This window comes from Bradyrhizobium sp. RP6, assembly GCF_003837805.1.
In the GTDB taxonomy this organism is placed as follows: domain Bacteria; phylum Pseudomonadota; class Alphaproteobacteria; order Rhizobiales; family Xanthobacteraceae; genus Bradyrhizobium.
In genome coordinates, this window is record NZ_RQIT01000006.1 from 1 (window position 1) to 115343 (window position 115343).

100 protein-coding genes and 1 tRNA gene (1 of these 101 running past the window's edge) are annotated in these 115343 nt (G+C 60.5%); 41 read left to right on the plus strand and 60 right to left on the minus strand.

Features of this window, described 5'->3' with window-relative positions:
• The first annotated feature begins 1185 nt into the window (after window positions 1–1185).
• Window positions 1186–1542, plus strand: coding sequence for a hypothetical protein (locus tag EHH60_RS14275; RefSeq protein WP_124160103.1), 357 nt, complete (start codon window positions 1186–1188; stop codon window positions 1540–1542).
• Window positions 1533–4229, plus strand: coding sequence for a caspase family protein (locus EHH60_RS14280; protein ID WP_124160104.1), 2697 nt, complete (start codon window positions 1533–1535; stop codon window positions 4227–4229). Before EHH60_RS14275 ends, EHH60_RS14280 begins: the two co-directional genes overlap by 10 nt.
• Before the next feature lie 80 nt (window positions 4230–4309).
• On the opposite strand, the gene EHH60_RS14285 is transcribed toward EHH60_RS14280, so the two are convergent.
• The 3 genes from EHH60_RS14285 to EHH60_RS14295 all read right to left on the minus strand — a co-directional run bounded on the left by EHH60_RS14285 (window position 4310) and on the right by EHH60_RS14295 (window position 6649).
• Window positions 4310–5254 (minus strand): MvdC/MvdD family ATP grasp protein, encoded by a 945-nt coding sequence (locus EHH60_RS14285; protein ID WP_124160105.1) that lies wholly within the window; start codon window positions 5252–5254, stop codon window positions 4310–4312.
• A 5-nt stretch (window positions 5255–5259) separates the two neighbouring features.
• Window positions 5260–6354: an HEXXH motif-containing putative peptide modification protein gene (locus EHH60_RS14290; RefSeq protein WP_124160106.1), complete on the minus strand. Its 1095-nt coding sequence runs from the start codon at window positions 6352–6354 to the stop codon at window positions 5260–5262.
• A gap of 91 nt (window positions 6355–6445) precedes the next feature.
• On the minus strand, window positions 6446–6649 hold the full coding sequence (locus EHH60_RS14295) for a hypothetical protein (protein WP_124160107.1): 204 nt from the start codon (window positions 6647–6649) through the stop codon (window positions 6446–6448).
• Window positions 6650–6865: 216 nt separating this feature from the next.
• On the opposite strand from EHH60_RS14295, the gene EHH60_RS14300 reads away from it, so the two are divergent.
• Window positions 6866–7840, plus strand: a complete 975-nt coding sequence (locus EHH60_RS14300; RefSeq protein ID WP_124160108.1) for a GSCFA domain-containing protein — start codon at window positions 6866–6868, stop codon at window positions 7838–7840.
• Between the two features lie 527 nt (window positions 7841–8367).
• Here the strand turns inward: EHH60_RS14300 and EHH60_RS14305 are convergent.
• The 11 genes from EHH60_RS14305 to EHH60_RS14355 form a co-directional block, all read right to left on the minus strand.
• On the minus strand, window positions 8368–10173 hold the full coding sequence (locus tag EHH60_RS14305) for a S8 family peptidase (RefSeq protein WP_124160109.1): 1806 nt from the start codon (window positions 10171–10173) through the stop codon (window positions 8368–8370).
• A 65-nt stretch (window positions 10174–10238) separates the two neighbouring features.
• The gene (locus EHH60_RS14310; RefSeq protein ID WP_124160110.1) at window positions 10239–10565 is read right to left on the minus strand and encodes a hypothetical protein; all 327 of its coding nucleotides are present in this window, start codon (window positions 10563–10565) and stop codon (window positions 10239–10241) included.
• Window positions 10566–11060: 495 nt separating this feature from the next.
• Entirely contained in the window at window positions 11061–12053 is a 993-nt protein-coding gene (locus tag EHH60_RS14315) for a TniQ family protein (protein ID WP_124160111.1), read from the minus strand.
• Window positions 12054–12216: 163 nt separating this feature from the next.
• Complete coding sequence (locus EHH60_RS14320) at window positions 12217–14079, minus strand: TniQ family protein (RefSeq protein WP_124160112.1); 1863 nt, start codon at window positions 14077–14079, stop codon at window positions 12217–12219.
• Entirely contained in the window at window positions 14006–15112 is a 1107-nt protein-coding gene (locus EHH60_RS14325; RefSeq protein ID WP_124160113.1) for a TniB family NTP-binding protein, read from the minus strand. The genes EHH60_RS14320 and EHH60_RS14325 overlap by 74 nt, the downstream gene beginning before the upstream one ends.
• Before the next feature lie 10 nt (window positions 15113–15122).
• Entirely contained in the window at window positions 15123–17543 is a 2421-nt protein-coding gene (locus EHH60_RS14330; protein ID WP_124160114.1) for a TnsB C-terminal domain-containing protein, read from the minus strand.
• Window positions 17540–18235: a TnsA endonuclease N-terminal domain-containing protein gene (locus EHH60_RS14335; protein WP_124160115.1), complete on the minus strand. Its 696-nt coding sequence runs from the start codon at window positions 18233–18235 to the stop codon at window positions 17540–17542. The genes EHH60_RS14330 and EHH60_RS14335 overlap by 4 nt, the downstream gene beginning before the upstream one ends.
• Before the next feature lie 230 nt (window positions 18236–18465).
• Window positions 18466–20601, minus strand: coding sequence for an AAA family ATPase (locus EHH60_RS14340; RefSeq protein WP_124160116.1), 2136 nt, complete (start codon window positions 20599–20601; stop codon window positions 18466–18468).
• Window positions 20598–21128, minus strand: a complete 531-nt coding sequence (locus EHH60_RS14345; RefSeq protein WP_124160117.1) for a hypothetical protein — start codon at window positions 21126–21128, stop codon at window positions 20598–20600. The genes EHH60_RS14340 and EHH60_RS14345 overlap by 4 nt, the downstream gene beginning before the upstream one ends.
• 221 nt (window positions 21129–21349) lie before the next feature.
• Window positions 21350–21535: a hypothetical protein gene (locus tag EHH60_RS14350; protein ID WP_124160118.1), complete on the minus strand. Its 186-nt coding sequence runs from the start codon at window positions 21533–21535 to the stop codon at window positions 21350–21352.
• Window positions 21536–22157: 622 nt separating this feature from the next.
• A complete protein-coding gene (locus EHH60_RS14355) occupies window positions 22158–22481 on the minus strand; it encodes a helix-turn-helix domain-containing protein (RefSeq protein ID WP_124160119.1) in 324 nt (107 codons plus the stop codon).
• Between the two features lie 346 nt (window positions 22482–22827).
• Here EHH60_RS14355 and EHH60_RS14360 point away from each other — a divergent pair, with 346 nt between their 5' ends.
• Entirely contained in the window at window positions 22828–24297 is a 1470-nt protein-coding gene (locus tag EHH60_RS14360; RefSeq protein ID WP_158626734.1) for a TM0106 family RecB-like putative nuclease, read from the plus strand.
• 25 nt (window positions 24298–24322) lie between these two features.
• Here EHH60_RS14360 and EHH60_RS14365 read toward each other — a convergent pair whose 3' ends face one another.
• On the minus strand, window positions 24323–28015 hold the full coding sequence (locus EHH60_RS14365) for a DEAD/DEAH box helicase (protein ID WP_124160121.1): 3693 nt from the start codon (window positions 28013–28015) through the stop codon (window positions 24323–24325).
• Between the two features lie 375 nt (window positions 28016–28390).
• Here EHH60_RS14365 and EHH60_RS14370 point away from each other — a divergent pair, with 375 nt between their 5' ends.
• Window positions 28391–28738, plus strand: coding sequence for a hypothetical protein (locus EHH60_RS14370; protein WP_124160122.1), 348 nt, complete (start codon window positions 28391–28393; stop codon window positions 28736–28738).
• Between the two features lie 7 nt (window positions 28739–28745).
• Window positions 28746–29363, plus strand: coding sequence for a hypothetical protein (locus EHH60_RS14375; protein ID WP_124160123.1), 618 nt, complete (start codon window positions 28746–28748; stop codon window positions 29361–29363).
• Window positions 29364–29703: 340 nt separating this feature from the next.
• Here the strand turns inward: EHH60_RS14375 and EHH60_RS14380 are convergent, their stop codons facing one another.
• From EHH60_RS14380 to EHH60_RS14390, 3 genes are read right to left on the minus strand one after another with little or no spacing between them, the layout of a single operon-like run.
• Window positions 29704–30498 carry a hypothetical protein gene (locus EHH60_RS14380; protein ID WP_124160124.1) on the minus strand — a complete coding sequence of 265 codons (795 nt, stop codon included), beginning with the start codon at window positions 30496–30498 and terminating at the stop codon, window positions 29704–29706.
• A 35-nt stretch (window positions 30499–30533) separates the two neighbouring features.
• Complete coding sequence (locus EHH60_RS14385; RefSeq protein ID WP_245454494.1) at window positions 30534–30803, minus strand: hypothetical protein; 270 nt, start codon at window positions 30801–30803, stop codon at window positions 30534–30536.
• A gap of 25 nt (window positions 30804–30828) precedes the next feature.
• Entirely contained in the window at window positions 30829–31695 is an 867-nt protein-coding gene (locus EHH60_RS14390) for a hypothetical protein (protein ID WP_124160126.1), read from the minus strand.
• Between the two features lie 310 nt (window positions 31696–32005).
• On the opposite strand from EHH60_RS14390, the gene EHH60_RS14395 reads away from it, so the two are divergent.
• The gene (locus EHH60_RS14395; RefSeq protein ID WP_124160127.1) at window positions 32006–32512 is read left to right on the plus strand and encodes a hypothetical protein; all 507 of its coding nucleotides are present in this window, start codon (window positions 32006–32008) and stop codon (window positions 32510–32512) included.
• Window positions 32513–32523: 11 nt separating this feature from the next.
• Here EHH60_RS14395 and EHH60_RS14400 read toward each other — a convergent pair whose 3' ends face one another.
• Window positions 32524–33633, minus strand: a complete 1110-nt coding sequence (locus EHH60_RS14400; protein WP_124160128.1) for a hypothetical protein — start codon at window positions 33631–33633, stop codon at window positions 32524–32526.
• Between the two features lie 136 nt (window positions 33634–33769).
• A complete protein-coding gene (locus EHH60_RS14405; protein WP_124160129.1) occupies window positions 33770–34108 on the minus strand; it encodes a hypothetical protein in 339 nt (112 codons plus the stop codon).
• A gap of 536 nt (window positions 34109–34644) precedes the next feature.
• Between EHH60_RS14405 and EHH60_RS14410 the strand changes: the two genes are divergently transcribed.
• The 6 genes from EHH60_RS14410 to EHH60_RS14435 all read left to right on the plus strand — a co-directional run bounded on the left by EHH60_RS14410 (window position 34645) and on the right by EHH60_RS14435 (window position 45351).
• Window positions 34645–35370 carry a hypothetical protein gene (locus EHH60_RS14410; RefSeq protein ID WP_124160130.1) on the plus strand — a complete coding sequence of 242 codons (726 nt, stop codon included), beginning with the start codon at window positions 34645–34647 and terminating at the stop codon, window positions 35368–35370.
• Window positions 35371–35654: 284 nt separating this feature from the next.
• Complete coding sequence (locus tag EHH60_RS14415; RefSeq protein ID WP_124160131.1) at window positions 35655–35852, plus strand: hypothetical protein; 198 nt, start codon at window positions 35655–35657, stop codon at window positions 35850–35852.
• A gap of 29 nt (window positions 35853–35881) precedes the next feature.
• On the plus strand, window positions 35882–39013 hold the full coding sequence (locus EHH60_RS14420; protein ID WP_245454495.1) for an anti-phage-associated DUF499 domain-containing protein: 3132 nt from the start codon (window positions 35882–35884) through the stop codon (window positions 39011–39013).
• On the plus strand, window positions 39010–39591 hold the full coding sequence (locus EHH60_RS14425) for an anti-phage-associated DUF3780 domain-containing protein (protein ID WP_124160133.1): 582 nt from the start codon (window positions 39010–39012) through the stop codon (window positions 39589–39591). The genes EHH60_RS14420 and EHH60_RS14425 overlap by 4 nt, the downstream gene beginning before the upstream one ends.
• Window positions 39592–39602: 11 nt before the next feature.
• Window positions 39603–42563, plus strand: a complete 2961-nt coding sequence (locus EHH60_RS14430; RefSeq protein WP_124160134.1) for an anti-phage-associated DUF1156 domain-containing protein — start codon at window positions 39603–39605, stop codon at window positions 42561–42563.
• A 13-nt stretch (window positions 42564–42576) separates the two neighbouring features.
• Window positions 42577–45351 carry a phospholipase D-like domain-containing anti-phage protein gene (locus EHH60_RS14435; protein ID WP_245454496.1) on the plus strand — a complete coding sequence of 925 codons (2775 nt, stop codon included), beginning with the start codon at window positions 42577–42579 and terminating at the stop codon, window positions 45349–45351.
• Window positions 45352–45782: 431 nt separating this feature from the next.
• On the opposite strand, the gene EHH60_RS14440 is transcribed toward EHH60_RS14435, so the two are convergent.
• From EHH60_RS14440 to EHH60_RS14455, 4 genes are read right to left on the minus strand one after another with little or no spacing between them, the layout of a single operon-like run.
• Window positions 45783–46076 (minus strand): hypothetical protein, encoded by a 294-nt coding sequence (locus EHH60_RS14440; protein WP_124160136.1) that lies wholly within the window; start codon window positions 46074–46076, stop codon window positions 45783–45785.
• A gap of 22 nt (window positions 46077–46098) precedes the next feature.
• The gene (locus tag EHH60_RS14445; protein WP_124160137.1) at window positions 46099–46905 is read right to left on the minus strand and encodes an ImmA/IrrE family metallo-endopeptidase; all 807 of its coding nucleotides are present in this window, start codon (window positions 46903–46905) and stop codon (window positions 46099–46101) included.
• A complete protein-coding gene (locus EHH60_RS14450; protein ID WP_124160138.1) occupies window positions 46902–47339 on the minus strand; it encodes a hypothetical protein in 438 nt (145 codons plus the stop codon). Before EHH60_RS14450 ends, EHH60_RS14445 begins: the two co-directional genes overlap by 4 nt.
• Window positions 47329–47931, minus strand: a complete 603-nt coding sequence (locus tag EHH60_RS14455; protein ID WP_124160139.1) for a hypothetical protein — start codon at window positions 47929–47931, stop codon at window positions 47329–47331. Before EHH60_RS14455 ends, EHH60_RS14450 begins: the two co-directional genes overlap by 11 nt.
• A 167-nt stretch (window positions 47932–48098) precedes the next feature.
• On the opposite strand from EHH60_RS14455, the gene mblB reads away from it, so the two are divergent.
• Genes mblB through EHH60_RS14470 form a run of 3 tightly spaced genes read left to right on the plus strand, consistent with a single transcriptional unit; the run spans window position 48099 to window position 52762 of the window.
• Window positions 48099–49229: an anti-phage 6A-MBL system MBL-fold protein gene (gene mblB / locus EHH60_RS14460; RefSeq protein ID WP_124160140.1), complete on the plus strand. Its 1131-nt coding sequence runs from the start codon at window positions 48099–48101 to the stop codon at window positions 49227–49229.
• Window position 49230: 1 nt separating this feature from the next.
• Window positions 49231–51510 carry an anti-phage 6A-MBL system cap2_3 protein gene (cap2-3, locus tag EHH60_RS14465; RefSeq protein WP_124160141.1) on the plus strand — a complete coding sequence of 760 codons (2280 nt, stop codon included), beginning with the start codon at window positions 49231–49233 and terminating at the stop codon, window positions 51508–51510.
• Window positions 51503–52762, plus strand: coding sequence for a patatin-like phospholipase family protein (locus tag EHH60_RS14470; protein WP_124160142.1), 1260 nt, complete (start codon window positions 51503–51505; stop codon window positions 52760–52762). Before cap2-3 ends, EHH60_RS14470 begins: the two co-directional genes overlap by 8 nt.
• Before the next feature lies 1 nt (window position 52763).
• Here EHH60_RS14470 and EHH60_RS14475 read toward each other — a convergent pair whose 3' ends face one another.
• A complete protein-coding gene (locus EHH60_RS14475; RefSeq protein WP_124160143.1) occupies window positions 52764–53087 on the minus strand; it encodes a hypothetical protein in 324 nt (107 codons plus the stop codon).
• A gap of 368 nt (window positions 53088–53455) precedes the next feature.
• Between EHH60_RS14475 and EHH60_RS14480 the strand changes: the two genes are divergently transcribed.
• Window positions 53456–54073, plus strand: a complete 618-nt coding sequence (locus tag EHH60_RS14480; RefSeq protein WP_199751468.1) for a hypothetical protein — start codon at window positions 53456–53458, stop codon at window positions 54071–54073.
• Here the strand turns inward: EHH60_RS14480 and EHH60_RS38045 are convergent.
• The 3 genes from EHH60_RS38045 to EHH60_RS14500 form a co-directional block, all read right to left on the minus strand.
• Window positions 53980–54192, minus strand: coding sequence for a hypothetical protein (locus EHH60_RS38045; protein WP_124160332.1), 213 nt, complete (start codon window positions 54190–54192; stop codon window positions 53980–53982). The two genes, EHH60_RS14480 and EHH60_RS38045, sit on opposite strands and share 94 nt — an antisense overlap.
• 291 nt (window positions 54193–54483) lie before the next feature.
• Window positions 54484–54732, minus strand: a complete 249-nt coding sequence (locus tag EHH60_RS14495) for a hypothetical protein (RefSeq protein ID WP_124160144.1) — start codon at window positions 54730–54732, stop codon at window positions 54484–54486.
• Window positions 54725–54955, minus strand: coding sequence for a hypothetical protein (locus EHH60_RS14500; RefSeq protein WP_124160145.1), 231 nt, complete (start codon window positions 54953–54955; stop codon window positions 54725–54727). Before EHH60_RS14500 ends, EHH60_RS14495 begins: the two co-directional genes overlap by 8 nt.
• Window positions 54956–55123: 168 nt before the next feature.
• Between EHH60_RS14500 and ku the strand changes: the two genes are divergently transcribed.
• Window positions 55124–56053, plus strand: a complete 930-nt coding sequence (gene ku / locus EHH60_RS14505) for a non-homologous end joining protein Ku (protein WP_124160146.1) — start codon at window positions 55124–55126, stop codon at window positions 56051–56053.
• Between the two features lie 226 nt (window positions 56054–56279).
• Entirely contained in the window at window positions 56280–57119 is an 840-nt protein-coding gene (locus EHH60_RS14510) for an adenylate/guanylate cyclase domain-containing protein (protein ID WP_199751469.1), read from the plus strand.
• A gap of 71 nt (window positions 57120–57190) precedes the next feature.
• On the opposite strand, the gene EHH60_RS38050 is transcribed toward EHH60_RS14510, so the two are convergent.
• The 12 genes from EHH60_RS38050 to rpsT all read right to left on the minus strand — a co-directional run bounded on the left by EHH60_RS38050 (window position 57191) and on the right by rpsT (window position 72166).
• Entirely contained in the window at window positions 57191–57469 is a 279-nt protein-coding gene (locus EHH60_RS38050) for a hypothetical protein (protein ID WP_124160147.1), read from the minus strand.
• A gap of 127 nt (window positions 57470–57596) precedes the next feature.
• Entirely contained in the window at window positions 57597–58325 is a 729-nt protein-coding gene (locus EHH60_RS14520) for an SOS response-associated peptidase (protein ID WP_124160148.1), read from the minus strand.
• 55 nt (window positions 58326–58380) lie between these two features.
• Window positions 58381–59220: a YkgJ family cysteine cluster protein gene (locus tag EHH60_RS14525; protein WP_124160149.1), complete on the minus strand. Its 840-nt coding sequence runs from the start codon at window positions 59218–59220 to the stop codon at window positions 58381–58383.
• Window positions 59221–59310: 90 nt separating this feature from the next.
• Entirely contained in the window at window positions 59311–60228 is a 918-nt protein-coding gene (locus EHH60_RS14530) for a hypothetical protein (RefSeq protein ID WP_124160150.1), read from the minus strand.
• 221 nt (window positions 60229–60449) lie between these two features.
• Window positions 60450–62885, minus strand: a complete 2436-nt coding sequence (gyrB, locus tag EHH60_RS14535; RefSeq protein ID WP_124160151.1) for a DNA topoisomerase (ATP-hydrolyzing) subunit B — start codon at window positions 62883–62885, stop codon at window positions 60450–60452.
• A gap of 325 nt (window positions 62886–63210) precedes the next feature.
• Window positions 63211–65358, minus strand: a complete 2148-nt coding sequence (locus EHH60_RS14540; protein ID WP_124160152.1) for a hypothetical protein — start codon at window positions 65356–65358, stop codon at window positions 63211–63213.
• A 140-nt stretch (window positions 65359–65498) separates the two neighbouring features.
• Complete coding sequence (locus tag EHH60_RS14545) at window positions 65499–66242, minus strand: hypothetical protein (RefSeq protein ID WP_124160153.1); 744 nt, start codon at window positions 66240–66242, stop codon at window positions 65499–65501.
• Window positions 66243–66352: 110 nt separating this feature from the next.
• Window positions 66353–67489, minus strand: a complete 1137-nt coding sequence (gene recF, locus EHH60_RS14550; protein WP_124160154.1) for a DNA replication/repair protein RecF — start codon at window positions 67487–67489, stop codon at window positions 66353–66355.
• Window positions 67490–67536: 47 nt separating this feature from the next.
• Window positions 67537–67824: a GIY-YIG nuclease family protein gene (locus tag EHH60_RS14555; protein WP_124160155.1), complete on the minus strand. Its 288-nt coding sequence runs from the start codon at window positions 67822–67824 to the stop codon at window positions 67537–67539.
• 56 nt (window positions 67825–67880) lie between these two features.
• Complete coding sequence (gene dnaN / locus EHH60_RS14560) at window positions 67881–68999, minus strand: DNA polymerase III subunit beta (protein WP_124160156.1); 1119 nt, start codon at window positions 68997–68999, stop codon at window positions 67881–67883.
• Window positions 69000–69257: 258 nt separating this feature from the next.
• On the minus strand, window positions 69258–70667 hold the full coding sequence (gene dnaA, locus EHH60_RS14565) for a chromosomal replication initiator protein DnaA (protein ID WP_124160157.1): 1410 nt from the start codon (window positions 70665–70667) through the stop codon (window positions 69258–69260).
• Window positions 70668–71899: 1232 nt separating this feature from the next.
• Entirely contained in the window at window positions 71900–72166 is a 267-nt protein-coding gene (rpsT, locus tag EHH60_RS14575; protein WP_035704405.1) for a 30S ribosomal protein S20, read from the minus strand.
• A 424-nt stretch (window positions 72167–72590) separates the two neighbouring features.
• On the opposite strand from rpsT, the gene EHH60_RS14580 reads away from it, so the two are divergent.
• Together EHH60_RS14580 and EHH60_RS14590 are read left to right on the plus strand one after the other, a co-directional pair.
• Window positions 72591–72908 (plus strand): hypothetical protein, encoded by a 318-nt coding sequence (locus tag EHH60_RS14580; RefSeq protein ID WP_027563964.1) that lies wholly within the window; start codon window positions 72591–72593, stop codon window positions 72906–72908.
• A gap of 304 nt (window positions 72909–73212) precedes the next feature.
• On the plus strand, window positions 73213–73956 hold the full coding sequence (locus tag EHH60_RS14590) for a polysaccharide biosynthesis/export family protein (RefSeq protein WP_124160159.1): 744 nt from the start codon (window positions 73213–73215) through the stop codon (window positions 73954–73956).
• A gap of 74 nt (window positions 73957–74030) precedes the next feature.
• On the opposite strand, the gene EHH60_RS14595 is transcribed toward EHH60_RS14590, so the two are convergent.
• From EHH60_RS14595 to EHH60_RS14610, 4 genes are all read right to left on the minus strand, one after another.
• Window positions 74031–74513 carry a hypothetical protein gene (locus EHH60_RS14595; protein ID WP_124160160.1) on the minus strand — a complete coding sequence of 161 codons (483 nt, stop codon included), beginning with the start codon at window positions 74511–74513 and terminating at the stop codon, window positions 74031–74033.
• A gap of 229 nt (window positions 74514–74742) precedes the next feature.
• Window positions 74743–75414 carry a dienelactone hydrolase family protein gene (locus EHH60_RS14600; protein WP_124160161.1) on the minus strand — a complete coding sequence of 224 codons (672 nt, stop codon included), beginning with the start codon at window positions 75412–75414 and terminating at the stop codon, window positions 74743–74745.
• Between the two features lie 160 nt (window positions 75415–75574).
• Window positions 75575–75910: a hypothetical protein gene (locus EHH60_RS14605; RefSeq protein ID WP_124160162.1), complete on the minus strand. Its 336-nt coding sequence runs from the start codon at window positions 75908–75910 to the stop codon at window positions 75575–75577.
• Window positions 75911–75913: 3 nt separating this feature from the next.
• A complete protein-coding gene (locus tag EHH60_RS14610; RefSeq protein ID WP_124160163.1) occupies window positions 75914–76699 on the minus strand; it encodes an alpha/beta fold hydrolase in 786 nt (261 codons plus the stop codon).
• A 357-nt stretch (window positions 76700–77056) separates the two neighbouring features.
• Here EHH60_RS14610 and EHH60_RS14615 point away from each other — a divergent pair, with 357 nt between their 5' ends.
• From EHH60_RS14615 to EHH60_RS14625, 3 genes are all read left to right on the plus strand, one after another.
• Window positions 77057–77548 (plus strand): (2Fe-2S)-binding protein, encoded by a 492-nt coding sequence (locus EHH60_RS14615; protein ID WP_124160164.1) that lies wholly within the window; start codon window positions 77057–77059, stop codon window positions 77546–77548.
• Window positions 77545–79830 (plus strand): xanthine dehydrogenase family protein molybdopterin-binding subunit, encoded by a 2286-nt coding sequence (locus EHH60_RS14620; protein WP_124160165.1) that lies wholly within the window; start codon window positions 77545–77547, stop codon window positions 79828–79830. Before EHH60_RS14615 ends, EHH60_RS14620 begins: the two co-directional genes overlap by 4 nt.
• A gap of 358 nt (window positions 79831–80188) precedes the next feature.
• Window positions 80189–81283, plus strand: a complete 1095-nt coding sequence (locus EHH60_RS14625; protein WP_124160166.1) for an HD-GYP domain-containing protein — start codon at window positions 80189–80191, stop codon at window positions 81281–81283.
• A gap of 94 nt (window positions 81284–81377) precedes the next feature.
• Here EHH60_RS14625 and EHH60_RS14630 read toward each other — a convergent pair whose 3' ends face one another.
• Both EHH60_RS14630 and EHH60_RS14640 read right to left on the minus strand, forming a co-directional pair.
• Window positions 81378–82958, minus strand: a complete 1581-nt coding sequence (locus tag EHH60_RS14630) for an AMP-binding protein (protein ID WP_124160167.1) — start codon at window positions 82956–82958, stop codon at window positions 81378–81380.
• 226 nt (window positions 82959–83184) lie between these two features.
• Window positions 83185–83595 carry a VOC family protein gene (locus EHH60_RS14640; RefSeq protein ID WP_124160169.1) on the minus strand — a complete coding sequence of 137 codons (411 nt, stop codon included), beginning with the start codon at window positions 83593–83595 and terminating at the stop codon, window positions 83185–83187.
• Between the two features lie 119 nt (window positions 83596–83714).
• On the opposite strand from EHH60_RS14640, the gene EHH60_RS14645 reads away from it, so the two are divergent.
• The 4 genes from EHH60_RS14645 to EHH60_RS14660 all read left to right on the plus strand — a co-directional run bounded on the left by EHH60_RS14645 (window position 83715) and on the right by EHH60_RS14660 (window position 86003).
• Window positions 83715–84689 carry a Bug family tripartite tricarboxylate transporter substrate binding protein gene (locus tag EHH60_RS14645; RefSeq protein WP_124160170.1) on the plus strand — a complete coding sequence of 325 codons (975 nt, stop codon included), beginning with the start codon at window positions 83715–83717 and terminating at the stop codon, window positions 84687–84689.
• 149 nt (window positions 84690–84838) lie between these two features.
• Window positions 84839–85117: a DUF3551 domain-containing protein gene (locus EHH60_RS14650; RefSeq protein WP_124160171.1), complete on the plus strand. Its 279-nt coding sequence runs from the start codon at window positions 84839–84841 to the stop codon at window positions 85115–85117.
• Between the two features lie 92 nt (window positions 85118–85209).
• On the plus strand, window positions 85210–85659 hold the full coding sequence (locus tag EHH60_RS38055) for an ArsR/SmtB family transcription factor (RefSeq protein WP_245454497.1): 450 nt from the start codon (window positions 85210–85212) through the stop codon (window positions 85657–85659).
• The gene (locus EHH60_RS14660) at window positions 85626–86003 is read left to right on the plus strand and encodes an SRPBCC family protein (RefSeq protein ID WP_245454501.1); all 378 of its coding nucleotides are present in this window, start codon (window positions 85626–85628) and stop codon (window positions 86001–86003) included. Before EHH60_RS38055 ends, EHH60_RS14660 begins: the two co-directional genes overlap by 34 nt.
• A gap of 98 nt (window positions 86004–86101) precedes the next feature.
• Here EHH60_RS14660 and EHH60_RS14665 read toward each other — a convergent pair whose 3' ends face one another.
• On the minus strand, window positions 86102–87349 hold the full coding sequence (locus EHH60_RS14665) for a S1C family serine protease (protein WP_124160174.1): 1248 nt from the start codon (window positions 87347–87349) through the stop codon (window positions 86102–86104).
• 200 nt (window positions 87350–87549) lie between these two features.
• On the opposite strand from EHH60_RS14665, the gene EHH60_RS14670 reads away from it, so the two are divergent.
• From EHH60_RS14670 to EHH60_RS14685, 4 genes are all read left to right on the plus strand, one after another.
• Window positions 87550–88167, plus strand: coding sequence for a hypothetical protein (locus tag EHH60_RS14670; RefSeq protein ID WP_124160333.1), 618 nt, complete (start codon window positions 87550–87552; stop codon window positions 88165–88167).
• Window positions 88154–88528, plus strand: coding sequence for a transcriptional regulator (locus EHH60_RS14675; RefSeq protein WP_124160175.1), 375 nt, complete (start codon window positions 88154–88156; stop codon window positions 88526–88528). The genes EHH60_RS14670 and EHH60_RS14675 overlap by 14 nt, the downstream gene beginning before the upstream one ends.
• 30 nt (window positions 88529–88558) lie before the next feature.
• Window positions 88559–89299: a di-trans,poly-cis-decaprenylcistransferase gene (locus EHH60_RS14680; RefSeq protein WP_124160176.1), complete on the plus strand. Its 741-nt coding sequence runs from the start codon at window positions 88559–88561 to the stop codon at window positions 89297–89299.
• Window positions 89300–89552: 253 nt separating this feature from the next.
• On the plus strand, window positions 89553–90038 hold the full coding sequence (locus EHH60_RS14685; RefSeq protein WP_124160177.1) for a Crp/Fnr family transcriptional regulator: 486 nt from the start codon (window positions 89553–89555) through the stop codon (window positions 90036–90038).
• Here the strand turns inward: EHH60_RS14685 and EHH60_RS14690 are convergent.
• Complete coding sequence (locus EHH60_RS14690; RefSeq protein WP_124160178.1) at window positions 89977–90804, minus strand: metallophosphoesterase family protein; 828 nt, start codon at window positions 90802–90804, stop codon at window positions 89977–89979. The two genes, EHH60_RS14685 and EHH60_RS14690, sit on opposite strands and share 62 nt — an antisense overlap.
• 156 nt (window positions 90805–90960) lie before the next feature.
• Between EHH60_RS14690 and EHH60_RS14695 the strand changes: the two genes are divergently transcribed.
• From EHH60_RS14695 to EHH60_RS14705, 3 genes are all read left to right on the plus strand, one after another.
• Window positions 90961–91647, plus strand: coding sequence for a DNA-3-methyladenine glycosylase I (locus tag EHH60_RS14695; protein ID WP_124160179.1), 687 nt, complete (start codon window positions 90961–90963; stop codon window positions 91645–91647).
• Window positions 91648–91673: 26 nt separating this feature from the next.
• On the plus strand, window positions 91674–91967 hold the full coding sequence (locus EHH60_RS14700) for a DUF1330 domain-containing protein (RefSeq protein WP_124160180.1): 294 nt from the start codon (window positions 91674–91676) through the stop codon (window positions 91965–91967).
• 202 nt (window positions 91968–92169) lie between these two features.
• The gene (locus EHH60_RS14705; protein WP_124160181.1) at window positions 92170–92469 is read left to right on the plus strand and encodes a hypothetical protein; all 300 of its coding nucleotides are present in this window, start codon (window positions 92170–92172) and stop codon (window positions 92467–92469) included.
• Between the two features lie 117 nt (window positions 92470–92586).
• On the opposite strand, the gene EHH60_RS14710 is transcribed toward EHH60_RS14705, so the two are convergent.
• Both EHH60_RS14710 and dinB read right to left on the minus strand, forming a co-directional pair.
• Entirely contained in the window at window positions 92587–93999 is a 1413-nt protein-coding gene (locus EHH60_RS14710) for a sensor histidine kinase (RefSeq protein ID WP_124160182.1), read from the minus strand.
• 105 nt (window positions 94000–94104) lie between these two features.
• On the minus strand, window positions 94105–95205 hold the full coding sequence (dinB, locus tag EHH60_RS14715) for a DNA polymerase IV (protein WP_124160183.1): 1101 nt from the start codon (window positions 95203–95205) through the stop codon (window positions 94105–94107).
• Window positions 95206–95248: 43 nt separating this feature from the next.
• On the opposite strand from dinB, the gene EHH60_RS14720 reads away from it, so the two are divergent.
• The 3 genes from EHH60_RS14720 to EHH60_RS14735 all read left to right on the plus strand — a co-directional run bounded on the left by EHH60_RS14720 (window position 95249) and on the right by EHH60_RS14735 (window position 100979).
• Complete coding sequence (locus EHH60_RS14720) at window positions 95249–95692, plus strand: TspO/MBR family protein (RefSeq protein WP_124160184.1); 444 nt, start codon at window positions 95249–95251, stop codon at window positions 95690–95692.
• A gap of 95 nt (window positions 95693–95787) precedes the next feature.
• Entirely contained in the window at window positions 95788–95997 is a 210-nt protein-coding gene (locus tag EHH60_RS14725) for a hypothetical protein (RefSeq protein ID WP_124160185.1), read from the plus strand.
• Between the two features lie 1769 nt (window positions 95998–97766).
• Window positions 97767–100979, plus strand: a complete 3213-nt coding sequence (locus tag EHH60_RS14735; protein WP_124160186.1) for an adenylate/guanylate cyclase domain-containing protein — start codon at window positions 97767–97769, stop codon at window positions 100977–100979.
• Between the two features lie 73 nt (window positions 100980–101052).
• Here the strand turns inward: EHH60_RS14735 and EHH60_RS14740 are convergent, their stop codons facing one another.
• From EHH60_RS14740 to EHH60_RS14755, 4 genes are read right to left on the minus strand one after another with little or no spacing between them, the layout of a single operon-like run.
• On the minus strand, window positions 101053–102018 hold the full coding sequence (locus EHH60_RS14740; protein WP_124160187.1) for a hypothetical protein: 966 nt from the start codon (window positions 102016–102018) through the stop codon (window positions 101053–101055).
• Window positions 102015–104054, minus strand: a complete 2040-nt coding sequence (locus EHH60_RS14745) for an ORC-CDC6 family AAA ATPase (protein WP_124160188.1) — start codon at window positions 104052–104054, stop codon at window positions 102015–102017. The genes EHH60_RS14740 and EHH60_RS14745 overlap by 4 nt, the downstream gene beginning before the upstream one ends.
• Complete coding sequence (locus EHH60_RS14750; protein ID WP_124160189.1) at window positions 104051–105025, minus strand: phosphoribosyltransferase-like protein; 975 nt, start codon at window positions 105023–105025, stop codon at window positions 104051–104053. Before EHH60_RS14750 ends, EHH60_RS14745 begins: the two co-directional genes overlap by 4 nt.
• Window positions 105015–106289: a hypothetical protein gene (locus tag EHH60_RS14755; RefSeq protein ID WP_124160190.1), complete on the minus strand. Its 1275-nt coding sequence runs from the start codon at window positions 106287–106289 to the stop codon at window positions 105015–105017. Before EHH60_RS14755 ends, EHH60_RS14750 begins: the two co-directional genes overlap by 11 nt.
• Before the next feature lie 114 nt (window positions 106290–106403).
• On the opposite strand from EHH60_RS14755, the gene dut reads away from it, so the two are divergent.
• Complete coding sequence (gene dut, locus EHH60_RS14760) at window positions 106404–106904, plus strand: dUTP diphosphatase (protein ID WP_124160191.1); 501 nt, start codon at window positions 106404–106406, stop codon at window positions 106902–106904.
• Window positions 106905–106910: 6 nt separating this feature from the next.
• Window positions 106911–107825, plus strand: a complete 915-nt coding sequence (gene thyX, locus EHH60_RS14765) for an FAD-dependent thymidylate synthase (protein WP_124160192.1) — start codon at window positions 106911–106913, stop codon at window positions 107823–107825.
• A gap of 173 nt (window positions 107826–107998) precedes the next feature.
• On the opposite strand, the gene EHH60_RS14770 is transcribed toward thyX, so the two are convergent.
• On the minus strand, window positions 107999–108259 hold the full coding sequence (locus tag EHH60_RS14770) for a helix-turn-helix domain-containing protein (RefSeq protein ID WP_124160193.1): 261 nt from the start codon (window positions 108257–108259) through the stop codon (window positions 107999–108001).
• Window positions 108260–108342: 83 nt separating this feature from the next.
• Between EHH60_RS14770 and EHH60_RS14775 the strand changes: the two genes are divergently transcribed.
• Window positions 108343–108837: a hypothetical protein gene (locus EHH60_RS14775; RefSeq protein ID WP_124160194.1), complete on the plus strand. Its 495-nt coding sequence runs from the start codon at window positions 108343–108345 to the stop codon at window positions 108835–108837.
• A 272-nt stretch (window positions 108838–109109) separates the two neighbouring features.
• Here EHH60_RS14775 and EHH60_RS14780 read toward each other — a convergent pair whose 3' ends face one another.
• From EHH60_RS14780 to EHH60_RS14800, 5 genes are all read right to left on the minus strand, one after another.
• Window positions 109110–110318, minus strand: a complete 1209-nt coding sequence (locus EHH60_RS14780; protein ID WP_124160195.1) for a hypothetical protein — start codon at window positions 110316–110318, stop codon at window positions 109110–109112.
• Window positions 110319–110633: 315 nt separating this feature from the next.
• Entirely contained in the window at window positions 110634–111470 is an 837-nt protein-coding gene (locus EHH60_RS14785; protein ID WP_124160196.1) for a site-specific integrase, read from the minus strand.
• Window positions 111471–111852: 382 nt separating this feature from the next.
• Window positions 111853–111929: transfer RNA gene (locus tag EHH60_RS14790), tRNA-Arg, on the minus strand.
• A gap of 63 nt (window positions 111930–111992) precedes the next feature.
• Window positions 111993–113042 (minus strand): sensor domain-containing diguanylate cyclase, encoded by a 1050-nt coding sequence (locus EHH60_RS14795; RefSeq protein WP_124160197.1) that lies wholly within the window; start codon window positions 113040–113042, stop codon window positions 111993–111995.
• Window positions 113042–115343, minus strand: partial view of a bifunctional diguanylate cyclase/phosphodiesterase gene (locus tag EHH60_RS14800; RefSeq protein WP_124160198.1) — the 3' portion only. It continues 809 nt past the right edge of the window; the window shows 2302 of its 3111 coding nt (coding positions 810–3111); the start codon falls outside the window, past its right edge — the gene reads right to left on this strand; its stop codon occupies window positions 113042–113044. The genes EHH60_RS14795 and EHH60_RS14800 overlap by 1 nt, the downstream gene beginning before the upstream one ends.

The following is a 115343-nucleotide window of genomic DNA, read 5'->3' on the forward strand; positions in this document are numbered from 1 at the left end:
GCCGCAGCCCAACGCCCTCGATCGGCCGCGAAAACGCAATCGTTCGACGCCGCGCGCCGATCGACGCCTCGCAAAAAAGTCTCATATCGGGAACTGCTCCCGCACGCCCGATTAAGCAAAGCCCTCGCAAGCGGGAGAGGTGCAGCGAGTGCTTGGCTGAGAGATTAGGCTGGAAGCTGTCCTCTAACAGGAAACCTCGACTCAGGGCCCAAAAATTCCGCAGCAGAATCAATAGTCGATTTGCGCGGGGTAACTCAATTCCCTGACTCAAATAACGCAGTTGTCTGACTCTAAGAAATCGCTTTAACGCACAATCCTGACTCAAATGCCCTGACGCCACATTTCAGGTTGTATTGGCCCCAGCTCGGTCGGCGGCAACCGAGAACGATCGCGGCAGCAAACTCAGCAAAGGTTAGTTGTCGAGCGACAATATTCCCGTTAAGGAGTATGGTGGCCGGAGGTCAAAGCCACGTCCTAGCTAGGCCGGACACGTCATTAGCGCGCAGCCATCGCTTGATCGATGCAAGCTGGACACGTAGACCAGTTACTTGACGGCAAGTTTGTCTTGCGGTGCAGGCGGCGAAGTGCGCCGGCTTTGTGCAGTTACAGCGAGTACCGAGCGGCAGCCCGTGCTTGACGCGGGCGAATGTGGGACCAAGCACTAGGTTGCTTAGGACGTACCCCGGTGTCGAACTTGCGTTCGTTCGACATTATGAGTTCATATGGAATTACTTTTGGCCTTAGCCTCAGAACGCGCTCGAGGATCTTGTCAAACGGGCGATCGAGGAAACGCCTGGACCTTTAGGCGGTTCAACATCGCTTCGACGGCCGTTTTCGTGGCGCCGGACCGATGGTAGATTTGAGCGAGTTGCCGTTGGACGTCGTCCTCCGGAAGATGGATGGCGTCGCCACTCTGCATCACCTCGATACACCACATGAGCCATTCGACGAACGGGATTCCGTCGGTCGGATTCGCCAGGTTGGGACGGCTCGCAGCGGCGCTCCATAGCCTTCTCGACACCGGCGATAAGGTCGGGTTCCGTGTAGTGCGTCTCAAGCGCCTGCGAGCAAAAGATAAACACCGTGCGACGCCGAACGCGATCGGAAGGACGTGGGACCGGCTAATTGCCGATCCCGATGCTATACTATAAGTTGTCGCCAGAAACGGGCGCTTCGGGGGAATAGATGGCGCAAGAGTTATTCAATCTGGCTACACTGGGCACTTTCGCGGGAGCGACCGCCGCCACGGTTGTCGTCGGCAACACGCTTCAATCGGTATTCAATGTGAGCGCCAAGTGGCTGACGCTCGTCCTGGCGGAAGCGATCGTACTTCTCGTCGCCGTATTCACCCAAACCAGCGAGTTGAGCGGGTATTTTGTAGCCGTCCTGAATGGCTGTCTCGTCTATTCTTCGGCGGTGGGCCTCAACACGATGACCTCGAAAACGCCGCCTTCGGAACCACCAAGCGCACGGTCGGTGGACGAGGCAGGTTTGCCGCCACGTTCCGACGTTCGTAAAAGCTTCTTCAGTAGATGGTGGTAGTGACGCAACACCAGCAAGAGCAAGGGGCGCAAGGGGGACGAATTCTCGCTCTACTGATCGGCGTCTCCAGCAATCCGCACTATCGCCAACTCGGCGCGCCGGCCCGTGACGCTGCCGCCCTGCATCAAGCTTTGGTCGATCCGAAAGGATGTGGACTTCCGCCATCAGACGTGAAATTGCTCCGCGAAGCGGAGGCGACCAGCGCAACGATCTTGAAGGAGATCGCTGCTATCTCGTCGAAGGCTTCGGAAGCCGACCGCATCTTCATCTATTTCGCCGGCCACGGGCAACCGTTGCCGTCGGACTTCGCATTGATCACCTGGGACACCCGGCCCGGCGACCAGGCGCCCACTCCCGTTCGCGGCTCCGAGATAGGCAGCGCTCTATCGGGCACCCGGGCCTATGGCGTGCTCTTGGTCATCGATTGCTGCTACGGCGCCAATTTCGCGGATCACGTCCCGCAATTCTTCAGATCTCGGGGGCGCAGCGGCTATCGGGTCCTTCTCAGTTCGACGCGCGCAGAACAGCGCTCTTGGGAAGCCGCGGCCGGCGGAAGTACGTTCTTCTCGACCTACTTGAGGAGATGCATCGACGGCTCTGATCCGGTCGGTCTCATCCCCGGCGCGATTTTCCTATCTGACCTTACCCGCTACATAGCGGACAATGTCGACCGCCAAGTCAGGCAACTCGACGAGACCTATCGACAGGAGCAGACGTTCTACGGCGTCTACGGGAAAGACCCGCTCCTCTTCAGGCAGGCCCGGCTCACCGAAAGCCGGATCTTGCAATTACTTGCGCGCTATTCACGACGTGATCTCGCGCGCTTCGCGGCGATCGGAACCCTTGCGCTACTGGTCATCGTATCGGTCGTGATGATGACGCACTATTCGATCCTAGAGAGATCGCTTTACGCGACGACGACGAGTGGTTGGATCGACGTCAACGTCGGTAGATGGGGGAGCCATGCCTATGGCTTCCCAAAACCCTTCTGGCAAAGCGGTTTGACCAATGACGATGTGATTGTGACGTCGCCGTTGCACAGCGAAGGGGGGATCGTGAATGCCCCTGTCGAGGAACCTATCCTTCCCACGCTTCACGAACATCTGACCCCCGGCGCGAAGGCCCGGGTCGAGTACTGGCAAGGGGAAGACGACAAAGCCCGTGAGAAACTCCTGGACCTTTGGAAGGTCGATCAGTCCCTGACGGGGGCCGCGCATCTGCTTCCGCGACTTGCGCGTCGAGAAGACCTGCAGTGGCTTGCCGAGATCGAGAACAAAGCTCCGAGTGAAATTGTGCGCGCCTTTGCCTTCGTCGCCGCCGCCGCGATCGCGCCGGAAGATGCGGCGTCCGGTTTCCGCACGAACAAGAGAGAACCCTACACGCTGCCCATGGAGGTGCTCACCGCGGCGCGTCCTCCATGCGTTAGGGTGGTGCGCGACTACATCGTCAGTCTACTCGGCAAAGTGCCCTCCGAGGACTATCGTTCCGCCGCTTTGAATGCGGCGTTGCGTCTCGGGTGCGATATACCGCTCGACGCGTTACCGATGATGCTGATCTACAGCTTCGGTTTGTTCGGGGTGGAGGACGTGGCCGGCTACATCGACTCGCGACAGTCCTCGAGCGACGCGCTGTTGGCCATGTTGCCCGCATTCGCCACAGCGGATCCGGAAAAGTCCGATCTGCCGAAGAAGACGATGGCAGTCATTGCACTATCCACTCGGGCCAATTGCGTTCCGGGCCTGAAACAGCAATTTGCCGCGGCCGATCCCGACGTTCGAGCCATGGCCGTGGCGGCGTTGCTTGCGCATTGCGACGAAAACGTCGTTCGCGGGATCGAGGACGCCACACCGGTGACGCCGGAGATCGCATCGATTCTTGCCGTGCATGGTCGAGTATCGGCCGAGGCCATACGGGCACGACTGAACGCGGACGACCTCGACGTTTACGACGCGGCTTTCTTGCTTGTTGCTCTTGGTGCGGTCGGCTCGGCGAACGACATCGAGCTCATCCAAAACTTCCTGGCGCGCCGCGCGGATGCGGAAGAGGGTGTACGCATCGGCGCCGTCCTCGCCTTGCATCAGCTACGTGCACCGGCCTCGATCGCCAAGCCATTTTTGAGCGGTATCTTCGAATCGGCCAAGTTGGCTTTGGAATGGGTTGTAGATGTCGATCCGGCGGAAGCGGTCCGCCTGATGCGCGCGGCCGTGGAGCGCCACGAAGGAGAAGCCTACGTCAAATTCGCCAGGCGCCTTCCCCTCCTGGCCGACGATGTCTCGCTGCTAGAACGGGCGTCGAAGGCCGGAGATGCATCAGCGGCCGGCATCCTGGCCCAGACGCAGCCGACTGCAAAAGTTCTCGACTTAATTTTGAGCCCTAATCGACGGGTCAGGTCTGCAGCTACGACGTGGGCGCCCGCGAATCCGGCGATATCCGAGGAGGCGCTCGAGCGACGGGCGACGCCATTCCCGAGCGGTGAAATCCGGCAACTCCGGAGCGATCTCGGCAAGAGAAGGATGATGCTTGCTCTATTGGACGCCGCGCCCCCGGAGACCCGCGCGTGGCGAGCAAAGCTTTTGGCCTCAACCTGGCGGCCGCAGCTTACCAGCGGGCTTCTTCAGTTGCTGGAGGACAATCGTCCGAAGTCGGCCATGAAGAATTTCTGGGCCGTCCGCGGCAGTTCGCCATGACGCACCGACGCAGTCTAGACCGACCGTCGGTACACACGGCCGGTACACATAGCTTTGAATCCCTATGACGGCTTTGAATCCTACTCTCGCTTAGCTAACAAGCATGCCAAACGATAACTAACGGGGAGCTTGAGCCGTTCCTCAAGCCAAAGCCATTGACCTGACGGGTTTAATTCAAGGAATGTAATCTCACCGTTTCTCCCCTGTATCAAGTCGTACGCTGCAAAACACAAACCCAGGCGTCGATTCATCCTTAGGATTTTGTCCTTCACGTCGGGATCAATGGTCCCCAGGGTGTACATGTCCGAGAACACGTCCCGACGCCAATCAACCATCGCCTCGGCAGAGGTGTTCGCCAGTATTTTTACAACAAAACATTCTTCACCTACCACCGTGACACGATACTCACAGTCCTTTGGAATATACGCTTGATAGATACCCGGCGCACTTCCAACAAGTTCACGAAACTTGTTCAGAGATTTTCTTTCGATGACAGTTGTGTAGGTCATTAAGCCGTTTGGTGGCATATACGGAGTAAACGATTTATATACGGACCTACTGCCTTTATTGTTGTCGATGAATTCGCAGATTTCTTCGTAATTATTTGAGATTAACGTCGGTGGGATCTTGAATCCGATCTCGTCCGCAATTTTTAATTGCGTTATTTTGTTGTCTGCATAATTTGCCCTATCGCGATCATTTACGGAAAACATTTGAGTTGTTTCTGCACTTAAGAAGTTTGCGAAGTAATTCCACTCTTTGTTGATAAAGTTATCGTCATACAGGTCAACGGCTGTGCGTGCAGAAACTGACCGTGGTTTCTGCCTCCACCATACAGAGCGAAAGTCACCTAGCGGAACTTGCGCTCTACCTACTCGCACACTTGCGCCGGGCGCAATTGATGAGCTAATTCCACCATCACTCCCGAACGGGTCAAATATCATAAATGCTGCGTCTAAATTGCTGAGCTCTTTGGCGACTGAAACCACATGCGGATCACCCGAATTGCCCACAATAAGGATCACCTACTTCACCCCGCATATTGCTGATCAGACCCGATTGAGGTGTGGGCCAGAAACTCGATAATCTCACGCGTAGCGCGCATCTGCCGCGTAGCATCAGACAAAAGGGAGACCAAGGGCTCTAGATTGCGCTTGAGGGCCACAAGGCGCCCTTCAGCGGCTGAAAGCCCCACTTCATCAGTGTTGAAGGTCGCACCTACCCATTCATAGAAGTCAATCAAGCTTCTATAAATTAGCAGAGCCTGAATCATTGTGTTTAGCGGCCGTGCCCGACCTGTAACAGGCGAAACGACCCTGACATGATCACCCGGCAGATCGTCGGGTTTTTCAATTAACCACCAAGGCCATATGCATTGATGATAATACTCATGGATAATCTGCTCGGACAACGATATCGGGTCATCAATAGATACGAATGCCCCTCCAATGTAAAAATTACGCAGAGTGAAGCTCCTTGCTAGTTCTGCGTCGTAAGGCATCAGGGCAATTGTATTTAGCACTGTGCAAACGTTCTCCTTCAAAGAAGGTGAGTATCGATCAATCAACCGGAACGCCTGTTCTATGTAACCCTCAGCTTCCCCAGCTCTGCAGGAGCGACCGTGCCAATGATACAAGTCGACGCGCAGGTCATCGAACAAATTTGGATAAGGTCGATAGATGGAGGGGGTCGATGGGTTGCCGGTGTCAACGAGAATATCGTCGATAGCTGTGACGCATCGATCATCTACTCGAAAAACCCGGTGGTTTCCTGCCCGCAGACGCCATACGCTTCTACACTGAGCGGCTTCCAATGATAAGGAATCCAACCCAGTGTGGATACGAAGCGCACGGACGCTCTCAGCAACGAGCCGGCTGTCCGGACAATTGAGGTAGTTTAGATATGGGTATAGTTCCGGATTTCGCCAGCAAGTGAAATCTGAGCGGAGCAACTCGTAAAGTTCTGCGAATCCAGCAAGACGCTGAATCTGCGGATTAACCTCTATCGCAGGCTTCAAAAGTCGAAATGGCAAAAGCTTGATAAAACGAGCAAAGTAAGTCTCTAAGTCCGACTCCGAAAATCGCTCGAAAGTAGCGACAAACAGGTCTTTTCTACTTTGTAGCACTCGAAGCTCTTCGAAAGTTCTGGTTGTCCTGTATTAGTCGCCAATAGAATTCTCGGAAACAATACCTGGAATTGCTTCCGAGAAGGAATCGCTACTGGTAGTCAACCGCACCATCAACGTCAGGGTTAGGCTGTCCAACTCCCGTAGCTGTCGCCGAGCCAGTTACGCCCTCCGGAAAATCCTCGCCTTCGATGGGTTTGGGTTGTTTAGCCAAGCCAGCCGCAAGCGGTTTGATGGTAAAGGTCGTCTCAACATCAGGATCGACGAACACGGTGACCGGCATCTTTTTCGCCATTGTGACTTCCTCCTCAATAAATAAGTTTGCAACAATCGCTACTTATAGCCGAGCTTCGGTCTATGCGCAACCGCCAATCAACGCGAGGAGCCTCGCCATGAGCTGGCTTTCCAACCTGAATTCTGCGAAGATCCGGCTTCGGTTGATCCTAAAGCGGCGCTTGGCTCCGCTCGATACCGCGTATACAAAAGGGCGCTAGTCGACGGGGGCGCGACCGTGGCCGCAAAAGTTCGGACACTCAGAGAGATTATTGCAGCGCGACGATCGAACAAGCATACTGTGTGGTTCGACGGTGAAGTTGTCGACACCGCTGCAATGCGCCTTCTCTCCGGTGAGTACGTCAAGATTGGGGTCGCGCCAAAGTTCAAAATCTCATCTTCAGCGAAGGTATTCACGATAGGTTCGTGCTTCGCCCGCAACGTCGAGGACAAATTAGCTGAGCGAGGCATCGACGTCGTGAGCAAGCGATTCAGCTTGCCGGCTGACGCCTACTTAGCCTCGCTCAGTCCAGCCGCCGCGCTTTACAAGTATAATACGCATTCGATTGAGAGCGAGGTTCTTTCAGCAACGGGCCGCGTTACTTACCCCAATCTAGGCTTGATCGATGCTGGCGAAGGACTTTGGTGGGATCCTCTCGCGACCGGTACGAAGCTGGGTGACTATGAAACGGTTTCTGGCATACGCCTCCAAATTCAGAAGCTTACAAGTGGCATATCCAAATGCGACGCCGTCGTAATCACTTTAGGCTTGAATGAGGTTTGGCATGACTTGGAGACAGGGCTCTATATGAATGTGAAGCCGCCCATGTCCCTTATTCGGAGGTACTCTGAGCGTTTCGGGGTAGTTATTTCTGATGTTGAAGATAACCTCGCATCACTTGAAAGAACGATCTCTGCTATTCGGGGATCGGCAGGCGATACAAAGATAATACTTACAGTTTCACCGGCGCCAATGGCGGCGACGTTGACTTCAATGGACGTGATATCTGCAAATACACTGAGCAAAGCTATGCTGCGAGTCTGCGCTCATACGGTGGCAGATCGCTACGATTTCGTAGACTACTTCCCGAGCTACGAAATTGTCATGAATTCACCTCGAGACATGACTTGGTTTCCCGATCAGATCCATGTGAAAGATGAAGTCGTTCGGTTCATCACAAACTATTTTATTGAGCAGTATGTAATAGAATAATAGACCCATTAATACCACTGGGTTATTGCTGCTCGGGCTTTAAGCTGGTGATTCAGTTCAAGCGTCTGCAGCCCGGAGATCGCTGACACGATCCCTATTGTTTCTGTTAGACGAGCAGTGCACCGTTCATGCTGAAGCACAGCTTGCAAGGTGTCTAGAGTCGCTTGCTAATTTCGATTGCGAGCTCCTTCACCGTGACGGACTCCGCCGAAAGCGAAACAGTTTTTGTGGAGCTTCTTAAATCGGACAAAAAATCTTTAGAGAACGCGTTGCTCAGGATCACAGAAGCAAGCTCTTTTGCGGGGATCTCACTAATCTGTATGGTGAACCTGCTACCTGCGTCCAGGTTGAGACTCGAACCCGAGCAGGAAGTTTGGCATGGCCCATTAGGTTCCCAATAGATTGCTATGCAACCGTTCTGGCAGGTTATAGTGCATGTTGGATGGCCTGGAGCTGTGCAAGTCGCCATATTCGCCCTCCGAGTTCAGAAGTGATTTTTTCTAGGAGTTGCGCCAGCCGCCCCACCATCAAACTTGGTTTAGAGCGGGCGTGCAAGCCACCGCAGCATGCGCGTCGAGCTTGCCGGCACCCCATTCTGTGTTCGGGACGGCACCAGTAAAAGCATCCGATCGCGCGCTGGCCTCAAGGCATGCCTTGATCTGTCCCTGGGTACAGTTTCCGTTCTCTTCAAAGATGAGCGCAATGGTGCCGCTGACGTGCGGCGCTGCCATCGACGTTCCGCCCATCACCTGATACGGCTCGCCTGGAGGTGTCACGAAGTGGCCACGAGCCGAGATGATCATCTGACCGGGCGCTGCAACTGTAGGAGCGGTGCGCCCATCTCTTGTTGGACCGCGGCTTGATGTCGAGCTAAGGCTGCCAGGGCCTGCGCCGCGCGTGATGTAATTGGCTACTGTGATCATTTCGGCTGCGGCTCCGGGTGTCGAAATTGTTCGAGCTGTATTTTCATACGGGGCCAGAAAGGTAGGTACTTGTCCTGGGCTGCCTCGCTGGATCCATGCGTCGAAATGGCCTTCTCCGACGATTGCAACTCCCTCGATGCGGATCGTCCAGTTGCCTTGCTGGATTTGCGCGGCGTTACCCGGCCGAAGGCTCAAGAAGACGCGTCGATCCCCGTTGTTTGGATCTTTGTCGCGGTGATCGATACGAACCGCGTTGCCGCTTTCGAAGTTGGAGCTGTCGGTAGCGCCGACGTCAACGGGACCAACCACGTTCCCGGCTGGATCGACGAGGGACACGCGGAATGTGTCTCCACCTTCGTACCAAAGGTCAAACTGATCAGGTGTCACGTTGCCCGGCGGTGAGTAAAATTTCACGTCGACGGTCGCGCCGGCCGCAACATTGCCTTGCGCGTGAATGCGCGCAGCACCGGCATTTCCGGCCGACTTGACGAAAGCACGTCCCGGACCGCCGAGGAGGTGATCGAGTCCGCGCTCGAGAAGGCTGGTGCCGTCGTGCGGCCCAAGGTTATCTCCTAAACTCATGTTGACCACAGCCGCCTGGGTGCGCGCTGCCGCTTGCTCGAAGATATAGTTTACCGCGTCTAGAGTATTGGCTGACGTGCCGATACCCTCAGCCCCATTCGCATTATCCGACACAATGATGATATCGGCTTCTGGCGCAACGCCGACGAAGGTCCCAGCTGGCATTCCCTGGCCTGGCGCCGAACCATCGCCGGCTGCAATGCCGGTAACATGTGTGCCGTGGAACGGTGGACTGTCACGGTGCCGGACGATTGTGAACGGGTCTTCAGCGGCCAGTGCTCTGTTGATGTGAGCATTGCTATATTCGACTCCGTAGTCGAAGCCAGCTGGGCTGGTTTCTCCCCCTTCAGGAGTCAGGGACTGATCCCAAAGCAATAGGATGCGGCTTGTGCCGTCGGCTCGACGAAACGAGGGATGCGTGTAGTCACAGCCTGTGTCAACAATGCCGACGATCACTCCTGCACCGCGGCGGCCCGGCGGTCCAGTATGGACAAGGTTTGCGCGGCTCTCCGTCACCGCGAGATCAAGGTCAGCGTGCATAACACGCGCACCTTCGACGCGATCTACGTCGGCAATTTGTGTTAGTGCTGGCAGCAAATCGATCCGGATCGAGCCTGTAACTATATCACCTGCAACGCCGCGGATCCGGAGGCCTGCCTGCCTCAGGGCTTGCGGATCGCCTGAATGCTGAACCAAGACGACCACCTCTGGAGCTATCCCATCGTCAGTCTCAACCCTTAGTCCGAACCTGTCACGCGTGGCGCGTGTTTGAAGCTCACTCGCTCCGCTTTCGACGATGAATTCAAGCTGAGGGTCTAGCTTACGCACACACGGCTCCGTGGGATGGTGGGACTACGGCCAATGGGCGGAGAACGGCGGGATATTTCACATCGCTACTCGGGCTTATTGGGATGCATCGGTCGACTCGCTTCGATAGTGGTCACGAGTGGATGTTCAGCTATACGTACCAGATCGGTCGACAAAATAGTTCCAGTGATGATGTCCCCCATCGTCGAGCGGGCCCTGAGGCCGGCGGCGCGCAACTCGTTCATCTGCCGAGGGTCGGCTGCGCTCTGCAGGCCGACAATCACGGTCAGCGGGCGAGGATCCGGCTGGTCGACCGACTCCGCCAGGATTTGCCGCAGGTGAGGATCGAGCTTTTCAAGAATGCGAGAGTCTCCATTCTTGGTGACAACGCAGACACGCGGCCGGGCCGACACCAGCGGTGCGCGACCCCTTACCGAAGAACTTACTGTTAAGAGGGCTCTGCCGTCCAGGCCCCCCGAAGCGTCAACCGATTTTCGGTGGACGCAATCCTCTCGTTCAGCCTAGCTCGATTGCGTACGGCGGCCAAAGTATACACTTAGACATATCTCGCCGTTCAAGCGTAGAAATCATATAGCATAAACAATAACATACGGTTCATTCTCCTCGGCGCGCCACTCATATAAGTTCCTATCGAAGGTCAATTAAGTAAAGCAGAGATGCAAGCGCTTAGCAGCCGCATGTGGTCACAAGCGGTGAGGTTATTCGTGCACGCCTTGATGGGAGTTATCAGAGATAGACACGGGACCCACTGCGCCGCAAGGCAGTCCCGTGAGCAAGGGCCTACAGGAGGCCGTGGTGCTAGAGCTGAACAACGACAAAGCCGCGCAGAAACATCTGAAGCGTCCACTGGGCACCAAGGACCTCCGCGAGGCTAACATGGGTAAGAATTATCGCAGCAAAAGTCCGGCCTTCGGCGAGCCGATGGATTCAAGCATAAGCTCTCGAATGGGTTCGTATCCCTCAATATCGCGTGTAGATACATGGAACAGCCAGGCATAAAGTAGGCCGTATTGCGCCTTTGGTATCCATTCATTCTCGGCTGCACTGGCCTCTTCGCGTATCCGTTCGAACAGCCGAAAAAGCCCGGCGCTCCCCTCGCTGAGAATGGCGAATCCGGCGGACAAGGCGTCACGTCGAGAAACAGTGCCGTCGCGACTAGTGTGCGCGAAGGCCCCTCCAACCGCCGCCGCTCCAATGCGATCCATCAGATCGACCGCGTGCCCGAGTGCTAGGCCATCAAGACTCTTGTGCTTGACTGAAGTCATGAACCCGAGCCTTCCAAGCAAGTATTTTTCAACTTCTGCACCCGGAGCAAACTTTTCCAATGGTTCAGACGCCAAGTCGTGCTCGTCGCCCGCCGCAAAGCGGACGTCTAGTGCTCTGTGGTCAAGGGTCTTCTCTGTGTCAGCAGGATGGTGGGTGATTAAGCAAATATTGTGGAAGGGACAGGCGTACATGAAAGCCAAGTTCCACCAGGATCTTACGTGCGCCCTGTAGTCCGGATCGCCTTTCCCGAACTCTATATCCTCTCGGAGACATTTCGGGCACGCTCGCAAAGAACGATATGACCAATCACTCGATTTGAGCACCTCGTCCCCCAAGCGCACAGTTTTCCGATCCTGTCTGACGAACGTGGTCCGCTCAAGGACGACCGGATCTGCCTTTGCCAGTTCAGCAATTCTCGCTGTTGCTCGTCCCTGAACCACGTCCGCGTGGGAAAAGCCCATGTCACTGCAGAAGTCGGACAAAGAGCCCGCGCCATTACGCCTGGCTAAGCGTTGAGCTAAGGCAAAAGCGGGCTCGTCGGTGAAGAGAACTACGCGGGTGTCGAGAGGCTTTTGACGACGCGCATCAAAATCTTGAGGAATAGCAAAACTCACGAAGCCCCTCCGGCGCTACGACGACGTCGTAGTGCCACACAGAGGTTCTCGATTTGCTATTTCAGGAAGCTAGACTTGTTTTGTCCTGCAATTGAGCCATGCAAGGTAAACGAATTGAGAAAGTATCGCTTTGCGGCGTTGAAGTCCGAGGTTTGGCGTAGCTTTATGCCGCTTCGTTCGTCGAAGCCGCAGCACGAAGTGCCGGGTACGTCGAAGCGATACGTCGGCTGCTCACGATGTCCGAACGGCGATAGAATACTTGGCGGCAGCGTGGGGGAGCCGCGGCCGGACTAATACCTGCTTCGAACATTACCTTCATCAATGTGCGCGAGCAGAGGCTGGCGGCTTGCGCCAACCGCACACCCGACACGAAATCCCTCCGGAACGCCTCGATCGCTGCGCGCGCAATCCCGTCCTTGCCGGACCGGAGCAGCCGAAGCCGGATCAGCCCCCGAACGGTCTCCCACTTCAATTCAAGCAAGTCCGCTGCGTCATCGATGGTCATCCTATCCCGCCCGTCCTTGCCGAGTTGTCGAAGGTCCGTGATACGCACAAGAACACCGTCGAGCCCCCGTCCCGGGCAGAATCCCGCAACGTGGATGCGACCCTTGAGAATGGCGTCAACGGCTAGATCGATCCCGCAGCGCGCGGTCCGGCAGCCTTTGGGCAGGGGCGTTCCATCCTTCTGCGGAACGCGAGGCGCGATTGCCGATAGCTTCTCGATGAACTGGTCGAGGTTGCCTCGCAGGATCGTACTGGCTCCTCCGAAAACACCCGCGGAGGCCAGCCGTCGGGCCTGCATGCGCCCGATACTGAGTTCCTTCGCGACCATTCTCAAACCCAATGTCGCGCGCCTTTCTGAGAGGAGGTTCTCCACCGCGACCCGAGGGATCGCTACGGGCGTACCTCGGCGCGTATGTTGAGGGACCAGGCCCCGTCCGGCAAGCTCCCGGCGGGCGCGTTCGAAGCCGACACCCAAACGACTTGCGGCCTCCTTGATCGAGCAGAGGTCCTTTGCTGGTTCGACCACTCCGAACACCATGCGCGAAATCGCCACGCCGTTGGCGACGGCATGTCGCCTTGTCCGTTCCTTCAGCGCTGTAGCAATGGGGCCGTTTCCCAGTTCGTGCAATCCGGAATGAAATTGTCCGTAAGCCGCTGCGGCGCCCCATCTTCCGGGTCCGATGCCGGAGGCGGCGAGCAGAGCATCCAAGGTCGCGTCAAATGCTGCGGGCCAGGCAGCGAACACGCGATAGCCGGCGTCAAGTACAACATGTTTCTCGAAGCCGCGGGCCTCACGCAAGGCATGTCCTTTGAGTGATGCCGCGCCGACAAGATCGAGGGCTTGAATAGCCTCTCCAAAGTTCCCGTCGTCCAGCACCTCGCATGCAACTCGCGGCGTTGCTCCAAGTCTGCCGAGTAGGTAGCCGTCCCCCGCGCACTTCCTAATCGGGACCAAAGAAGCGCCTGCCCCGATGAGATCGTGACCTTTCGGACAGCGGTCGATCGACGTCGAGCGGAAATCCAGCTGCTCCCCACAGCGAGGACACGAACCGATCAACGCGAGGCCATGGACAGGACATGCCGTCAGCGGCTGAACGTCCCACCATGCGCGGTGCCATGGGCGTGGTAGTCGCGGATCGACCGGATCTTCTGCGAGACATGCCGGACAGGCGCGGCGGCCCGCGTACACCGACCATTGCCCCCGGTAGAGCCGCTCTCCACGAAGGAGAACCACACCATTCGCCACCGTGCCCGTGTCCAAGGAGAGTGCATCGATGTCGATCGCAGCCGCATTCGCCACAATGTCAAGATGTTTCCCTTGGGCAAGCTGGAACCAAGGAATCCCCAACTGGAGCAGCATCTCGGACAGATCCGGAACACCGTGAGCTTGGGCCACCCTCATCAGGTAACCAATCGCTCCTTCTCCGGAGTTGCGGCGGGGCCGGATCTCAATTCTCGGATAGCTCCTCTTCGTCGTCCTCGGTCCTGCGTTTCTTTGTGCCGCGCAAGAAAGTCTCGTCATCGCGGATATCTTCTTCCTTCTTCGGCATCTTCAACAGGCGCGGATTCAGGACGAGGAACGGATTTCGAGCGTCGTCGATGCCATAGGGCCGGCGGTACGCCTCCGCCAGGTGCTCCTCGCGAACCACCTCGTCGTCCAGGCAGACCGCGATCGTGGCCGCCTCCTGCGCGAAGTAGGCCATGCGGCCTACAAGGCCGCGAGAGGCGAACCAAAAACGATGTGGCATGTCGTTTTCCGTAAAGCCGCACGTCTCCATGCCAAGCTTTTCCTCGAGGGCTTTTAAGAACTTCATGAATTTCTTAGAATCCTTAACCGCCTCCAATGCGACCAGCTCGACAAAATGGGTGCGTCGATGAAGTTCGCTGTAGTCCGTCACGAACTTCTTCAATGAGTCCAGCCCAGCTAGGATTAGTTGAACCGGGTTCGCATCGGAAACCATTAGAGACTTCAACGTCATTGCGATCTTGTGGCGCTCGGCCGAGTTCCGGCCGGCCAGGACGTTGTGCATCTCGTCTATCACCAGGATTCCCACACCTTGGGCTCTCAGATTTGCCTCAACTCGGTCCCATACCTCGTTCTCGCGTAAAGACTTCTTTGGCCGATATCCGAGCTGATGAAGGATTCGAAGGCCGAGCGTCTTCAGCGTACAAGGCGCCGGAGCCACGATCTTCAAGAGTGGGCGGTACTTTCCCTCCTCCGTCTCGCGCTCCCGCAAATCCGGATGGGCGACCAGGCGCTCGATTATGTGCGTCTTCCCGGCGCCAGTCCTTCCGTGGAGGACAAGACAATAGCCCTCGATCCCAGAGTCCATGCGGTCCAGAATGGCCTCGAGGTACTCCTTCGCAGCCGCGCCCTTTGCCGTCGAGACATCGATCGCCCGAAACGACTTCAGCTTCGCCCTTCGGGCAAGGCGCTGGGGGTCCGTCGTCTGCAAGCGATTGAATTTCCGATCGCGGTCGATATCCGAATACAGCGCCTCGTCGGCATCCCGCAAATTTTGCGCAACCATCTTCTTTTGGAAATTTTCGGTCACTGAAACCTCCTTATCCAAACAGTTCGTCGTCGTTCTCGTTGACAAGACGTCGCCGCTTTGGCGGCGGCCCGGAGTTCGTCATCCCTTGCGATTCCTTCTTCGGGGGACATTCCGTCTCTTCCTCCTTCGGGATGTTTGGGGATAGCGGCGGCGAGGACACTTCGGCGAGCGTCGGCTCCGGCTCGGCGGCGGAATGCGTGACAGTTTGTCCAGCCTCCGGCTCGTCCGGCTTCCGGACGCTCTCTTCACGAATCTGACGGAGCTTCTCTTGCTCATCGAGCTCCCGCATCTCGTCCGCCACCTGCTTTTCGCGGGCCTTCATGGCGGCGCCTGGCAATTCGCGCTCAGCGATGGGATGTCCCTTCGCCTTCGAGGCAGGCTCCGCCATTAAGGACTCAGGCGGGGTCGCTGCCGGCCGATCGGCGGGCCGATCCTTACGGCGAGCCGAGGCGGCCTCCTTTGGCGTTCTCGACTTCCTGAGCTTGGAGACATCGTCCAACTCGACGGAAATCTCGAAGTCCGGAGAATCCAGACGCTCCTGCATCCAGCGATAGTCTTTCTCCGTCATCTTCCCATGAGGCTTGTTGCCCGCCTTCCGGGCGATCCGCATCAGGTGCTCCCGCGCCTTGAGGAGAGTACTGCGTCGCACACGCCGGCCCTCCTCCGTCATGTCGCGGGCTTCCGAGACCACGTCCATCCACATTCGCAGTGTCAATCCGTTGACCAGCTCGGGATGGACACACGGCACCGGTGTCCACCGGTGCTTCAACTCGTCCAGGACCAGCACCTGACCGATGTCCAAGGGGTCCACCTTGACCATCCACTTTTGACCGAGATGTCCTCGCTTCCTGAACTCCTTCAGGACCGGGCCGCTGAAGTGAAGCCCCATGAAGGTGATGCCCTCGGCCACGATCGTCCGATCGATCAGCAAGCCGATTAGCGGCGTCAAGTCCATCGCCTCCGGAGGCAGCCTCACTCCAGCGCCTGACAGCGCTTGCCAGCGTTCGAGCGGCGTCTGACCGAAACTCCTGCTGTTCGGCCGATTGTGGTAGATGTCGACGACCCATCGCATGAACATCCGCCGCACGTCGCGGAGCGTGAAACGAGCGTAGCCTTCGGAATCGTAATCGCCGCGCTCCTGCACATTGGCGAATGTGCGACCAGGCATGAGGCTGAAGAAGTCGCGCGCCACCTCTCCGAAGAAACGCTCGACTTTGCCCTTGAGGTGTGGTTTGCCCACGGGGACCAGCCGTAATTCGATTTGTAGCTGCCCTGCAGCAGCGACCATGGACTGCGACCGGTATGCCGCGCCGTTGTCCATCTTGATCAACTCCGGGAGGCCGTACACAGGGTACGGAGATTCCGCTCCGCAGGCCTCGAGCTCCTTCTCATCCTTCTTCAGCACCGACATCCGGAGCGCTTGCATCACGGTCGACCAGCTCGGGCTCTCGATCCCGATGTACCAGCCGACGATCATGCCCGTGGCAAGGCAAATCCCCACGGTGAGGTAGGCCCGCCCTTTCGGCTTTCCGTTGTCGTCGACGATGATGATGTCGAGAGGCGTGTCGTCGAACTCCACGATCTGCAGCGGCCGGGTTGCGACGGGGGCCCGCTTCGTCAATCGGGCTTCGTGATCGGCTTCCTTGCGGCCGCGTCGGTAGAAAGTGATTTCATACCGATCGACGTTCTTCTTGATCCAACGCCACACCGCCATCTCGCTCGGTTCAGCCAACGAGCCGCCGATCCGCTGCGAATTCACCAGCTCGATTTCGCGGCAAATCAACTGATGCACTACAGTCAGACTAGGCCTCTCCAACGTGAGCCACTTCTGACGGACGTACTTGGCAATGATGCCCCTGACAGCCGGATCCATTCTTGGCTCCGAGTTCCCCTTCTTGTGAGTGAGGGGGGCGAGTGCGCCGAGCATGCGGCCGGATCTCGTCCACCTTCCGTACCAGTCGCGCAGCGTCGATCCGCTGATCTCTTCCAATCCAAGATTGCGGGAACGGCAACCCTCGTTACTCGCAAGAACCAGTCTGCGATGGCGCGCGACGACGCGCGCGATCTTCGCGTATCCCCCTTCCGGCCTTTTGCTATGGCAGCCGCGGGGGAAGAAGCGGTCACAAGCCTTGACGTAGTCGAGACGCTTCAGCATCTCGGTCTGCTGATCGTCAGTGAAGCTTTCGAACGGGCGCGACACCACCTCGACGAGCTCCTCCTCGAGCGCTACGGGCGCTGCCCGTTCGATCCTCATGCGCCCGGCTGGATCGAAATAAAGTTCGGCCAACTCCTCGGCCGTGAACGTGCGTGCAACCTCGCCGCCGATCGGAGAGAGGGTCAGCGAACGCTTCGTGCGCAGCTTCTCTTCGTACCAGACGCCGTCGATTACGATTGCGTCGCCTTTGTTGAGCCGGATCAGAGGAGCGTTCATGCGCAGATCCTTTCTCCGCCGAACATCAGAATGGCACGGTCATCCAGCGGCGCGGTCGCATCCGCGGGGATTAACTGCCCCCGCGCGACCATCCGGATGATCTGCCAGTAGGCCGCGGTGCCCAGCTTCGACGCGGCTCGAAGTTCGCGGATCGTCGCGCGATCCGCGTGGCGCCGCATCGAAGCTATTGCGGTAAAGAGCGCCAGTTCGAACGCCTGCTCACGAAAGCCGGTTTCGCTGGACACGATCAGCTCGGCGTTTCCGAGGCGTGGCATCGCCCTGATCTCGCGATCGGTCCAAAGCTCGAGATCCGAATAGCCCTTCGCTATCGCGGCCGCTCGAGCATATCCGTAGAGTTCGTTCAACTTGTACTTGATGACCTTGGCGAGAGGTTTGACCTCGACGAGGTATTTAGTACCGTCGCGACGAGTGACCACGAAATCGAATGTGGTCTTATAGTTCTGCACCCCGTCGGACCATCGGAGCGCCTTTGGCTGTTCCGAATACTTCAGTACGTCAGGGTCGGACTCGAGCAACTGTATGTAGTCCCGCTCAAGAATGCTTTCGTACTGTACCATGTCCTTGTTCTTGCGGGACGGTACGAATCCAGTGAAGTGTCCGCTGCGGTACGTCACGACCTTGCGACTCGCGTCGGACCGGCCGATGTGCATGGCGCGCGTTTGTACGCTCATTAGGTATGGCTTCCGTGGGAGGCGACGGACAGGTCCGAGCCCTAGGCGGGAGAGGGACCTGCACGCTACTCAAATTGAGGTTGCGGAAAAGTTTTACTCGCGCCGGTGATGACGGCGTGCTGAATCTTTGGTGAACCGGTATTGGTGAACGGCTGGTAAGTTCGTCATCAGGAACTGTCACTTGATAGCCCCCGAGCGGTCGACGCCTTGCCGTTCGATGTTCAACACTATTATGATTGCACTACCATCTTGCTTTCGCCGCGAACGCGATGTGCGCGGAAGATCGCGTGCACCGCGTCCCCGCTCAGGTGACGGCGGCGCTGCAGCGCCTTCGCGACCGCGACCACGGCTTCGCGATGCGTGTCCACGATGCTGTCGGCGCGCTCCTGCAGTCTCTGCAGGTCGGCCTCGACGACGTCACGCAACGAGCGGTCGTAGCGGACCGCTTCCAAGGCATCCTTTCGGGAGCCGAGGAAGGCGATCGTCCCACCCACGCCCCAAGTCAGATGGAGAGATGCGATAGCTTCCGTGGCAAGTCCGATGTCTGAGCCCTCATCGCCACCCCCTCCGATCGACTCGCCGGTGGTGAGCAGCACGCGCTCCGCGGCGCGACCGCCCAAGAACATGGTGACGCGGTCCTCGATCGCGCGCCGCGTCGCCAGGTCGCTCTCGTCGGCCTGCACCAACGTGCGATTGGCGCTGCCGCTGCGCGCACCCACTACGCAGTGGCTCACCCTGCCGTATCCGATCGCGAGAGCGATAATGGCATGGCCTGCCTCATGCACGCAAATGCGCCAGTCCGTCTTCGGCGGCACCTTCTCCGCAGTCACTAACGCCGCCCTGAGATCTCCCGCCGCGAGCGGCCGGCCGGCGTACCGGGCGATGCGCCTGGCCTCGCGAACCAGAGCCATGACCTCCGCACCCGTCGAGCGCTCCATCATGCCGGCGATTTCGGTCAGATGCCGATCCGGCACGTCGCCGGCGACATGGAAGCGCAGCATATTCTCGACACCTGCGGCGTCCGCCCGCTCCAGCCTGACCATCTTCTCCAGGCGCCCGGGGCGCAACAACGCGGGGTCGACGCCATGCGGATTGTTGGTCGCCGCCACCACGATCACCCCATAGCGCGGGCAGCCCGTCGCCGAGGAGCCCATCGAATTATCCAGCCTGAGAAGCAGGTCCGTGATCAACGGCAACCAGTAGTCCTTGTTGCGCGAGCCCGAATTCGAGGAGGCGAAATCTTCTCGGTTCGGGATAGCGTCGACCTCATCTAGGAAGGCGATCGCGCAAGGATTCGCCAGTGCAGCACAGCGGTCGAACACCGACCTCATCGATCGGATCACGTCGTCCAAATACCCACTTTTTGTGAACCAATCAGCGCAGCTTGTAACTACGATGGGCACCCCGCATTCGCGGGCCAAAATGCGCGCGTAAAGTGATTTCCCACACCCGGGCTCTGACACCAGGCAAATTCCCTTTTGGAGCTGGGTCCATCCGAGCGTCCCCTCGCGGAACGCCGCAATATCCCGCGCAAGTTGTAATCCAAAAACTCTCGCTTCGCCGTACTCCACGGCGGTCTTCAAGTCGGGCAGTTTGTCCTCGACGGTTTCGCCTCGCGACGCCAGCGTGGCGGCCTGCAGCCGATCAACGATCTTCGCGGGTCCGGACCCGGGCCGGAAGCAGGCGACCACGTCGTGCAGATCGAGTCCGATGCCCAATCCGGGCGGAATGTCCTTCGGCGAACGCTTCGCGAAGCGGGCGATGGCGGTCTGCAGCACGGCCGCCGCGGGCGCCGCGACACGGATCGTGATGTCCACGGCGGCCAGCAGCGCGCGAGGAAGCATCGTCGCGTCGGAGGAAATGCCGGCTACGCAGAATCCGCGCGTCAAATCGCGCGAGACCTCGTCTGATCCCACTTCGCTGTTCTGGTGGCGGCTCTTGCCGTCGCGAGCCGTCAGCGCCCAGCGGCCGCCGAACTTCGCGCGGAAGTATTCCTTCACGGGCCCGACCCAGGCGGGCGAGGGCACCAACACGATCACCGCCAGCGCCTGATTGTGTTCCAGCTTGCGGATGACCTCCCTCGGGGCCGATGCCTCGAAAGCCGCGCCGATGATCGCGGTCATGGCGGACTGCCGGCCGCGCTTCGCCGAGTTGGGCGGCGAGAGCTCGTCGTGGTGATCCTCGTCGATGTCCAGATCATCTTCGACCGGCAGCATCTTGTTGAAGATCATGCTGGTCTTGGCATCCAAGGTGCTGCGCGTGAACACGTCCCTGGGCGTGGCTCTGAGATCGACCAGGCGCTTGGGCACCGTCCGATAGGCGAGGGTCGGCTTCTTGGCGCCGCGGCGGGAAGCGGACTTTTTCATGAACGAGACCTCACAAGGGAAAGCGGTCCGAGCGGAGCGGACGTCAAATCGATTTCGAGAAGATCGTCGCAGAACAGCGACATCAATGACGGCGTAGGATCGCGGTCTGACCGGACGCTCTCCAACAGACGGACGAGCTCCATCGGCCCGTCGTCTCGCAAAACCTGCAGGATCCGGATCCTCAGGCCGAGCGGCACGAAGCGACGATTGTGCGACCAGACGAGATCGACGTTGCTGCGACGCGGCTCCGCCTTCAGGTCCTCATCGTCGATATCGCGCACCTTGCGGGCGGGCACGACGTCGAGAAGGAAGCGGCCGTCGTCCCCGTTCAGGACGATGGCGTCCAGGTCTACCGGTACGGACGCAACATGTGCGGTCGCAACGTGAACGATCGACCGCACTTCCGCGGCGAGCGACGCCTGGATGAGGCCCGCTCGAAGAGCAGGATGTCGCACCGGGATCGGGGCAGGTGCCTTTGTGGAAATGAAGTAGTCGGGATGGCCCCCGAGGGCACGGCGGATGCGCATGTCGAAGAACCCAAAGTCTGGTTGACAGGGAGGGTGGATTGGTTGCGCTGCTGCTTGCGTGCGCTGGTCGTCTCGCTCCTTTCGGCAATGGGGTCTGAATTTGCTTGTCTTAAATAGGTTGAGCAGCTCCGGGTAGTTGAAGAAACGAGCCGACCAGACATCCGCCCGGGAGTCTGCGCTCAGGCGCCATCCATGATGAAGAAGCGACGACGCTTCCGAAATTAGGGACCAAGCACAATGGTGTGCGGACCCAGAGCTGTGTCGTAGATGTCCAGCCGCACAAGGCCTTCGCAGGCAAGCGCACAGAGCGCACCGACGAAGTCGCAGGTAAGACGAGTCCTGTCCTGGAGCTGGATGATGGACTGGGGACCGTCCTCAAGCGCGACCGAAATCTTCAACCTCTCCATCAGCGATACTCGCCGGCCCGCATGCGACCAGATCGACCGCGCGTTCGAGAATAGCGGCTCTCGGTGGAGATCCATTGCATCGCGCTCGAGTAACTGGAGGCCATGACGCTCCAATACGAATCTGAGAGAGGAGTGATCCTCCTGGCTGCGCTCAGGGCGGTTTTGATGGACGCGTAGGAGATATGAAGTATCACCCCGTCGAAGGACTACGCCACTTAGAGAGACGGGCGGGCACTCGATCTCAGGGCCATTACGATAGTGGATCTCGAGAACAGAAGAATCCAAGGAGGCTTGCTCCAGCGCATAGCGAAGGAGAATGTCGTGCACGGGTATTGCAGCACGACATTTCGGACTTGTGAACAAAAAGGGACGTGCGTGTGGAAGCCGTGGTTTCGGCGACTGAATAAGCATCATTAGCCCCGATAGCCTAAAGGCAGATCTGTTGGATTTCGTCTCTCAACCGGCGTCTTCGAAAATCCACGTCAACAAAAGACGCCCTCACTCGATTGCTGTACGATATAGCGTACAACGAAATTGCGCCGAAGCTGTGACGCCGCGAACAATGTGGCTTTATCGAAAGTTTGTGGAGTCAGCTCGGCACGATGTCTTTCGATGGACTGCTTTAGAGGTCCATGCTCAATAGCTCAGCCGGCTCGACGTCGAGCGCTAACGCGATCCGTACGATGGAGTCGAGGGTCGGATTGGCCTCTCCTCGTTCGACCTCGCTTACCAGGGCACGACGGATGCCCGCGTCGTCAGCCAAGTCGGCTTGGCTCAGCTTGAGGGAAAGTCTCAAATCCCTCACCTTCCGGCCAAAAGTAGCCCTCACGCGTTTCTGGTGTTTTGCGAAGGACTCAGTTTCGATCACGATTTGCCTGCGAATCCTTGGCTTGCCGCGTAGCAACGGAACGCGCGACAGACGCTCTGCCACACCTTCTTTGCTCATCCCACAGCAATAATCCTTAACGCCAAGGATTCAACTACCATATTTCTTTTGGCGGCCGCGCCTCAAGCAGACAAGCTTCCCCGCCCTCTGTGGCGCCTGATCATATTCGGAAATTACGCATTGTTCAATAGTCGGGCCACGGCGGAGTGTGTGCCACTTGATGCGCGCATCTCCAAATAGATGACCGGGCGTCTCAAGCAGCTCCAATCTTCCGCCAAGACAGGGAGCGGGTTCGAACGGGCTACTTTTTAAGGCGTACCAACGCCGTCTTAAGATGCCCCGCCGGGTTCTTGCAAACCGCGAATGGTCAAAGCATGTTCACTGCAGGTGCTTCTGGGAGGAAGTTGTGACTATAACTGCTTCGACTCTGTACGATCTGGTCGAATGCCCGCAGCGCGTTGCTTTGGACGCTTTCGGCGACGTCCTCAAGCGAGACCAGATCAGTCCTTTCGTCCGGCTGCTCTGGGAAAGGGGCAGTTTGTTCGAGCAGGAAACGATCTCCAACTTGCAAATCCCCTTTCTCGATCTTTCGGCCGCCAACGAGGTCAACCGTGAACGGCTCACGCTTGATGCTATGATCAAGGGCGAGCCTCTTATCTACGGAGGGTGCATACGGGCCGCTGATCTGTTTGGAAAGCCGGACCTGTTGCGCAAAGAAGTCGGCGGGTACGTCCCAGGCGACATCAAATCAGGGCGCGGCAAGGAGGGTGGAGATGACGATCATGACGGCAGGCCGAAGCGCCACTATGCCGCCCAGCTCGGTCTGTACGTAGACATCCTCGAGCATTTGAATCTTTCGGCGGGACGTCGGGCGTTCGTCTTGGATATTCATGGAAATGAAGTCACCTACGATTTCAGCGACCTTTCCAGTCAAGACCTTTGGGGTGACTACGAAGATACGCTCGCCGAAGCGCGATCAATACTAGCGCGGAAAATCGTCCCGCTCCCCGGCTATGCAAGTTCCTGCAAACTTTGTCATTGGTATAGTTTTTGTATCCAACAGCTCGTCTCGACGGACGATCTGACGTTGATCCCATTTCTTCGACGGTCAGATCGCGACACGATGAATGATCAGATACCCACGATCGCCTCCCTTGCGGCGATCAATCCGGAAGCGTTCATCAAGGGCAAGAAGACCGTGTTCGCCGGCGTTGGGGCGGATCGCTTCCGCACTTTGCAGGCGCGCGCCGTCATGCTGAAAGCATCTTCGCCAAAGGCCTATTTGCGCTCACCGATAAGACTTGACCGCTTCCCTGTCGAGCTATTCTTCGATATCGAAGTCGATCCGCTGCGCGGAGTTTGCTACCTGCATGGATTTATCGAGCGGAAGAATGGGGACAACGACACTGAGCGTTTCGTTTCATTCTTTGCTGACGACCCAACGCCGAAAGCAGAGCGCGAGACTTTCGCAGCAGCCCTCGACTATTTTGCCTCTCGGGAAGGCGCTGCGATATATTATTACAGCAAGTATGAACGGACAATCTACCGGAAGCTCCAGCAGAAGTACCCGGACATCTGCACACCTGAGGACATAGAACAGTTGTTCGAGCCTCGGAGAGCGATTGATCTTTACGGAGATGTCGTTTTGAAAGCGACAGAATGGCCCACCAGAGATCATTCGATTAAAACGCTGGCCAAATTCCTGGGCTTTGCGTGGAGGGACACGCATCCCTCAGGAGCCGCTTCCGTTGAATGGTTCGACCGCTGGTGTCGAGAACGAAGTTCAATTATCCGGCAACGTATACTCGACTACAACGAAGACGATTGTCGCGCCACCCGAGTGCTGCTGGACGGAATCAGGGCACTTGCTGATTGACGCCGGCAGGCGCTCGGTCCAGAGCCTAGACAGCAGTTTGAATCCATCCCTTCTGCGTCCGCTTGCCTAAGGCCAAGCGGCCGACGAATACTCCTTCGTCAATCGAGTATAGCAAACCGGCGTGTTGAACTCGCAAGCCCAGCAGTGTGCGGACCTCAGAACAAAGGGCCAGATGCCGCCTATCCGGCGAACTGAGGGCGGATACCACACGGCAGCGACCTCCGTGCAAGGCGTCGGATGCCTTTAGGGCGACCTCGGTCCAGCGATCTGATGCGTCCGTCGTGTGGCGGATCCCATGCAGCAAATCACCCAGCGGCTGAAGATAGGAACTGCCGCCGGGGGCGGCGAAGTCGAAGTGGAAGGAGATTCCGGTAAGGCTGCAGATTCTAAGATCGTCCGGGTGCGATCTGCGCCCGCTCCACGTGCAGGGTCTAGCTTCGCTTGGAGCGCAATAATTACCCGCAGCCGAACGGATCGCTAGTTTATGCTGTATGCGAGCGCCAGAAACGCTGCTGACAACAAGCAACCGTCTCAACACGCGTGAATCCGCAACCGCGCAGCGTTCAAGCTCGGACGGTAAGACAGCTTTTCCGGTGGCGCTGCAGCGCTCGAGCACGCCCGGCCGAACGAACTTACCGGTGATTTCGCACCGCTCGGCCTCTTGTTTTGCTATTGGTTGCCGTGTCTCATGACAAAGGAGAAACTCGTCCTTGTGGCCCGTTTGATCAGATAAGACTGACTTCGATTTCTGGTCGCGACGATAGGGTTTGCCCGAGATGTCGCTGATGGCCAATTCGCTCTTCAGCACCTCGATGCCGGTGAAATCGCACCGACCGAAGTGTTCTGGTTCCGCCCGTTTACCTGTCAGACTACAGGTCTTGAGAAGCGAGCTGGCGACAGGATTTGCTGTAACCGAGGAGAGTTCCGCTTCGTCTGTCAGGACCAGTTTGCCACTTAAGCTGCAGCGCAGCGAGTGGTCCGGGAGGGCCATTCGGCCGCTGACTTCTGAGGTGACGAGTAGGTGTCGCAAGACATCCACGCCTGTCATGACGCAATGGCCCAGGCATTCCTTCGGCGCGAGAGTCCCGCTACTGTCGCATCTGCCCAATTCCGGAGCGGAAAGGCAATCGCCCGTCCGCGGGATCACCGTCAAACGGCTCTCATAATGCGGGCCTTTGTCGAACTTATAGTGCACCTCCGTGGTCACTTCGCGATGAATGGCTCCCTCCAGCGCCACGACGGTTAGCCCGAGCCGCGGCGTGAAGTCGTCTTCCATCTTCTTGCGCTTTCGCGCGTCATCGCCAGCGGCCGCCATTTCCTGAACGCGCCGTTCGACATAGAAACGACAGAACTCGCCGATGCCCTGATCGCGACCCGCTGCATCGGCCAGGCGTTCGGTATCAATTCCGAGATGCTGAGCGTTCTCGATCGTATCTGCCAATTTATAGAGACCAGACCGGACGGCGTGTGCTCGGTGTTCGCCGGGCAAACATTTCACTTCGACGAGGCGTTCGTAGCTGTCGTGAGTCACAGTCGCCCGTACCCGGATAAGCGCTTTACCTTCAAAGCAGCGGCGCACCCCTTCCACCTTGGTCGTGACGGGCGATGCGCCGAAGCTGTCGACCCAACGGCGCGAGATTTCATTTGCTTGGCCGACCGGGTCCTCGTCCGAATCCTCCACCTGATGAACGCCGGTGGCGATCATTCGGCTTACTAATCTCGAAAAAGCGGCAGATCCGGGTGCGTACAAAGTGGCGCGGCCATTGCGGTCGGCTTCTTCGAAACAAATCAATTCGCGTCCAGTATCCTCTTCCAGAAGATAAAGGCCGCCCTCTTTAGGCGTCACCGTCGCTCCAAGACTCTTGAGACCGGCGAGCGCGAACTCCCGTGACTCCATCGACCTCACGATCGGAGGAAGCTTGGGAGCCCGCGGTCCGACATATTCCGCACCATCCATGCTGCCGAGCATGTCGTTGATGTTAGCCTCTTCCGCTTCCAGCTTTTCCTTAGCGTCGAGAATGCTTTGCTCTGCCTGCTTCGTGGCTCTTTCGAAATCCTTGCCGGCCAGCGCCGCCAGCACCAGCCGAAGGATCCTGTCCTCGAAATCCTCTCCATCCTCGTCGTCTACGCCAGACGCCTCGAGAAGCGACTCGATGTCGCCTATGGCATGTGCGGCCATCTGCAGCTTTTCCATCAAACGGCCGACAATATATTCTTCGAACGTTCCCTTTAGCGTGATGTTGAGTATGCTGACGCTCGCATGTTCCGACGCGAGCCGCTGGATTCGGCCGATGCGCTGCTCGACTATCATCGGATTCCAGGGCAAGTCGAAATTCACAAGCACGTTGGCGACCTGCAAGTTCACGCCCTCTGAACCCGCTTCCGTCGACACGATCACATGGCAGGCGGGCGGATTTTTCCAGAAGCGGGCGATGGTGTCTTGGTTACGCTGTCCTGAGGTGCCGTTGATGATTCCGACCTTGAGGCCCCGCGTCTCGAGGAAAGCCTGAATCGTCGTCTGCGTTTCAAGCCGGCCAGTGAACACCACCATGCGCCACCGCTCTGGGTTTTGGCGCATCAATTGATCGATCAGCGATCCGAGGCCGTTCAGCTTCGCGCAGGTGCTCATGCCATCGACGATGCTGCACACGGCGCCGGCCAACTCCCGTGGAACGGTTCCATTCCGAGCCATGTTGGTGAGTTGGGCCATCAGCGCATGAGGGCTGCTGGTGAGTGCCTGCAGAATTCCAATTTGAGCAAGCCGATTGAGCTTTTGTATCGGTTTGCTGATGACCCGGATAAGCTCGAGCTCGGCGACGGTCGGTTCGACCCGGTGGAGCTGGACAACTCGATCTGGGAAGTACAGCTTTGCGTCGCCGCGCCGCACGCGGGACATGTACCCGTACACGATCGAGCGAAACTCTTCGCGAGCTTCGGCCTTGAGCTGACGAGCCGTATCGCGCTTGTCGGCGATGAACTTGCGCGCGAACATCCCCTCGCTTCCGAACGGATTTTGGTGACCCCGAGCTACCGTAAGGAGGTCGACGAGCGAGTAGAGATCCCAAAGCCGGTTCTGGATCGGAGTGGCGGTAAGCATCAGAACGTATCGAAAGCGCCTCTTTTCAAGGGCCTCCTTGAAGCGCATAGCGACCTGCGGAGGCGGATCGACGCCGTAGAGGTTGCGCAGCTTGTGCGCCTCGTCGAGCACCAGCATCTGGAAACGATCTTCAGGAATCTTCTCGAGGTGCAGGCGCGCGGAAGCATAGGTCGTTATCACCGCGCCAACATCGTCCGGTTCGGCGGTTATCAGCTCTCTGCCGGTTGCGATTTGAGAAGGGATATCGAATTTTGCCTGTAACTCCGCCTGCCATTGCGGTCCGAGGAGTTTTGGACAGACGATGAGGATCTTTGAGATCCTTGTACGCGCGATAAGTTCGCTGGCGATTAATCCGGCGCTGATGGTCTTGCCCAAGCCCACATCGTCGGCGAGCAGTGTCACCGGTAGCCGGCGGCAGAACGTGACCAGATTAGAGACCTGATGGTGGTAGGGCTGTAGGTGGTCTTGCCATCGCTTTTCGGATTTCAGGTCTTTCCGCGTCTCGATGACAATGGGATCAGTCAAATCCCATTCGAGCGCCGCTCTGTACAGCTTGTATTCGTCCGGAAGGACGCTGCGACGCAAAATTTTCGTCTGAAGTTCAGATGAGGACGCCGCCATTCCCCGCAAAACCTGGGCACTAGTTATTCTAATTGCCGTAGCATGCCCGGTTTGGCGCCCGTCGGCAACCTTTGCGAGTAGTTGGCATACGGCTGCGGGCGTCGAGAACTGCGGTCGAAAATTGAGGGCTGCGCCCTCAGTCTCCGGAAGCTCGCCTATGCCCAGATCGAAAGCTGATAGGCGGTCAAGGCCTCAAGACGCCGCTCGGCGTCACGAAGATAAATCTCGTTCATGAGGAAGTGCTTTGTCGACGTCGACATATCCCAACCTCGGGGGGGGCGCCTTCGGGGCAACGAAATCTAAAGACAGACTTCATGAAGCTGGCCTATGATGCCTCTGGTTGCATTTACGTCATTTATTTCCCGGAGGTAATACATGGTCATGATCGAGTCTGCCCCCGATCCACTCGAACCTATATTCCAAAGCTTCGAAAAGCGTTCGGGTTGGAAGGTGAGCCCGCAGGCGAGAATAATCCTCAAGGAGGGATTGATCGCGGCCCGGACCGACATGCTTGGTCTTGGAGATTTTGCGACGGTCGTCGATCGTGATCCGGTTGCGGATCGGATCATCAAGAAGATGCCCAAATTCCTTGACGATCTCCAAAAAGAAGCAGATTCGCGTGAAAAAGCAGAGAAAGTTCAGAAGACGATCGGCGGCGTCTTCGTCCTCCAGAACATGGGCCGGTGGCAAAGCCTCTTCGGCTGCACCTGTTGGCCCGTCTGAGGTGACGATGAACGGTGCAGTGACGAGGCCTCCGTCGTCGCTCAAGGACACGATCGATGCGAATTCCGGTCGCTTCGAGTTCTTAAAGCAGACGCTCACGCTCGGCTTGGCCGGCATTGGCGGCGTCGCAGCCCTTTTCACGGATCCGTCGCGCGTTCCTGCAGATGGTTTGGCGAAATGGATGTTGGTCGTTGCCGGGGCTGGGCTTCTCGTCGTCGTGGCGTTCGCGATCATGGGATTGTCGGCCTACGCAAACTTGCTGACAGTAACGGCGCGAGACCCGAGCGACCCAGACGGGGTGACGAAGTACGCGAACGGAGTGCGCGATCACGCGCGCGTCGTCATCATCGGTCTATCGGTAGCGCTATTCTTCACGGCAACGTTCGCGGTGAATCGCCTCTTCGCATCGTCGAATTCGCCGGAGAGTGCTATTGCCGCCGCCGCCGGTTTCGTCGCCAACGAAACGAAGCTCACGACCGACAGAATTCACTTCGCGGGGATGGTAGCCGACAACGATGCCTATGTCGTTACCTTTTCCGTGCCCACCACTGGGAATGACTTTACCGTGCGAGTTGCTAAAAAGGACGGTAGTGTGACACAGGTCGCACAGCAGAAGAAACCATAGCTCACTTCTAAATAAGCGCTCACTCCTTGGAGCGGGGAAGCGCAGTGACCGCTGATCTCACCCGGCGAACGTTCGCACGGGTCCTACTAAAGCGGTGTTCCTTCGATCCAGGCACCGCCGCGGAGACCGTCGTCAACTGCATGCGCCAGCTTCACGAAGTTGGCAGCAACCTAGTCGTGGAGGCGATCGACGTGGGCGGCAGCGTGAAGCCCGAAGCCGCTTGGTGCTATCCAGATCCTAAGCCCCGGCGGCCACATCGCAGGCAACGTGGCTTTTGGAAGGGGGGCCGAGCGCTCGGCGATGAAGGCACTGCCAACACCACCGCCGCAGCTACTCGCCCTCAAATCCGGAATCCTTGGACAGAGACAGCGATCCGATCCCGCATGTTGGAAGCCGCCGCGATAAGCGAGGCGGCCCTGCGCAGCACTGGATCACCATCGGTGAGCTCTTCAGGTTTCTTGTCGCCGAGATAGATCGACACTTGGCTGCCGCCGGTCCTCGACGGGTGTGCGAGCCAGCCCAAGATCCTGCTCCGATCGATGAGCCCCCTGTCGGCGACGAACGAGAGCGCCGCGGCTGGGGTCGGCCCCAAACCGATGAAAAAGGCGTCGCGACGAAGTTCGCACAAGGTTGGAAGGAAGCCGCGCTCGAAGCTGCGACGCAGCACCTCGACACGCAGGATCTCGTCGAACGAGCCTGCAAATGGCTTGCCTCTTACGAACGCGGCATGAGGCACGACGGATGTTGCATGCAGCAAATCGGCCTTCGCGCTCCAAAGGTCTGCCGCGTGCCCGCCCCCGACCAGCTTCATGATGCCCATGCTGTCGATCATGCGCTCGAGATTAGGACGCATCGTCGGACCTCCGAACGCCGCAAATTTCTTCGTCCTGCGAAGGATAACATCGTCTGATAGGCCCTGCCTCAGGAGTCGGCCAGCTTCCTCACAGGCCTGGTCGCGTTGGATCGGTCCGGGCGTGATACCCACCAAGACAAGTCTGGCGTCTGCATTCACATGTTCGAACGGGACATATTCGAGCGAGTATTTGCCGTCCGAGGCAATGGTCAGCGGTGCGCCGCCTTTGCGGAATTTGGCGAGCGGTTCCCTGAATGCAGCGGCGATAGCTAGGTTTTCCATTTCACTTCCCCCAAGAAATCTCGATTGTGAGCCATTTACCGACGCCGGAAATGCTCTCGTTTATGCGCAGCAGTCACCACCAGGCCGTTGTCGCCGACCACCGCGTACACATTGAGCCAGCGCTCCACGACCTTCAGTCCGCGATCACCGCCCAAATGATGGAGCAGCCGTTTGATCGCGCTTTTGTCGAAAATCAGGCGCTCCGCGCCATTGGCGCGCGACGCAGACCCGAACTGCATCAGTAAGTCCACGACGAGCGGTGGAATCGCGCGCTGCTGCAGGCGCGCCCTGGAATGAACCGTCAAAGGAGATCGTTCGCCGCCAAAGCGTTCATGAGCGGCCTCCCTCGGTGGCACGCAGAGTGACCTCGAGCGCCTTGCCGACGAACATCGGAACGTCGAGCTGCAGGGCCTTCGCGATCTCACCGGCGCGATCGGCGTCGAAGACGAACGTGCCGTCGAACCAAGGCTGTACGTCCGCCGGCTTCCAACCAAGCTTGCGGGCAAGCTTGTCGGCCGATTCGAATCCGGCGACCTGGTGAACGAGCCGGGCGAGCACCTTGGGTGTCTCGGCGTCACGGATCGCGCGCGTGAGGAAGCGGTCGTCGGCGGCGCGCTCCGGCCACGGAATGAAGCCCCGGCGTCCGGAAAGCCACCGTTTGGCTTCGTCGAACCTGACCGCGACCGGCTTCGAGCCGGGAATGGTCTTCAGACGGCCTTCGCTCTTGTCCGAGATCGCCATGCGCACGGCGCCCTCGCTCATATTGGCAAGCAGCGCCAGCTCGCGGGTGGTGAACTTGGCGGAGTCGTCGCCCGCCCACTCGAGCTTCCACCTTGCGAGGGCTGCATCGGCGACCATTCGGCAATAGCCGTCGGGGGTCATGAAGCGGTGCATCTCTCCGGCCGAGGAAATACCGCCGATGCGCGGGGTGCCTTCCATGAAGGCCTGCAGGTCCTGCACTTCTTCCTCGCCGAACGTGTTCAGCCGGCTGCGATTGAACGCAAACTCATAGGCCCGCTCGAAGGACGCCGTGATGTTCGCGAAGAGCGAAAGGTCGACCTTGGAGGTCGCTTCATGGACGTATTCGCCCTTTTCGCCTGGCGGGAAGCCGATAAACGCTTCGGCTTTCTTGGGTCCGGAACTGATCAAGACGTGATCAGCCTCGAAGAGGAAGATCGTCCGGAGCTCATCGAACATTTGCTCTTTTGTGAAACCGGCCAACTTTGTGCTCCATGCAAATATGCATTTCATTTTGAATGGACATGTTTAGCCCGCAGAATCCACCAACGCAAGTCTATTATGTGAATTTATTTTATAAAATGCATATTTTCGTCAGCTCAGCCCAACCTCGGGCGGGCGAGAGTGCCGGAGGAACTCGAAGGCCCTTGTCGTTGTGAAAGGCGGGCCGGCCTTAGCAAGCTGATCGCGGAAGTTGACGAGATCGAGCCGGAATTCCCGGCAGAAACCGACTCGGATAGCCTCGCGCGGGATGCCGGCAGAGATCGCCATGGGCACCGAGCCGAAGCCTAAACCGACCAGGAAAGTGAAGCGCCGGCGTGAGCCGGCCGAGGAGATCGTCGACTACATCGTCGAAATCGAGGACTGGGATTTTTCCTACTGGCTGGCACTAAACACGCTGCGGAACGCGCTCGATCCCTACCATGAACACCGGCAAATCGAATTAAAGGGTCGGATGCTGAGGCCGGCGGGGCTGAAAACCAACCGGGTGGAAGTGTCGCTGTTTCCGTCGATCGGCTTGGAAGAGGAGCGCCGGAAGGATCTCAAGCCAATCGCGGTCGGATCGCTCGAGCTCTATGCTGAGAGGGTCGGCGGGCACGTCGGGATCCCCTTCGATGCGCTGGTCCCGGTCCTGCAGATGCTGATCGCCGGCCGCTTGAAGTTCGTCGTCATGCGAGGCGCGAAATTCCGCTACCGCAGTGCTCGCCTGCAGAGCTACAGCCTGGCTACGAAGCTCGACGAAGACGATCTGGCGTCATTGGAAGCGACGACTTGAAGCGTGGGCGATCATTCCTGCGGCCGCGTCCGCCTGGTCACTCGGCCGAGCGCCGATAAGCGCTTGGCGATCTCGTCCTTGTCATCCATGGAAACGGGCGGCATCTTCGGCGGCGCAACCCTCCCTCTCGGCGCGCCGGCCGGCTTGGTGTTCGGCCCCCCAGCCGGTTTGCGATTTCCGGAGTCGTTGAACATCAACGCAAGCAGGAAACGCACCAGACGCGGCGTCCACTTGGCACCGCTCGCCGTGCGGTGCCCTTCCGCGTTGAGGCGTCGCGCCACATCCAGCGGCTTGCGCGTATGCTCGCGGGCGTAGGTCTTGATGATCGGCTCGAGCTTGCCGAACAGCTCCCCAAGTCCCACCGCATCGGAGTTGAAATGCACCATCTCCGCTTCGGTCATCGGCTCCCGCGAGTCGTCGGCCTCCTTAGAGGAAGCCCGGAGCAGCCGTCGCCCCGTCGGCGGCTCGGACCGTGCCGGGGAGGGCGGAGGAAGCGAGTTCTCTTCCGAAGTTTCCTGAATGACGACCGTACCGCCGATGCGGAACGTAACTGGCCTCAGCGTTTCCCTATGCAGGAACGATACTTCGTCGCCTTTCATGTTGATGAAATCGCCCGGCTCCAGCACGGGGCCTTCGGAGCGGCAGGTGAAGGCGGTCGTCTCTCCCTCGCGAGAATCCAGATACTCCGCGGTGATGACGTTCTCGTCGCCGCTTCTGACCACCTCGATCACGACGAGCAGCGTCCACTCGTCCCCGGCGCGTCGCCCGAAAAGCTTGTTTTCGAACAGGCCGGCTACGTTCGCGGCCGAGATCAATTCCTGCATCGCTCCGCGTGCGCGTCGCTCCGGGTGACGGCTCCTCGGAGCGTAATCCCGCGGAATGTCGGTGCAGGGGTGCTTGGGCCAGGGGGGCCCGAGATGATCGAAGAAGACACGGCTTCCGTGCTCGTTGGCGTAGAAGTAGACGCCAGCGTTGCAGACGGGACACCGCGCATTGGGATTGACGTAGCAACCTGAGGCCGACCGTGCCGACTCCCGCTTTAGGAGGTTCATGGCATCGCGCCGGCGCAGGTCGGACACCAGCCGCGCCCGGTCCGAGTACGACATCCGGCTGTAGTTCACGCACCATCCGCAGGTGCAATCGGCATAGTGGTTGAAACCTGGCAAAACGTTCCCCCGGCCCACTCAATCTTCGCCCTACACCTGTATGAAGATCGACCCCTGCGGGCGAGCGACATACGGCGATAACGCCCCGAGGCTAAGGGCGAAGCCTTCGCTTCCACGGTGGCTGGGAAACGGGGGAGTGAATGCTGCGCGGCTCCCGAGCGCGAACGGTGCCGAGCGGGTAGCTCTCCTTTATCCTCTGGAGCTCGGCCTCTTCTTCGGCGAGAAATTTTGAAAAGCTCCTGTAGCTCTCTTCTGCCTCGCGTTGCTCCTCCTGCCAGCGCGTCAGCTCGATGGGATCCTCGGGCGGGATGAGCCCCATCATTGCCTTTTCTTCTCGTTCTTGGCGGTCCCTCAGCTCTCGCTCACGGGCTTCATGCTCCATTTGCGCGATAGGGCGGAGGATTCGTCCTGTTCTTGGCTTCTCGTTCATCTTACGGCTTTCTCGAGCATTCGAGCCGTCGTTTTCACGACCGAGCTCGTCGAGAACTGTAACGAGTCTCGTCGAAAGGCTATGCCGACCTTCGTCTATGCTGTGCAGGGCTGCCGTCCATCTGTTCCAGGCTGCTGCGCAAGCTCAGGCTGCGGTCTTGTCCGACTCGCCCCACGGCAACCTTGTCGATGGCCGCACGCCCAGACTCGACGGAGCATCGTCATCGTCCGGAACAATACCCGGGGCTTGCGTCCAGCTCGGTCAATCCTACCCGCTCCACCTCCCACCGCAGCCGAACCATGACGAACTCATCATCCTGCCGCGCCGGTAGACCGACCCTGGACTCGTTGAGCGCGGCAAGCGGAACGCCATCGCCATCGAACAGTCTGATCAGAGCCACGCCAGCTTCCGGAAATCACCTTTCGCTGCGGGGGGCTGCATTAGGCCGGTTTCCGAATCGATGATGACTGCGATCGCGACCATGTTTATATCCACGCGGGTCCGCCCCTTCACCAAATCACCCAAACTCGAGCATCATGAAAACGAGCAAGTCGCCACACCAACGGATGGAGACGCTTGAGCGCTGGTCGGCCGGCGCCACCCTCGGAATCCTGGTCGGAATTCTCATCGAGATAGGCGTCCTTTGGAGATACGAATACCATCCGGACCAAGCGAAGTTCTGGCTTTCAATTCTGGCGAACATCCTCATCGGCCTCGGGCTCACGGTGGAGTATTTCTGCATCCGCTGGACGATCATCGCGTCCAAGGAAGCGGAGGCCGAAAATGACGCGAAACTCGCGGCGGCACTCAATCGAGCCGCCTCCGCAGAGGAGGAGCTTTTCGCGTTCCGGACGACCAGGCGGCATGTTATCGGTCCGCAGCAAGCCCAGCTCACGAACCTGATGCGGCCGTTCGCGGGGGCGGTCTTCGACACCGCTATGAGCCATTTCGAGCGGGAAATCGGCGACATTCTATGGGATATCGAAGCAGCGCTCGATGCCGCGGGCTGGCAACAGATCGATTGGGCTGCGCCCGCATACGCCTCCGCGATCCGGCGCAACCTGCGTCCCATTTCCGGATCAGCCTTGGCCCAAAACGTGGAAATAGAAATCGACCCGAGCCAGCGACAAAGCCTCTTGCCCGCAGCGGACGCGCTGATCCGAGCCCTGAACCAAATCGGTATCGACGCCCGCGAGGCTCCCTACACCTCCGTCAATGGGAATCCGCACGCGATACACGTGATGGTCGGCCCGAAAAGATAGCGAAAGCTATCCTCGTCGCCGGAAACGCCCCTTCTAGCGCATAGAACATAATGGGATCATTTAACCCGATTCAATAGTGTCCGTAGACCTATATCATATAGGTATATGTTGATTAGACTTTCGCCGAGGCAATATTCCTGTTATTTCAGAGGGATGTTCCGTTTTGCGATGGATGAAAAGCCGCCATTTAAGGGGAAAAACGGCTGGCAGCCGGTCTCAGACTCTTGCTGCACCTCGCAACCCATGGGACGGTTTGCGGGAGCGCACAACGCACGGGCAGGGTAGTGGCGGACAAAAAGGCGGCCGGAAAGCCGGGGCGGAAGCCGCCGGTAGGCGACAAGAAGCAGTTCTTGTCGACGATGGACCCAGTGGTCATACGGGACATCAAGGTCGCGGCCGCGGAGCTGGAGACAAACGCGTCCCAGGTCCTGGAGACGGCCGCCAAGGAATGGCTCGAGCGGTATCGCGCGGGCAAAAGGTAAGGGGCGGGCCGGGAAAAATGCTTCAGACGGTGAAAGACGCGTGCAAGTTCGATCCGAAGGCGATCGACTACGCACTGAGCGACCAGATCGAGAATCTCGAGGACCTAGTCGGCCACGATACCAACGCTGCCAAGGGCTTCTTCGACAAGACCTACGTCACGGGCGGCATGAAGACTCTGCTGCGGCAAGGGCTGCAGCGGCTCGCCGGCACGTCAGGCCAGGCGGTCTTCGAGCTCAAGCAAGCCATGGGTGGCGGCAAGACCCACTCGATGCTCGCCCTCGGTTACCTGGCCGCGAATCCTTCGCTGTTCTCGCTGGTCGACACCGAGATCACGAAGGGCATCAAGCTGACTTCGGCAGCGAAGGTCGTCGCCATCTCCGGACGGGCGATCTCCCGCGAGAAGCACCTGTGGGGCGACATCGCCGAGCAGCTCGGTAAGGCCGAACAGTTCCTGCCGTTCTACAAGGGGGCGCCCTCGGCGCCGAACGAGAAGGACTGGATCGCACTGATCGGCGAAGAGCCGACGCTGATCCTCCTCGACGAGCTCCCGCCGTACTTCCGCAACGCGATCACTCAGCCCGTCGGAGGCGGCACGCTGGCCGACGTCACGACTTACGCGGTCTCGAACCTGCTCTCGGCGGCGCTGAAGCTGCCCCGCCTCTGCATCGTGATCTCGAACCTCTCCGGCGCCTATGAAGGGGCGACGAAGGACATCACCGCGATGGTTGCGAAGGCGACCCGCGACCTGCAGAATGAGACCGGCCGCCAGGCTAAGGGCATCACACCCGTCGAGCTCGGGTCGGACGAGATCTACAGCATCCTGCGGACGCGTCTGCTGAACGAACAGCCAAATCCCAAGGTGGTAAATTCCGTCGCGACGGCGTTCTCAGACGCCATCTCCGATGCCGTGAAATCGAAGGCGGTCGCCAAGTCGGCGACCCAGATCGCCGACGAGATCGCGGCGAGCTATCCATTCCATCCGTCGTTCAAGCACATTCTGGCGCTGTTCAAGGAAAACGAGCGCTTCCGCCAGACCCGCGGCCTGATGACGATGGCAGCCCTCATGGTGAAATCGGCTCTCGCCCGGTCAACCAACGACGTGTTCTTGGTCGGCTGCCAGCACATCGACCTCTCCAATCCCGACGTGCGCGACGCGGTCACCAACGTCTACGATCTGTCCGGCGCCATCGCCCACGATATCGCGGGCACCGGCGCCGAGCGGGCCCACGCGCAGACCATCGACGACCAAATGGACAATGACTCCGCCAGCCAGGTGGCGCGCCTCGTGCTCATGGCCTCGCTCTCGGAGGCGAACGACGCCGTCAAGGGCCTGACCAAGTCCGAGGTTGTCCAGAATCTCGTCGCGCCGCACCGTTCGCCGATCGAATTTGATGAGGCATTCGAGAAACTGCGCACCGAATGCTGGTACATGCATCGCAAGGAGAACGATGCCTGGTACTTCTCGAAGAACGAGAATCTGAAGAAGAAGATCGAAAAGTATGCGACCACGGCGCCGCAGCCGAAGATCGACACCGAGATGGAGCGTCGCCTCACCATGGTGTTCGAGGCGAAGAGGCGAAACGCCTACTCGACGGTGTTGCCGCTGCCGAAGGTCGAGGACATCAAGACCAACGGCGACCGCATCCTGCTCGTTCTCAGCCCCGACAAGCGCGTCCCGCCTGAGGAGGCCGAGCGCCTGTTCAACGCGATCGCCGAGAAGAACAATTTCTGCGTCGTCACGGGCGACGGCACCGATTTGGCCAAGCTCGAGGACAAGGTCCGCCGCATCTGGGCGACGGCCAAGGTCATGCAGGAGGACGGCGGCGAGCGCTCGCCGAACCTCGCGGAGCTCGAGGAGGAGGCCGAGACCGCCGAGTTCGAATTCAATTCGGCGCTCATCAACCTGTTCAACCGCGTCTACTATCCGGCCAGGTTGCCGAAGGGCGGCGTCGACGGGCTCGCCTACGCCGCCCTCAAGTTGGTCGAACGTCGCAGCAAGGATGGCGGACCCACCACGATCGACGGCGAGGCCGCCGTCGAGGAAGCCTTGAGCGCCACCGGAGCCTCCAAGCTCATTCTGGACCTCACGGCCGAGCAGACGCTGTCCGGGCTGCGGACCAGAGCGGAGGACCAGCTCTGGGGCACCACGGAACGCAAGACGCGCTGGAAGGACGTGGAGGAGCGCGCGATCTGCAACGTTCGCTGGCCGTGGCTGCCGCTGCGCGGGCTCGACGAGATCAAGCGGGCGGCACTCGCCAACGGCCAGTGGCGCGACAACGGCGACGGTTACATCGAGAAAGGGCCGTTCCCCGCCGCCAAGACCTCGGTGAAGGTCCTCACGCGCAACTACGACGACCAGACCGGCGTCGCGACCATCGAGCTGACGGCGACCGACGCCGGTCCAAACGGCAAGATCCACTTCGCGGCGACGTCCGACGTCTCCGCCAAGTCGCCGATCGTCCCCGATCTGATCACGGACCGGGACGAGACCGTGCTCTGGTTCGTCGCCGTGGATCCCGACGGCAAGCACGAAACCGGCGAGCCGGTGAAGTGGACCAACACGCTGACCCTGACCTATGAGCCGAAGGAAGTCATGGGCAAGCGCAGCGTCGCGCTGACGGTGAAGCCGCGGGGCAACATCCGCTGGAATACCGACGGGACCAACGCGCGCGAGGGGAAGCCCTACACCGGGCCGATCCCGATCAACGGCAACGACGAAGTGAAGATCTACGCCTACGCCGAAGACGCGGGTGTGGAAACCCAGAAGATCTTCACCATCAGGCCGGTGAAGGGCGGCGAGGTCCAGATCGACCCGGACAGGCCGGTGGTGATCAAGAAGCGGCTGAAGATCGCCTCGACCAAGGACGTCTTCGTCGTGATCAACGCGCTAAAAGCCGCCCACGGCAAGGTCCGGGGTAGCCTTTCGGCCACCGTTGGTCAGGGCGACGTCAACGCAACGACGCGCTTCGGGCCGAAGACGGAGCTTTCGGCGGAGATCCTGGAAGGCTTTCTCAGTGCCGGCCGTGCCGCCCTCGCCAACGAGTTGGCTGAGGTAGAGGTCGGTTTCTCGGAAGTGCAGTTTTCCACTGGGCGCGAGATGGAGGACTTCATCGCCGCCGTCGGCTGGGAAGTGCAGCCCAACGAGGTTGAACAGCAGTGAACGATCGCAAGACCACCGGCTTCGGCGTGCCCCATGACATCGATCCCCATCACTTCGTGGTGGAGATCCCGGCCGCGCGCGCGAACCCCGTGGTGGTCACCGAGCACTTCGGTCTCGCCGGTGGCACCAATGGTCTGCCCGACGCCGTCGTGCGCTGCAGGTTGCCTCAGGATCACTGGAATGCCGTCCGCAAGGAGCTCGAGCGCGTGCTCAACGAGCGCCTGAAGGAGAAGAAGCTGACCACCGGCCGGTGGAAGAGCGGCAAGAACCAGGTCGAGCGTCTCCTCGGGCGCGAACTCTGCGTCCTGCTCTGGGCGGTCGAGGCGGCGCCGAAGGAGGCAATCCCCAACGCGATCCGCACCTGGAGCGCGCTCAAGCCTGAGGAGCGTTGGTGGCTGTTCGCCATGGCGGCCTCGGTGACCGGTACGTCCGATGACGTCGACGTCGGCTGGCGCAAGGCGATCCGCATTGCCATGACCGAGAACCCCACCGGTGAGGAGGTCGGAGCGATCCGCGCCAAGAACCCTCGCCGCCCCGAGGAACGCCCCACGCTTCCGCTGTTCGAGCGCGTTAAGTGAAGAGTGTCGCCATGGATGCAGTCAGCCCGAAGTCCTCCGTCGTGCCGTTTTCGTTGAAGGACACGCCGTCGCTGATTGAGGGAATCTTCCCCGTTCAGAAGCTCTCCGCTGAAGCGCAAAAGGAACGATTGGGCGCCCAATCTCAGACACTCACGCCGCTGGGTTCATACTGGAAGGGGCGGAAGCCTCTGATTTTGGTGCGAGCGTGCATCATCGCTTCGCTGCTTCCTCCGAGCGGTGATGACGCATTGGATCTCGATATCCTGGAAAAGCTTATCGGACTCCATGATGAGCAGATTTTCGCGAGGCTTCGTGACAATGTGACGGTCGACGAGATTGTTAAGTGGGCCACCCCTGCTCAACGTGCCGTGCTCCTTGATGAAGCGGTCGAGCGCGGTAAATCGGTCGTGACACTCAAGAGAGGAGTTGAGCGGTCGGAGCGGGATCGCGTGAGCGCCGCGATCATCAGCAACATGCCTTACATCACTCGGGTTGAAAAGCTTGCTCGCCCAGAGGAGGTGGACGAAAGTCTGCTTCTCATTCCATATTTGCAGCGAGCAAATGAGCTGTACGGCACAGATGCTAAAAGCCTCCCCGAGCTCGTCGATCAGTTGGGAACCATGCGCTTTGGGCATCGTCCTCGTGTCGGCGATACGTTTTCAGGTGGAGGATCAATTCCATTCGAAGCCGCCCGGATCGGCTGTGACGTGTATGCCTCAGATCTCAATCCGATTGCTTGCATGCTGACTTGGGGCGCCCTCAACATAATTGGAGCCGACCAGTCCGCACGCAAGGAATTTGAGCGGGCTCAAGCGGATCTGATGAGGCGGGTTGATGACGAGGTTACGAAGCTTGGTGTCGAATTTGATAAGCATGGCAACCGAGCTAAGGCATATCTTTACTGCCTGGAAGTGAAATGCCCGCAGACGCAATGGGTAGTCCCGATTGCGCCGACGTGGGTCATTTCGAAAGGACGGCGCACGGTCGGAAAGCTTGTGCCCGACAAGAAAAACAAACGCTTCGACATCGAACTCGTCTTTGAAGCGTCCGATGCTGAAATGAGTGAGGCTGAAAAGGGTACGCTTCGCTCCGGAACGGTCGTCTACACCATCGGGAATGACGAATACCGCACGCCTCTGAAAACGATAAGAGGAGATTACAAAGGACCGGACGGCACGACTGCCAATGGCATCCGCAAGTGGGACAAATCGGACATCAGCTTCAGAGCGAATGACGTCTTCACCGAGCGGCTTTTTGCCGTCCAATGGATTACGAAAGAGACTCTGGAGAGCCCGCGTCAGGAGACGTATCTTGCCGCTCCTACGGAGCTTGATCTGCAGCAAGAGCGCAAGGTACAGGAGTTCGTGAAGCGAAACCTCGCCGACTGGCAGGCCTCTGGATTCGTTCCCGACATGATGATCGAACCAGGTGAAAACACCTCTCAGCCGATTCGGGAGAGAGGGTGGACATACTGGCACCATTTGTTCAGCCCTCGAGAGCTTCTGATCTTCGGCCTTATGCGCAAGCTCGCGAAAGGCAGGGAATACGAGTTTGTTCTCGCAACCATGCTGGCACGTAGCCTCGACTGGAATTCTCGCCTCTGCCGGTGGAGAGGAAGTGTCGGAAAGGAGGCGAACGCCAATACCTTCTCCAACATGGCGTTGAATACGCTGGCGAACACAGTTTCTCGCGGTCTGGCCTCTTTTGGAGGCCTCTCAATTGACGTGAGCAAGGCCCGGCCAATTCGGGGTGAGGCAAAGGTCGCCAATCTTCCGGCCAACGACTTGGCCGTTGACTGCGACATGTTCATCACCGACCCGCCGTATGCGGATGCGGTCAACTATCATGAGATTACCGAATTCTTCATTAGTTGGCTCCGAAAGGGCCCGCCGAAGCCTTTCAATGATTGGATCTGGGATTCCCGAAGGCCGCTCGCCATCAAGGGAGATGGCGAAGAGTTCAGGCACAACATGGTGGCGGCCTACACGGCAATGGCTAACCATATGCCTGAGAACGGCATCCAGATCGTCATGTTCACGCACCAATCCGCGTCGGTGTGGGCCGACATGGCCCAAATTTTTTGGGGCGCCGGGCTCCAAGTGATGGCTGCCTGGTACATTGCAACTGAGACTACGTCAGAGCTCAAGAAGGGCGGCTATGTACAGGGTACGGTCATTCTTGTCCTGAGGAAGCGAAAGGGCGTGGAGACTGGCTATAAGGACGAGATCGTCCAAGAGGTGCGCGCGGAAGTCGCCGAGCAAATCGACACGATGGTGGGCTTGAACCAGACTTTGAAGGGGTCTGGCAGAGCCGAGAATTTGTTCGAGGACGCGGATCTTCAGATGGCGGGCTACGCCGCCGCCCTTCGCGTCTTGACGAGATACGCTAAGATCGACGGCGTCGACATGACGAAGGAGGCGCTCCGGCCGAGGCGCAAAGGCGAGAAGGATATTGTTGGCGAGGTCATCGATTTCTCGGTGCAGGTTGCCAATGAGCATATGGTTCCCGAACACATGCCGTCCAAACTTTGGGAGCGACTGACGGGGCCGGAGCGTTTTTATTTGAAGATGATGGATATCGAGACCACGTCGCTGCGGAAACTCGACAACTACCAGAACTTTGCGAAAGCATTCCGGGTTGCTGACTACGGCGACCTCATGGGCAGTGTCCAGCCGAACAAGGCCCGACTGAAAACCGCGAAGGAGTTCAAGAAGGTCGGCTTCGAGATTCCCGAGTTCGGTCCGTCGGCGACCAGGGCCGTTCTCTACGCTATTTATGAGCTGGAGAACGACGTTGAGGGGGACGAAGTTCTCTCGCACCTGCGGGATATGCTGCCGTCCTACCACCACAAACGCGACGACCTGGCCGCCGTCGCCGAGTACATCGCGCGGAAGCGCGAGAAGGTGGACGAGACAGAATCCCGCGCAGCGCGTATTCTCCACGGACTGATCCGGAACGAACGCCTGGGGTAGTGGAAAGATGGAGATGGAGGTGCCTGGCCGCTCGACCAGCCTTGTCGGGGGCGGCAACCTGCAGCGCTTCTCGTCCCGGCTTCACCGGCTCTCCCACGTCTACCTGAAGGACCAGCTTCAGGGCGCCTCGGAGTATCTCCGGATCGCCGGCTACTTCCGGTCGTCGATCTTCGACCTGATCAACGAGGAAATCGAGACGATCGGCAAGGTCAGAATTGTCTGCAACTCGGACCTCGATCAGTTCGATATCGACGCCGCCCAGAAGGCGCGCGAGCAGCTCCTCAAGGAGAAGTGGAACGAGGTCGACGACGCCGTCGAGAGCTTCTTCCGTCGCCCCCGCTATAAACGGCTCTATGAGATCCTGACGCGTGGCAACGTCGAGATCAGGGTGGTCTCGCGGCGGGACGCCCCCTTCGTCCACGGCAAGGCCGGCGTCATCCGCCGCCCGGACGGCGCCGCGTCGGCCTTCATGGGCAGCCTCAACGAGACCCGGGAAGGCTGGTCGAGCAACTACGAAATGGTCTGGGAGGACACTTCCGCCGACGGCGTGGCCTGGGTGGAGGAGGAGTTCGAGGCCCTCTGGGGACGGGGGAAGCCGCTTCCAGATGCGATCGTCGAGGAGATCGGCCGCAGCGCGCGGCGCGTGGAGGTCCAGCTCGATGACCTGAAGCCAGAGGAGGTGGCCCCGGCCGCTCTCGTCGAAGCGGACATCTACCGGAAGGGCGAAGAGCTCATGCCATGGCAGCGGGCCTTCGTCAGCCTATTTCTGGAGCACAGGGAGACCTACGGCGACGTCAGACTGCTGCTGGCCGACGAGGTCGGGGTCGGGAAGACGCTGTCGCTCGCCGGCGCCGCCCTTGTCTCGGCACTCCTAGGGGACGGGCCCGTGCTGATCCTGTGCCCCGCGACCCTCACCACCCAGTGGCAGATCGAACTCAAGGACAAACTCAACATCCCGTCGGCGGTCTGGTTGTCCTCGGAAAAGGCCTGGCGCTTGGATCCAGACGAGATTCCGATGCCGTCGATCGGTCCGGAGGGTGTGACCAAGTGCCCGCGTCAGATCGCGCTGGTCTCGACGGGCCTGATCTTTCACAGCACCGAGGAGCGCCGGCTGCTGATGTCGAAAGCCTTCGGCATGGTCATCCTGGACGAGGCGCACCGTGCGCGCGGCAAGGACGACATGGATACCGACGAGCGGACGCCGAACAACCTGCTCTCCTTCATGCACGAAATCGCGAAGAGGGCACGCCACGTGCTGCTCGGCACCGCTACCCCGATCCAAACCGACGTGGATGACCTCTGGGATCTCCTGAAGGTCCTCGGCATGGGCGCCGAGTACGTCCTGGGCGATGCCTGGAGCGATTGGCGATCCGCCGAGAAGAGCGTCCCTGTCATCAGTGGCAAGCGGCAAGTCACAGAGGAACGCGAGGCTTGGGGTCTCTTCCGGAACCCGCTCCCCGCAGCGGCCGAGAGCGAGGTAATCTTCGGGCTGATGCGCGACGCGGTCGGCCTCCCCAAGAACCGCTTCGTCTCATCGGTCGCGTTCAGCGACATCGACGACCAGTTCTGCCGTGACCAGTTCATAGACGATGTCCTGACTCCGCGAAGCTCCCTGGGGTTCTTCCAGCGCAACAACCCCGTCGTCCGGCACGTCGTGCTGCGCAAACGGTCGACGCTCGAGGATCTCGGGCTCATCCCCAAGATTCCCGTGGACATCCACCCGCTGCCGGGCGCCCACATGCCGCCGATGTTCGACGGGCTGGGGCTCCGGACTTCGAGCTCATTCGACGCGGCCTACCAGGCCGCGGAGAAGTTCACCCAAGCCCTCAGCAAGAGGAAGAAGTCGGCCGGTTTCATGCGAAGCCTGATGTTGCAGCGGCTGTGCTCCAGCTATGCCAGCGGCCTGGCTACGGCCGAAAAGCTCCTTTCCGGCCGCGTGCTGGACGACGAGGAGATGCAACTGGAGCTCGGCGATGAGAACCTGGATTTCGTGGGCGAGGAGGTCCGGCAGCTTCAGGCGATCATCGACGTCCTGTCGCCGCACCCGACAGACCCGAAGCTCGATGCGGTCCTGCACTATCTTCTGGAGCGACCGGACCCCTGGCTGCCGAAGGGCTGCATCGTCTTCAGTCAGTATTTCGACACGGCGAAATGGGTGGGTGAGGCGCTGACGCAGCGGATCCCGGGCGAGCCGATCGCGGTTTACGCCGGCGCCGGCAAGTCCGGTATGTACATCAGCGGCGAATGGAAAAGCGTTGAGCGCGAGCAGATCAAGCGCGCCGTGAGGGACCGGACGATCAGGCTGGTGGTTGCGACCGACGCGGCTTGCGAAGGCCTAAACCTGCAGACGCTCGGCACCCTCATCAACATCGACCTGCCATGGAATCCTTCGCGGCTGGAGCAGCGGATCGGCCGCATCAAGCGCTTCGGGCAGCGTCGGGATCGCGTCGACATGCTCAACCTGCTCTACCACGGCGTCGCGCAGCAGACGGTCGACGAGAAGGTCTACGCCAAGCTCTCCGAGCGAATGCGGAACCGCTTCGACATATTCGGTACGCTACCGGACGTCATCGACGACGACTGGATCGAAGATGAGGAAGAGCTTGAGGAGCGACTCAGGGAATACACGGAGCGCCGAACCAGGGCGAACGCGTTTGACCTCAGGTACGCTGGCGACGTGACGCCGAAGGGCGACCGATGGGAGCTTTGCGAGAAAGTCTTGGCTCGCCACGACGTGAAGCAGCGGCTGTCGCGGGGGTGGGGCGAGCGGGAGCGTTCTGAGCAGTAGGAGCTGGCATGACAACCTGGGGAGAGCCATGAGCAGGAAGGGGCACTACAGCGGAGGCAGCACGATCATTCACCCAAGGAATTCATCTTGGTTCGGCAAGAAGCTGCCCAAATGGGCCAAACAAAAGCAAACTGCTAGGGCTCCCAACCCACCGTTGTCACTGGTGGAGAGAGCCGCTCTTCAGGCGTTGAAGCAAGACAGCGAGTCCGGCAGCAGGATAGTCCGGAATGGTGAGAATCAGGGGTCTAGGCGAACACACAAGGCCAATGCCTCCAATCCAAAGCCCTTAGTCATCAAGCCGGAGGAGTCACGGCCCAATCGAGGGGTCACCGAAGTCCAACAGGCGCAGCGGAAGGGGCGATCAAGGAAGGTTACCGTCGCATTCGCGCCGAAGGTCCGTCCGAAGCCTCGCTGAACCGCCCGTCCTCTCGTCAGACTGCCGGGATTTCGGCGCATCTTTGGCGAGCGTAGTCCCAAGCGGAAAACTTGATCGTTGCATCCCCCGGGCCGTCCGGGACGATAAAGGGGTCCTCACCGAACAACGTGTAGCTCTCGAAGAGGGCATCAGCCGTCATCCCCGGCTTGAAGGCGTCGGTGAGGTACTCGTCCACTATTGATCGACAGGCGGCGACTGCTTCCTCGGGCGTGGCGAAGACGCCGTGCTTAACGCGCTCGGATTCGTCTTGATAGTGGAAGTTGTCGTCGATGAGAACTTGGTAGCGCATCTGATTTCCGTTGCGAAGCGGTCTAGCGACGGCGGTACGACCAGGAGGTATCTTGCTCCTCCATCATATCGCCGTCCGTAAAGGTCAGCAGCGTCAGTATCTCGTTGTTCGGCAGCGGAAACGTGTGCTCCAGCAATTCATATCGTTCCGCCTCCCGGCGGTCGAACCATGCGTCGGCGCCTATTTTGCGGGGATGGGTCTGCTCGACTCTGGATCCGAACAACGTGTCGAACGCATAGCTGTCACGATCTAGGTCGTCTTGAGGAAACCAGCGGTCCGGCACGCATGGGGGGCGCAAGAACCATCGCCTTCCCTTTTCGCCGTGACACACCAGCATGGCGTGGAAACGGTTACTCTGGATCAAACGGATTGCCGTGGCTGTCCTACTCGCCTTGAAGGCATTGGCAATCTCGGTGACCGTCTTCAGGTTCAACGCCCTGAACTGCGTCAAGATCGGCATCAAGATATAGCCCGGGAGGAGCAGCTCCGAGGCAAATTGGTCCGCAACGAACTCCGGACTGAAAGCGCCCTTTCTGAAGCCGCCAAAGCTGCCGATATCGGTCGCTCGGCAGACGAGAAGCTGACCGCGATGATGGGTCCAATGCCCGATTTCATGCGCTACGGAGAAGCGTTGGCGCCGGGGCATTTTGGTGCAGTCGACCGTGATGATCGCCCTGTCTGCGCAACCGCAGATTCTGGCCTCGCAAGACTTCAGAGGCCTGTATTTGACTTTGGCGCCAAGGCTCCAGGCTACAGCCTCTAAATCGATATCCTGCGGCTCTTCGATTCCAAGAGATCGCAGTAAGCGCTCTGGCGCCGAGTAGCTCATCCAGAATTCTCGTCGTTCTCTGTTCTTTTTATGGCGCCTAGTTCGATGAAATCTTCCAGTATTCCATCGTCATCCTCAACCTCGCCAGATTGATTACGCGCGGCCATTGTCAATTTGCTTGCTGCGTCACGATTTCGCGAAAGTATTCCCTGCAACTCGGAGCGTGCCGCCTTGGCGTTGATGGGCACCACCCTTCTTTTTGCGTCGGACGCCATCTCCTCGCGAATGCGCTGAAGCTTGACCTTTCCCGCTGCGAGCACCGCTCGCTCAAATGCTTCTCGGCCGGTCGCCCCGACCGCGGCAACGTCGATGCCATCTTCCATCGCTTCGGCGAGCAACTCGTCATCTGAGATGGCGAACAGATCGTTCATGACCAGGTCGTCCATGCGGGCCAACTTAGCCTTGGCTTTGTTGTTAATGCCGTCATCGGACATGGGGATTCCTTTCGGCATAGCTGTTCAGTCGCCGTCTGAGGAGCCGGCGTTTCGAATCGAACTCCTTTTCCGAAAGACCGAGAAGCTCACGAAGTTCCTGGCCTTCCATTCCCTCCAGAGAACCCTCGAACAGGGTCTCGCACGTCGTGTCGCCGTCGAACAGCGCGATCACCTCAGCAAGGAGCTTCTGGGCCTCCAGCGTGGAGGCCGCCGGGTCACTCGGCCTGCTGATGTCGATAAGCCCGGCTGGGCTGCTCTGCTCCGCCTCAATCGCGTCCGTCAGCGGAGCGTGGCCGTCGAGTTCGTTGCGTTCCGACGCGATGCTGCGGATCGCGTTGCCGAGGAACGTCGGTACTGCGACATGCCTCGGGCACTTGCGGTCCCCAGCCAGGCTACGCATCAGGGCTTCGTTCTGAAGCTCTTCCCAGTCGCGCCCGCAGCGTTTGGCGAAATACATGGCGGCTTTCTTGACCCGTAACCAGTCCAGATCGCTAAAGGCGGAGATGACGAGCCGGATCTCGTCCGGCGAAAGGATTTCGCCGGCGACATCGGTTTCGCCGTCATTAGCGTCCTGCGGAGCCGAAGTCGGCATTTGGGTTCCTGCGATCGACATTGGCTTAGGCGCAGCGAAAGGCGTGACGCGGACAAAGATTCTCTATGTCAGAGACGAAGAATCGGCTGTCCGCGTCACGCCGGTCGGCGCGCCTAAGGAGATGATGCCACATCTCTAACCCCCGGCAAGGCCGGACAGGAGCTCAAATGACTGCCAAGATGACGTTTTTCCCGATCGGCAATGCCGACACCACCCTGATCGACCTGGCCAACGGCCAGACTGTGTTGGTCGATTACGCCAACATGCGGACCCCGGGTGATGATTCCGACCCGCGGTGCGATCTGCCGGCCGTTTTGAAGCAGGCGCTCGATGACGCGGGGCGCGACTACTACGATGTCGCTTGCTTCACCCACCTCGACACCGATCACATCAAGGGGGCGTCCGAATTCTTCTGGTTTCGTCACGGGGCCAAATACCAGTCCAAAGATCGCATAAAGATGAACGAAATGTGGGTCCCCGCCGCAGTGATCACCGAAGAAGGCTGCGACGGCGACGCGCGCATCATCCGCCAGGAAGCGCGATACCGGCTTGAGAAGGGCAAGGGTATCAAGGTCTTCTCCCGTCCGGAGCGCCTGCACGACTTCCTTGCAGCCCGCGGTCTGAAGGTGGCGGACCGTGCACACTGCATCGTCGATGCCGGCCAGCTTGTGCCCGGCTTCAGCAAGGCCGGCAGCGCCAAGGCCGAGTTCTTCGTGCACTCGCCGTTTGCATGGCGGGTCAACGAGCGCGAAGTCGAAGACCGCAACCAGGACTCGATCGTTTTCCAGGTGACGTTCAACGAGGGCGGCAACGACACCTATGCGATCTGCGGCTCCGACGTCGACTACGACACGCTGTCGAAGATCGTTCAGACCACCAAACGGCATGGGCACGAAAGCCGGTTGCTGTGGGACATCCTGAAGCTCTTTCATCACTGCTCCTATCTGTCGCTGAGCTCCGATCGCGGGGTCGACGAAACGGTCCCAGTGCCAGACGTGCAGTGGTTGTTCGAAACGCAGGGGCGGGATGTTTGCGTCATCGTCTCGCCGAGCGACCCGATCCCCACGAAAGGGTCCAAGGAAGACGAGAGCGTGCAGCCGCCCCACCGCCAGGCGGCGAACTATTACCGTCGGGTGCTCGACGCCAAGGACGGCGAGTTCAAGGTCACCATGGAGAGTCCGAACAGGACTTCGCCCAAGCCGATCGTGATCGAAATCACCAGCCGAGGGATCCGGCTCGAAGTTGTGGCGCCGACGGTCATCGGGACGATCACATCCACCTCGGCCCGGGCCGGCTGACATGCTGCATCCTTGGCTGCAAAACTGGGGAGAGCCGTGCGACCCCCCGGCTCTCCAAAACACCCTGGCCGTTAGCCTGGTGGGATTTGCCGCTGGGTACGCAGAGGGTGTCGCCGAGATCGTCGGAGCACGCCGCAATGGCCCCTCCGAGCTTCTGGTGGTTGCCGTCCAGACCGGCCGGCCGCAGCGCCCGGCCTATCCCCTGCTCAAGGTGGAGACGGTCGGGGTCCTGTTCCCCGGTGAGGGCGTCGCGCCCATCGTGCTCGCGCTGAGGTCCGATTTTCCCGACACCCCGCACCAAAATTGGGTCCCTGCGGAAATTCCCGCCTGCATCTGCATCGATGACCGTCCCTGGGTGGAGGCAAGGCAGACCTACACCTCCGGTCAACTGCTTTTCAGGATCGTCAGTTGGTTCAAGCGCGCCGGAATGGGCGAGCTCCACGACGTCGGCCGCGCTCCGGACCCATTCTTCACCGGGCAATGCTTCGAGCTCATCGTGCCGCGGGCGGTATTGACGCCGACGGCGGCGGAACAGCCCGACCTGGTCGGCTTCATCAACTCGATGCGCGGGCGACCGGTCGTGATAGCGCAGGTCTATTCGCCGGAGCGCCACAAGGCGGTCCAGAGCGGCGGCATCGTCGTGAGCTCATATTCTCTTCCCGCGCAGCACATGCGACGGCTCCGACACGTTCCGGCCAATCTCGCGGAGCTCTGCGCCGAGCTCTCGGGCCAGGGAATCGATCTCGCCGCGGATCTGTCCGCCAAGATCGACGTGTGGGCTGGCATAGACAGGCGTGACGCTTTCCGCCTCGCGTCGCAGCTCGCCGTGGTCGTCACCGTTCCCATGCTGGACCCCAACAGCGGCGAGATCAGCCGCGCCGACCACGTTGCGCTGGTGACGCAACGGTCCGTGGGGGTGATCGGCGTGGCTCTTGGGCGCCTGTATGGGAATGAATCCGAAGTGGGCAATCCTGCCGGCTTCGTCCGTCGAATACCCCCGGCGGCAGCGAACGAAGAGATGCTCCGGTCGATACCGCTTCTGACCGCGTCTGTGCACGCGGAGTTTGACCAACAGTTGGCTGCGACGATGTCGGGTCTGGGAGAACCAGATATCCGCAAGGCCGTCATGGTCGGCGCAGGAGCGATCGGTTCGGGCTTGTCCGAAATGCTGGTCCGCGAGGGGCGGTTCGCCTGGACCATTGTGGACTCCGACCACCTGCTGCCGCACAATCTCGCCCGCCACACCCTGGGTCTTAATTCATACGGAGCCTTCAAAGCACAGCATGTCGCTGGACGCCTGGAATCGATAAGAGCGGGTATCGGCACCAAGGCCATCGTCGCAGATTTCCTGGAGCCGCACGAAGCCGAACTGACCCAGGCGCTCGAGGCGACCGACGTCATCATCGACACCTCCGCCTCGGTTCCGGTGGCGCGGGCCATCTCGGACCTCGGCGTGAACGCGCGTCGTGCGAGCGCGTTCTTCAATCCCGCAGGCAATGCGTCGGTTTTGATGGTTCAGGACCGCGCGGGCGAGTTCGATTTGCGTGCCCTAGAGGCCGCCTACTATGGCGAGGTCCTGACGAATCCGAATCTGGTCGATCATCTTGCTCAGTCCGCGAGCACGATCGTCTATGCGGGAGCCTGCCGTTCGGTGACGAACCGCATTCCGGCATCGCGCGCGGCCACCTTGACCGGGCTGACCGCGACGGCCCTCTCGACCGTCCTGGACCGAGATGACGCACTGATGCGCATTTGGTCCATGTCCGAAACTGGCACGGTCCATGTCGCAACGCCGGTTCTCGAGCCGCCGACGCGACATCGCTCGCTCTGGGACGTGTACGTCAGCCCCAAGGTCGAGCGCCGGCTCATGGAGATGCGCGCGGCGAAGCTCCCCAGCGAGACGGGCGGCGTGCTGATGGGCGTCATCGACGTCTTCGCCAAGCGTATCGACGTGGTGGATGCGTGGGACGCGCCGCGAGGCAGCCGCGGGTCGCCAGCGTTTTTCGAGAGGGGTACCGGCGGCCTCAAGGAGCGGGTCTTCGCGGCCATGGCGCAGACGCTTGATCAGGTGCGCTACATCGGAGAATGGCATTCTCATCCCCGCGACTACCCGACGGATCCCAGCGATGTCGATCTGACGCAGATCCTGTGGCTGACCAAGAGCCTCGCCTCTGACGGCTGCCCGGCATTGATGATCATCGTCGGGGATGACGGGATCCGCGTCTGCATGGGGGCGACGCTCGAAGCGCTCGAAGCCGAGTTGAGCAGGCGCAATGGCTGAGGTCACGATCTCCACACCCGTCGGCGCTGACGCGGCCGGCCCCGACTTCCTCGGGGCCGGCAAGTTGGAGGACGGCATCGGGCTCTGCCTATCCGGTGGCGGATTCCGAGCCATGTTGTTTCATCTCGGCGCCTTCGTGCGTCTGAACGAACTCGGGTTGCTGCCGCGCCTCGTTCGCATCGCCAGCGTCTCCGGCGGGTCGATCGCAGCCGGTGCGTTGGCGGTCGCCTGGAAGCGCCTGAACTTCGACGAGGCGGGCGTGGCGGTCAATCTGGACCAGCTCGTTGCCGCTCCACTGATCGCGCTCGCTCAAAAGCGAGTCGACGTTCCAGCGATCGGCGCTGGGCTTCTACCCTTCTTGAGTGCGGCGAACCTGGCTGCGCGGGTCTACGATAGGTCGCTCTTCCATGAGGCAACCCTTCAGGACCTGCCGGATTCACCGCGATTCTCGTTCACCGCAACCAGCCTCCAAACCGGCACGCTGTGGCGCTTTGCGAAGGAATACGCCGCCGATTGGAGAGTGGGGCGGTGGGACAAACCCAGCCTGAAGGTCTCGATAGCGGTGGGGGCTTCGGCAGCGTTTCCGCCATATCTGTCTCCACTCTACGTAAAACCGCCACAGGATCTGATCGTTGCGACTGAAGGGGCCGATCTTTCCGGAGAGAATTTCTCTCGAAGCCTTTGCCTGACGGACGGAGGAATCTACGACAATCTCGGGCTCGAGCCGGTCTGGAAGCGGTATCGCACAATTCTGGTCAGCGATGGCGGGGCGCTGACTTCCGGCCTACCTTCGCCGAGATCCAATTGGCTGTCGCAAGCCGTCCGCACGACGAACATCGCGCTCCAGCAGGGCATCAACATGAGGAGGCGTATGCTGCGCGGACTTCACGCCAGTGGCGCCCGAAACGTCGTTTACTGGGGTATCAACGATCCGGTCGCCGCTTACAACGTCGGCAATCCTCTAGATTTCACCAAGGCCGACAGTGACATAGCCGCGGCCGCGCCAACCAGGCTCACGCGGTATCCGACCGATACTCAAAAGCTGATCGTGCGCGCCGGGTATGCGCATGCGGATGCGGCGCTTCGCGCCAGCTCTTTGAGAGACTTGATGACCCATTCAGCCGATTTCAGTAGACTGATGGCGATAACCTCCGCAATTGGTGCCTCGTCACCATCGCTAGGAACCAAAAAGGGTGATCGGCCGCGCTATGCTTCAGAGGCTCGGCCAGCACATGGCAACGAAGTCGATTGACCTAGGCTTTTTTCGAAGTCGGCGACGCCACAAGCGCCGTCGCCTCCGAGATGCGGCGCGTCTGCTTTCTCAGCTCCTCCGTCCCAATGTCGACGGCGATCGCCGCCAAACGGTAGGTGCCCCCAATCATGCGGATGACTTCGTCGGGTGTGATTTCATCCTTGCTGCGCGGCGCGATCGGTGGGGCGCCGACGACCACTCCGGTCTTAACGTCAGTGCACAAGGCTCTTGCCGACTCTTGTGCATCCTCGGGGTCCAAAATCGCGATATCGCAATCCCGGTAGGGTGATTGAGGGGCGCTGACGCGCATCGGGGCAGTGGCCATGGTCTCTCCAGGCGCCCACCTCGGGACGAGCGACGTCGTCCCCTGTAGGCAAGGGTGTTATCGCGGGCAGGTGTGCTCGCGTGTTTTCGGTGAGATCAGAAGATGGTCCTGAATCTGCGCTGAAGCGCGCGGTCCCTAGATTAAGGACTGTACGGGACCTGGTGCGGGACGTGCGAAGAGGGCGTGAATGGTGATGCTCATAAACTGATGATAATTCGAATCCTTGAATCGTCCGTCCGGGAGATTGCTAAATTTTGACTGATCGGATTTCGATTGTAGTCCGCTGTGCGCGGGCGCCGGCCTAGGTTCGCCGTGGATGTCGGCTCGGCGATTCTCGCCGTCCCCTCGGAGCGAAGGAGATCGCCACGATGGTTGAGGAGCCGAAGTCATTGAAAGCTGTGAAGCGAAAGCGGCGCCGCAAGCGGATCGAGGAGATCGTCGACTACCTCGTCGAGATCGACGGCTGGGATTGGGGTTACTCGTTTTCGCTAAACAGCGAGCGGCAGCCGATCGATCCCTACCACGAATTCCGCCACCTGCAGGTGAAGGGCCGGCTGAGGACGCCGGCGGGCCTGAGGACCGACAGGGTCGAGATCTCGCTCTTGCCATCTCCCGAGCTTGTGGAAGAGAAGCGCAAGGAGCTGGCGCCGATCGCGCTGGGCTCGCTCAGCCTCGGTCCGGACGGCGTGCTGGGAAACATCGGCATTCCCTGGGATGCCCTGACGCCGATCCTGCAGATGCTGATCGCCGGCCGCTTCAAGTTCGTCCTGATGCGCGGCACGCGGTTTCGGCACCGGAGCGCGAAACTGAACAGCCTACGGCTCGAGACCAAGCTGACCGAGGACGATCCGTTGCCGGAAGAGTGGGCGGGCGGCGTCCCTGCCGCGAGCCCTCAGGCTTCGCCTGGTCCGGAGAAGATCGATGCCGGCGGCGTCGTGCGCGGTGTTGGCAAGGGACGCTCGGTCGCAGCGGGGCGGGAGGTCTGACCGCCCTTCGCGTCGTATCGCTTGGCGAGGTCGAGCAGGCGCCGCCTGGTGAACGGGTCGGCCTTCTCGGCGATGTTTCGGACCCGATGGGCGAGACCCTGATAGAATTCCTGCTCCATGACGCCACCCCGCAGCACGCTGAACCGGCGCAGTTGAGTATTCCACGTCCGGCAAGTCAAGGTGAGGGCGGTCGCCCCGTCGGCCCCTCGGCAGGTGGACGTCAGGCGGACGCCGCCCTCCGGAGAGCGTCCCGTCCGCGGCAAAGGTCATCGACCTTCGCCCGCATCCGCGTGAGCAAGAACTCGGCCGAGGGGGTCGCGACGCCGGCCCGCTGCAGCATCTGGATCTCGCGTTCCTAAGCGCGGATCTGCCCACGCATGCGGGCGATCTCGTTGCGGACCAGTCGAGCTTCATAGGACGCTGAGATCGTCCGGCACGTCGCCGAACTTCCGGATCAGCTTGGCGTCGCTGAAGTCGCCGCTGGAGGGATCCCCCGTCCGCGAGAACGCGATGGCGCCGGCGTGGCCAGGCTTCCGGGACAGGGCCTCGGCCCGCAAGACCGCGGCGTTGGCGCTCAGGCATTCCGCCGGCTCGCCGGCAGCCACGCCGTCGTCGGAGAAAACGAACGGTAGAGCGACGTAGTAGGTCAAGTCAGTCATTTGGGTCACCCCCTCTGTTCGCGCGTCCTGGAAGCCGTCCCCGGGCGTAGCCCGTCGAGACCTTCTTCCGGAGCCCGTCGAGCTGGGCCTCGAGAAAGTCGTTGGCCACGATGAGCGCCTTCACCGCCTCTCGGGCATCGCCGCCGCAGGTCGTGATCGCCTGGTCGGCGGCCGCTTCCAGGTCTCGGACGATGGGCTCTGTCTGGTCGGAGGCAGCTTTCATTCAATTATGTTCCTGTTTCGTTCTAAAGGAGACAAGAGGCCCTCTCCCGAACTCCCATGGCGCGGCAGTCGACGCCGGATGAATCTCGGGGATGGCGACTGGCGTGTCGGAACCAGCCACCCTCGTTCGTCTTGAATCCAGGCCGCCTCGAACCGGAGTTCTGCGTACATGGCCCCCCGAGCCAACTGGAAAGGCTTCCTGCGTCTGTCCCTCGTCACTTGTCCCGTGGCGCTCTATCCGGCCACGTCCGAGTCCGAGAAGATCTCGTTCAACCAGCTGAACCGGCAGACCGGCCACCGGATCAAGTACCTCAAGGTCGATGCCGACACCGGCGACGAGGTGCCGAACGAGGACATCGTCAAGGGCTACCAGCTCGAGAAGGACCAGTTCATCGAGGTGACGAAGGACGAGCTCGAGGAGATCGCGCCGGAGTCGACGCGCACCATCGAGATCGACGAGTTCGTCGACAGGTCCGACATCGACCCACGCTACCTGATCCGGTCCTATTACCTGCGTCCGGACGGCAAGGTCGGCCACGACGCCTTCGCCGTGATCCGGGAGACCATCCGCGAGATGGACAAGGTCGCCATCGGGCGGGTCGTGCTGACCAACCGCGAGCACATCATCGCGCTGGAGCCGATGGACAAGGGCCTCGTTGGCACGCTGCTCCGCTACCCGTACGAGGTGCGCAGCGAGGCTGAGTATTTCGACGAGATCCAGGACGTGAAGGTCACGAAGGACATGCTGGACCTCGCCAAGCACATCGTGAATCAGAAAGCGGGTCGCTTCGATCCTGAGAAATTCGAGGATCACTACGAGAGTGCGCTCGTCGAACTCATCAACCAGAAACGCGCCGGCAAGGTCATCCGTCCGAAAGAGCGGCCGAAGGGCGAGAACGTCGTCGATCTGATGGACGCGTTGCGCAAGAGCGTGGGCGGCGCTACGGCGGAGACGGCGGCGCAGAAGAGGCCCGCCAAGAAGCCTAAGAAGGCGTCGGGCGGTCAGAAGGAAATGCTGATGTCGATCGCCGGCAAGAAGCCGGCGAAGGAGGCCGCCGCGAAGAAGCAGGCGGCTGGGGTGCGGCGGAAATCGGCGTAGAACGCGGGCTCGCTCCGCCGGCCGCTCTCTTTTGATCGAACGCGCAGATCCGACGGTTCCGTTGATCTTCTGTGCGATATGTTCAATAGTTCGCCCAGACCAAGGAAGCAGCGGGGCTGGCCGTGGCCGAACTAGGATTGCCCGAGACGCAATATGCGCAGAGCGGCGATTTTAGCATCGCCTACCAGGTAATGGGTAACGGGCCGATCCGGGTAATGGAGCGTTTTTGGGGAACGTCTTCGCGAGTGATGCCTCGAATCCGGAGGCTGTCGCGCGCATCGCCAAGTTCGAGAAGCTGGCGAGCAGTCCGGGCGCCATCAAGGCCTACATCATCTCGAACCGCCGGATAGACGTCACCGGCATTCTTCCGTGCGTCCGGGCCCCCACGCTGGTACTGCACAGGGCGACTGACAAGCAGGTGCCGGTCGCCCTGGGCCGACGCATGGCGGAGGAAATCCCCGGTGCGAAGTACATCGAATATCCGACCGGAGATCACGCGTTTTGGACCGGAGATAACGAGACGGTGGTCGGCGATATCGAGGAGTTCATCACGGGGCATCGTGATGCCGGAGACACTGACCTGGATCGGATTCTCGCAACCGTCATGTTCACGGACATCGTCGATTCCACGCGACAGGCCGCCGAGATCGGCGACCAGCGGTGGCGGAGCCGTTTGGATCAGCACGACGAGCTCGCGCGTCAATTCATTGAGCGGCACCGAGGCAATCTGGTCAAGACCACCGGTGATGGCGTGCTCGCGACCTTCGACGGGCCGGGCCGGGCCATCCGCTGCGCCCTGTCGTTCAGCAATGCTGCGCGCCAGATCGGTTTGCCGGTGCGGGCTGGTCTGCATACCGGAGAGATCGAGGTGCGGGGGAGTGACATCGGCGGCATCGCGGTTCATGCCGCGGCCCGCGTCATGTCGCAATCCGGGCCTGACGAGGTTCTGGTCTCGCGTGTGGTGACCGATCTCGTCGCCAGCGCCGGGCTGCGCTTCAGCGAGCGCGGTTCATATGAGCTCAAGGGATTGCCGGGCAGGTGGGACTTGTTCGCGGCCAACGGCTAGGCTCGGAAGAGGATTGCCGTCCCGATCTTGTAGGCAAATTGCGCTCGTCTCCTGGCTCGCGGTCGCGCCCTTCAGCAGTCCAGCTCGTCTCCGGATCGGCACTCGGGGCAGGTGTCACCGATCGAATCCAGCACATCCCGGATCTCAGCGACGGCCCCATCTGGTGAGACGTCCGGCGGTGGGTCCCGACGGGCGATGCTAAGGGCTCGTTCGCGGGCGTGCGGGTCGGCTCGGTCCCGCATCCAACCGTGCTCCTCGCATTGGCGGATGGCGCCCGCCTCTTGCAGCACCGAGATGGCCCAGCCGCGCAGCGTCCGGAACGCGGGTCGCCTTTCCTTCAACATTAGCATCGCAATAGCTCCTGCCGAGGCGAATCCTTCCGCCGCCTCGTCGTTCCCGGCGATTAGCGCGGGCCAGGGATTCGCAATTGGGGGACCAAGTCTTGTCCACGTGTTCCGCCCCTGTGCACAAGGTCAATCAGGCGGCCAAAGCGGGATCTTCTTTGTCGCCTGTCGCCACGATCTTCAGCGCTCCGTCAGGGAGTGGACGCTGCAGGGCCTTGGCCTCGTCCCACGGGGCGCGCATCCAGACGTCGTATTCCTCCGTCATAGTGAGGATCACCGGCATGGCTTTCGGGTGGACCCGCTTCACCTCCTCATTGGGCTCGCACGTCAGAAAGCCGAAGACGTCCGCGGTGATCTCGCCTTCCTTCGCCTTGCGGACGCTGGTCCATTTCGTCCAGAGGCCTGCGAACGCGACCAGGGGGCGGCCTTCATCGGGAGCGAACCAGACCGGCACCTTCTTGCCGTCAATGGTGTCGTACTCCGAGAACGAGGTGAATGGCACCAAGCAGCGGTGCTCCGGCCCAAGCCAGCGCTTCCAATGCGCGCTGCTGACGTTGCGGATATTGGTGGTGCCGCCGTCCGGCTCCATCCGGAGCAGCTCCTTGAAGGCTACTGTCTTGCCCTTGGCCTCCAGCTTTTCGGCCCGCTTCTTAGTGGCGTCCAATAGAGCTTTCGAGGAGGATGGCATGCCCCACCGCGCCATGACGATTTCGCGGCCGTCGGCGACATTGCGTACGATCGGCGCGGGATAGTCCGGGAAGATGCCCGGCAGCGATGGCAGGTTGCCGACCTGGCTGTTCAGCGCGCCAAATAGGCGCCGGATCGCGTCGACGTTCTTGGTCATCGAGTAGAGATTGCACATCAGCCGGTCCTGCTCGGTCGCATCCAGGCGGCAACGGGGCGAGTATCACGCGCCATCAAGTGCCGTTCACCTTAATGGTGGGCCTTTCGGCGTCCGAGACGCGAGCCACGAATGAATTTTCACCCCTCGCCCAAAGGTCGATAATTCCGGGATCTTTCCTGATGGCTGCGACCGTTGAAATGAGATCGACATCATCATGCTGAAGGCCAAGATCCTTGAGCATGCCGTTCACGCCACCACGCACTGCGCATCCCATGATCTGCGGCATTCCGTGAGACACGGGTCTTACCTCTCCATTGCCGTGGACTGCCGAATCGAAAGCAGCCTTACAGTTCGCTGCATCAGGAGCAAAATAGCTGCGGCACGCCAGTGGGCGCACCTCATAAATTGAGCAGCTTCCGGTCGCATCGAGCAGCGGACAAGGCTTGCCCGTTTTGGCCCGCGCAAGGTCATCTAGGTTGGCCATCTCCTCCGCGCATTGGTCGAGGATGTCACCTTGCTTGTTTCCCGAGAGGCCCATCTCAACGGCAATCAAAATGGCTTCAGCTATGGAAACTTCGACGTTCTGATGGCAGCAGAATGAGCAGCCTTGGCGACAAGCGATTTGAAGAGAACTTGCGATGTCGCCGTTGAGAGAATCCGCTTGCCCGTATGCGCGATGCTTTGTTAAGCCGAGGATTGCGTTGACCTTTCCGTCGGGGTCCTGCGCTATCAATCTGCGGGCGACTTCAACCAGATCCATCCGGACGCGACCGGCGGTGATGAGCGCCGTCCGGATGACATTCTGATCACCGTCCAGCGGAAACATGGCTGGTACCGGCACGCCGATATCTTGCATAAGCGCTGCAGCGGCTTTGTCAGATTTTGCGGCCTTTCGCCGCTTCGCCTCACCCATTCCAACCTCCGAGTTTCGTCAATAAGCACAGGCGAGCCCGTGTCACAGTCGACTAGCGCCTTAGTGTGGCCCCGGGTCAGGATCATCAGGTCACGGATTTTCTGGTCCTGCGAGAACATCTGTCGCTGTCCATCGACCATCCGCTTCGACAGCCACATATTCTCTGTCCCACACTCCCCATTTCTGAGGCATCGCGATCTCGGCTCTAGGATTGTGGACCAGGGTCAAAGGGCGCTGGTCGCGAGACATGTTTCCAATGCTAACACGTGACCAAATTATTCCTGAGATATGTCCGAAGGGGCCGTCAAGAAAGGCTGTGCGCGGGATCGGGTCGCCCTCACGGGCGATCTCGAGCGAAGTCTCAAATCCCTGACCGACTTGCTCGCCGGTCGCTCTATCAATCGAGACGTATTCCGCGCCGATCGGGAATACAGATGAAAGAACGAGCGGAAGCCGATTATCCTGAATTTGGACGCCAAATCTGCCGCCACCGATGGCAACCATCCGGACATCATCTTTGCCGATCACGCCCTCTTTAAGATATCGCGTGATGACGTTGCTCTTCGTCCAAAGCGCGCTGGTGATGCGCAGCTGTGCCTGTCGAACTGGAACAGGGGCAAAGCCTCCACCTTCATTGAGAGGCTTCAGCTCAGTTACGCGATCAGGGCCTGGTACGCCCCGATCAGGCGCAATCGCTTCGATCCAGAGTTTTTTGCCACCTTCGAGCACGCAGATGTCAGGTTGGCCGCCTCTCAGCAACCGCTCGCTTGTCGGGAGGAGCTGTTTCCCAGCTTTCAGTAGCGAGCAGCCGATGTACATCTCCCAAAAGCGGCCGTCCGGATCCCGAGCAAATCCGTCCTTGAAATCGGGATCAGCGTAGGGGGCGTAAGTCGTCCAAAGTTCGTCTATTTGGGAAACGAGTTCCTTTTCAGCGGCAAACTCCGCACGGCATAGGTTCTTGTACCCCAGATGAAGGTTTTCCCCGTCAACATCAAACAAAGTGGCCATTCTGTTGATCCGCTGAAGGCGTAACGCCGCGCGACCCCGACGCCGCTAGGTAAACGAATTGCTTAAAATGCAAAGGCGCGGTCAACTATAAGACGCGCCAAGTTCACGTACCTCGATCTATCTCAGGTAGCAAGCCGGTGAGTCAGGGTTGTGCGTTATTTGAGTCAGACAAATGCGTTGTAGAGTCAGTGAAATGCGTTACCCGACAGAAGCCAACCGCCCTAGATATCGATCGTCGCGCTGAGCGAGTGTTCCTGGATGAAGTCGCGGCGCGGCTCGACCACGTCACCCATCAGCTTGGTGAAGATGTCGTCGGCCTCGTCGACCTCCTTGACCTTCACCTGGAGCAGCGACCGCGCGTCGGTGTCGAGCGTGGTCTCCCAGAGCTGCTCCGGATTCATCTCGCCGAGACCTTTGTAGCGCTGGAGCGTGACGCCCTTGCGACCGGCGTCGGTGACGGCCTCGAACAGGTCGACCGGGCCGTAGACCATGTGCTCGACGTCCTTGCGCCTCAGCTTGCCGGGGCGGGCATAAACGTCCTGGAGCTTCACGGTGTATTCGTCGAGCTTGCGCGCCTCGAGCGAGCCGAGAAAGGCGTCGTCGATGACGGCGGCTTCCTTGACGCCGCGCACCGTGCGCTCGAACCGGAAGCCCTGACCTTCCACGTACTGGCCGATCCAGCCGCGCTCGACCTCCTCGGACTGATTGTCGAGGCGGCCGGCGATATATTGCGCTGCCGCCGCAGCTTTCTCCGGATCGCCGTAGATCGCCTTGTTCAGCACGCCGGTGATCGCGGCCTGCTCGATCACCTTGCGATTGTAGCGGCTGTGCAAATTGCGCAAAACACTGCGGACGACGCGGGCATCCTCGACCAGCGAACGCAGGTCGCGGCCGGTGCGGTCGCCGCCGGCGCCGGGAAGGAATACGCAGTCGTCGAGGCCGGTGTCGATCAGATAGTCTTCCAGTGCCCGCTCGTCCTTCAGGTACTGCTCGGACTTGCCTCTGCTGACCTTATAGAGCGGCGGCTGGGCGATATAGAGATAGCCGCCGTCGATGATCTCACGCATCTGGCGGTAGAAGAAGGTGAGCAGCAGCGTGCGGATGTGAGCGCCGTCGACGTCGGCGTCCGTCATCACGATGATCTTGTGATAGCGCAGCTTCTCGATCGAGAATTCGTCGCTGATGCCGGTGCCGAGCGCGGTGATCAACGTGCCGATCTGCTCCGAGGAGAGCATCTTGTCGGGCCGCACGCGTTCGACGTTGAGGATCTTGCCGCGCAGCGGCAGCACCGCCTGGAATTCGCGGTTGCGGCCCTGCTTGGCGCTGCCGCCTGCCGAGTCGCCCTCGACGATGAACAGTTCGGATTTGGCCGGATCCTTTTCCTGGCAGTCGGCGAGCTTGCCCGGCAGCGAGGAGACGGAAAGCGGGCTCTTGCGGGTCAGCTCGCGCGCTTTTCGCGCGGCTTCGCGCGCCGCCGCGGCCTGGATCACCTTGCCGACGATCATCTTGGCTTCGCTCGGGTGCTCCTCGAACCAGGTCTGGAGCGCCTCGTTGAGGACGTTCTCGACCACGGGACGCACTTCCGAGGACACCAGCTTGTCCTTGGTCTGCGACGAGAATTTCGGATCGGGCACCTTCACCGACAGCACGGCGGTAAGGCCTTCGCGGCAATCGTCGCCCGTCAGCGCGATCTTTTCCTTCTTGGCGTTGGCCTCGGCATAGCCGTTGACCTGGCGCGTCAGCGCGCCGCGGAAACCGGCGAGATGCGTGCCGCCGTCGCGTTGCGGGATGTTGTTGGTGAAGCACAGCACGTTCTCGTGGTAGCTGTCGTTCCACCACAGCGCGGCCTCGACGCCGATGCCGTTGGCTTCCGCGCGCACCATGATCGGGGCCGGCACGATCGGGCTCTTGTTGCGGTCGAGGTATTTGACGAACTCCTCGACGCCGCCGGAATAGTGCATCTCCTCGCGCCTCTCGACCGCATGACGCATGTCGGAGAGGATGATGTTGACGCCGGAATTGAGGAAAGCGAGCTCGCGCAGGCGGTGCTCGAGCGTGGCAAAATCGTATTCGACGTTCTTGAACGTCTCGGTCGAGGCCAGGAACGTCACCTCGGTGCCGCGCCTGCCGGGCGCATCGCCGACCACCTTCAGCGGTGCGACGGCATCGCCATGGGCGAACTCGATATAGTGCTCCTTGTTGTCGCGCCAGATGCGCAGGCCCAGCTTGCTGGACAGCGCGTTGACGACGGAGACGCCGACGCCGTGCAGGCCGCCGGAGACCTTGTAGGAGTTCTGGTCGAACTTACCGCCGGCGTGCAGCTGGGTCATGATGACCTCGGCCGCCGAGATGCCTTCGCCCTTGTGGATGTCGACGGGAATGCCGCGGCCGTCGTCGCGCACGGTGACGGAATTGTCGGAATTGAGGATCACTTCGACGCGCGTGGCATGGCCTGCGAGCGCTTCGTCGATCGCGTTGTCGACGACCTCGTAGACCATGTGGTGCAGGCCCGAGCCGTCGTCGGTGTCGCCGATATACATGCCCGGGCGCTTGCGGACGGCGTCCAGACCCTTGAGCACGCGGATCGATTCCGCGCCGTATTCGCTCGCGGTAGAGGGCTCGTTTTCGGCAGCAGGCTGCCGAGCAGGTTCTGTCATGAGAGGCCTTCGAGATGTCGCCCGAATCAGCGGCTCAAAAGGCGCTGATTTGCGGGGCTATTTGTGCCATGAAAGACCGCTTGCGCCTAGCGCAAAGTATCTCCCGGCAACCCTTTGAACAGATAGGGTTTTTAGGCCGCTTTTCAAGGCTTTTGGAGGGCGATTTCCGGCACTGCAAAAAGCGCGATTCGAGGGGCCGTTTCGGGCGTTGCAAGACGTGGATTTTGCGGGGGCGGGAAGTGGTTCCGAACAGTCTTGGCCGTGACATGCGGAGGCGTTCCGCAGGCCCGGCCGTGCGCTACGCCGTGCTGGAAGGCGGTGCGCCTCAGTACATCTGAAGCGGGAGCACGTCTCCGCCTGGCCCCACCAGGAGGCCCCAGGCCTCGCCGGCCGCAACGGTCAGCGCTTCGGTGCGGGCCCGGCGTCCGGGCAGGCGCAGCGCGTAAAGGTACTTGCCGGGCGGCAGGTCGAGCATCGGGCCCTTCGGCGATTGCGGGCCGCCGGCGCCGGCCGCGATCTTCACCGTCTGCTTGTTGATCGTCAGCGAGGCCTCGTTCGGTCCCATATTTCCGAGCATAAGCCGCGCCTGGCCTGCTTTCGGCACGATGTCGGCCTTGGCCGCGGCATCCGAATTCTTCTGCGCCAGATTGACCGTGGTCTCGCCCTTGGCGCGACCGAGCTTGAGCACGGCCGGGCCTTGCGGCGAGGTGAAGTCGATCTGTGCGCGTTCTGCGGACACGGTCGCGCCATCGGTCTTCTCCTGCCAGCCGAGCTTGGACAGCTCCGCACGGTAGAAGGCGAGGACGTCGCCGAGCGGGGCGGGAATGCTGGCCGCCAACTCGCGGCGGAACGGCATCTCGCTGCCCGGCATCTTGGTGGTGGCCAGCGATTTCGACGAACGCTGCGTCGGCACCGGCAGTGGGGAGTCAGGATCGGGCTTGAGCGGCTCGGAGGATCTGGCCTGCAGCTCCGCGCTCGCCGCTGGCCTGGCCGCTTCCGTCACCAGGCCAGATCCGTCGGCGCGGACCTTCACCTTCGGGCCCATCTGCATCACGGTCATCGAGATCGACTTGCCGCCCCTGGAGAATGCCATCACCGCCATGTTGGGCTGGTTGATGACGGAGGGCTGCTCCTTCCAGCCCGCAGTCTTCAGCGTCGTGCGGTAGAACGTGCTGAGCGCCTTTACGGTCGAGGACGAAGAGAATTCCAGCCGGCCGTCGCCACCCTCGAACGTCACGGCCTCGGCAGTCGCGGGCAGCGGCACCGGCGTCTTGCTGTCGGCGAGCGCATTGAGCGGCGCATCGGATAGGGCGACAGCCTGCGCCTTGCGCCTGGCCTCATCAGCGGCAATGAGCTGCTGAGCCGCACCCAACGCATCGCCAAGGAACTTCTCGTCGGCCTCCTTCTTCGCCCTGGCGCGGCCGGCAAGCGCCGATTCCTTCACCTGCGCGGTCAGGCTGATCATCGTGAAATCGTATTTGCGGCCGAGTCGCAGCACGCCGTTTTCCTCCGCCGAGGAAATCCTGATCGCGACCTCGTCGCCGGGGGCGAGGGGCGCGCTGCCATCCTCCTGCCAGCCGCGCGCGGCGAGCTCGCGATGATAGAAGGCGAGCACGGCAGGCAGCTCGGCCATCGCCGCTGCCGCCATCTCGCGCTTGTTGGAGCTCGCGCTGCCCAGGCTCCGCGCGGATTTGGTCGGCTTGGGCCGCGGCAGGCCGGCCATGTCGTCGTCGGCCTGAAGTACCTCCGGCTGCGCGAACGGCGCCACCCGGATCTCGACATTGGTGCGGCCGTCGTCGCGGCGTGTCAGGGTCAGCATGACCGGCTTCTGCTTGTAGAACTGCGTCGTGTCGCCGTCGGGATGGTCGTAGAAGACGCGTACGCCGTTCGGGACGGTCTCGGCGAGATCGGCGTTCGGCCAGCGCGCCGCCGTCTCTGGCGTGAGCTTCCGCCAGCCCATCGTTGCCATCTCCTTGGCGAAGAAGGCCGAGGTCGCCTCGAGCGCGCCGGGCGCGATGCAGCCGAGATAGGGCCGGGTCTCGTCGAACACGAGTTCGGTCGCGCCGTCCGGAAACGGCACATTGGAATAGATCCGGTTCGGCGTGTAGGACACGACGGACTGGCCGCGGGCCTGCGTGAAGGAGGCACGGAGCCCCTGCGGTCCCTTCTTGAAGTTCAGCGCGGAGTTCTTCTCGTCCAGCGGATACACATAGGGCACCCAGCCGTCCGCGCTCAGCAGCTTCCTCGTGGCTTCCGACGTGGCTGCCACCCCGGTCGGCACGGCGTACGTCGCACGGTAGGTGTCCGGGCGCGAAGTGTCCTCCACCGCGCCGTCCATCCGCGGCAAGGCATGGACGTCGACGATGCCCTCGTCGGCTGCGCTCGCGGGACGTGGAGCGCTCACCATTGCGATGACGCACGCAAGCAGCAGCCATCTTGCCGGGACTTGCGCCCCGCGCCGGATCATCGGCATCGTCAAAGCTCCCGGATCTTGGCGCGTCGTCATGCTCGCGCAATTGCAGGCTGCGACACCGTCGGCGCGGCCTCAGACGAGAAGTCGCGGCAGGAACCGGTCAGGTTCAACAGGCGCAGTGGGCGAACAGCAGACACGGTTCAATACAGCTGGAGCGGCGGCCACGTCTCTCCGTCGCGCCCGACCGTGAGCTCCCAGGCATCGCCAGCTGCGACGGTGAGCACGCTCGTCGTGGCCGGACGGCCCGGCGCGCCCAGCCTGTAGGCGTATTTGCCGGGTACGAGGTCCAGCGCGACGGCGTTCGCGCCGGCTGGTCGCGGGATGCTCCGCTCGTTGATCTCGAGCACGGCTTCGCTCTCGCCGATGTTGCTGAACACCAGCTTCGCCTGGCCGGGTTCGGGCAGGACGTTCGCCCGGGACGCGACATTCGAATTCTTCTGCGCGAGACGGACCGCGGTGCTGCCGCCGTTGCGTTCGAGCTCCAGCGTTGCCGGTCCGATCGGGGAGACGAAGGCGAGGCGCGCGCGATCGGCGGTGACCTCGGCGTCATCCTGCCGTTCCTGCCAGCCGAGCTTTCGAAGCTCGGCTCGATAGAAGGCGAGGACGTCACTGAGCGCTGCGGGCACGCGGGCTTCGAGCCTGGTCCGGAGCGGAGCTTCGATGCCGGGCATCACGGTGGTGTGGATCCCACGATAAGTGTAGCGGGTCGGTGCGGGCAGCTTGGCAGCGGGATCCAGCGTGAGCGCGGCCGAGAACAACGGCGGCAGGTTCGACACGAAGGCGCCGGCGCCTGCCGCGAGCAGGCAGCTCGCGACGAGAGCGAGGCCGCACGCAACAAGCTGCCATCGTGCCGGAGCTTGCGCCCCACGCTCCACCGTCGCCATGCTCTTGCTCCAAAGGATATCGCGCGTGTCTGAAATCCTGCGCGATGGCGGCGTCCAGCAGCCACAAGCAGCTAGTCGCTGATGGAAACGGGCGGGTTCAATGTGGCGGCCTAGCTTCGGGCCGAGACTCGTCCGCTCTCGACGTCAAAGACTTCGCCGCCCGCGCCGATCTCGGTGAAGGCGGCAGGATCCGCACCGGTCAGCCACACCTGCGCGCCGAGCTTCTTCAGCTCTTCGAACAGTGCCGCACGGCGGTTCGGATCGAGATGCGCAACCACCTCGTCGAGCAGCAGCAGCGGCACGATGCCGGTCATCTCGGCGACCAGCGTCGCATGCGCGAGCACGAGCCCGATCAGGAGCGCCTTCTGCTCGCCGGTCGAGGCATCGCGCGCCGGCATGCTCTTGGGCGCATAGATGACCTGCAGATCGGTGAGATGCGGGCCGTCGGTGGTGCGGCCGGCAATCGCATCGCGCGGGCGGTTGTCGCGCAGGATCTGGCGGTAGCGGTCCTCGACCGAGGTCGCGGTCTCCTCGAGCAGCGCGTTCTCCATCCAGCCGTCGAGCGCGATTTGCGCCGAGGGGAAGGCGGATTCCTGCGCGCGCGCGTTGAGCATGCCGGTGAGCCTTGCTGCGGTCTGGCCGCGGGTTGCCGCGACCGCGACCGCAAGCTCAGCCGTCTCGCGCTCGATCGCGTCACACCAATGGTCGTCGTAGTTGCGCGTCTCCAGCAGGCGGTTGCGCGAACGCAGCGAGCGCTCGAGTGCGTTGATGCGGCTGGAATGCTCGCTGTCGATGGCGAGCACCAGGCGGTCGAAGAAGCGCCGCCGCTCGGAGGCTGCACCCATGAACAACCCGTCCATCGCCGGCGTCAGCCACACCATGCGGATGTGATCGCCGAAGGCGCTGGCCGAACCGACCGGCTCGCGGTCGATGCGGCAGCGCCGGCTGACGGACGCGTCGGGGCGCGGCGCGTCGATGCCGGTGCCGAGCGTCGCCAGCCCCAGCGCGCCCTCGACCTGCGCCGACACCGCCCAGGAGCCGTCGCCCTGGTTGTCGGCGACGTCCTCCAGCGTCGCCCGCCGCAGGCCGCGTCCCGGCGACAGGAACGAGATCGCCTCGATGCAATTGGTCTTGCCCGCCCCGTTCGGCCCGACCAGCGCCACCATGTCAGCCGCCGTCTCGAGCCCCGCGGCCCGATAATTGCGAAAATGCGTCAGCGTCAGGCGATGAATGCGGGAGGGGGTCATGTTACTTCTGTCATTGCCGGGCTTGACCCGGCAACCCATCGCCCGCTTCAGCGGGCAATTTCATCATATAGGTCTTGCCACGCGGGATTGCCCTTCACGATCAAATCGATCTTCCACTCGCGCGACCAGTGCTTCATGTTCTGTTCGCGTTGGAGGGCAGCGGCGATCGTGTCGTGTGCCTCGAAATAGACCAGGGTCTTCACCCCATAGCGTTTGGTGAAACCGTCTGCCAGCCCTTCGCGGTGCTCATAAACGCGTCTAACTAGATTGTTGGTGACGCCGATATAGAGTGTTCCACCGGGTTTGCTGGCGAGGATGTACACCCAATAAGTCATCTTGTTTGATGGATGGCCGGGTCAAGCCCGGCCATGACGAGAAGAGAAAAAGCCCCTCACACCCGCATCGGCATCAGCACGTACAGGGCGCTCTTGTCGTCGCGGTCCTGCACCAGGGTCGGCGAGCCGGGGTCGGCGAGCTTCAGGGTTGCGACGTCGCCTTCGATCTGGGCGGCGATATCGAGGAGATAGCGGGAGTTGAATCCGATATCGAGGGCGTCGGAGGCGTATTCGACCTCCAGCTCTTCGGTCGCGCTGCCGGAATCCGGATTGGTCACCGACAGCACCAGCTTGCCGGGCGACAGCGACAGCTTCACCGCCCGCCCGCGCTCGCTGGAGATCGTCGAGACGCGGTCGACCGCGTTCTCGAAATCCTTCTTGTCGACGACGAGCTCCTTGTCGTTGCCTTGCGGGATGACGCGGCCGTAGTCGGGGAAGGTGCCGTCGATCAGCTTCGAGGTCAGCACCACATTGCCGATGGTGAAGCGGATCTTGGCCTGCGACAGCTCGATCGTCATTTCGGCCTCGCTGTCCTCGATCAGGCGCTGCACCTCGCCGACGGTCTTGCGCGGCACGATGACGCCGGGCATGCCCTCGGCGCCCTTGGGCTGCACCAGGTCGAGCTGGGCGAGGCGGTGGCCGTCGGTGGCGACGCCGCGCAGGGTGGCGGCCTTGGGCGTGCCGGCGGCGTGCAGATAGATGCCGTTGAGATAGTAGCGCGTCTCCTCGGTCGAGATCGCGAACTGGGTGCGGTCGATCAGCCGCTTGACGTCCTTGGCGGGGAGCGAGAAGGAGTGCGACATGTCGCCGGCGGCCAGATCCGGGAAATCGTTCTCCGGCAGCGTCTGCAGCGTGAAGCGCGAGCGGCCGGCGCGGATCGCCAGCACGGCGCGGTCGCCGTCGGCCTCCAGCACGATCTGCGAGCCATCGGGCAGCTTGCGCACGATGTCGTAGAACATGTGCGCCGGGACGGTGGTGGAACCGGCAGTGGCGGTTTCCGCCGGCAGCGTCTCCGTCACCTCGAGGTCGAGGTCGGTCGCTTTCAGCGACAATTTAGCGTTCTCGGCGCGGACCAGCACGTTGCCGAGGATGGGAATCGTGTTGCGGCGCTCGACCACGCGGTGGACATGGCCCAGCGACTTCAGGAGTTGCGCGCGTTCGACCGTAACCTTCATTGCACTACTCGCCCGATCCCCAAGGAAAACACAGCGTTGAGAAGGCCGGGCGGCGGGACGCGCGCCACGGCACCGAAGACCCCGAAAAGCCGGATCAACCCCCCGATATGACCAAAGCCGTCAGGGTCGCGCAAGGTGGCCCGGATGGCCCCCGGATTCAAGGGATTGCGGCCAGTTCCCCACGATTTACCGTCCCAGAACGAAGACCGCCGCCCAGGCAAGGCCGGGGCGGCGGGAGCAGGGCGGGAGCCTAGGCCTTCATTCTTGGAGCTGGCGCTTCAGCGACTCGACCTCTTCCGACAGCGCGGTGTCCTTGGAGACCAGCGCCTCGATCTTGCGCACGGCGTGCAGCACGGTGGTGTGGTCCCGTCCGCCGAAGCGGCGGCCGATCTCGGGCAGCGAGCGCAGGGTCAGCGTCTTGGCGAGATACATCGCCACCTGGCGCGGGCGGACCACGTTGGCGGTGCGGCGCGAGGACAGCAGGTCGGAGCGGCTGACATTATACTGCCGCGCCACCACGCGCTGGATGTCCTCGATCTTGATCCGCTTCGGCTCCTGCGGCCGCACCAGGTCGCGCACCTCGTGCTCCGCCATCTCCAGCGTCACCGGCCGGTTGTTGAGCTTGGAATGCGCGAGCAGACGGTTGATCGCGCCTTCGAGGTCGCGGCCGTTATGAGTGATGGTGCGCGCCAGATAATGCAGCACCTCCTCGGGCACCTCGAACGTCGCATGATGGGCCCGGGCAGCCGCGACACGCGACTTGAGGATGCCGTGGCGCAGCTCCTCGCCGAGCGAGCCCATTTCGACCACGAGCCCGCCGGCCAGTCGCGAACGCACGCGGTCATCGAGGCTTTCGAGGTCGGACGGCGGACGGTCGGCTGCGATCACGACCTGGCGGCCGGCGTCGATCAGCGCGTTCAGCGTGTGACAGAACTCGGCCTGCGTCGACTTGCCCTGGAGAAACTGGAGATCGTCGATCACGAGCACGTCGATGCCGCGCAGCGCTTCCTTGAAGGCCAGCGCCGTCTGCGTCTTCAGCGCGGCGACGAAGCCGTACATGAATTTTTCGGCGGTGAGATAAAGCACCTTGCGCTCGTTGCCGGAATTGCCGGCCCAGGTCACCGCCTGGAGCAGATGCGTCTTGCCGAGGCCGACGCCGGCATGGATGTAGAGCGGGTTGAACATCACGGGATCGCCGCGGCGACCTTCGGCGACCTGGCGTGCGGCCGCATGCGCCAGCGTGTTGGAGCGGCCGACGACGAAGCTCGCGAAGGTCAGGCGCGGATCGAGCGGCGAGCCGCCGAGCGCGTCGTGATTGGCCGAGACCGGCGCGGTCGCGGTCGAGCGCAGCTCCGGCGTCGGCGCGCGGCGCGCCTCGATCGGCGCGGGCGCTTCCTTCGCCTGCACCACCGGGCGCACGGCGGAACGAACGGTGAGGTCGATGCGATGCACTTCCGGCATCTCGGCCTGCCAGCACGACAGCACGCGCTCGGCATAGTGCGCCTGGATCCAGCTCTTCAGGAAACGCGTCGGCACCGACAGCCGCACGCTCTCGTCCTGCACGCCTTCCAGATCCATGCGTGCAAACCAGCTCGTGTAAACGTCCTCGCCAACGCTCGAGCGCAGCCGACCCTTCACGCGTGACCAGCGATCCTGTTCCATTGTCATCGTCAGAAAACTTCTCTTGAGAGATTTAGTTTCGTTGTGAGCGCCACGCAGGGTTCCTGCCACGGTCCCTGAATTGGCGCGACCTCAAGCGAGTCCATCGTCAGGCATGGCTCGACCGTTCGGCGCGGACGCCGCAGGTCAGATCAGCGATGTCTGGGGATGGAGGGGTCGCGAGGTCAGCGCGTACTCGGCGCTCTGTCACACGCGGGAGGCTGGATATCCGACGGAGCTAGAACGGCATCATTGGAATGGGAAACTTGCTTCAATACCGCGTTGAGTCCGTAAGACATGATACCTCCCCGTCCTGCCGTGATCACTCACGACAAGGTCCTGCGTGTCCTGAAGACAACCGCGCCGTACTCCTGTCGCGGATGCCTGCCCAATGTACTGGTCGTCCGCTCGACGTCGCCACCTTGCGCGCGCCGGGGTAGCATTGCGATGTCTCTCATACTGCGCCGGGCGCGAGCGGGAAGATCCCGCCTGGAGACATTCAGACAAACAGCTACCATTCCCATATTACTATGGGTTTCGAACCGACATCGCTTTTTGAAGCGTCGCCTACGTGCACACCGCCGCCGATTTGCACGTTCGCCCCGTTTCCTAAACCGCACTGGTCTGAAGATCGTGGGCGCCGCGGACGACTTAAGGAATACACTAAGCGGAAAGACTCGCAACGGAATTGATTCACACTTGAGGCGTCAAAAAACTTGACCTCGGTTAACGCCGCGCGCGACTTGTTCACAGGCTCCGAAGCAAGTTTTTGAATCCGTGCACAGAATCGAGACTGTCTCGCATCGTGTGACATTTCTCGACCACCGCCAAATTTTTTTTACAAATTCGTCACGCACGCTACGCGCGAGCGAATTTTCCAAATGCTTGTCGCTGCTATGTTGATAAGTGATTATTGGTGCACCGCTTTTCGAGACTGGTTTTGCAGGGTAACTCCAAGGCCGCGCGCCCCAGTGAATCTACGGTATGCAGGCCTCTCCTCCGTCGCCGATTCAATTCGAGCCCGCCGCGCAGGGGTTTTTGCAACGCGGTGAAGCCTCCGCCGTTGCAGGACATCGGCAATCAAAACGGCGGGACGAAAAATAACGCTGGCGATGCAAATCGTCCAACATCCGACCTCGCGTGACCGCTTGCGTGAATATGACAGTCAACAAAAAAGCCCGGCGCGATGCCGGGCTGTTTGACGCGCTGACCGGGTCGACCGATCAGATGGTGTCGCGAGATTACTTCGCGAGCTTGGCGATCTGCGCGGTGAGGCGCGAGACTTTGCGGCTGGCGTTGTTCTTGTGAATGATGTTGCGCTGGGCGGCGCGCATCAGAGCGGGCTCGGCAGTCGCGAGGGCCTTCACGGCAGCGGCGCGATCGCCGGTCTTGATGGCTTCCTCGACGGTGCGCACGGCGCCGCGCATCTGAGTGCGGCGCGACTTGTTGACGGCAGTGCGGCGGGCGATCTTGCGCGTCGCTTTCTTGGCGGAAGTGGTATTGGCCATGGTCTCAATATCCTTTGCGGGTACCGGTCGCGTCTTGGTCGGGTAGCGCCGGCTTGCTTGACCGCGTAATCGACGCTCGGATTTAGGGTGTTCGGTTGCTGGGCCGTTCCCGGAACATGAGCGACGGCCTTGCGGCCGTCTCCGAGGCTCCAAAGAGTCTTCAAGCTCGAGAGAGAGTCTTCAAGCTCAAGGTGCCTGCAACTGCTCAAAGAACAGCGGCGGCAGGATTGCGCCCACCGCCAATTGGCGCCCTTATAGAGAGGGTCTGTGGCACCGTCAACGCTTTCGGGAGCCGGGTATCCGGTCTTTGATGGCCTGGATGGAGCCGTAACGCCCTGAAGAGGTTGAATTTCTGCCGTCGCCCGGCTATTGGCTGGCAACGTTCTAAGAGGTCGTCCGGTCGGACGGCCATCGTAGGTGTGGCATGATCCGCGGCTTTTTCCGACTGATTGGGCTGTTGTTGCTCGCCGGCGGGTTCATCTTCATGGTCTATGATGGAGCCCGCTGGGTGGCCGACCAGACCCTCAGGTTCACCCGGTTCGGCCAGTTCTGGAACGACATCAATCAGGCCAGCCAGTCGGCCTTCCGCACCTGGGTCGAGGCCAAGGCGCCCTGGCTCTGGACCTCGGTGATCCGCCTGGTACTGGATCAGCCGGTCTTCGCCGTGCTCGGCATTCTGGGCATTCTCCTGATGATCCTGTTCCGCCCGCGCAAGCCGTTGATCGGCTATTCCCGGGATTGAGCGCGCGCGAGCCGCGTTGCGGAGCTGCGTCTTACCCTCCCCTCGAGGCAGGGCAATCGCATCTGAAAGTTGCAGAGGTCGTCATGCCCGGGCTTGTCCCGGGCATCCACGTTCTTTGTGCTGCGTGGATAGGCGTGGATGGCCGGGACAAGCCCGGCCATGACGGCTGCGGAGACAGCCGGTGCCCTGGCCACATCTCGTATGCCCCTCCAGGGGAGGGTGGCATCGTCATCCCCCCACTCAACGCTTTGTTAACCATAACCGGTGCATCACTGGAGCCGTCTCGTTTCGAGGGATAGGTCCGGTGCCGGTTGCACGCGCGTTTCGATGGTCGATCTTGGCAGCGTCCCTGGCAGCGTCCGCCGCGCTTGCCCTTGGCGGCTGCATGCAGACCGCCGGTCCCGTCGCAGTGATGCAGCCCCGTCCCGATCTCGACTCCATGGCCTATGGCCAGCCCTACAGTGCGCCGCAGCCGGTCGTCGTCGCCAACAACGGCGGCGGCGCCATCGCGGCGTTGAGCAACTCCTTTGCCTCGTCGCCCGCGCCCATGCCGGTCGGCTACGCCGCGCCGATGACGGTGCGCAATGGCGCCTCCTATCATCTCGACGCCGGCGACAAGCTTCGCGTCGTGGTCTACGGCCAGGAAGGTCTCACCAACAGCTATTCGATCGACGCCGGCGGCTCCATCACCATGCCGCTGATCGGCGCCGTGTCGGCGCGCGGCCGCACCACCGCAGGTCTGGCCGGCGAGATCGCCGCGCGCCTGCGCAACGGCTATATCCGCGAGCCGTCCGTAGCGGTCGAGATCGAGACTTATCGCCCGTTCTTCATTCTCGGCGAGGTCCTCGCGCCCGGCCAATATCCTTACGTGCCGAACATGACGGTCGAGAGCGCGGTCGCCATTGCCGGCGGCTTCTCGCCGCGCGCCAAGCGCGACGTGGTCACCGTCACGCACACCGAGAACGGCGGCTCCATGCGCGCCGTGGTGCCGCTCGGCACGCCCCTGAATCCCGGCGACACCGTGTTCGTCGGCGAGCGCTGGTTCTAGGGCCACAGCCGCTCCCTTTCTTAGTCATTCCGGGGCGCGCCGAAAAGTTGCGAGCCCGGAATGACGGCGGAATCTCACCTTCGAAAATCCAGCCGCCCGTTCGGAAAACATCCGTCGATTCTGTCAGCATCGACCACGCGCCCGACCCAGGGCCGGGTGATCGCCGGTGTGGTCAGATTGATGTATTTTCCGAGCAGGCGATCTAAGCCGTCGCGCGCCGCGTCGATCAATCCGTGTCGGCGGCCATTGTCCCAGTCGAAGCGCAGATAGATCCGGCCGCCCGCGACGCGGATCTCCGCGCGGCCCTGCTTCCACTTGTCCGGCGTATCGCCAGCGATAGTGGGATCGGCGCCGCCATTCCAGCGGCTCAGCCAGGCGCCCTCGAGCGGATCGGAGGGCGTCGCGACGGGTGCCCATGCCGGTGCGTTGACGTCGGCGGCATCGCCGGACAGTAAAGCGGTTGCGGCATAATCCTTCACCTCGGAATCATCGGGGGACGGGACGTCCAAGGTTCCGAAAGGATTGCGGATGTTGAGATGCGTGATGGCTTGCTGCATGCCGAATCTCCCGGCGTGAGTTGGCTTGATCAGCCTGCTCTATCGCCGGGCGGTGCAATGCAGCCACCCGATTCCTGCTCTGAGGGTGACGCAGCCCTCTCCCCCTTCATTCCGGGCGCGCGATAGCGCGAGCCCGGAATCCATTCCACGACCACCTCTGACGCCCGATGGATTCCGGGTTCGACGCTGACGCGTCGCCCCGGAATGACGGTGGAGAGGGGCCCACGCTCTACATCAAATGCTTCGCGAAGAACGCCATGCTGCGCGGCCAGGCGATATCGGCGCTGGCCTTGTCGTAGCTGGCGCGCTCGTCGCAATGGAAGCCGTGCTGGGCGCCCGGATAGATGTGGACTTCGACCTCGGGCCGCTTGTCCCTGATGGTCTCGACGTCGGCGAGCGGAATGCCGGCATCCTTCTCGCCGAAATGCAGCTGGGTCGGCACCTTCGGTGTCTCGTCGGCGAAGCGCACGACGGCACCGCCGTAATAGCCGATCGCGGCCTTCAGGCCGGTCAATCGCGTCGCCGCGACGAAAGCGACGCTGCCGCCTAAGCAAAAGCCGATGATACCGACGGGCCCGACGCTCTTCACCGCATCGATCGCAGCTTGCGTGTCGCGCAGCATCGCGGCCCAGTCCGGGTTGGCCACGAACTTGCGCGCCTCCGCGATCTCGTCGGGCGAATAGCCCGACTGGAAGTTCGGTGCGGTCCGATCGAAGATCGACGGCGCGATCGCGACATAGCCTTCCCCGGCAAGGCGGTCGCAGACCGAGCGGATGTGGTGATTGACCCCAAAGATCTCCTGGATCACCACCACCGCGCCCTTCGGCGTGCCGGCGGGGTCAGCGCGATAGGCGCCGAGCTGGAAATTGTCCGAGGCCGTCAGCTTGATGTCCTGTCCCACGTGGGTTGTCCTTCTTGGTTGTCGATCCGAAATTCTCCCCTCATCCTGAGGAGCGCGCACCTGCGCGCGTCTGGAAGGATGAAAGGCCGAGATGCAGCAGCCGCGCCTGCATCCTTCGAGACGCTTGCTATGCAAGCTCCTCAGGATGAGGGGTAACACCTCACTCCCACATCCAGTTCTCGCCGTAATCCTCCTTCCATCCTGCCAGCCGCCCGTGACGGAATTGCAGGAACAGGCGGTGACGGTAGGGGATCAGTCCGCTGCCGCCGATGTTGCGCAAAGCCAGATAGATCTCGTTGCCCGGACGTCCCCGGACATATCGCAGCGGCTGGCCGAGGGCGCGCGCGGTCTGCTCCGCATCCATCCCGAAGGCGAGCGGCGTGTTGTTCGACAAGGTCGCGACGAAGGGCTGGCGCGGCGGCACGGTGCCGAACGGTTCGGCCTGCGCAGATATCGACAGCAGCATCGCGCCCGCGGCCAGCATCATCAGCTTCATCGCCTACGTCCTTGCTTGATCGACCTGTGCCGGCAAGTTCTTCAGGAAAGGCCCGACCGCGTCAACAAAAGCCTTGGGCTGATCGATGTTGACGGCGTGTCCGGCGGCGGGGATCACGACCTTTTGTGCGCCGGGGATCTTTGCTGCCATGTAGTCGGACGCGGCGAGGAAAGGCGTGTCGTCGGCGCCGACCACAATCAGGCTGGGCACCTTGATGTCGGGCAATAGCTCGATCACGCGCGCATCGCGCTGGGTCAGCATGCCGCGCGCGGCAAGCGCCAGCCCTCTGGCGTTGCGATGGCTGGCGGTGGCGCGCTCGCGCGTGGCCGATTTCAGCACGCCGAGGCCTTCGCGATCGAGCCTGTCGGCGGTGGCAAGCGCCCGCGCGTTCCACGCCTCGCGCGCGTCGTCCTTCTTGAAGCCAGGGCCGGTGTCGATGATCAGCAGCGCGCGGGTCCGCTCCGGATGCGCGCGGTAGAACGCCAGCGACATGTAGCCGCCGAGCGAGAGACCACCGATGATGGCGCGCTTGGCGCCGACCGCATCGAGGATCGCCGCCATGTCGCCGACAGTCAGCGCTTCGCTGTAGGCGTTGGGATCATCGGGATAGTCGGACTGGCCGTGGCCGCGCATGTCCCACACGATCAGCTTGTGATCCTTCGCGAGCGCGTCGACTTGCCCATGCCACATCGCCGAGGTCGAGGAATAGCCGTGCGTGAGCAGCAATGGCAGACCTTCGCCATGAACCTCGTAGTAGATGTTGACGCCGTCCCGATCGATCTCAGGCATTGCTTCCGCCCTTTCGTTTTTGTTGCAGTCGCGACTTCAGTGCTTCCCCCTCCAGCTGAGGGTAAGGGTCGCGGTTGGCCCCATTCTACTTTGCCAAGTTACCTCGAAGAAACTGCCTGAATGCGATGGCACGCATGCCGGATGCACGCGCTGTTGTGTCCAGTGGCTGCGTCGCCGCCCTTGGCGCGGCGCACAACTGGCGGCGCGGAGGTCGTTTGTTCGACTGCTTCCAAATTGCATTTGCCTCCGCGCCTGAACCCGATCATTCTCGACGCAAGGCTGACGCCAGCCCGGTGGGCGTCCGCCATTCAAGTTGCCGCCGTAAGCGGCTTCATGCACCGGCAGGGGAAGACGCCTATGCCAACACTCACCATCAACGGGCGGAGTCTGTCCGTGGATGCGGCGAACGACACGCCGCTCCTCTGGGCGATCCGCGAGCAATTGCAGATGACCGGCACCAAGTTCGGATGCGGTGCCGGGCTGTGCGGTGCCTGCACGGTGCACGTCAACGGCGAAGCCGTGCGCTCGTGCCAGACCATGGTCGGCGACGTCGCCGGCAAGAAGATCACCACCATCGAAGGCCTCTCCGCCAAGGGCGATCATCCCCTGCAGAAGGCGTGGATCGCCGAGCAGGTGCCGCAATGCGGCTACTGCCAGTCGGGGCAGATCATGCAGGCCGCCTCGCTGCTTGCGAGGAATCCCAATCCGACCAAGGAAGAAGTGGTCGCGCATATGGACGGCAATCTCTGCCGCTGCATGACCTATTCGCGGATCCAGAAGGCGATCATGCGCGCCGCGTCCGAAATGCGCACCGCGTCCACCACCTCCAGCGAGCGGAGGCCCACATGAAGGAGCACGTCAAGAACGTCGTCCCCGCGACGACCGATCTCAGCCGCCGCTCCTTCCTGGTCGGCACCGCCGCGATCGGTCTCGTGCTCGGCTATGCCGGCGTGCCCGGCATCGATGCTGCCGCTGCCGCGGCGCCCGCCAATTTCGAGCCGAGCGTCTGGTATGCGATCTCGCCGGATGGTCTCGTCACCGTGACCTGCGGCAAGGCCGATATGGGCCAGCACGTGGCCTCCACCATGGCGCAGCTCGTCTGCGAGGAACTGGGCGCGAAATGGAGCGACATGCGCGTATCGCTCGCCTCCAACGACCCCAAGTTCAACGATCCCGTCCTGGGCGCCCAGATCACCGGCGGCAGCTGGTCGACCATGATGAACTTTGACGCCATGAGCCGCGCGGGCGCCGCCGGCCGCATGGCGCTAACGGAAGGTGCGGCCGCCGCAATGGGCGTGCCGGCGTCGGAGCTCGTGGTGCGCGATTCCATGATCGTGCATCCGAAGTCGAAGAAGCAGATGTCATTCGCCGAGATCGTCAAGAGCGGCAAGGCGACCAAAACCTTCACGCCGGACGAGCTGAAGGCCATCAAGCTGAAGACGCCGGACCAATACACCATGATCGGGGTCTCGGTGCCGCAGCTCGACATCCCCTCCAAGACCAACGGCACGGCCAAGTATGGCATCGACGTGATGCTGCCGGGCATGGCCTATGGTGCGGTGGTCACGCCGCCGGTGCGCTTCGGCGCGACGATGAAATCGGTCGACGACAGCGCGGCGAAGAAGGTGCCGGGCTTCATCAAGGCCGTCACGCTCGACGACAAGACCGGCACGACGTCGGGCTGGGTCGTCGCCGTCGCCAGCACCTACGCCAACGCCAGGAAGGCGGCGCAGGCGCTGAAGATCGCCTATGACGGCGGTCCGAACGCGAAGCTGTCGAGCCAGTCGCTGCTCGATGAAGCCAAGCGGCTCCAGAAGCTGGAGGATTCCGGCCAGTTCTTCGTCAAGGACGGCGATCCCGTTGCTGCCTTCGGCTCGGCGGCCAAGGTGGTCGAGGCCGAATACACCACCAGCATCAACATCCACGCGCCGCTGGAGCCGATGAACGCCACCGCGGAGTTCAAGGGCGACATCCTGCACATCTATTCCGGCAACCAGTTTGCGACGCGCTCCGGGGCGATCGCCGCAGGCGCAGCCGGGATCGATCCGAAGTTCGTGGTGATGCACCAGCATTGGCTAGGCGGCGGCTTCGGCCGGCGTCTTGATGCAGACATGATGATTCCGGCGGTGCAGGCGGCGAAGGCGGTCGGAAAGCCGGTCAAAGTGATCTACTCGCGCGAGAACGACATGACGATGGATTTCTCGCGCCCGCTCACCTACCAGAAAGTGAAGGCCGGCGTGGACGGTGACGGCAAGCTGATTGCGATCAGCCACGACGTGGTCTCGGCCTGGCCGACCGCGCGCTGGGGAATCCCCGATTTCCTGACGCCCTCGGTCGACAAGAAGGGCCCGCTCGATTCCTTCACGGTCAATGGAGCGGACTTCTTCTACACCGTGCCCAACCATTATGTGCGCGCGATCAAGAACGAGCTCGCGCACAATGCCACGCCGTCCGGCCAGCTTCGCTCGGTGGCGCCGGGCTGGACCTTCTGGGCGGTGGAAAGCATGATCGACGAGATTGCTGCTGCGACCGGCAAGGATCCGGCGCAGTTCCGCATCTCGCTGCTCGACGGCGCCGGCAAGAACGACGGCGGCGCGCAGCGGCTGCGCAACACGCTGCTCGCCGCGATGGGATTGTCGGGCTATGGCACCCGGCAATTGCCGACAGGCGAGGGCATGGGCGTCGCCTGCGTGTCGTCGCAGGAACGCGCGAGCGCAAGCTGGACGGCGTGCGTGGCTCACGTCGCCGTCGCGCCGTCGGGGGCCGTGACCGTGAAGAAGCTCACGGTCGCAACCGACGTCGGCACGCAGGTGCATCCCGACAATATCCGCGCCCAGGTCGAGGGCGCGGCGCTGTGGGGCCTGTCGCTGGCGATGTACGAGAAGGCGACGCTCAAGGACGGTGGCATCGAGCAGACCAATTTCGACAGCTACACGCCCTTGCGCATGAGCCAGACGCCCGAGATCGCGGTCGCCGTGATCGCCAATGGCGAGAAGGCCACCGGCGTTGGCGAGCCCGCCGTGACCGTGGTGGCGCCCGCCATCGGCAACGCCATCTTCAAGGCCAGTGGCGCCCGTGTCCGCGCCCTGCCGATCACGGCGGAGGCCGTGAAGGCGAGCATGAAGGCGTAGGGCGGCCTGCGATTGCTGAACGAGTTGATCCGCCGGAGGGCCAACCTCCGGCGGATTTGTTTCGAGGAGGCCCCGCATCTCCTCAGCGCCCGTCATGCCCGGCTTGTCCCGGGCGTCCACGTTCTCCGTGCTCCGGGCCAAGGCCGTGGATGGCGGAGGAAATTCCCCTTATCCATCAACGCCCTTTCTACTGTGCATGGGGGTTGTTTTCACTTTTTGAAGTTCCTGGCCGCGGAACCCGAATCCCCTAAAATTGCATCCAATTCCCCAAGGCTCCATTGAGCACGCCTCTTAAGGGCCGGAGAACCTGATGCGGCTTAGGTTGTCTCCAAATCCAGTCCCGTGCTTTGGGGAAGTCATGAACGCCGCAGCCAAACCCGCCGCCAAACGCCGGCTTCTGCTCGCCTCCGATCGCAGCGACGAGAGCAGCGAGCTCGCCAGCATCTTGAAGGCGGTCGGCGACGTCTCGACGGTGACGACAGAGGCCATCCCCGCCCAGCCGGCGCGCGATCTTTCCGGCCTCGTGGTCGACATCAACCTGCGCTCGCCCGAAAGCGTGCAGCGGGTCCGCGACAAGCTGCGCGGCGATGCCTACCGTTCGATGCCGCGGCTGTTCGTGCTCGCAGACGCCCTGCATCACGGCACCATGCAGGCCTGGGCGTTAGGGGCCACCGATACCATCTCACGCCCGCTTCAGGCCGAGGCCATCTTGCAGCGCATCCGCGCCGCCTTCCCGGACACTGCGGCCTATGACGCGACCGATCGCGGCAAGACGCTCAACCGCGGCGTCGAGGCGGCGCATGCGGTGCTGACCAGGATGTTCGAGAAGCTGCCGCTCGGCGTGCCCCTGAACTTCGACGACATCATTGCGGCCGAGAGCAAGATCCTGAAGGCGATCAAGCATTCCTCGCTGCGCGAATGGCTGACCACGGTCGGCTGCCACCATGTCGGCAGCTATCGCCATTGCCTGTTCGTCACCGGCTTCGCCGTCGCCTTCGCCCAGCATCTCGGCATGCGCGATGACGACCAGCGCCGCCTGACCCGCGCCGCGCTGCTGCACGACGTCGGCAAGGCCTTCGTTCCCGCCTGGCTGCTCGACAAGCCCGGCAAGCTCACCGACGAGGAGATGGCCGAGGTCCGCCAGCATCCACGTCGCGGCTATGAAGCGCTCGCCGCGCAAGGCGGCTTCCCGCCGGAGATGCTGGACGTGGTGCTGCATCACCACGAATTCCTTGACGGCTCCGGCTATCCGAACGGCCTGTCGTCGAACCAGATCAGCGACATCGTGCGGCTGACGACAATCGTCGACATCTACGCCGCCCTGGTGGAGAAGCGCGCCTACCGCATGCCCTTCACCCACTCCCGCGCCTTCACGATGATGGAAGGCATGGGCGGCAAGCTCGACCAGCAGCTGCTGCAGGCGTTCCGGCCGGTGGCGCTGGGATCGTTCTGACAACCTATCCGTCATTCCGGGGCGCGCGAAGCGCGAACCCGGAATCTCGAGGTTCCGGGTTCGGTGCTTTGCACCGCCCCGGAATGACACTCAATCACCCCACCATCTTCCTGAGCTCCGCCTTCGCCACCTTCTCCAGCGTCGAGCGCGGCATGTCGTCGACGAATCTTATCTCGCGCGGCACCTTGAAGTCGGCGAGGCCCCTTCGGCAGGCCGCCATGACTCTGTCATGCAGGTCGGGCGCAGCGCCCGTGACGCCGCCTTGCGGGATGATGAAGACGACCGGCACCTCGTCCAGCATCGGGTGCGTCTTCGCCACCACCGCCGCCTCGCGCACGCCGGGGACCACCGCGATCACCTGCTCGATCTCGGAGGCCGCGACGTTCTCGCCGCCGACTTTCAGCATGTCCTTGGCGCGGTCGCCGAACTTGATATAGCCGTTCTGAAGCCGCTCGACGCGGTCGCCGGTGAGGAAGAAGCCGTGCTCGTCAAAGCTCTCGCGCGTCGCCTTCTCGTTGTGCAGATATTCGGCGAACAGCGACAGGCCGGGGATGCCCTTGATCGAGAGATTGCCGGTGCCGCCGACTTCCGTCGGCCGGCCGTCGTCGTCGATGATGCGGATCCGATATTCGGGCGCGGCGCGGCCGATCGACATCGGGGTGTTGGGCTGATCGACCTCGCCGACGATGCCGTGGGTGATGGTTTCGGTCATGCCCCACCAGCCGATGATCTTGATTCCGAATGCGGCAAAGGCCGGCGGCTCGTTGATCGCCGTGCCCCACAGCCGGAATTTGTGGTCCTTCGGGATCTCCTGCTCGAGCAGGGCCTTCATGCAGAACGGAATGGTCGAGGTCCAGGTCGCGCCATGCTCGCGCGCGACGCTCCAGAACCGGCTGGCGGAGAAGCGCGGCTGGATCACGCAGGATCCGCCGACCCACAGCGTCGCCAGCATGGAGTAGGCCAGCGCATTGGTGTGGAACAGCGGCAGATAGGTCTGGTGCACGTCGCTCGCATGCAGATCCTCGTGCGCGGCGTTGATCTTGGCGCCCCACAGCGCGTTGGCATGGGTCCACAGCACCGCTTTGGGCCGCCACGTGGTGCCGGACGTGTACTGCACGCTGCAAGGCGCCAGCGGATCGGTCGCGCGCTGTGGTCGGTCGGCGCTGTCGGCGAACAGCGCTTCGAAATTGTCGCCGCGCGAGACGGCCTGCGCGGGCGCCGTGCCGGAATCATGTGAGGTCACCGCCATCCAGCGAATGTTGCGGCAGTTCCGCGCGACGACTTCCGCATAGGCCGGCTGCGTGATCGCGGCGACCGCGCCGCAATGATCGGCGAAATATTCGATCTCGGCTGGCGCCGAGCGGGTGTTGGTGGTGACCGCGATGGCGCCGAGCTCGACGCAGGCAAACCAGGCCAGCAGCGCCTCGATGCAATTGTCGAGGTGAATAAGCACATATTCGCCGGGCTTGACGCCACGCCTGGCCAGCCCTGCCGCGAGCGCGCCGACTCGCTCGTGAAATTCGCCGTAGCTCCAGTGCCGTGCCGGCGCGTCGAACGGCGCCCAGATCAGGAACGGATGCGAGCTGCGCAGCTCGGCGCGCATTTTGAGCAGCCAGGGGACGTCGAGCCCGTCAAACGGTCCGACGATTCCGGCGGCGGTTTTCTGGATAGCCATGTGTCCTCCCGTGCAGCCTGCATCTTGCCGGCGGCTGCTTTTTGATGATTGCGTCTTCCTGCCATCGGACGACGCGGGAAGCAAATCGGGGGGCAAGCGGCTGCGCTCTCTCCTCCGTCATTGCGAGGAGCTCTTGCGACGAAGCAATCCAGGGCGCGTCCGCGGATACAGTCTGGATTGCTTCGCTGCGCTCGCAATGACGGAGCCTGAGGCGCGCGAGCGCGCCTCAATCCTCGTACGACGAAATCTCGATCAAGCTGCCATCCGGGTCCCGGCAATAGACCGAACACAATGTGCCGCGCGCGCCTTGCCTCGGGCTCGGGCCGGCCTCGATCGCGACGCCATGTGCCTGCAAATGCGCCACCACCTCGTCCGGTGTGGCCGAGGTGAGAAAGCACAGATCCTCGCTGCCGGCGGTCGGGTGGCCGGCCGTGAACCACTCCACCTTGTCGGCATCGCGTTGCCGGACGTTGATCTTCTGGTTACCGAATTCAAGGAAAGTACGGGGCGCTTTGCCGCCGCCGGGATCGAACAGCTTGACTTCCATGCCGAGAATCTTGCGATACCACTCCGCGGTGACTGCGACATCGCTGACATTGATCACGAGATGATCCAGGGCGTGAACCTTGAGCGGCATGTCTCATCCTTTCGTCACGATGCGCCGCGCGCACTTTCCGCCTGCGGCAAGCTTTGTTACAACCGACGCGACTTTCAAGCTATCCGACTTTCAAGAACAACACTGGGAGAACCCTTGAGATGATCACTCGCCGTACCGCGCTGGGCCTGCTCGCCGCCAGTCCGCTTGCAGCCACCCCGCTGTCGAAGGCCCTTGCCGCCGATTATCCGGCCCGTCCGGTGAAATGGGTGGTCGGCTATCCGCCGGGCGGGGCCACCGACATCCTGGCGCGACTGATCGGCCAGCGGCTCTCGGAAAAGCTCGGCCAGCAATTCGTGATCGAGAACAAGCCGGGCGCCGGGAACAATATCGCCACCGAATCGGTCGTCAATGCCGAGCCCGACGGCTATACGCTGCAGCTGGTCAATCCGGCCAACTACATCAATGCCTCCCTCTACCCCAATCTGAAGTTCAACTTCGTGCGCGACATCGCGCCGGTCGCTTCGTTCCAGCGGGTGCCGAACGTGATGACCGTGAACAAGGACGTCCCGGCCAAGAACGTCGCCGAGTTCATCGAATATGTGAAAGCCAATCCCGGCAAGGTGAACATGGCCTCGTCCGGCAACGGCACCTCGGTGCATCTGTCCGGCGAGATGTTCATGGCCATGACCGGCTGCAAGATGCAGCACGTGCCCTATCGCGGCGCTGCGCCCGCGATTACCGACATGCTCGGCGGCCAGGTGCAGGTGATCTTCGACAACATGCCCTCGATCATCCAGCACATCCGCTCCGGTGCGCTGCGCGCGATCGGCGTCACCACCGCGCAGCGCTCCCCGCAACTGCCGGACGTGCAGGCAATCGCCGAGACCGTGAAGGACTACGAGGCCAGCGCGCTGTTCGGCATGGGGGCGCCGAAGAACACGCCAAAGGAAATCATCGCCAAGCTCAACGCCGAGGTCAACGCGCTGATGAAGGAGCCCGACATGACCAAGCGCCTGGTCGAGCTCGGGGGCGAGCCGCGCGTGCAGACCCCGGAGGCGTTCGGCGAGGAGATCAAGGCCGAGACCGAGAAGTGGAAGAAGGTCGTCGAGTTCGCCGGCCTGAAGGTCGAGTAGCGATCTTGTGATGACCGAGATGGAGCCCTGCCGTTCGGCAGGGCTTTTTTCTTGCGCGCACGATTCCGTTGATCTGGAATAAAGGGGCGCAACGAAACCTGATGGTATGTGGGGCCGTATCTCGCGTCACCAAGAGAGGAATTCGAATCATGCGCATGATGCAATTGGCGCTGCCGGCGCTGGCCACGATGGTTCTCGTCGGTTTCGCCGCCAGCACCCCCGCCACAGCGCGCGACTATCCCTGGTGCGCGCAGGGCGGCGAGTACGATTATCCCGGCGAATGCGCCTACAGCACCTATGAGCAATGCCAGGCCAGCGTCTCCGGCCGCTTGCTGTTCTGCGACCGCAATCCTCGCTTTGCCTACGGCCAGCAACAGGTCCCTCAACCGCGGCCGCACCGGCGCATGCGGCCTGTCACTCCGTACTGATCGCGCTACGCTCGCCTGATCACGCAGTCGTGCGGACCCGTGCGAACGGGTTCCTGCTTGACGCCTTTCCGCTCGCGTCTATACTAAACCACATGGTTAAGTATAGGGACGAGACGCTGGACCGGACCTTTGCGGCGCTATCGGACCCGACGCGGCGTGCCCTGCTGGCGCGTCTCGGCGAGCAGGACGGCCTGACGGTGAGCGAGCTGGCCGCGCCGTTTCCGGTCTCGCTGCCGGCGATCATGAAGCATCTCGACGTGCTCACGGATGCCGGCCTGATCATGCGGGAGAAGACCGGACGCACGGTCGCCTGTCGGCTTACCGCGCAGCCGATGGAGCAGGCGATGAACTGGCTCAATCGCTATGCACAGTTCTGGTCCCACAATTTCGATCGCCTCGCCGCCTTCGTGGAGGATGAGAAATGGCCGCCGCCGCCAACGCCGCCGAACGCCCGGCAGAACGTCCAAGCCTCACGCTCACGCGCCAGCTCCGCGCGCCGCCCGAAAAGATCTACGCCGCCTGGACGCAAGCCGCGCAGCTAGCGCAATGGTTCGGGCCGCCGAACATGAAGCCGGCGACGCTTCAGGCCGAGCTCGACGTTCGCGTCGGCGGGCGCTACCGCATCAGCTTCACCCGCGACGACGGCGAATATTTCGAGGCCGGCGGCCTCTATCGCGAGGTGGTGCCGAACGAGCTTCTCGTCTTCACCTGGGCCTGGCACTCGACGCCGGAACGCGAGTCGCTGGTGACGATCTCGCCGAAGCCGGACGGTGCCGGCACCCTGATGGTCTTCCATCACGCCCAGTTCTTCGACGAGGCCGCGCGCGACAACCACCGGCGCGGCTGGAGCTCGTTCCTCGACAAGCTCGACGCCTTCGTCGCCTGACGCCAGGGAGAACGCCATGCAGCACCATTAGATCGTCTCGCGCGAGCAATGGATTCCGCTTTCGCGCGGAATGGCAGCGGAGCTAACCGTGGCTCATGCTACCGCTTCGCCTCAGCCTGCTCCGTCGCATTGCACGAGATCAGCATCGTGTAGGGCCGGGCGTTGGTGGCGATGTCGGTGGTCTTGAGCTCGCTCTTCGGTTCGGCGGTCTGATAGGGCACCACGGAATTGTCGAGAAAGTCGCGCAGCACGCCGGTCTTGATGGCGAAGTTGATGTTCTCGGGAATATTGCCGGTCGCTACGGCGATGCGCAATGCCGGGATCTTTGCGGTGACCACGCCCACGACCTGGCCTGTGTTATCGAACAGCGGCCCGCCGCTATTGCCGGGCTGCACGGGAGCACTGATCTGCAGGAAGCGCGAGTCGTTGCGCATGCCGCTGAGCGAGCTCACGATCCCCGTCGTCACGGTGAAGTCCGAGGTCAGGATTCCGTGATAAGGAAAGCCGATCGCGACCACGGAATCGCCGGAGCGGATCGAGCGGTCGCGGATCCGGGCAAAGTCCTTGAATGTCGTGGTCGACGGCGCCTGCAACAAAGCGAGATCGTTGTTGGCATCGCTCGAGACGACGCGCAGCACCATTGCGGCTTCGCCGGTGAGATTGCCCTTGATGTCGCCGACGCAGCCGTCGATCACATGGTGATTGGTGACGATGTGCCCGCCCGTGCTGACGACGAAACCGGTGCCGCTCCTGGCTCGGGCAGGTTTGCCGCCGGCCGGCGCTGCCGCCTGTTTCTCCGCCGTCGCCGCCGGCTTGGCCGCACCCTTGGTGAAATCGCCGGCCTTGCTGAGCCCGTCTGCCTTCACCCGCGTGACGCAGTTCGCCAGCGCCGCGATCAGCGGCGCCGTCGACGTCAGCACAAATTGGAGTGGCTTGCTGCCGTTGGTCGTCACCACCATCAGGCTTGCCTTCTGGAAGGTGCGAGCGACGTTGGGGGGCAGGATGGTCGTCACCATATTGGTGGTGCCGGCGGTCGCAAACAACCTGGCCTGCTCCTGGCCGTCGAAAATGAAGTCGATGGGAGCGGTATCGCCCTTGTTGAAGCGAAAGCTGGGGCTGGCAAAGCTCAGCAGCCAGGAGCCGGCCGCATTCTGCGCGACGAAGAGACTCACGCCGTTGGCGTAAGGTGCGGTCGCCGCGCAATGGGAGAACGCGCCCGTCTCGTCATTGCTGAAGGCGCCGCCGGCCCAGTTGCCGACATTGACGGTGCCGAACGGCCCCGCCGCGTTCGCCCCGACCAAACTCACTTGCAACACGAACGCAACGACCAACGACCTCAACCACATACCCCAGCCCCCGGTAAACGCACTCGCATCCATCTTATCCGCGAGGGTAGGTGAGGCGCAACCGTCAGTTGTTCGCTCTCGTCCGGCTGGCCGCGACGATTGGAGCTTGCATATACTTTGCAGTGCCGTATGCTTTGCGGTACAAAGTAGCGGGGCTGTTGCCTCGTCATGTTCGGGTGGAACGAGGTTTTGGCGTGCCGATGCGCGATCTCGACAAGGCACTGGCCGACATCGTGGCGATCCGCAGCCAGATCGCGGCGGGCACCGCCTTCCGCGGCTACGGCCCGGCGACGATGGTGGCGACCGGCGCCGTCGCGCTCATCACTGCGGTCCTGCAGTTCTGGCTGCTGGACGACCCCACCGGCGAGCCGCTCGGATTCTTCATCGGCTGGTTCAGTGCCGCCGTGCTCTCGGGGTTGATGATCGGCATCGAGATGCGGGCGCGTTCGCGCCGTCACCATTCGGGCCTGGCGGATGCCATGATCCACCAGGCGGTCGAGCAGTTCCTGCCGGCAGGCGTTGCCGGCGTGCTGCTCGCGGTGGTGATGTGGAAGTTCGCGAGCGAGACACTGTGGCTGCTCCCGGGCCTATGGCAGATCCTGGTGTCGCTCGGCATCTTTGCCTCGGTCCGCTCACTGCCGCGCACCGTTGCGCTCGCCGGCGCCTGGTATTTCGTGTCCGGCTTCGCAGTGGTGGTGCTGGCGAGCCGAACCCACACGCTGTCGCCATGGACCATGGGACTGCCCTTCGTGATCGGGCAATCGGTGATGGCGGCCATTCTGCATTTCGCGTCCGGAGACAACGATGTCGAAGATTGACAGCGCGCCCTTCTCTTACGAAGGACTCGACCGCGTGATCCACGAGAAGGCGAGGCTCGGGCTTCTGACCTCGCTTATGGCGCATCCCAAGGGGCTGGCATTCGGCGATCTCAAGCAGCTTTGCGGCCTCACCGACGGCAATCTCAGCCGGCACCTTGCCGTGCTCCAGGAGGCCGGCCTCGTCGAGGTGACCAAGGGCTACGAGGGCAACCGCCCGCACACGACCTGCCGCCTGACCAGGGCCGGCCGCCGCCGTTTCCTCGACTACCTCGCCGTGCTCGAGCGGCTGGTGCGCGACGCGGCGAAAGCCGCCGGCCGCGAGGCGCCGCCGCTCGGCCGCCTCGGCATCGCCTCGACCTGATTCTCCCCTTCATTGACCGGAGACTTTGCAATGCAGAGCGAAGCCACGTCGCGCAACGAGAAGCTTCATGTCGGCATCATCATGGACGGCAACGGCAGATGGGCGACGCGGCGCGGTCTGTCCCGCGTGCGCGGCCACGAGGCCGGCGTCGAGACCATCCGCCGGATCGTCGAGGCCGCGCCCAAGCAGGGCATCGGCACGCTGACACTTTACGCCTTCTCGGCCGACAATTGGCGGAGGCCGAGGGCCGAGGTCGCGGCGCTGATGACCTTGCTGCGCTTCTATCTCGCCAACGAGGTGCAGAGCCTCGTCAGGAATGGCGTGCGCCTCACCGTGATCGGCCGCCGCGACCGGCTGCCCGACGGCATCGCCACCGCGATCACGCGTGCCGAAGAGGCGACCGCCCGCGGAAGCACGCTGCATCTGCGCATCGCCGTGGATTACTCGGCTCGCGACGCGATCCTCAATGCGGCGGCCAAAGCGGCCGCGCTCACCAGCCTCACCCGCGAAGCGTTCTCGCAGCTCGTCACCGGCGAGGCTGGCCTTCGCGACGTCGATCTCATCATCCGCACCTCGGGCGAGAAGCGGCTGTCGGACTTCCTGCTCTGGGAGGGCGCCTATGCCGAGCTGCACTTCACCGAGCGGATGTGGCCCGAGTTCAACGCGGGCGATCTTGCCGAGGCGCTTGCCGCGTTCCACGGCCGCGAGCGCCGCTTCGGCGGCCTTCGGGCGATCGTGCCGGAGGAGGTGCCCTCGCTCTCGCGGGTGTGACGCACGGCACGCGAAAACGCGCTGTTCGTTTTCAGCCGCCAGGTTGGCAGCACCGACCACGCGGCCGGTGCGCGGCCTCGGGACAAGCGCGGCCTGGCGACGGAGGCGATTTTTGGGATACCGGCCCTGGAGACTGGCGCGGTCCACCTCCCCAAATGCTTCCGCGCCCGTCATAGACGCGTTGATTTGTCGTGTGGCACGGATCATGCTCTGGTCTGGGGCGATAGGGTCCGCAGCGACGGGAGCTTCTGCGATGCGCGCAGTCCTGGATTATTGCACCGGCGGAACGGAGCGGCAGGTCGCCGCCGGCACGCTGATCGTCAACGAGGGTGGCACCAGCGGCCACCTCTACGTGCTGATGCAAGGCAAGCTCGAGGTGCTCAAGGGCGAGATGGTGGTGGCCACCGTCACCGAACCCGGCGCCGTGCTCGGCGAGATGTCCGTGCTGCTGGGTCAGCCGCACACCGCCACCGTGCGGGCCTGCTCGGACGCGACCGTCTATGAGTTCGAGGACGCCGCCTCGTTCCTCGAGAAGGAGCCGGGTGTGGCCCTGCTGATCGCGAAAATGCTGGCGCAGCGGCTCAATGTCGCCAACACCTATCTTGCCGATCTCAAGCGGCAATATGCCGGCCACGGCACGCATCTGGCCATGGTCGGCGAGGTGCTCCAGAGCATGATCAACCTGCCGTCGCTTGAGGTCTCGCCAGGCTCGGATCGGAAATCCGATCCAAGAATGTGAGCCAGTCGGGCGGCGCCTCGATGGGGGCGGCGGGGCGCTTCAGCGGCGCATTCATGTCGATCCACTGGGCCTCACCGGCCGCCAGCCAGAACGCCTTATCCTCGTCGAGGTCGAGGACGATGTAGGTCGGCGGCCGGCCCGGTTGCAGGCCGGTGTTGAAGACCCAGGTCTGGCCCAGACGGTCGAACCACGAGCCGCCGGTGATGAACGGCGACTGGTGCACATGGCCCGAGATCACCATCGACGGCTGGTATTGCGTGATCCATTGCACCAGCTCGACGTCGCCGAAAAAGCGCTTGCCGCCCCAGCTCGTCGGTGAATCCGCCGGCGGCGCATGGTGCGCCCAGATCCAGCGCCGCAACCGGCCAGCGGCGGCATCGCGCAGCTGCTCGACGATGCGCTGCTGCACCAGAGGCCCATCCCACCACGGGCACACCGTGAACATTGTGTCGCCGATGCCGAGGCTCTCGCCGTCGCAGGCGATGCCCAGCTCGCGCACCTCCGAAATCCAGCGCGCGATCTTCTCGCCTTCGGTGTTGCGCTCGTCGAGGTCGTGATTGCCGGAGCAGAGGATCACGCGGGTCTGCGCGGCAAGCAGCGCGAGGTATTTCTTCACCACCACGATCTGGGCGCGGAAGTCCACGATCGAGCCGATGTCGAGCGCGTCGCCCGCGAAGATCACGAGGTCGAATTGCGGCGCCGCGCTGACCAGCCAGTCGAGCTGGGGCAGCGAATAGTGCAGGTCGGCCACGACCAGGCAACGCATCAAAAATCCGTCGGCGAGAGCTTGAAAATGTCTGGGAATTCCAGGCGCCACGAAGCAAGAAGCGGACCAGCATGGCCGCTCCTGGGCGTCATCGTTGCGGGGCTGGACCGGTTCATCGAATTCTGATGTCGTGGGCGCCCTAACGCGGATGCCCGTATGACCCCCTTCAAGACCATTCGCACGCGGGCCGAGAAGCGCAAAGGCGGGCCCAAGGCGCTGGAGAAACTGATGCCGGCCCGGCCGGACCTCGAGCGGCTGGCCAGGCTCGGCGACGACCGCATCCTCGCCGAGATGACCAGGCGGGTGTTCAGCGCCGGCTTCGCCTGGAGCGTGATCGATTCGAAATGGGACGGTTTCGAAGACGCCTTCCTGCATTTCCAGCCCGCCAAGCTCACCTTTCAGCCCGAAGATTATTGGGAGGGCCTGCTGCGCGACGCGCGCATCGTGCGCAACGGCGCCAAGATCATGTCGGTGCGCGACAACGCCGCCTTCGTCCAGGAGATTGCAAGGGAGCACGGCAGCTTCGGAAGGTTTCTGGCGAAGTGGCCGTCGTCCCAGGAGATCGGCCTGCTCGATCTGCTCAACAAGCGCGGCAGCCGGTTAGGGGGCAACACCGGCCAGATGCTGCTGCGCTTCGTCGGCTGGGACGGTTTCGTGACGTCCAAGGATGTGGTGGTCTGCCTGCGCGATGCAGGTCTCGACATTGCCGAAGAGGTCAAGTCGAAGGGCGATCTCGCCAAGGTGCAGGCGCAGTTCAATGCCTGGGCCGAGGAGACCGGCCTGCCCTACACCTATCTGTCACGAATCTGCGCGCTGTCGGTGGGCGAGAACCGCAGCGAGTAGTCCTCGCAACAACCTGGAGAAGAACGATGGCGAAAGCCTATTGGGTTGCGACCTATCGTGCGATCAAGAACCCCGATGCGATGGCCGCCTATGCCAACGTATCGCGCCAGGCGATCGAAGCGGCGGGTGGCCGCGTGATCGCGCGCGGGATGCCCGCAGCCGTCTTCGAGCTGGGCCAGATGGAGCGTGTCGTTCTCATCGAGTTCGACCGCGTCGCAAGCGCCAAGGCGGCGTATGAGAGCCCGGTCTACAAGGCCGCGCATGACCTGCTCGGTGATGGCGCGGATCGCGATATCCGGATCGTTGAGGCTGTCGAGTAACGCGCGGGAACAGCCAGATCGTGTGCATCCTGTGGCGATCTCGTGCCGCGAGCGCGGCGGAGGGAACGCGCGATCACGAAATACATTTTGCAGGAACATTTGCCCCCAGCACCTGTTCGGACTGGAGCCAAGCGGACAAGGGTGCAGGGAACGCGCGCTCCCGCCCGGGCCAATGAAACCGGACACAGAAACGGAGCAGCTCATGAAGCTCACATCCGAACAGGTGAAGCAGACCGTCAACCAACTCGGCGCTCAGGTGCTGCCCGACGAACATCCGGCCATGCCGCAGCTCAACAGCATGTTCGGCGAGCACACCTTCTTCGTCGACGAGATGGGCCTCAAGGTCCTCGAGCCTGCGGGATCGCTTGGCGCCGACACCGACCGCCAGAGCGGCGAGGTCGTCAGCCTCGCCGATTGGGGGGACTCCGATCTGACGCGCCTGATGGCGCATGAGCCCGAACCGACCGGCGTGATCGTGGTGTTCGAGCACGTGAGGCATTGAGCGGCCTGAGCGGATCGACTTTCATCGGTGGCGGGCCTGAAAATCCGTCACCGTCGGTCGCGCTTGGCGAGCGCTCAGTTTTCGCTTCCTGAGGCGGCTCCAGCATGGCCGCCGGAATCATGCCTGGAGCGGGATCTCGATGGCGATCTGAGTCCCCGGATCCGTCGTGCTCTCGAGACGCAGGCGCCCGTTCAGAGACGAGGCCACCAGATTAAAGGCGATGTGCAGCCCCAGGCCGGCGTGGCCGCTCTCCCGACTTGTCGTGACGAACGGATCGAAGACGTGCGCCTGTAATTCGTCGGGAATTCCGACGCCTTCATCAGCACAGACGAGGCGGACGGATGTCGGGTCCGGCTGGCTGACCGTGATGACAAACCGGCCACCTCTCTTGTCGGGATACGCATGCCCTGCGGTATTGAGGGCGAGATTGCTGATCACCTGAGCAAGCGCTCCGGGGTAGCTGTTGAGCTTGATTCCCGCCGGGCATCGGACCTCGACCGTCAGGCCATGATGCGACAGCAATGGCCCGAGCCTGGACGTCAACTCCGACAGCCAGTCCTTGAGCTCGAATTTCCGCCGGTCCTCGTCGGCTTGATGGACGGCGACCTGCCTGAAGCTGTGCACCATCTCGGATGCGCGGTGCAGATTGTCGAAAGTCAGATTGAGCCCCTGCTTGAGCCTGTCGATGCCCTTGGTTAGATCGGAACGCCGGACCGATGCTCCGCCCAATGCGTCAGCCATCGTTTGCAGGTCGGTCTGCATGGTGGTCGAGGTCGTCAGGGCGACGCCGAGCGGGGTGCTGACCTCGTGCGCGACACCAGCAACCAATTGGCCGAGCGAGGCGAGCTTTTCGGCCTGCACGAGCTGCTCCTGGGTTGCGCGCAGGTCGCGCAGCGATTTCTCCGAGCGTTCCTTTTCCCGCTGCAGCGCCTCCGACGTCCGGAATTGTCTTCGCGCCCGGTACTCGCGCGCAGCCACGGCATAGAGCGACAAGGCATAGGCGTTGCCGACGAGAGAATGATTGATGAATCTCAGGCCCGCCGGCAGTGCCGGCGCGAGCGTCTCGGCGACGATCAGTGCCAGCCATGACAGCACGCAGAAAATCGCCAGCGAGCCGATCCGCAACGGCAGCATGGTCGAGACGAACAGGATGATCATCATCATGCCGGGCGCGGCAAACGTGAAGCCCGACGGCAGCACCAGATAAATGCTGGGCAGGATGCAGCCGGGAATGACGCAATAGACGAGGAAGATCGTCTCCGCCCAGGGCTTCATCCATCGCCGTGACAGCAGCGCCGTCAGCGGCAGCAGGATAAATACGGCCGTGCCGCCGCGGATTGCGAGCGTGATCGGAACCACTTCGGGGTACAGCACCCAATCCCAGAGCGCGTAGCCGGCATAGGTGGCGGCGCCGAGCAGCATTGCGATCTGCGTCCATCCGAGGCTGCCCCGGACATATTGGTCGACAAATCGCCGCTCCTCGATGCGGTCTTCGAAGCGCAGTCCGAGGCGTATCAATAAGGCAAGCATTCCAACATCAATCGCGAAAAGACCTGTTTGACGTCTCTACGACAGGTTTTGGGCCGCGTCGCTGCTAAAGATGTCGCGTTCGCCGAAGCGGTCGCCCGGCGGGATTCAGATGCCCAGCGTCAACTGCGGCTCCGCATCGCCACCGACCTGGAGCGAAGACAGCGAGACCCCCAACAGCCTGACGCGCTTGGGCAGCGGTATCTCGGCTTCGAGCAGGCCGCAGGCCAGCCGCTCCAGTTCGTCCCGGCCCGCGACGGCCGCGGCGACGGACCTGCTGCGCGTGATGATCTCGAAGTCGGCGAACTTGACCTTCAGGGTAACGGTGCGGCCGCGATTGCCGGTCGCCTCGCAATGGCGCCAGACCTTGTCGACGAGGGGTCTGAGTTCGGCGACCAGCGCGTCGAATGCGTCGAGGTCGATCGAGAACGTGTTCTCCGCACCGATCGACTTGCGGATCCGGTTGGCCCGCACCGGCCGCTCGTCGACGCCGCGCGAGATCCAATAGTAATAGGCGCCGGACTTGCCGAAGTTCGCGTTCATGAATTCCAGCGTCTGGTTGCGGATATCGCGGCCGGTGAACAGGCCGAGCGCATTCATCTTCGCAGCTGTCGCCGGGCCGATCCCGTGGAACTTGCCGACCGGCAGCGTCTCGACGAAGGCCGGCCCCATCTCCGGCGCGATCACGAACTGGCCGTTGGGCTTGCGATGATCCGATGCGAGCTTGGCTAGGAACTTGTTGTAGGAGATGCCCGCCGAAGCGTTGAGGCCCGTCTCGGCCTTGATCTTCTCGCGGATCTTCAGCGCGATGTCCCGCGCCAGCGGGATGCCTTGCAGGTTCTCCGTCACGTCGAGATAGGCTTCATCCAGCGACAACGGCTCGACGATGGCCGTGTGCTCGGCGAAGATGTCGCGGATCTGCCTCGAGATCGCCTTGTAGACCTCGAAGCGCGGCTTGACGAAGATCAGATCGGGGCACTGCCTCCTGGCGGTCACCGATGGCGTGGCGGAGCGAACGCCGAACTTGCGCGCCTCGTAGCTCGCGGCTGCGACGACGCCGCGTTCCGCGGAGCCTCCGACGGCGACCGGCTTGCCGCGCAGCTCCGGATTGTCGCGCTGCTCCACCGACGCATAGAACGCATCCATGTCGATATGGATGATCTTGCGCACCGGCGAGGCGTCGCCGGTCACCGTATCGGATTCGCTCATGGAAAGATGATACAATCGGGCAGGAAGAAGCGCGAGGTGATGGATGCTTCAGTTGCTGGTCTTCGTCGTCGCCGTGGTCGGCATCGGCTGGCTGATCGGCGCGACCAATCTCCCCGGAGAGTGGTATGCGAGCCTGGCCAAGCCGGATTTCGTGCCGCCGAACTGGGCGTTTCCGGTAGCCTGGACCATCCTTTACATCATGATCGCCGTCGCAGGCTGGCGGACCTATCGTCGCGCTCCGTCGGGAAAGGCGATGCTGGTCTGGACGGCCCAGCTGGCGCTCAATTTCATCTGGTCTCCGGTCATGTTCACGATGCACCAGATCGGAGCCGCGCTCGTCATCCTCATCGGCCTGTTCGTCGCGATCGTGACCTACATCGGCCTCCAGATATCGCGAGACAGGCTGGCAGCCGCCTTGTTCGTGCCTTACGCGGCATGGGTCGCATTTGCCGGCGTGCTCAATGCGGCGATCTGGCGTTTGAATTGAGACGTTCATTCTCAATCAATCTCAAACAGCAATCCCGGGCTTGTGAGTGGCAAGCATGGGCACGCGATCTAATATGAGGGCGCGGAGGACAGCCAATGCAATACAGCTCCGAGCTCATTCAGACGATGCGTCAGGCCCTGGAAGCCGTGATGGCGAACGTGCCGGCCCATCAATCGGTCTTCGGTCTCAAAGCGGCCGTGGCCGAATGCATCCTGAAAGCCGCCGCACACGGCCAAACGTCATATGACGGCCTGGTGACGTCCGCCTCCGATCAGGTCCAGGCGATTGTCGCGATGCTGACGTGAGTGGCGGCATGAAAACCGCTGGTAAAATCTGGCGCACCCGACACGATTCGAACGTGTGACCTTTGCCTTCGGAGGGCAACGCTCTATCCAGACGCTCGTCTTCGCTCGCTTGATCGGTCGTAAAATCAACTGCTTGCGCAGTTTACGACCTTTTCTGAGCTACGCAACTGCCTCATTTTTTTGTCGTGCCGCTGTGACCAGGGTGTGACCGCCTAAACCACTCGAAAGAGTAAGAAGCCTCCAGCCGTGTCTTCGCGGAACGCGCAAGCATTCGGACCGGGCGGGGGTCTCCTAGACAGGGGGGCCCGGAGGGGGGAAGGGGGTGGCCTAAGACCCCTGAATGGGCCTCAGGATTTTCTCACAGAAATTCCGAAGATGATCCGGCTTACTCACCCGATTGCTCGTCTTGCGGGCCGTCAGCGGAAGTGCCATTCGTTGGGCCATCAGCAGGAACAATGGTCGGAGCCGGGTTTGTGTATCCGCCCTCTGGGTCAATCGAAAGATTCGGATCGTTTGCCAACTTGTCCATTGGAGGCGTTCCAAGCACTATCCGCAGATACTTAACTGGATTTGCGCCATTGTTATCGAACTCGTCTGCAAAAAACACAGTTTGAGGATCGCACTCGATACAATCGAAATCGATGTAGCTGTACGTTCTATCGTTCAAGACCATAGAAATTAAGGTTCTTATTTTCTGATGGTTCGACCTGGTCAATACATTAGGGTTAGTATCTGTCAGAAAATACCGCCATCTCAATTCTAAGTGGTTGTGCCCCGCCGTGGTGTCCGGGAACAAACATTTGCGATCTGCGCGTGGCGAGTGGCCGTGTCTAACATTTTCGGAGAGCCACATTAAATCTACCGAGCTAGCAAATACATCTCGAATGGGCGTTCTCGTTCCTAAGATGTTGTCAGTTCTCAGCTGGTTCAATCGTGCGCCTCGAAACTCCGTTCTGAAATGATTGATAAGATGCCGAGTACCCTTTGTGAGAACCAGTGCACCCATACGCATCCTCCCTTGAACAAATTTATCAAATCAAGTGGCTGGAAAATCGCAGCGAAAGGATCGTCTAAATTCCATTTTGGCGCAAGAGGGCATTTCCCTGTTCGCAACTGCTGCGCGAAAAATATGGTCGCGGCAGTCAGCGGACAAGTCGGGTTCATCGCCGTCCATTAAAAGTTCGAGATGCTTCTGAAAATGAAAGAGTTCTCTTGCGCCACGGAGTGTCATCCGCCTGGAGTTCGAACCAAACACCATTGGCATTGCAATTCGCGCGGCCCAGAAGTCTGCCTGACCCTGCCAAGTCATCCAATTGATGTCGGGGTCTCGCGGGATTCCACCTAAATGATGGCCCGTCTCATGCGCCAACGTTAAAGCTAATCCGCATCTCCCAATTTCAGAATGCCTGACTAAACCTCCGTACAACCGTACGTATCGACTACCGCCCAGCATCCAGGCTTGAGCGTTGAGAGATCGCGCTTCCCACGCCAATTCATATGTGACTTGCGGAAAAATCGAAGCAAACCGCCGAATGAGAGCCAAGGCGATTTGCCGACGCTTCGGGGCGGATCGACAATTGGCAACGGCGTCCTCGGCTGGCCACATCAAAAAGGGCATAAGGTCCTCCCTTTCGGTCTCTTTAATGGCCCGGACTAAGGCCAGAACTTGCGCTTACAGTGGAAATGCTATTGCAATGCCACGAGGAATTGAACAGCATACAGGCTTAATTCCAGAAGTTTTTGTATTCCCGCGCCTGTAGGGGATTGAAATGCGATGTGTGCATTGCGGGCGTAAAATCTGGCCCACCAATCAATACTGCGCAGGTTGCGGGGCGTCGGTCGGCGTTGAGTGCGACGAGTGCGGTCATGCTAACCCGGCTGATGCGCGGTTCTGCGGAAAATGTAGCGCAGAGTTAAAAACAACCCTGGGCGAACCGAACAACCGTTCGTGGCTTACAGTTGCCAATACACTGGCGAGCAAAGGAGGTGAACGGAAGCGTCTTAGTGTCCTCTTTGCTGACATTTGCGAATCAACACGCCTTATCGATCAATTGGGTGATCCCGAGCTTGGCATGCAACGCCTGCAGCCCACACTCGATGTAATGAATAGAGTTGTTTCCCGTTACGATGGCATCGTCAACAAGTCACAAGGTGATGGGATTATGGCTTTGTTCGGTGCCCCACGCCCTCACGAGGATCACGCAGTTCGTGCCTGTCTAGCAGCTCTGGCCATCCAAGATGAACTAGCTCAGTTGGGTGATGCGGAGATCCAAACACGTATTGGCATCCATACGGGCGAAGTAATTGCTCAGGCAGTGCAGCATGGCCTCTATCAGACATTCGATGCAGCAGGCCCTAATGTTCATCTCGCAAGCAGAATTGAGCACTTAGCAGAGCCAAGCACTATCTTGATCTCAAAAGAGACCTACGCCGCAGCGCGACAGTACGTACAAGCCGAACCTGTAGGTTCACAGAAGGTGCGCGGAATCGAGGCGCCTGTCGAACTTTACAAGTTGAAGGGCCTTCTGAATGCTCCCGCGAGCAGTGTTTTTCGAAGCGGAAGGCGATTGGCTCCGCTCACAGGACGGCACGAGCAGTTCGCAGCTTTGCTAGCGGAACTTGCTTACACTCAAAAAGGTGCCGGGCGCATCGTTGCTGTGGTGGGTGAGGCCGGCATTGGGAAAAGCCGACTATGTTATGAATTCGCCGAACACTGTCGAGCCAATGGAGTGAGAGTTCTTGAGGCCCGAGTGTTGTCGCACGGAAAATCCACCCCGTTTCAGCCGGTGCTTGAGTTACTTAGAGACTACTTCGATATTCGTGGCCGGGAGAGCCCTGACATCTCGCGACGGCGCGTTCTCGACAAGCTCGAATTGCTCAAGGTCCCTCCGCAAACTTCATCTGTTCTGTTGCAATTTCTTGGTATCGCCGACCCGCATGTGCCAACCGCGAAGCTTGATCCCAAGGCGCGTAAGTCGCTCCTTCTGGACTTTGTCAGAACTTTACCGCAAGCGGGCCCGCAGGGGGCGGCCGCTGTGGTTATCATTGAAGATCTGCATTGGATCGATGCTGCAAGCGAGGAGTTTGTGGAGGCGCTCGCGGATGCAGTGGTGGGCACCTCGACTCTTTTGCTCGTAAACTTTAGGCCCGGCTTTTCGGCGCATCTAACCCAGCGATCCTTTTATCGACAGATCGCCCTGCCTTCGTTGTCGCCGAATGAGTCAGCTATATTGCTGCAAGATCAGATTGGAAATCATCCCTCACTTGCCTTAATTGGCAGAAACATCGTCGCGCGCGCGCAAGGTAATCCATTCTTTCTTGAGGAACTCGTCAATGCAGTCGTTGAACGGGGAGACCTTGATGGAGATCCGGGCGCCTACAAACTAAAAGGCGGAATTGATTCAATTCCACTGCCTTCCACGGTGCAGGCGGTCATTGCAGCTCGAATTGATCGACTTGAAGCTAATTCTAAGCGCGTTCTCGAAGTTGCCTCGGTAGTAGGTCGCGAAATCGAAATTCCGGTGCTGCAGCGAATCTGCGGTTTGGGCGAAGACGATATTTTCGAGGCACTTCAGCAGCTCAGGCGCGCTGAGTTGTTGTATGATGTTCCTCCTTTGACGCGGCGGTGTTTAGCATTTCGCCATCCTTTGATTCTGGAGGTAGTCTACAAATCTCTGCTGCGGACCCGTGCTCGCGAAATTCATTCTGCTGTGGCGAATGCTCTTGAAGCATTGTTCAAGGATCAGCCAGAACAGAGGGCTTCATTGTTAGCCTATCATCTGGAAGAAGCCGGTGAAAACCTCAAAGCGGCTCAGCAGAATATGCGTGCTGCCGTTTGGATTGGTGCAAACGATCCAAGTCAAGCGCTGAGGTGCTGGAAGAAGGTTCGTCAATTATTGAAGACGCAGTCGCCATCGCAGCCGATCGATTACATGCAGATGATGGCATGCGGCCAAATCGTAAATTTCGCATGGAGAGAAGGCCTGCCAGCCGCAGAAGCCGTCACCTATTTCGAAGAAGCCAAAGACTTCGCTCTCGCACTCAAGGACTCACGCGCGAATGCATTGATTCATGCCGCTTATGGTCGAATGCTTGCGAACGGAGGCTCAGCAGACGAATACGTAGAGAAGATCAGGGAGGCGAAGATCATCGCGGACCAGGGCAACGAGGTAAGTGTCCAAATCACTCTCAAAGCTGTTCTCTGTCACGCCTTACGGTTAGCTGGCTACATGTCAGAAGCGCTTCAGACGAACATCGAGGCCGCCGAACGCGTTCACGATATCGTTAAAATTGACCGAGAAACACTCGGGTTTGATATTGAAGTGTGGCTAACGGCTATGCGAGGCCAAACCTTGGTCATGCTGGATCGTTGTGATGAGGCTAGGCCATTCCTCGACAGTATTCTTCAGATGGATAGCAGTCAGGTCGATCCCTTGCATCAACTGATCCCTAGCTTGGCTTACGTCGATCTCGCTTGTGCGGAGGGGAATGCAAAGTTGGCTGAACACCATTCAGAGAGGGCCTTCGCGATCGCTACATCGGGTGGAAATCCCTATTTGCGGGTCTATGCTCAAGCTTCTCGGGGGCTTGCCCATCTTGTGGGCGGACGGCTTACATCTGCGATATCCGACTTATCCGATGCGCTCTCGTTCGCCCGAGCACGGAAGGCCGGCTTAGAGAATGAGCCCCGAATGCTAGCCGACCTCGCTAATGTCTATCGCTTGGAAGGAGACGTTACTACTGCGTTCCGCGTTGTTAACGAGGCAATCAGCATTTCGGTTGAACGTCATGCGCGTGTACCTGAATGCCTAGCTCGCATTGTGCATGCAGCGCTGCTAATTCAGAGCAAGGAAGGTCACGAAGTCGCAAGAAATGAGCTCACATGCGCGCAACTGCTGATCGAGAAGACCGGAGCAGCCCTATTGAAGCGTTTAGTAAAACAACCAGGTAACGGCGTTCGATTGGATCGGCTTGCCCAATAGACCGACTTTAGAGCGAGCTCTCTATCCGGGCATGTCTCAATCATAGGCGCAAGCGGCAGGTTAGCCGGATATTTCAGACAAGATCCTCCACGGTGTAAACCCAGGCGCGTTGAAGCCCGTAAGTGGTTTCCCGTGCGTATTTGTCGGTGACAGGAAATAGGATGCTGGTCGCAGTCGACTTGCATTCCGTCAAATAGGAAAGGGCGAATCCAAGCGCTTGAGGCTTCGTAGCGAGTGGCGACAGGTATAAATTAGATATGGCGCCAAGCCGCCGTCTGCTTTTTACTATGTCGCTCAAAGTTGCAGCCGTGACGAATGGATCATTCGCCGGAGCGAAGAATCTATCTACGTCAAACACCTTGTTCGTTCCGATTGCGTCCGACGCTCTGAAGGCGCGCATGACGTTTTCTTGGTACATATCCGCACGCAACGAAGGCAACCCAAAGATTTGGACTTTGTCAGCTTTATCCTTGTTCTCAGCGACAGCTTTGATTAGGCGATGGTCGTATCCCGATCCTATTATTAAGAAGTCGTTCTGCTGATCTGGCGAGTTGATGCCCTCAAAACCCTCGACCTGCCTCACCCGGATTGATCCTTCAGAAAAGGTCGTCTGCTCCTTCTGTGCATAAGCGCGTGGTTCGGAGTAAATAACGTCGTACTTTCGCACCCCGCGCAGGCTCAGGTAGAGTGTTAAGAAGATCAAGTGAGGACGCATAAAACCGGTACAATCGACACAAATCGACGTGTCACCGATCGTACGAGACGTTCTTCTTTCGATCTCTGCAACTAACTCCTTGACTAATGCGGATTCAGTTGCGGCACTCGAAGAAAAACAATCTCCGCTTGGCAGCTCCGCTGAACTGTAATCATACTCATTATGGATGAGCCAAAGTTTGTTGCGCGCTCGGATCCGGTCAAACGCCAGTCGAACTCTTTCGCTCGAGTTGAAGGCTGATATCAGTATGTCGTATTCAGGCAATTGCCAATCATCTGTAGATAGTTCTCTTTTGTAAAGAAGGTTGTAGGGCGACAAGCTCATTCGAACAAATCCGGCTGATTGGGATCTTTTTTCGGCTGCGCTGAGCGATTGAAATAAGGGGCTGTCATCTTCGCTTCCCAATCCTTCAAGAGCTCCTCAAAGGATTCGCGATAGGAGTAAACGAAGACCGCATTCGCTTGGTCGTTCGAAAGCGTGGCGACCCCGCGTCTCGCAATTGGGAGATCGTAGCGGGGCGAGAGCATTGTGTTCAATTCAAGCTTACGGCTAACAGCTTCGGAATTGCGCTCGCGCTGCCCTCGGGAAATGTCAATCAGAATTGATGTGTTCAAAGCTGCTCTGATCGTATCGCGCGCTTCATGATGCAGCTGGATATCATCCACGCTTATCGCGATCATCGAGGTTTCAATTGGTTTGTCGGCGAAGCGATTTGCACGAAAAAGGCGAGACAGACGGTCGACACTGGATCGCACGAGCAATCCTCGATCTCCTTCTTCTAACATGTGTTCAAGAAACCAATCTGATGCTTCAGCGATACCCTTCTGTTGCGCCCTAAATGAAATCTTTCCTCCAGAGAACGGGTTTTCCTCCATGTATACCGACCAATCGAATATACGCTTCAATATCGTGAGCAGCGTTCTCGGCAGCCCTTCCGACATCCGGATGAAATTATTTAAGCCCGAATAGTTCTGCTTCCCATTGTTCTCCCTTAGTAGCTGAGCGACCATGTCGCCAGTGTGCTTCCTAACAAATTCCGCGAACTTGCCATCGCGTGTCCCGTTAAGATAAGACTCTGCGTTTTCTCTCAGAACTCTAGAAGCTGCTACCAAATCTGCTGAGCGAAACCATTGTTGATATAGAAAGAGCAGGCATAATTTCTCCATAAGCGGGCTGCCATCGAAGCTCACGCTCTTAACCAGCTCATCTAAATCGCCGCCACTCCTAGGGCCAATCACAAAGCCGTCCGCCAAGCCCTTGCTAAGCTTTTGTCGAAACTTAACTAGGTGCGGTCGTTCGCTCTGCCCGTCAAACAGCGATAGAAGGTATGGACTTTGAACAGTGAGATCGGGGCGGATGAAATACGTCACCAGGGCGTCAGGATCCTTCTCGAATATATCAACCCCGAACGTCGAGCTGAGCCTCCGGGCAATCAACTTGAGTGCGAACTCTCTATATCTCTCTGGTGCGTTTCGAAACCGCTCGTCTAGCCTCAATTCCTCGTATTCAGACCCTTCTCGGTTCGTCTCTCCGCCGCTGTAAGTCCTGTGTGTGCGAACTCCATAAAGCCTAGCACCAATTTTGAATGCGGTTGGGCCTTCCCGCTCCCGAATAAGTGTATTCAGGTACATCTGCTGATCTTCGGTGAAGTTCTCGAACTCGTCCAACAGATAAATGAATTGGACGTCACGAAGACTCGTGAGCGTCTGTGATGCCAAACTCGGGATACCGAAAAACAAGCGCCCCCGAGAGACGAGCACTTCGGCCTTGAGTTCGTTACTCAATGCGGCGTTGTTTACCGCATAGTCGAGCTGGCGTCGCAACTCCGCGAGGTAGTCTCTCACTTCCGACAATCTATTGAACACACGGTCACATCGATCGAACAACCCACCGATCTCTAATGAAACTTTATTGCCCTCCTGTTCGAGTTTCCTTTCGCTCGAGCAGACGGTTTCTAATGCCGCCAATGTCTTATCCGCCACCCAAAGCTCGAAGTAGTAGGCGAACAAATCGCTCCACAGCTGAGCACCCTGGCCCTTTCCGCCGAACCTGTGAGAGTCTAAGCCTCCGCATCGTGCATAGATGCCCACATACCCATCTCCCGTTACCCCGTCGACAAGACCAAGACCCGCCTTATTGAAGCGGATCGACTGAAGGGCAAACGAGTGATGACGCATCAAGTGAGACTTGCCGCTACCTTTCCCCCCCAGGACAAACATTGCCATAGGAGAGTTGAGGCGCGTGAAGCTCGTAATTTCCTCCTCTCCCTCTCCTGCACTCACCCACAGCAGGTCAATCTGCTCATCAACCAAATCGTTCGATTTTGTTATGCGAAATGGATTATCAACCCGACCGCTCATGACTGCCACCCATACTGCTTGGGAAATCGACGGAACAACGGAATCCACGCAGTGCCGTCGGGATCATCAAACCAAATGATGGGAAGTGTGTTGTCGGGTGTATTGTGGAAGAAGCCAATTAAGAGCTGCCCATCCCGATATCCGAGAGGATCACTACTGAAGAGAGTGTGACCATGTCGCAGGCTGATGGATTTCGCTTTAGCCTTATCAAACGGCGCGCTTGCATTTTTGTAAACTCTAGAGTCATCGCCGAAACACCTAAAAGAGTCGTCCAGCTCAACTACGCTACCGACCTCGTCGAACCAACCCAGCTTTCGAATTTCGTTCAAGCCGAATGTGGTGGCGAACAGCGTGTAATAGTAAACCTTCGCTTTCTTGTTCATCTGCTTGAGAGGCCGGACGAGCGATTCGCAGTACTGGCGTGCTTGGGTGCCCGATCCGCACAGATCGTCTATCAAAACATAGTGCAGGATGTTGGGATCCTTCACTTTGCTTACGTGCCGAAAGACGCGGCGAGAAGTTGAGAAGACTTCCAGGGAATTTATGAAGTACTGCTTGCCGAGCCGGTTTTCTTGCCGGAAATAGTACAGCATGTGACTGCCGCTTTCCGATGGATTTCCAACTCCAATAAACCGAGTTCTTTTCAATTCACCTTCGTAAGCCGAATTTATCAGAGTTCGGTCTAAGGTGTGATTATTTGCAGCCCTGATTTTTTCAACGACCTTGTATTGGTAGAGATCTCGAAAAAGCGAACGAAGCAAAGCCCGGATTTCTCGAACGCCGAAATACATGAAGTTGCTTGCTAGGAACAGCATCTGAAGATATGCATCGTCCCTCTTGTCTTCGGTGCTATTAAACTGGGCCAGCCACCGTTCGACGTGGTCCCACTTAGCGCGACCATCCCACAAGGTTTCGTCAAGCGCTTTCAGCTTGGCCTGAAGTTTGTCGATCTGCTCAGAATCAGGAGGCACTTTGCTTCCTCAAGCAAAGCACCCATTCGCTAGCTATCATACCTGCTGTCCTATTTCGTTTAGTCATGAGCCCTCGCGATCGGATATGGTCGATCAATCGAAATTCAATCTCCAGCCCAATTTCATGAGCCAAGTTTTCGAGATAAAGAGGAGTATCGAACTGCTGATTGCAGATCGTGTTGGGGCCTATCACGAGCACCAGACATCCTCCTGGCTTGAGCATTTGGTGCATCGAGGCGAAGGCTGCACGCATTTCAACAAAGTACTGCGCCGCAATATGCGCTCGCAATGGGTTCAGCTTCCGTATATGAAGCAGCCGCTCATCCACCTCGCGTAGACCGGTTGATAACGACTCCGCTACTTCAGACGTTGAATAATGCTCCCTTCCTATGTTTGCTTTCTCAAGTGATCTAAGTTCATCAGGGCGCGCGAGGCCTAGCCACCCCAATCCGAGACTAGATGATCTGATGTACTTCTGCGCGCCGATGTAGGGCGGGGACGTTACGATCAAATCAACTGAGTTCTTCCCCGCTAATGTGTGGAGGGACCGCGCGTCGTCGTAAATGCCTATCAGATTACTAGGCAGCGCCTGATTCATCAGGCTTCTCACTCTCATTGCATTGCGGCGAACGATTTCGCTGAATGTCAAGAAAACATTCTCTGGCGTCTGATTGGCTAAGTGTCGTCGCAACTGTCTAGCATGAGCGGCATATTGCTCCTTGCGCTGCATGTTGATCCGAACAGGAACAGATAGCCGAGGATCCGCCATGGACATTTTCCGCGCACATACGGAAAAACAAACCTCCATAAACTCTCGAATTTCGACAGTGCGGATCGTTGCAATCGCGGCTCTTAATTTGCTCAACTCGGCTACGATGCGTGGCTTATACCAGTGATTCAGATTTACCACTCTGGGCGGCTCGCATGCGTCGAGTTCACCAACTCGTTTTTTCAGGCGGGCGAGAGATCTCAGAAGGGAATCCGGGTCCACGTACCTAGTTTTCACGCGAGCGATCAGCCTCGCGAGTGGATTGGAATCCGCGCCTAAAACAGCGAAACCATTAAGTAGTCCCTCCACTAGCACCGTTCCGGAACCGCAGAACGGATCCGCTACGACTAGCTGCTTTGATGCGTCTTGCCTAAATGCATTCAAGAAGAAATTCGGAATATGTGGAATCAGCTTGGCAGGATAGGCGTGAAGAAGATGGGTCGCCCGTTCGGGCACGAGATCTGACGTAAAGCTTCGGAAGTCGACGGTACTCACAGAGGCGCCACGGCGTGTCGCTTCTTTCCAAGCTTCAACCGTGTCCAGGGAAGTCCGGGCTCTCGACGGCATGCCTATTCACGCTAGAGTGGAACTTGGTATATCGTTGAATTTATGGGGGTTGATTCCCACTTCAGTCTATGCCGCTCGCTATGGGAGTTGCCATTGGCTAACAGGAAAGTTCAGGTGGTGAAGCTCCATGGGAGAGCTCTAATTCCTACTTTCGCGCATCCCACCGATTCAGGAATGGACTTGTCATCTGCGGAGAAGCTCGTTCTAAAGCGGGGACAAAGGCGCCTTGTTCGCACTGGCTTAGCAGTGAGATTCCCTAAGCTGACCGAGGGGCAGATCAGGCCACGTAGCGGGCTTGCGCTAAAGTATGGCGTTACGGTCCTGAATGCGCCCGGGACCATTGATGAAGGCTACTCCGGCGAAATATCGGTCCTTCTCATTAACTTAGGCGCATCCGATTTCACGGTCAAAACGGGCATGAAGATCGCTCAGCTCGTAGTTTCTCCCAGAATAGACGTGCGGATCTCGGAAGTGAAAAGCTTTCGCTCTAAGAAGCGGTCAACTCGGGGAAGCCGAGGGTTCGGTTCAACTGGAATGATGTGAGGATCGATTGTGGCGAAGCAGACTGCTGATTCCAAAGAGTCAAGGAAACGCCGTGCAACGGTGGAGGCTTTGGACGCCCTACTAGGCCGGGAGCTGCCGGTTCTCGATCGCGGCTTTGTTCGAGTTATTGACTACATGGGAGATGATGCAGCGGTAGTTCAGGCAGCTAGAGTCTCCTACGGGAAGGGCACAAAGACTTCTTCTGAGGATTCCGGCCTAATCAATTATCTGATGCAAAACTCGCACACGACGCCCTTCGAAATGTGCGAGATAAAGCTTCACGTCAAGCTTCCAATTTTCGTTGCTCGACAGTGGATACGCCATAGAACAGCTAGTGTGAACGAGTATTCGGCCCGGTATTCGATTTTGGACAATGAGTTTTATTTGCCCGATGCGATTCAAGTGTCGAAGCAGAGTGATTCAAATAAACAAGGAAGAGGCAACCCTCTTGAGTCACGAACAGCCTTCAAAGTTCGTGAAATGATGGCCAATGAGGCGGCGCAAGCGTTTGGCATCTATAACCAGATGCTAACAGGTCTTGGGGGAAGTCAATCCTCTTTGGATCAGGAGGCGGTATCCAGGGAGCTAGCGAGGGTGGTGCTGCCCCTTTCGACATACACACAATGGTACTGGAAGATCGACCTACATAACCTCTTGCATTTCCTTGAGCTTCGAACAGACCCTCACGCCCAATTCGAAATCAGAGTTTACGCTGATAGGATTCTTGAAATCGTAAAACAATGGGTGCCATTGACCTACCGAGCATTCGTTGAACATCGGTTAGAGGGGGCTCGTCTTTCAGGAACAGCTGTTCGCTATCTCTCGCGCCTACTTGCTGGCGAAGTCCTGAACCAGGAGCAAAGTGGTCTTTCGAAACGCGAGTGGCGGCGAATCCAAGAGAAGTTTCAGCTAAAAAAATAACGAGAGCTGTGAAGGTTTACACCAATCCCGTTCATTCGCTGATTTAAGCGACGCCAAAGATTCGATGCCTCTGAGGAAAGCCAGCTTCGACGAGCGATCAGAAGACTGATTATAAAGCCGACGCTCCTAGCTATCAGTCTGGCCGATGAGCATTAGAACAGTCTAATACAAAACTAGCGCTTCTTACGTCCGGGCTGCATCGGCTTTGGCCGAGGTGTCCCTCTTGCCGGTGCTTCGAACAGAGATGCCAGAGGCACGGACAACGTTTTCGCCAAACGGTCCAGAACGTCAACGGTCGGGTTTTCCTCCGCTCGCTCTAAACCGCCGACATAGGATCGGTCCACGCCAGCATCGAACGCGAGCCGTTCCTGGGTTAGCCCCTTCCGGACTCTGATCTTTCGAATATTCCAAGCCACCAATGAACGTCCGTCCATAAGGTTAGGGCGCCATTAGGACGCCTTTCAAACCACAGGCTATATCCCGTATAATTCGTGTTGGTAGGCGGGAGGGATGGAAGATGTTTGGTCGCAAGAAGCGTTTGCACGTGCTCGAGGCGGTTACAGAGGCTCGGCAGTATTTGAATGGCTCAGGCGCGGTGGCGCTGGAAAAGGCGTTGTGCGGAGCGGATGCCCTTATCACACACCGAGATGTTTTTGAGATGAGAAAAAGAAAGTTTCCCGGAAATTGGACGTTGGGATGCTTTCATTTTGTTGGCTCACTTAGAGATGGGCAGTGCGACCTTCTTGTCTCTTTCGCAATGCATCTTTCGCCTCAGTTCAGCGATCCCGAGGTTCGCTCTCTGTTGGACAAAGGGTTTGAACCAAGCACCTCGCAGCGTAATCCGGAGGCCCAAATAAGGGCGCTGCTCGACTACACCTTCAACAAGGACGTTGGTGTCAAGCAGACTCTACGTCTCGAAAATATGCCGATTCCACAGACCGTCCTTGCCCAGTTTGGCAGCGATATTCAGTATCTCGTTTCTCTGGGTCGCAAGCACAGGATTTACGCTTAGTCTCCACAGCCCTTCTCGGGAGACCTCTGTTAATCGGTCCGGGCCGATTGTGAGGTGTTCTATGAGGGATAATATCGCTTAGGTCCTATCAATCATAGCTTTGGAAAATCAGTGATTTACGATATTCCGCACCGAGCGCACGCAATGCAGAAGGAAATCTGCACTGCAAATTTTCAGTGCGTTCGACGACTGGGGCAAGATCGACAGCGTCAGGCGCTGTATGGAGTGCAAAGAGGGTCACCTGAAGGCAACCCTCTCGTGCCTATGCGAGCTTATGCAGGCCCAAACGAGCGTTCGGTATCGCGAGCGGGCGTTCCAAACAACCTATCCGGATGCGGTAGCACTTCCTTTGTGGGCAGGCTTCGTTTCCCAGGAACATAGGCGTGTTCTTTGCCCTGCCCTGGATTGCGATTTTCCACGTAGCCTTCACCGACCGCCGTACGGAGATTGCGACTGACGGCTGACTGTTCACGATCAAGATATTGAGCAACCTCGACTTGGCTGACAGCCTCCCCGAGGAGCTCGTGCATTGCCTCAACGGCTCGGACGACCTCAACGATGTGCGGAGGTACGATGGCTTGGAGGCCGACAGCTAGTGCATCTCCGATTAGTTTGTGAACCGCTGCGTAGTCTTCCGGGTGAGCTTCGACAGCTCCGCCTTTTTTGGCTCTCAGCTCTTGGTGCAACAAAGCATGCGCTTCGATGAGAGCCATTACCTTTGGAATGTCTCGCAACACTCTCGGATAGCTGTCCGGAAAGAGTTCGAGTAGGCGCCTCCGGTACGGAATGACCACGCTCTTTGGCCCGCTTCGAACATACTCGAAGAGAGCATGAAATTCCGCAACTAGTCCGGTTGCCCGAGCGGTACTTTCGGCGTCGCCATAGCTCATGATTGCTCGCCTGATCTGCTCGCGCGATTGATCTACATACACTGAAAGAAATCTAGTTTCGTCTTCAGGGTGAAGTCGGTTCTGAGTCGTGGTCATAAACAGTCCTACCGGCCCCTCAACTGTCGGCAACTCCTTACCCGCCGGTCCGTCCTTCGTCTGGACAACCGTTTTGTATGTGAGCCGACCTTCACTGAGCAGTTGGCGGAGGTAAGCCCAGCCGTCAGCGTTGAAGCCTGCGGCTTCCTGTATGATCAGCATTTTGTGCTTGAGCTCGGACTTCGCTGCATAAAGAAGCGCCTTCGCAGACATGCCATGGACTTCTTGGTACGCCGTTGAAGGAAGATAACGGAGGCCAGACTGCAACGCGAACGACTTGCCGCTGCCGGACTCGCCCTTGATGACAACTGAGACCGGCTTCTCGAATGCTGCCGTGATGGCACTCAGATAGATTAGTTGGGGTATGTTAGTCTTGCCCGCAAAGCCGCTCGTTCGAAGGTCGTAGTCGAGCTGCTGTAAGATATAGGGATCTGCCGCTAGTCCGTTGGTTTGCTTCAAAAACTCGCCGCGTGCAATTTGATCGATATCGTTCAATATATTTTCTTCTCTGTTTTTGGCGCATATGCGCAGACAAGGTGGTTTAGAGACATAGATCGGCGAGGCTGGCCTTAGATGGCCAACCCTTGCACTCTTGCATCGATTTTGGCTTGTGGGGCCGAGCTATGAAAATCAAAAAGCAAATTAATAAGTGAAAGTACGTACTCTAGATAATGCGAATCCTCTCCCCTGCCGGGGTTATTTTAGTCCTTATTTTTTAGGGAAATGAGACAGCTTTCGGCTGTTTCAGAAAGCAGAGTAACACATATTACTTAAAAAGTCAAGTAAAAAATATCCTCCCCTCTAGAGAGCTTAGTCGCCATCCTGTGCAAGAGTGCAAGAGAGGTTCTGAGTGCTACCAGAGCCAATGTCCCTGTTGGGCTGTTTTTCATTCCAGATCTGAGGATGCCGGAGGGAACCTTTAAGGGCCTTTTGTTCGATACCTGCCTGACCTTCGAGCTTCGCTAAGATCGCCTGGCGAGCCGCGTGAGCGTACCTAAACAGCATCCGTAAGTCTTTGTGTCCGCTGATGAGCGCCACTTCCGGCGTCGATAGTCCCTTTTCGAAAAACAGGCTGATGGCTTCGTGTCTGAGATCATGGAAATGCAGGTCTTCGATTCCTGCGTTGAATTTCACCCTCTCCCATGCCAATCGAAATGCGTTCGCCGTGATAGGAAAGACCCTTTCGTCGTCCCGACGGCGCTCGGCTAGCACTTCTAAAGCGGATGCGATCAACGGAATTGTTCGGGACTGACCCGTCTTTGTGTCCGGAATGAGCAGTGAGCGTTGGGCTCGATCAACGTGCTTCCATCGGACCCCCAGTATTTCGCCACGACGCATGCCGGTCGCGACAGCGAATCTAATGATCGATCCAATAAGCGGATTACGTCTCGATTTCGCCGCTTCAATAAGCCTGTCGAACTCACCCTCTCTAAGCCGCCTCTCCCGTCTTTGATCCTGCGCGTCCAGCTTGAGCTTCTTGACGGGGTTCCTCTCGACAGGCATTCCCCATTCGTCACGAGCGATCTCGAACATGTGGCGTAAAGGGTTCAATTGGCGCTTCAGCGTCGAGGCCTTTATGGTGAGAAGTCGTTCGTCCCTAAAGCAGCGAAGTGCTCCGTCCGAAGCTCTGCGAGCCTCCTTGAGCATATCGGATGATCCATGAACCTACGCAAAACCGCACGTTCAAAATGAGCACCGCGCTTCTTGACCGTAACTGTGTTGACGTACCGTTCGACGAGGCTTCGCAGCGTCGTTTGTTTTAAGACCTTCGTGTCTTGCGGCAGATCCTGCCTATCGGCGCGACGCTCCATCTCGCGTGCCCACTCCTCTGCGTCCTTCCGAAATTGAAAAGACTTCGAATAGGCCTTCGCGCCCGCTCGCCTAACCTGAACCTGCCATTTGCGTCTATGCTTGCGAATTGTCGCCATCGGAAACCCCGCGCTGTGACCAGAGTGTGACCAGCTGAGTTTTCGGACCGATGGGAGCTTGCGAGGGTGGCTAAAACCCGAGTCGTCTCAAGGTATTAGACTGGCGCACCCGACACGATTCGAACGTGTGACCTTTGCCTTCGGAGGGCAACGCTCTATCCAGCTGAGCTACGGGTGCAGTTGCAGGTTCATTTAGCCGATTGGCGCGGGGCGGGCAACCGCTTCTCGATGGAAGCACGCTTCAGGCCGATTTGCGGCTGACCGGGGCCGGAACCGGCTCTCCGTTGCGGGCCGCGATTTCGGCAAGCACCCGTTCGGCGCAGATGACGCGGTTGCGGCCGAGGCGTTTGGCCACATAGAGCGCCTCGTCGGCGGCACCGAGCAGCCGGTCCGGGCTGCCGTCGGCACCACCAGGAATTTGGCTGGCGACGCCGACGCTGAGGGTGACGTGGTGGCCGGCGCCGATGGCGCCATGGGTGATCGCTAAGGCCATCACGGCGCAGCGGATCGCCTCGGCCACCATGCAGGCGCTGTCGCAATCCATGTCGGGGAGGATCAGCGCAAACTCCTCGCCGCCATAGCGGCTGGCGAGGTCGAGCGGGCGCACCGCGTGCCGGCTGACGACGGCGGCAACCGCGCGCAGGCACTCGTCGCCGCTCTGGTGGCCGTGACGGTCGTTGAACAGCTTGAAATGGTCGACATCGACGAACAGCAGCGCCAGCGGCTTCTGCGTGCGCTGGGCGCGGGCCCATTCGCCCAGCAGCATCTGGTCGAAGGCGCGGCGGTTCGCCAGGCCGGTCAGCCCGTCCTTGGTGGCGAGCTCCTTCAGCGTCATCTCGGCGCGCTTCTGGTCGGTGAGGTCGCGCAGCGTCTCCACCACCGCGATCAGCTGGCCGGCCTCGTCGTGAATCGGGCCGGCGTCGATGGCGAGATAGAGCTGGCTGCCGAGCTTCGGCATCACGCACCAGTTCTCGGCGGAAAAGCCGAGCCCGTTATGGCCGCGCGCGGCATATTCCGAATAGTATTCCGGCAGCTGCTCCGGATGGTCGAGTGCGACGAGGTCGGCAAGGCAGGGGCGCCTTGTCTCGTAGAAGGCCTGCCAGTGCTTGCCGGTGCCGATCACCTCGGAGGCGGCGACGCCGGTCAATCGCTCGCAGGCCCTGTTCCAGATCACCACACGGCGCTTCGGGTCGATCACGAAGGTGGGCACCACCAGGTGCTGCATCAGCCGCACCGCGTAGGAATCCGCAACGTCGACGGCTTTGGCCGGAGCTGTCCTCGATCTCGCCATCAGGCCACCGCAGCCACGAGCGCGGGGGCGCCGGGGCCGAACAGCTTTCGCACCCCGCTGGCCGGCTTCGGCGCGCTGAACAGATAGCCCTGCATCTGCGTGCAGCCGAGCGCGCGCAGCATGTCGCGCTGTGCCTCGGTCTCGACGCCCTCGGCGACCGTGGTCATGCTGCTGGCGGCCGCAATGTTCACCACCGCCTGCACGATCACGGGCGAGCCGCTCGCCTCTGCGATGTCGGCGACGAAGCAGCGGTCGATCTTGATCTTGTCGAACGGGAAGCGTTTCAGATAGCTCAGCGAGGAGTAGCCGGTGCCGAAATCGTCGAGCGCGATGCGCACGCCGATCGAGCGGAGCTGATGCAGGATCGAGAGCGCCGCCTCGTCGTCGCGGATCAGCACGGCCTCGGTGATCTCGATCTCGAGCCGACGCGGGTTCAGGCCGGAGGCGGCGAGCGCGCCCGCAATCCGCAGCGCCAGCGTGTCGCATTTGAGCTGCACCGGCGAGACGTTGACCGCGACGCGCACATGCGCCGGCCAGGTCGCGGCCTCGTTGCACGCCATCCGCAACACCCAGTCGCCGAGCTCGTTGATCAGGCCGGTGTCCTCGGCGACGGGAATGAACTCCGCCGGCGAAACCATGCCGCGCTCGGGATGCCGCCAGCGCAGCAGCGCCTCGCAGCCGGAGACTTCGCCTGAGCGCAGGTCGACCAGCGGCTGATAGTGAATCTCGAAGCCGCCATTCACGAGGGCCTGCCGCAAATCCAGCTCCATGCTCAGGCGCGCCTTGGCGCTCGCATCCATCTCCGGCTCGAAGAAGCGGTGGGTGCGGCGTCCATTGGCCTTGGCGCCGTACATCGCGAGGTCGGCGTTCTTGATCAGCTGATCGAGATCGGCGCCGTCCTGCGGCGCCAGCGCAATTCCGATGCTGGCATCGGTGGAGAGCTGATGGCCGAGACAATGATAGGGCTGCCGGATCGCCTGGAAGATCCACGCGACGAAGGACAGCACGTCGGCGGAGGATGCGATCCCGGTCTGAATCACCGCGAATTCGTCGCCGCCGAGCCGCGCGATCAGGTCGCCCTGCTTGAGGCAGCCGCGGAGACGGTCCGCGATCGCCTTCAACAGCTCGTCGCCGACGTGGTGGCCGAGCGAGTCGTTGATGCCCTTGAATTCGTCGACGTCGATGTAGAGCAGTGCGAACTGTTGGCCGCCTGCGACCTTCGCCAGCTCGCGTTCGATCTGCTCGCGGAACAGGGTCCGGTTCGGCAGGTCGGTGAGCGCATCGTAATGCGCCAGATGCGCGATCTTCTCGTCGGCGTCGCGCCGCTCGGTGACGTCCTCGACGACACTGATGAGGTAGCGCGGCTCGCCGGACCTGTCGCGAATGCCGATCCGGGTCGAGGTGACATAGCGCAGCCCCTTGGTCTGGCTTCGCCAGGGATGTTCGTCCTTGAACAATCCGTTGGCGGCCTGCAGCGCTCTGCTGTCGTCCTCGGTGACGAGTCTTGCGGCTTCGTCCGGGTAAAGATCGAAGGGGGTCTTGCCGACGATGACTTCGCGCGATTGGCCGAATTGCTGCTCGGCGGTCCGGTTGATCAGCAGATACTGCCGCGTTCGGGCGTCCTTCACCGTGATCTGCGAGGGGATGTGATCGATGATCTCGCGCAGAAATGTATGGTTGCGGTCGCGCTCCTGCTCCAGGTTGCGGCGCTCGGTGATGTCTTCGATCGTGGCGACCCATCCGCCCTGTGCGAGCGGCGTGTTGATGATCTGGAAGGCGCGGCCGTTGGCCAATTGATGTATTCTCGTGGAGACCATGCCTTCGGCGACGACCCTCATCACGTCGGCGCAAAATGCTTCCACGTCGCCGTCGAACGCGTCGCGCTCCTTGCGATGATACATCGCCTCGCGGATGTGGCAGCCCGGCTTGATGACGTCGTGGGAGAGGCCGAACATGTCGGCGTAGCGGCGGTTGCAGGTGACGATGTAACCGGCGGCGTCGTACAGGATCAGCCCTTGCGACATGTTGTTGAGGGCGGTGTCGAGCCGGAGCCGTTCCGCCTCCAGCCGCTCCTGTGCCTCGCGGTTCTGCCGGTTGATCTGGCGGATGATCAGATAGAGGATCATCGCGATGACGGCGGCTGAAAGCGCGGCGGTCGTGACCATGAAGCCGGTCTGCTGCCGCCAGTCCGCAAGGGCCGCTGCCGTGGTGTTGGTGCCGACGATGACCAGCGGGAAATGCGTCAGCGCCGCCGCCGAGCCGAGCCGCTCCTCGCCGTCGATGAGGCCCTTGACGCGGAGA

What these genes read in the sequence shown, in the direction of transcription:
- EHH60_RS14275 (WP_124160103.1), top strand. Translation starts at nt 1,186, where the DNA reads ATGGCGCAAGAGTTATTCAATCTGGCTACACTGGGCACTTTCGCGGGA.
- EHH60_RS14280 (WP_124160104.1), top strand. Translation starts at nt 1,533, where the DNA reads ATGGTGGTAGTGACGCAACACCAGCAAGAGCAAGGGGCGCAAGGGGGA.
- EHH60_RS14295 (WP_124160107.1), bottom strand. Translation starts at nt 6,649, where the DNA reads ATGGCGAAAAAGATGCCGGTCACCGTGTTCGTCGATCCTGATGTTGAG.
- EHH60_RS14320 (WP_124160112.1), bottom strand. Translation starts at nt 14,079, where the DNA reads ATGACGAGACTTTCTTGCGCGGCACAAAGAAACGCAGGACCGAGGACG.
- EHH60_RS14330 (WP_124160114.1), bottom strand. Translation starts at nt 17,543, where the DNA reads ATGAACGCTCCTCTGATCCGGCTCAACAAAGGCGACGCAATCGTAATC.
- EHH60_RS14335 (WP_124160115.1), bottom strand. Translation starts at nt 18,235, where the DNA reads ATGAGCGTACAAACGCGCGCCATGCACATCGGCCGGTCCGACGCGAGT.
- EHH60_RS14340 (WP_124160116.1), bottom strand. Translation starts at nt 20,601, where the DNA reads ATGAAAAAGTCCGCTTCCCGCCGCGGCGCCAAGAAGCCGACCCTCGCC.
- EHH60_RS14345 (WP_124160117.1), bottom strand. Translation starts at nt 21,128, where the DNA reads ATGCGCATCCGCCGTGCCCTCGGGGGCCATCCCGACTACTTCATTTCC.
- EHH60_RS14350 (WP_124160118.1), bottom strand. Translation starts at nt 21,535, where the DNA reads ATGGAGAGGTTGAAGATTTCGGTCGCGCTTGAGGACGGTCCCCAGTCC.
- EHH60_RS14355 (WP_124160119.1), bottom strand. Translation starts at nt 22,481, where the DNA reads ATGAGCAAAGAAGGTGTGGCAGAGCGTCTGTCGCGCGTTCCGTTGCTA.
- EHH60_RS14365 (WP_124160121.1), bottom strand. Translation starts at nt 28,015, where the DNA reads ATGGCGGCGTCCTCATCTGAACTTCAGACGAAAATTTTGCGTCGCAGC.
- EHH60_RS14370 (WP_124160122.1), top strand. Translation starts at nt 28,391, where the DNA reads ATGGTCATGATCGAGTCTGCCCCCGATCCACTCGAACCTATATTCCAA.
- EHH60_RS14375 (WP_124160123.1), top strand. Translation starts at nt 28,746, where the DNA reads ATGAACGGTGCAGTGACGAGGCCTCCGTCGTCGCTCAAGGACACGATC.
- EHH60_RS14380 (WP_124160124.1), bottom strand. Translation starts at nt 30,498, where the DNA reads ATGGAAAACCTAGCTATCGCCGCTGCATTCAGGGAACCGCTCGCCAAA.
- EHH60_RS14390 (WP_124160126.1), bottom strand. Translation starts at nt 31,695, where the DNA reads ATGTTCGATGAGCTCCGGACGATCTTCCTCTTCGAGGCTGATCACGTC.
- EHH60_RS14395 (WP_124160127.1), top strand. Translation starts at nt 32,006, where the DNA reads ATGGGCACCGAGCCGAAGCCTAAACCGACCAGGAAAGTGAAGCGCCGG.
- EHH60_RS14405 (WP_124160129.1), bottom strand. Translation starts at nt 34,108, where the DNA reads ATGAACGAGAAGCCAAGAACAGGACGAATCCTCCGCCCTATCGCGCAA.
- EHH60_RS14410 (WP_124160130.1), top strand. Translation starts at nt 34,645, where the DNA reads ATGAAAACGAGCAAGTCGCCACACCAACGGATGGAGACGCTTGAGCGC.
- EHH60_RS14430 (WP_124160134.1), top strand. Translation starts at nt 39,603, where the DNA reads ATGGATGCAGTCAGCCCGAAGTCCTCCGTCGTGCCGTTTTCGTTGAAG.
- EHH60_RS14435 (WP_245454496.1), top strand. Translation starts at nt 42,577, where the DNA reads ATGGAGGTGCCTGGCCGCTCGACCAGCCTTGTCGGGGGCGGCAACCTG.
- EHH60_RS14440 (WP_124160136.1), bottom strand. Translation starts at nt 46,076, where the DNA reads ATGCGCTACCAAGTTCTCATCGACGACAACTTCCACTATCAAGACGAA.
- EHH60_RS14445 (WP_124160137.1), bottom strand. Translation starts at nt 46,905, where the DNA reads ATGAGCTACTCGGCGCCAGAGCGCTTACTGCGATCTCTTGGAATCGAA.
- EHH60_RS14450 (WP_124160138.1), bottom strand. Translation starts at nt 47,339, where the DNA reads ATGTCCGATGACGGCATTAACAACAAAGCCAAGGCTAAGTTGGCCCGC.
- EHH60_RS14455 (WP_124160139.1), bottom strand. Translation starts at nt 47,931, where the DNA reads ATGCCGACTTCGGCTCCGCAGGACGCTAATGACGGCGAAACCGATGTC.
- mblB (WP_124160140.1), top strand. Translation starts at nt 48,099, where the DNA reads ATGACTGCCAAGATGACGTTTTTCCCGATCGGCAATGCCGACACCACC.
- cap2-3 (WP_124160141.1), top strand. Translation starts at nt 49,231, where the DNA reads ATGCTGCATCCTTGGCTGCAAAACTGGGGAGAGCCGTGCGACCCCCCG.
- EHH60_RS14470 (WP_124160142.1), top strand. Translation starts at nt 51,503, where the DNA reads ATGGCTGAGGTCACGATCTCCACACCCGTCGGCGCTGACGCGGCCGGC.
- EHH60_RS14475 (WP_124160143.1), bottom strand. Translation starts at nt 53,087, where the DNA reads ATGGCCACTGCCCCGATGCGCGTCAGCGCCCCTCAATCACCCTACCGG.
- EHH60_RS14480 (WP_199751468.1), top strand. Translation starts at nt 53,456, where the DNA reads ATGGTTGAGGAGCCGAAGTCATTGAAAGCTGTGAAGCGAAAGCGGCGC.
- EHH60_RS38045 (WP_124160332.1), bottom strand. Translation starts at nt 54,192, where the DNA reads ATGGAGCAGGAATTCTATCAGGGTCTCGCCCATCGGGTCCGAAACATC.
- EHH60_RS14495 (WP_124160144.1), bottom strand. Translation starts at nt 54,732, where the DNA reads ATGACTGACTTGACCTACTACGTCGCTCTACCGTTCGTTTTCTCCGAC.
- EHH60_RS14500 (WP_124160145.1), bottom strand. Translation starts at nt 54,955, where the DNA reads ATGAAAGCTGCCTCCGACCAGACAGAGCCCATCGTCCGAGACCTGGAA.
- ku (WP_124160146.1), top strand. Translation starts at nt 55,124, where the DNA reads ATGGCCCCCCGAGCCAACTGGAAAGGCTTCCTGCGTCTGTCCCTCGTC.
- EHH60_RS38050 (WP_124160147.1), bottom strand. Translation starts at nt 57,469, where the DNA reads ATGCTAATGTTGAAGGAAAGGCGACCCGCGTTCCGGACGCTGCGCGGC.
- EHH60_RS14520 (WP_124160148.1), bottom strand. Translation starts at nt 58,325, where the DNA reads ATGTGCAATCTCTACTCGATGACCAAGAACGTCGACGCGATCCGGCGC.
- EHH60_RS14525 (WP_124160149.1), bottom strand. Translation starts at nt 59,220, where the DNA reads ATGGGTGAGGCGAAGCGGCGAAAGGCCGCAAAATCTGACAAAGCCGCT.
- EHH60_RS14530 (WP_124160150.1), bottom strand. Translation starts at nt 60,228, where the DNA reads ATGGCCACTTTGTTTGATGTTGACGGGGAAAACCTTCATCTGGGGTAC.
- gyrB (WP_124160151.1), bottom strand. Translation starts at nt 62,885, where the DNA reads ATGACAGAACCTGCTCGGCAGCCTGCTGCCGAAAACGAGCCCTCTACC.
- EHH60_RS14540 (WP_124160152.1), bottom strand. Translation starts at nt 65,358, where the DNA reads ATGCCGATGATCCGGCGCGGGGCGCAAGTCCCGGCAAGATGGCTGCTG.
- EHH60_RS14545 (WP_124160153.1), bottom strand. Translation starts at nt 66,242, where the DNA reads ATGGCGACGGTGGAGCGTGGGGCGCAAGCTCCGGCACGATGGCAGCTT.
- recF (WP_124160154.1), bottom strand. Translation starts at nt 67,489, where the DNA reads ATGACCCCCTCCCGCATTCATCGCCTGACGCTGACGCATTTTCGCAAT.
- EHH60_RS14555 (WP_124160155.1), bottom strand. Translation starts at nt 67,824, where the DNA reads ATGACTTATTGGGTGTACATCCTCGCCAGCAAACCCGGTGGAACACTC.
- dnaN (WP_124160156.1), bottom strand. Translation starts at nt 68,999, where the DNA reads ATGAAGGTTACGGTCGAACGCGCGCAACTCCTGAAGTCGCTGGGCCAT.
- dnaA (WP_124160157.1), bottom strand. Translation starts at nt 70,667, where the DNA reads ATGACAATGGAACAGGATCGCTGGTCACGCGTGAAGGGTCGGCTGCGC.
- rpsT (WP_035704405.1), bottom strand. Translation starts at nt 72,166, where the DNA reads ATGGCCAATACCACTTCCGCCAAGAAAGCGACGCGCAAGATCGCCCGC.
- EHH60_RS14580 (WP_027563964.1), top strand. Translation starts at nt 72,591, where the DNA reads ATGATCCGCGGCTTTTTCCGACTGATTGGGCTGTTGTTGCTCGCCGGC.
- EHH60_RS14595 (WP_124160160.1), bottom strand. Translation starts at nt 74,513, where the DNA reads ATGCAGCAAGCCATCACGCATCTCAACATCCGCAATCCTTTCGGAACC.
- EHH60_RS14605 (WP_124160162.1), bottom strand. Translation starts at nt 75,910, where the DNA reads ATGAAGCTGATGATGCTGGCCGCGGGCGCGATGCTGCTGTCGATATCT.
- EHH60_RS14610 (WP_124160163.1), bottom strand. Translation starts at nt 76,699, where the DNA reads ATGCCTGAGATCGATCGGGACGGCGTCAACATCTACTACGAGGTTCAT.
- EHH60_RS14615 (WP_124160164.1), top strand. Translation starts at nt 77,057, where the DNA reads ATGCCAACACTCACCATCAACGGGCGGAGTCTGTCCGTGGATGCGGCG.
- EHH60_RS14620 (WP_124160165.1), top strand. Translation starts at nt 77,545, where the DNA reads ATGAAGGAGCACGTCAAGAACGTCGTCCCCGCGACGACCGATCTCAGC.
- EHH60_RS14625 (WP_124160166.1), top strand. Translation starts at nt 80,189, where the DNA reads ATGAACGCCGCAGCCAAACCCGCCGCCAAACGCCGGCTTCTGCTCGCC.
- EHH60_RS14630 (WP_124160167.1), bottom strand. Translation starts at nt 82,958, where the DNA reads ATGGCTATCCAGAAAACCGCCGCCGGAATCGTCGGACCGTTTGACGGG.
- EHH60_RS14640 (WP_124160169.1), bottom strand. Translation starts at nt 83,595, where the DNA reads ATGCCGCTCAAGGTTCACGCCCTGGATCATCTCGTGATCAATGTCAGC.
- EHH60_RS14645 (WP_124160170.1), top strand. Translation starts at nt 83,715, where the DNA reads ATGATCACTCGCCGTACCGCGCTGGGCCTGCTCGCCGCCAGTCCGCTT.
- EHH60_RS14650 (WP_124160171.1), top strand. Translation starts at nt 84,839, where the DNA reads ATGCGCATGATGCAATTGGCGCTGCCGGCGCTGGCCACGATGGTTCTC.
- EHH60_RS38055 (WP_245454497.1), top strand. Translation starts at nt 85,210, where the DNA reads ATGGTTAAGTATAGGGACGAGACGCTGGACCGGACCTTTGCGGCGCTA.
- EHH60_RS14665 (WP_124160174.1), bottom strand. Translation starts at nt 87,349, where the DNA reads ATGTGGTTGAGGTCGTTGGTCGTTGCGTTCGTGTTGCAAGTGAGTTTG.
- EHH60_RS14670 (WP_124160333.1), top strand. Translation starts at nt 87,550, where the DNA reads ATGCGCGATCTCGACAAGGCACTGGCCGACATCGTGGCGATCCGCAGC.
- EHH60_RS14675 (WP_124160175.1), top strand. Translation starts at nt 88,154, where the DNA reads ATGTCGAAGATTGACAGCGCGCCCTTCTCTTACGAAGGACTCGACCGC.
- EHH60_RS14680 (WP_124160176.1), top strand. Translation starts at nt 88,559, where the DNA reads ATGCAGAGCGAAGCCACGTCGCGCAACGAGAAGCTTCATGTCGGCATC.
- EHH60_RS14685 (WP_124160177.1), top strand. Translation starts at nt 89,553, where the DNA reads ATGCGCGCAGTCCTGGATTATTGCACCGGCGGAACGGAGCGGCAGGTC.
- EHH60_RS14690 (WP_124160178.1), bottom strand. Translation starts at nt 90,804, where the DNA reads ATGCGTTGCCTGGTCGTGGCCGACCTGCACTATTCGCTGCCCCAGCTC.
- EHH60_RS14695 (WP_124160179.1), top strand. Translation starts at nt 90,961, where the DNA reads ATGACCCCCTTCAAGACCATTCGCACGCGGGCCGAGAAGCGCAAAGGC.
- EHH60_RS14700 (WP_124160180.1), top strand. Translation starts at nt 91,674, where the DNA reads ATGGCGAAAGCCTATTGGGTTGCGACCTATCGTGCGATCAAGAACCCC.
- EHH60_RS14705 (WP_124160181.1), top strand. Translation starts at nt 92,170, where the DNA reads ATGAAGCTCACATCCGAACAGGTGAAGCAGACCGTCAACCAACTCGGC.
- EHH60_RS14710 (WP_124160182.1), bottom strand. Translation starts at nt 93,999, where the DNA reads ATGCTTGCCTTATTGATACGCCTCGGACTGCGCTTCGAAGACCGCATC.
- dinB (WP_124160183.1), bottom strand. Translation starts at nt 95,205, where the DNA reads ATGAGCGAATCCGATACGGTGACCGGCGACGCCTCGCCGGTGCGCAAG.
- EHH60_RS14720 (WP_124160184.1), top strand. Translation starts at nt 95,249, where the DNA reads ATGCTTCAGTTGCTGGTCTTCGTCGTCGCCGTGGTCGGCATCGGCTGG.
- EHH60_RS14725 (WP_124160185.1), top strand. Translation starts at nt 95,788, where the DNA reads ATGCAATACAGCTCCGAGCTCATTCAGACGATGCGTCAGGCCCTGGAA.
- EHH60_RS14735 (WP_124160186.1), top strand. Translation starts at nt 97,767, where the DNA reads ATGCGATGTGTGCATTGCGGGCGTAAAATCTGGCCCACCAATCAATAC.
- EHH60_RS14740 (WP_124160187.1), bottom strand. Translation starts at nt 102,018, where the DNA reads ATGAGCTTGTCGCCCTACAACCTTCTTTACAAAAGAGAACTATCTACA.
- EHH60_RS14745 (WP_124160188.1), bottom strand. Translation starts at nt 104,054, where the DNA reads ATGAGCGGTCGGGTTGATAATCCATTTCGCATAACAAAATCGAACGAT.
- dut (WP_124160191.1), top strand. Translation starts at nt 106,404, where the DNA reads ATGGGGGTTGATTCCCACTTCAGTCTATGCCGCTCGCTATGGGAGTTG.
- EHH60_RS14770 (WP_124160193.1), bottom strand. Translation starts at nt 108,259, where the DNA reads ATGGACGGACGTTCATTGGTGGCTTGGAATATTCGAAAGATCAGAGTC.
- EHH60_RS14775 (WP_124160194.1), top strand. Translation starts at nt 108,343, where the DNA reads ATGTTTGGTCGCAAGAAGCGTTTGCACGTGCTCGAGGCGGTTACAGAG.
- EHH60_RS14785 (WP_124160196.1), bottom strand. Translation starts at nt 111,470, where the DNA reads ATGCTCAAGGAGGCTCGCAGAGCTTCGGACGGAGCACTTCGCTGCTTT.
- EHH60_RS14795 (WP_124160197.1), bottom strand. Translation starts at nt 113,042, where the DNA reads ATGGCGAGATCGAGGACAGCTCCGGCCAAAGCCGTCGACGTTGCGGAT.